The following is a 112934-nucleotide window of genomic DNA, read 5'->3' as shown; positions in this document are numbered from 1 at the left end:
TGTTGCCCAAATCCGACAAGCCAGTGCCGGTGGTGCTGATCATTCCCGGCTCCGGCCCCACCGACCGCAACGGCAACAGCGCCGATGGCGCGCGCAATGACAGCCTCAAGCGCCTGGCCTGGGTGCTGGCCCGGCACAACATCGCCAGTGTGCGCTACGACAAACGCGGCGTGGCCGCCAGCCTTGCCGCCACCCCCGATGAACGCAACCTGACCCTGGACGCCTACGTGTCCGACGCCGTGGCCTGGGGCAAGCTGCTCAAGGCGGACCCGCGCATGGGGCCGTTGATTGTGCTGGGCCACAGTGAAGGTGCGCTGGTGGCTGCCCTCGCCGCCCCACAGCTCAACCCGGCCGGGGTGATTTCCCTGTCCGGCAGCGCCCGCCCGGTGGACCAGGTGATCCGCCAGCAACTGGCCGATCACATGCCGCCTGCGCTGTTGCTGCGCAGCAACCAGATTCTCGACCACCTCAAGGCCGGCCAGGTGGATGCCGATGTGCCCACGCCGCTTGAGGGCATTTTCCGGCCCAGCGTGCAGCCTTACCTGATCAGCCTGTTCCGCGCCGATCCGGCGGCGGCCTTTGCCAAACTGAAGATGCCGGCCCTGATCATCCAGGGCACCAATGACCTGCAGGTCGGCGTGGCCGATGCGCAACAACTGCAGAAGGCCAAGCCGGACGCCGAGTTGACGGTGATCGAGGGCATGAACCACGTGATGCGGATCGTGCCCAATGACGTGAAGCAGCAATTGGAATCCTATAACGACCCACAGTTGCCGCTGGCTGCCGAACTGGGCACCCGCCTGGTTCGCTTTATCGACGGACTTCGCGCCAGTTAAGCGAGTATTCCCCTCCAGTCCTGAGTAAAACGGCCGATAAGCCATGGGTCGACAGCAAAAAGCCTGTCGGCCCGCAGAGCTTGGACAGGATCGCGCCGAATGACGAACACCGAAGCAACACCCGAATCTACCGCCGAGAGCACGGCTGAAACCGAGGCCGCCGCATCGGCCGCGTTACCGTGGGCGGAGGTACAGGCCGAACATTTCAAGATGCTGCGCCTGGCCCCTTTGGCCACCGACCGCGCCACCGGCGTGCGGCCCCTGCGCTTCGTGCAATTTGGCTGGGCCGAACGCAATAACAAGGACCACAGCCTGCTGCGCATGGTCATTCAGTTGCCTGGCCAGCGGGTACGCCGGGAACAGAATCACCTGGATATCTGGGTCGATCACGCCACCCACCGGGTGCATTTTGGTCCGGGCAACAGCCTGGAGATCGAACCGGCGAACCGCGGCATCGGCCGTTTCCTGGTGGCCCAGGGCGCTGCCTGGGCGAAAAAGAAGTGGTCGCACTATCGCGTCGACGGCGTTGACCTGGCCAACAAGGATGCGCTCAACGAAGCGACACGCCTGCGGCGTGATCACTTCCTGCGCATCCAGGGTTTTGATGTGGCCTATGCCGATGTCCAGCATTTGAAGGGCAACGTGCAGCCGGGCAAGGTCAGCGATGTGCTGGACAGCTGGAACACCGAAAAGCTGCAGTTCGTGGAAATTCTGGAAGCAGCGCAGATGCTGCAACAGGCCGAGCAGAACCTGGCCGAGCAGGAAGTGAAACTGCGCAAGGAAGAGGAAAAGGTCACCAAGTTCAAGCGCGAAGACAGCGGGCTGCGCTTCACGATTACGTGCCTGGTGGCGTTTACCGTGTTTCAGGCGGGGTTGTTGATCTGGATTGCAACACATCGGTAATCCTTCTGCATAAACCGGATACAAATGTGGGAGCTGGCTTGCCTGCGATAGCGGTGTATCAGCCAGCATCCCCGGCAATGACACTCCGCTATCGCAGGCAAGCCAGCTCCCACACTGACCGTATTCCTGCCGTTAGATCAGACCCTGGCGGCAAACACCGCCTGATGCGCCCGGCACTGCTCAGCCGTCAACATGAACACGCCATGCCCACCACGCTGGAACTCCAGCCAGGCAAAGTCCACTTCCGGGTACAGCGCCTCGACGTGAACCTGGCTGTTGCCCACCTCGACAATCAACAAGCCCTTCTCGGTCAAGTGATCCGCCGCCTCGGCCAGCATCCGCCGAACCAGGTTCAAACCATCATCGCCACACGCCAGGCCCAGTTCCGGCTCGTGCTGGTATTCATCCGGCATGTCGGCAAAGTCTTCGGCGTCGACATACGGCGGGTTGGACACGATCAGGTCAAACCGCTGCCCCGGCAAACCGTCAAAGCCATCGCCCTGAACGGTATACACACGCTCATCGACGCCATGGCGCTCGATGTTCTGGTTGGCCACTTCCAGCGCTTCAAAGGACAGGTCGCCCAATACCACTTCGGCGTCCTGGAATTCGTAGGCGCACGCAATACCAATGCAGCCGGACCCGGTGCACAGGTCCAGAATGCGTGCCGGCGGCGTGCCCAGCCACGGTTCGAAGCGGTTTTCGATCAGCTCGCCAATCGGTGAACGTGGAATCAATACGCGCTCATCGACGATAAAGGACATGCCGCAGAACCAGGCTTCCTTCAACAGGTAGGCGGTAGGCACGCGCTCATGGATACGGCGGTACAGCAACCGCTGCACATGGGAGATTTCCTCTTCTTCCAGGTTGCAATCCAGGTAGCTGTCGGCAATTTCCCACGGCAGGTGCAAGGCGCCGAGCACCAGTTGCCGGGCTTCATCCCAGGCGTTGTCGGTGCCATGGCCGAAAAACAGGTCTTCCCCATGGAAACGGCTGACGGCCCATCGGATGTGGTCGCGCAAGGTGCGCAGGCGGGAAGTGATCACGGGGGCAAGCTCCTGGAAAAAACGACCGGCGATTCTAACAGTCTTAAGCTGTACCGACGATGTACGAAAAACCCTTTGCCGCACGTCGGATTTCATCTTAATCGTGCTTTTTGCTTAAACGTAGTGCCCTATTGACATCGCTACACGCCAACAACGGCGTACCTTACGATGGTAGCGATTCACAGAAGCGCTCAGCCAGAGGACAATGTCACAAAAGCCCCACTCACAGGAGCCCCAGAATGTCCGTTCCAAAGACGATGTTTCAACTCAGCGGTCGTGGTTACGCAGCGGCGAACCTGAACCATGCGACCCTCGTGATCATCGACGCCCAGAAGGAATACCTCAGTGGCCCCCTCGCCCTTTCGGGCATGGATTCTGCTGTCGATAACATCAAGCAACTGGCGGCTGCCGCGCGCAACGCCGGGCGCCCGATCGTGCATGTGCGCCACCTGGGCACGGTCGGCGGGCTGTTTGATCCCCAGGGCGAGCGCGGTGAATTCATTCCCGGCCTCGAACCCCAGGCCGACGAAACCATCATCGGCAAGCTGCTGCCCAGTGCCTTTCACGGCACCGGCCTTGAGAAGCACCTGCAGGACCTCGGCTCCCTGGACCTGATTGTCTGCGGCTTCATGAGCCATTCCAGCGTCAGCACCACCGTGCGCGCGGCGAAGAACCTGGGCTTTCGTTGCACCCTGGTGGAAGACGCCTGCGCCACCCGCGACTTGCCTTACAAAGGCGGCATCCTCAGCGCCGACCACGTGCAGCAGACCGAAATGGCCATCATGGCTGACAACTTCGCCACCCTCGCCTTGACCAAAGATCTGATCTGATCGACCTTCGATGAGCGGGTAACCGCCCGCTCATCCGCAAAAGCCTGTCATTTGCAGCAATTGCCTCTGTACCCGGAACAACCTGTGTATCTTCCGGTCGAAGGGCCGATACCCTGGAGGAAAGGTCGGAATGAAGATATCCGATGGTTTTGACGCTCGTCGCTTGCGCCCCAAGGGCCCGAGCAACTGGCGTCTGCGCATCGGCGCCGGCTTTGCCGCGCTGTTTGCGATCGTGGGCGCGCTGCTGGCAATCGCCGGCGCCGCTGGTTTGTTGGGACACTCACCGGCACTGGGCGAGCTGAATGCCAGCCCTGGCGGTTCTGCAATACTGTTGGTGATCGGCCTGCTGGTACTGTGGTTCGGCGTATGGCTGTGGCGCCGTTTGCGTCGGCGCATGCGCCAGCCCCTGTCATTGAACATCGCGTCGCACCTGATGAAAAAGCACGACTGATGGCATCCAGATAGCGTTTGTTGCGCATCAAGCCGCCGCGATTAGGTAAACTGCCCGCCCTTCGCGGAGGCTGACATGCAAGACGACGACTTTTCCCTATTCAAGAACGAGCTGCGCGGCGTCAAGCCGATCAAGCACGATCGCGCCGAGACCGGCAAACCCAAGACCGACCGCGCCCAGATCGCCAAGCTACGCCAGGCGGCGACCGTGCGTACCGACGCCACCACGGTGGACGGCCTGTCGGATCAATTCGTTATCGATGTAGGCCCCGAAGACGAATTGATGTGGGCCCGCGACGGCGTGCAGGAAAGCCAGATGCGCAAGCTCAAGGTCGGCCAGATCCCGTTCGAGGGCAGCCTGGACCTGCACGGCATGACCGTCGAAAAAGCCCGCGAAACCCTCTGGGCGTTCCTCGCCGAAGCCACCAAATTCGAAATCCGCTGCGTGCGCGTCACCCACGGCAAGGCTGTGCGCCTGGACGGCAAGCGGCCGATGATCAAAAGCCACGTCAACACCTGGCTGCGCCAGCATTCCCAGGTGCTCGGCTTCACCTCGTGCCAACCGCGCCACGGCGGTGCCGGCGCGGTGTATGTGATGCTCAAGCGCACCATGATGGAAGGCCGCGACGAGTAACAAGTGCCATCGTCAGGCTTGCAGCGATGTGTCGGCCGCCGTACCCTTGCCCTTTGCGAAAATCCCACTAGGTAGTTTCATGTCCCTGGAACAGAATTACACCGCGATCCTCGGCCAGCTCGGCGAGGACGTCTCCCGCGAGGGCCTGCTCGACACGCCAAAACGTGCCGCCAAGGCCATGCAGTACCTTTGCCGCGGCTATGAACAGACCCTCGAAGAAGTCACCAACGGTGCCTTGTTCAGCTCGGACAACAGCGAAATGGTGCTGGTCAAGGACATCGAGTTGTACTCGCTGTGCGAACACCACCTGCTGCCGTTTATCGGCAAGGCTCACGTCGCGTATATCCCGAGCGGCAAAGTGCTGGGCCTGTCGAAGGTCGCGCGTATCGTCGATATGTATGCCCGTCGCCTGCAGATCCAGGAAAACCTCAGCCGCCAGATCGCTGATGCGGTCCAGCAGGTGACCGGCGCCCTGGGCGTTGCGGTGGTGATCGAGGCCAAGCACATGTGCATGATGATGCGCGGTGTGGAGAAGCAGAATTCGTCGATGATCACCTCGGTGATGCTGGGTGAGTTCCGCGAAAACGCGGCCACCCGCAGCGAGTTTCTCAGCCTGATCAAGTAACACGCAGCACCTGGAAAAACCGGCGTTCATCGCCGGTTTTTTTTCGCCTGTGAAAAATCAGGTAAGCTGCGGCCCCTTAAGTCTAGGGCAAGAGGTTTATAACCGTGTTCGTTAAAGCGCTTCGAGTCGGCCTCGGCCAGATCATCATCTTCGGCGACTTCATCACCCGCCCGCGCAAGCAACAACGCCCGGCGAGCGCTCAAGCCCTGGTCGACCAGTCGGCCAAGGACCTGACGCTGTATCAGTTCCACGCCTGCCCGTTCTGCGTGAAGACCCGCCGCACCCTGCGCCGCCTGAACGTGCCGGTGGCGTTGAAGGACGCGAAGAACAACGAGCAGGACCGCCAGACCCTGCTGGAGCAAGGCGGCAAGATCAAGGTGCCGTGCCTGCGCATTGAAGAGAACGGCCAGACCACCTGGATGTACGACTCCAAGGTGATCATCGATTACCTCGACAAGCGGTTTGCGGCGGTCTGAAACCCGCCCTGCCCTTTGTAGGAGCTGGCTTGCCAGCGATGAGGCCGGCGGGTTCTCCGCCCATCTTCAAGCCGCTATCGCCGGCAAGCCGGCTCCTACAGGTTGATGTGCAGGTCCAGCAATGCGGAGCCCAGGCACTTGCCATGGGCGTCCAGCGCCAGCGACCGCGTCACCCCGCCCCGCAGGATCCCCGGCAACACGAAGTTCAGTGCCTGCACGTTGGGCAACTCGTACCGCCGCACCGGTGCCGCCCCCGCCTCCAGCAACGGCGCAAAAAACGCCGCCACCGCCTCCGCCGTCAGGTGTTCGCAGAGCAGCGGATAGTCCTCGGCCCGATACGCAATGATCGAGATGTTCGAGGTGTCGCCCTTGTCTCCCGTACGGGAGTGGGCCAGGGTGTGCAGCTTCATGATTCGATCCTCGGATTGACCGCGTGCCGGGGCAACAGCAATGACGCCACTGCCACCACCTGGCGCAGGCCCTTGCTGGCACCACCGCCACCGGACGGGCCGTTGGTGTAGAGGGTTTCCACTTCATTGCCGACGCGCACCGCCTCGCTGCGTTCTTCGCAACGGGCGGCGATGCGCAAGCGCACTTCCCACGGTTCAACAGTGCTGCGCGGGCCGTGCAGGGAGTCGATGCCGATCAATTCGGCGCGCACGTCCTGCATGCGTACGCCGGTCAATTCCAGGCGCTTGAGGACCACATCACGCGCCAGTTGCGCACGGGCAACCGCCCCCGGGCCGCCGTAGGAAATCTGCCCTTCGCCGATCCAGCCGTCCAGATACCCGACGCTGACTTTCAACTGTTCAGGCCGTGGCCGCCCGTTTGCGCCGTGGGCCCGCACCCGGTCCACGGCCTCCTCGGTAAACGACACGCTGGAGAAGTCCGCGCACACGTCCGGCGTCAGGTACGCCGCCGGGTCGTGCACTTCGTAGATCAGTTGTTCGGTGCAGGTGGCACGGCTGACCCGCCCGCCGGACCCGGCGACCTTGGTGATCAAGGCCTCGCCATCTGCGTCAATCTCGGCCAACGGAAAGCCCAGCCGCGCCAGGTCGTCCACATCCTTGAAGCCCGGGTCGGCAAAGTAGCCGCCACTGACCTGCCCCGCACATTCCAGCAAATGCCCCACCAGCGTGCCGCGCCCCAGGCGCTGCCAATCATCGGCGGCCCAACCGAATTCAACCATCTGTGGCGCCAGGAACAACGACGGGTCTGCTACCCGGCCGGTGATCACCACGTCGGCATCGGCGCGCAAGGCCTCGATAATGCCCTCGGCACCCAGGTAGGCATTCGCGGAAATCAGCCGGTCGCCCAATGAGCCCAGGGTCTGGCCGTTGTCGAGCAACTGCTCCGGCTCGCGGCGCAACACCTCAAGCACGTCATCCCCCACCACCGCCAGCACCTTGAGGTTAAGCCCCAATTCGCTGGCAATCCGCCGCACTTCAACCGCCGCCGCCACCGGATTGGCCGCGCCCATATTGGTGATCACCCGCAGGCGCCGGCGGCCGTCGGGCTGGCCGACAAAGGGCAGCACGCGGCGCATGCGCTCACTCAATAACGGGTCGTAACCGCCTTGTGGGTCGCTGATGCGTGCCTGTTGCGCCAGGGCGATGGTGCGTTCAGCCAGGCATTCGAAGACCAGGTAATCCAGGTCGCCCCGCTCGGCCAATTCCACCGCAGGTTCGACACGGTCACCGGAGTAGCCGGCGCCGGAACCGATGCGCAAGGTTTTCATTTCAAATCACTCCCAGGAGCAAAGCCGTCAGGGTCATCAACACTGACGCGGCAAACAGAAAGGGGATGGTGAAGCGCTGGTGATCGGCCAATTCGATCTTGCACAGGCCCACCAGCAGGAAGGTCGCGGGCGTCAGCGGGCTGACCGGGAAGCCGGTGGTGTGCACGCCCAGCAGCGAGGCCTGGGCCACTTGCAACGGGTCGACGCCCAGCGCCTTGCCGACTTCGGCAATCACCGGCATCACGCCGAAGTAGTAGGAATCGGGATCAAACAGCATGCTCAACGGCATCGACAGGAAGCCCACCACCGCCGGGATCAGCTTGCCGTGGCCCGCCGGAATCTGCGCCACCGCCACTTCGGCGATGGCCTTGAGCATGCCGGTGCCTTGCATGATGCCGGTGAACACCCCGGCGGCGAGCAGGATGCTGGCCATGGTCAGGGCCGTTTTGGCGTGGGCGTCGATCCGCGCACGCTGGGCGTCGACATTCGGGTAGTTGAGGCACAGCGCAACCACGGTGCCGAGCATGAACATCACCACCGGGTCGACCCAACCGGCGATCATCACCACCATCACCAGCACCGTCAGGATCAGGTTGACCCAGAACAACCGCGGGCGACGCAGGGCGATGTCATCGTCGCTGAGCACCCGTTGCGGCACCGCGTCCACACTGGAGCCGGCGCCCAGGCCCAGGCGTTTTTCTTCACGGCGGCCCAGCCACCAGGCGCAGGCGAACACAAAGACCAGGCCGACGATCTGCACCGGGATCAGCGGCTGGAACAGGTCCGCCACCGGCACATGCAACGCCGCCGAGGAGCGCAGCACCGGGCCGGTCCACGGCAGGAAGTTGACCCCGGCCGCCATCGCCGCCACACAGGCCAGGATGCGCTTATCAATGCCCAGCCGCGTATACAGCGGCAGCATCGCCGGTATCGTCACCAAAAAGGTCACCGCGCCGGAGCCGTCCAGGTGCACCAGCAGCGCCAGCGTCGCCGTACCGACGACAATTCGTGTAGGACGCGTCCCTACCGTGCGCAGGATTCGATCAATGATGGGGTCAAGCATGCCAGCATCGGTCATGATCCCGAAAAACAGGATCGCGAACACAAACATGCCCACCACGGGGGCGACGTTCTTGATGCCGGTGATGATGAAGGCGCTGGTTTGCAGGCCGAACCCGCCGAGCAGCGCGGCGATGATCGGCAAGGCGATCAGCGCCACCAGTGGCGAGAGGCGCTTGCTCATGACGGCAGTGAGCAGGCACAGGATGGTGATGACACCCAGAGTAGCGAGCATGGGGTAGCTCCAGAACGGCGTTTTCGGCCGGTTATTGTTTTCCCTGGAGTATTGGAATCGCGTTAGGCTTTGTAAATTGGAATATTCGTCACTCAATATTCGTAAAAACAAAACGCTCGAGCAAAATAAAAATGAAAAATTCGATCCAGCATATCCAGGCGTTTCTCGCCGTTGCCCGCACGGGCAGCTTTACCAAGGCCGCCAACGAACTGCATCTGTCGCCCTCAGCGCTGACTGTGCAGGTGCAGCAACTGGAAGAATGGCTGGGCGTTGCCCTGCTCGACCGCAGCCCGCGCCACGTCAGCATCACCGCTGCCGGCCTGGATGCCCGTGGGCCGATGGAGAAGTTGTTGCTGGACCTGGACAACATCGTCACCGGCTCCCGCGACCTGGCGGCGCTACGTCGCGGTGTGGTCACCATCGCCGCCCTGCCCTCCGTGTGCGCCGGTGCCTTGCCACCGGCCCTGCGGCTGTTCCGCGAGCGTTTCGCCGGGATCGAGGTGCGGCTGCATGACCTGGTGGCCCATCGGATTCATGCGCAAGTGCGTTCGGGTGAGGTGGATTTCGGCATTGGTGTACGAGCGCGGCTGAGTCACGGATTGGCGTTTGTACCGGTGCTGAATGACCGGCTGTGTGCGTTTGTGCCGCTGGATCACGCCCTGGCGCGCCACGGCCGGTTGACCCTGACCCAACTGGCCGATCAGCCGATCATCCTCACCGGGCGCGACAGCAGCGTGCGCGAACAGGTAGACGCGTTGTTCGATGAACGACAGGTGACGATGCAAGCGGGGATGGAGGCCAATTACATGTCGACGGTATTGGCGCTGGTACGGCAGGGATTGGGGATCAGCATCCTGCCGGAGTCGGCAGCGGACAGCCTGGAGGGGTTGAAGCGGATTACGATTGATCATCCCGGCGTGAACCGGGAGATCGGGTTGATCAGCCGCAGTGGGCAGCCGTTGAGCCCGGCGGCGCAGCGCTGCTTTGAGTTGCTCAATGGAGAATTGCGCGCTTTGTAGGAGCCCGGCTTGTCGGCGATGGCCTCGTTGAGGGCGCTATCGCCGGCAAGCCGGGCTCCTACAGGGTTTCGGTGATCAGTCCAGCATTGCCACATGCTTCGGATGGCTGGCAACGCGTTTCAGCCACGCCTGCACGCCCGGATAAGCGCCCAGGTCAAAACCACCTTCATCCGCCACATGGGTGTAGGCATACAACGCCACATCGGCAATCGAGAACTGGTCGCCCACCAGGTACGGCGTCAGCTGCAACTGGCGCTCCATCACCTTCAGGGCCTTGTAACCGCCCTTGTGCAGCTTCTTGTACTCCTCCAGCCGATCTTCCGGCAGCCCCAGGTAAAACTGGATAAACCGCGCCACCGCGATGTACGGCTCATGGCTGTACTGCTCGAAAAACTGCCACTGCAGCACTTGGGTACGCAGGCGCGGTTCGGTCGGCAGGAACTCGCTGCCGTCGGCCAGGAAGTTGAGGATCGCGTTGGATTCCCACAGGCAGGTACCGTCTTCAAGCTCCAGCACCGGGATCTTGCCGTTGGGGTTCTTGGCCAGGAACTCGGCGGTCTGGGTGTCGCCTTTCAGAATGTCGACATTGATCCACTCATAGTCGATGCCCAGCAGGCTGAGCATGAGTTTGACCTTGTAGCAGTTGCCCGATTTGTAATCGCCGTAGACCTTGTACATGGAGGCTCCCCTTATGCCGCTTGCGCGTGCTGTGCTTGACGGACCACCGCAGCGAGACGCTTGAGACCTTCGTCCAAACGCGCCGGGTCGATATGGCTGAAATTGAGCCGCAAGTGACCGTGATGGTTATCCGGCTCGGAAAAGAACGGTTCACCGGGCATGAACGCGATGTCCTGGTCGAGCGCAGGTGCCAACAAGGTGCGGGTGTCGAGCGGTTGTTTCAAGGTCAGCCAGAAGAATAATCCGCCCTGGGGTATTTGCCAGTCCGCCAGGTCGCTGAAATGTCGCTCCAGTGCAGCCTGGAACGCATCGCGGCGGCCTCGGTAGAAGCTGCGCAGTTCCACCAGGTGGTGCTGGTATTTCTCGGTGCCGATCCATTGCATTGCCTGCCACTGGCCAACCCGGTTGGTGTGCAGGTCGGCCGACTGCTTGAGCTTGAGCAGGTGCGGGAACAGGTCGGGGCTGGCGATCAGGTAACCGACCCGCAGGCCCGGCAACAGTGTCTTGGACACGGTACCGGTGTAGATCCAGCTGGCCTTTTTCAGGCGGCTGACGATGGGTTGCGCGCTGCCGCCATCGAAGGTCAGTTCGCGGTAGGGTTCGTCTTCGATCAGGGTCACGCCGAACTCGTCCAGCAGCGCGGCGACGGCCTCGCGCTTGGCCTCGCTGTAGCGCACGGCTGACGGGTTCTGGAACGTCGGGATCAGGTAGACGAAGGATGGACGATGCTGCTCAAGGCTGTTGCGCAGCGCCTTCAGGTCCGGACCGTCCGCTTCAAGCTGCACCGTCAGGCAATCGGCGCCGAACAGCTGGAATATCTGCAACGCCGCGAGATAGGTCGGGCCTTCCAGCAGGATCCTGGTGCCCCTGTCGATATACAGCTTGGCCGCCAGATCCAGGGTTTGCTGGGAACCGCTGACCACCATGACCTGGCTGGCCTGGCACGCAATGCCCAGCACCCGCGCCTCGGCGGCCAGCAGTTCACGCAGCTGCGGCTCGCCTTCGCTCATGCCGTACTGGCCAATATTCAGCGGCATGCCTTCCCATTCCAGCTTGGGCAGCATCACTTCGGCGGGCAGGCCACCGGCGAAGGACATCACCTGTGGCTTTTGCGCCGCCGCGAGGATTTCACGGATCAGGGAGCTTTTAAGACGCGAAACACGTTCTGAGAAGGCCATAGGGTCACCGGTAGCAAAACCTGAGGAAAATACGTCAAACTGCTTGACCGAAATTACGACGACTTGGGCAGATACGTCAATATGCTTGACCTTAAAAACCAGACCAGCCAGCAAACCGCCATGGAAGCGTTTTTCTTCGGCTATCAGGCGTTCACCGCCAAGGCCGACGAAATGCTTGAGCGCCGCGGCTTGAGCCGGGTGCATCAACGCATCGTGTTTTTTATCGCGCGCTACCCGGCCTTGAGCGTCAAGGAACTGCTGGAGCTGCTCGGTGTGAGCAAGCAGGCGTTGAACATGCCATTGCGCCAACTGCAGGAAATGCACCTGGTGGACAGCGTGGCGTCCGAGACCGACAAGCGTAAGCGTTTGCTGGAGTTGACCGAGGAAGGGCTACGTTTCGAACAGTCCTTGCGACGGGAGCAGGTCAAGCTGCTGCAACGGGCGTTTGCCGAGGCCGGCGAGACCGCCGTGGAGGGCTGGCTGGCGGTGAACAAGGCGCTGAGTGGCCAATCCTGAATTGCCTTTCATCCTTTTCGCACACAAAATAGAAAACATTATTTGCTTTATTTGTATACAAAAGCATAATTCGCTTCGTGCGAGTTCCTGACCTATCGGTCAACAAAACCCGCTGGTACCTCAAAGCGCTGCTGCCCACTCATGTGTCCGGCGCTGGAAATAACAATAAAACTCTTGAGGAGTACTTGCTGTGGAAAGCCGCAAATCCGAAGCCCCTACGCTCGACCTTTCGCCACCCCACAACGGTTGGCTGGAACGCCTGTTCAAACTCCGCTTGCATGGCACCACAGTGAAGACCGAGCTGATCGCCGGCCTCACGACCTTTATCACCATGGCGTACATCATCTTCGTCAACCCCAACATCATGGCCGACGCCGGCATCGATCATGGCGCGGCATTTGTCGCCACCTGCATCGCTGCGGCGCTGGGCTGCCTGCTGATGGGCCTGTACGCCAACTGGCCAGTAGGACTGGCGCCGGGCATGGGCCTGAACGCGTTTTTTACCTACACCGTGGTCGGCACCATGGGCTACAACTGGGAGACCGCACTGGGTGCGGTGTTTATCTCCGGTGTGTTGTTCATGATCCTGACGCTCTCACGCATCCGCGAGTGGCTGCTCAACAGCATTCCGGTGAGCCTGCGCCACGCCATGGGCGCGGGTGTGGGGCTGTTTCTCGGGGTGATCGGCCTGAAAACCGCCGGCATCATCGTGCAAAGCCCGGCCACCCTGATCAAGCTCGGTTCCCTGCATGAGCCTGCCCCGCTGCTGGCGGCCGTCTGCTTTCTGTTGATCGCGATCCTCAGCTACCACCGGGTATTCGGCGCAATCCTGATCAGCATCATCGCCGTGACCCTCGCCGGTTGGGGCCTGGGCCTGGTGGAATACCACGGCATCCTGGCCACCCCGCCAAGCCTGGCACCGACCTGGATGGCGATGGACGTGATGGGCGTGTTTAACGTCAGCATGATCAGCGTGGTGTTCGCCTTCCTGTTTGTGCACATGTTCGACACCGCCGGCACCTTGATGGGCGTGGCCCAGCGTGCAGGCCTGGTGAATGCCGACGGCAAGATCGAAAACCTCTCCCGCGCCCTGAAAGCCGACAGTGCTTCCAGCGTGTTCGGCGCCATGGTTGGCGTGCCGCCGGTCACCAGCTACGTGGAAAGCGCCGCCGGTGTGGCCGCCGGTGGCCGTACCGGGCTGACCGCCGTCACCGTGGGCGTGCTGTTTATCGCCGCGATGTTTTTCGCACCGCTGGCTGGCATGATTCCCGCTTATGCCACCGCCGGTGCGTTGATCTATGTAGCGATGCTGATGATGAGTGGCATGGCCCATATCAACTGGGATGACGCCACCGACAGCATTCCGGCGATCGTCACCGCGATCATGATGCCCCTGACCTTCTCGGTCGCCGACGGTATCGCCCTGGGTTTTATCACCTACGTGGCGCTGAAGGCCGGCACCGGTAAACACAAGGAAATTTCCATCAGCCTGTGGGTGCTTTGCGCGATCTTTATTGCCAAGTTCGCATTCCTGTAGGCCAACCCGCTTCACCCCGCCTCACCCCGTCGGGTGGGGCTTTTGTACGAATGGAGGAATGCAATGAGTCTGGAAACCTGGCTGCTGTTCAGCGGCGCTGCGCTGGTGGTGATCCTGATCCCCGGCCCCCTGTCCTTGCTGATGATCAGCAACAGCCTGAACTACGGCCTGCGCCGTTCGTACCCGGCGTTTCTCGGCGGGGTGATTGCCTCGATCTGCCTGTTGAGCGCCTCGGCGCTGGGCCTGGGTGCGTTGTTGCTGGCCTCGGAACAGCTGTTCAGCGCCCTGAAGATCGTCGGTGCGGTGTACCTGTTTTACCTCGCCTGGCAGAGCTGGCAGCAATCCCGGCAACCGTCCCACGGCGCCGACGTGCCGCCAGTGGCCGCCACCCCGCGTTTTCGCGCGCTGTTTGGCCGGGCCTTTGTGCTGGGCGCGAGCAACCCGAAAGACATTCTGTTTTTCGCCGCCTTCCTGCCGCAGTTTCTCAGCGCCCAGCAGGCCTTTCTTCCACAGCTGCTGATCATGATCGCCACCTGGACCGTGCTCGACCTGCTGTGCAAGCTGGCCTACGGCCTCGGCGCCCATGGTGCCGCGCGCTACCTGCGCAGCGGCAAGGGCCAGAGCTGGTTCAACCGGATCAGCGCCGGGCTGTTTTCCGGGGCCGGAGCGGCGTCATTGTTGAGCCGCTAAAGGTCCATCACTTTGACGAAGTACACCGTGACGCTGTTGGAGCGGGCGTCGTGATGTATGCCCGCGACGACTCTGACCAGACGCCCCTCCTTCAGCGACCGGAGGACCGACTGGTGCGCTTGCGCCCGCCCCAGGACCGTCGACCGGGCGTTGCTGCGCAACCAGGCGTCAGACAGTTGCACCAGGCCTCCCGACCCCAGGGCAACGCTCGGAGTTTCGGTCCAGCGCGTCAGCACGTAATACAGGTTGGTCGACTTCGGATGGGTGCAGACAAAGTTGACCAGGCTGGCCGGGCTGCCCTTGCGCAGCGTCTGCAGCACAAACCCCTGCCGCTCCAGCACTGACCGGACAGCGGCTTGCGCCGCCAGGGGCCGGGCGCGGTCCAGTGCCCTCGCCGTGTGGGCCAGCAACCTCGGATCAAGGGCGGTCGGCAACTGGAAATCCACACGCTCCAGGCCCGGCGCTTGCCCTGCTTGCCCAATATTGATACTGACCTGGCGCCTTCTTGAAACAGGCCTGAGCATGCGTAACAAATCGTCCGTTTGCCCGGTCAATGCGGGCGCTGGTGGCAGCCAATCGTCCAGCGTCGCGCGGATATTGAGGATCCGGGTTGCGGTCATCGAACGACCGGAATCCGCCAGCTCCATCAGGCGTTCCGCCACAAAGCGCTGGCTGGCCGGGGTCAGACCGGGGAATGCCGTGCCCACCGACATTGACAAGGGATGGCTGAACAACGGTTCACGAGGGACCCACGCCTGACCCGCGCTCCACGTGGCCGGTATGGGTTGCTCGCTTACCACACCGGGTATCAGCCAACGGGCCAGCTCATCCCGGGCGGGTGCGTAGGGTAACTCGGGGGCTCTTAAAAAAATGACGCCGTCCGGTACGGTCGAACCATTGGGCAGCAGTTCGTAGTAATGGCTACCCAGTTTTACCGCGTCAACGCCTGGCACACCCTGAACCCGATACAAGCGGCGTGACGCCGAAATCTCCACCACCGCCTGCTCGTTGAGCGGGCGGCCCCAGGGATGCCAATGGGTGGAGACCAACAAGGGTTGCCGCTCCACCCGTTCGAAATGCGAAGCCGGGGGTGCCAACCACTCTGTGCCGCCCCTTGGTGCTTCCCATGGACGCCGTATGCCGGAGCTTGGACCTGCCCGAGGTGTGGGTGGCGCATCGGCGCCCAGCAACCACTCGCCAGGCTCCTCAATGGACAGCAACAGTTCGTTCTGGCCGCTGTCACTGGCGCTTTTCAAGCGCAACGCCGGCTCGTTCCGGCGTCGATACACCGGATAGGCATGGCTGTCCTCGACGACAAACTGTTGGCCGCCCTTCACATGGCTGCCTTGGTTGATCGGCCCGTGCAAAGCCACAGAGCCCTCCAGCGTCAGGTCCTTGCGGTAGCCCTCAAACCCCTTGAAGCCTCGAGCTACCGGCGGTAATCCGGAACTGACACCATGGCGCCGTGGCTGGCGGCGGATCACGTTCAGGGCCGACAACATCGACACTCGCCTGACCGGCAAACCGGGTTTGGGAGCGCCTTTGGCCAGCGGGAATGCCGTCAGCGCGACGTCAGCGATCAAGATCAACGTGGCAAAGCCGGTAGCAACCCCGTCCCGGGCGTCACCGCTGTGGTGAAAACGCCGGGCGGCCAGCAGCACCTCGTAGAGATTCATCCCGACACTCACCCCGGGGATGAACGACAACAGCCCGCGCACCCGCGCCGCCGATTGCTCGCCCAGGCGCAGTTGCCGATAACTGACAAGGTCCCTGGCGGAGTTGGCGACCGCCTGTACGTCGCGCTGCATCGCCAATACCCGGGCGTGCGTGAGCATGCGCAGCAGGTCGCAGCCGGTGGTCGGGGTAATGCCCAGCCACTGCTTCGGGGCTTGTTCGATCTGTTCGTGGATCTCTTTTTCAATCTCCGCCACTGCCGCCGCAGGCTGGGCACGCCGCACCCCAAACCAACCCCGGACGGCTTGCACCACACCCCACAGGGAGGCAAAGGAAAAGGGCCAGATGGCGCCCCACCTCGACAGGGCATGATAGGTGCGATCAGGCGTGCCACGGGTTGGCCGAACCGCCACCGGGTAGCTTTCCAGGGCTTGCGCCTCCCAGCCGGGAGCGATGGATTGAGCCAGCACGTCAAGGTTTCCAGGGCTCAGCGCCGCAGTGATTAATGCTTGCCGCGCCGCCGCCACACTGTCGTGCTCGGTCAACGGCGGATAGCCCTTCACCGCCGGCCAGTAGAGCAGCGTCTTGCCCAGCGCCCGGTCATCGATCACCAACACCCCGGCGACATGCCGTGGCTGTTCAAGGGTGAGTGCCGCCAGATGCACACAGCACACTTGCAGGTGATGACCATTTTTCTTCAAATCCCCGGGCGTCCTGGCGGCCAGGGCTGTGGCGAACCCACTCAACGCCCCCTCGCTCAGCCCTTGCTGCCGGGCGCTGAAATGATCCCGCCGCGCACGCTGCAACCACGGCCGCTCCAGCAGCGCGGTCGACAACCTGGCCGGCGCCCCGCTGGCATCCGGATAGAACGCATGCGCAATCAAAAGCTCATACTGGCCCGCCAGGTCGAGGCCGGCGATCAGACGGGTCAAGCCCTCGGCTGGCAGATGCTGCGCCCACAGAGGTTCGAGGTAGCGGCTGTGGCGCAGTCGCTCGCGCGTCCAGGGCGCGTCGGTGTCTAGGTTGTGCAAGGCCAATTGCAACAGGCTGTAGGTATGCCGCTCCTGGCTGACCACCGTCCGGCCCCCGGAATCCCCGGCCGGACGCTGGGGATGAGATTCCCAATGAGTGCTGACATCGTCGGGCATGTCCAGGAACGGCGTGTCGATATCCAGCGGTGCAGTTATCCCCTCGCGCTTTAATGCCTCGACCAAGGTCTTGCGGGCGAATGCCTCAAGGCTCGGCAGCACTTGCCCCAGTTCCTGCTCAAGAGCACCGGCGCTGGCCAGGTAATGCGTGTGCAACCGCTGATAGCGCTTGCGCAACGGGCGCGAAGCACTTGTCAGCCAGGCCGGCAATGTTTTGGCCTGGGCCACCGCCAGGCGCAACACGCTGATATTGGCCAACGCCCGGGTACGCGCGGTGCCGAGGGGCAGATGCAGGCTGTCAGCCAGCTCGCGGGCGAGCAACGTGCGTGTCAGCGCCACGTCAGTAACTTCGCTGAACGGCCGCCCGCCCTGGCCTACCCAACGGTCGGTCTGCGCGGAGTGCTCGATCTGCTCCTTGAACGGATCGGAGAGCACGTTGCCTTCCATCACCTCGTAATAGACGAGTGTCGGCTCGTCAGCGGCCATCGCGTGGATCACCTCGCGGGCTTCCCGGCGTTGATCCTGCGGAATGCAGTGCCAGAGCACCGAACCGTCCGGGCTCTTGAGGCTCGCATCGAGGCTGGCGGATAACTCATCCAGCGAGCCGAACGCCTGAAAGCCGCCGTACTTTCCCGGCACCTGGAGCACCACAGGCTGCAAGCGATCAGCGTGGCTGACGGCTTCCCGGGTGGTGACGACCAGCACCCCGACCAATCGAAAGAGCGTCTGCCGCCCGCGCCCGACGGACAGTTGCAGAACGCGGGTGGTGCTGGCCGCCCGGTCGCTGGCCCGTGGCACGGTGTACACCTCGGTCAACAACGTGCGCTCGACCTCATCCAGCAAGCCCAGGCGATAATAAAGGTGCGCGTCTTTAATCAACGCTGAACGCTGAGCATTCAGCCGTTTTACGCCGCGACTGGCGGTCGAACCGGGCACTTTTTCCAGCCAGAACGCCCTGTCGCCCAGGCGATGTTCGTGGCCGTCCAGCATCCCGTGCAGCTTCTCTACGTGTTCAAGCCATTGCGTCTGCAAGGTCTCAACGTCGCTGTAAGGCCGGTAGTCCTGGCTCAGGTCCGCCGGGTTCAGCAGCGCCAACAGCCCTTGCTCGTGACGCCGCACCAACGCCTCGGCGGTTCCCCTGGCCAGGCCCGGTGCCAGTGCTGCACAGCTGACTTCCGGCGCCCGGCGCTGGCGGTCCCACTCCAGCAGTTGCTCCACGGCCACGCGCAACCCTTCGTCGGCAGGCGACCGGCGCCGGGCCTGTTCAACCCGACGCAATCGCTGGGAGGCGCTCCACGCAGCGCTTTCCCTGTCCACACTCACCCTGGACGCATGTCGCGCCAGCAGGCAGTCCCGTTCGTTGTCCCGCTGGAGGTACACCTGCGCCAACGCGCTATGCCTGAGTGCATCCCCCGCCAGCGTCGGCCCACGGTATACGCCGAAATCCTTCGCCAACCCGTGCCGGCGCCGCAGGGGCAACTGTTGCCAGAACACGTCCCGGTGTACGCCGTTGATCAGGGCGGGCAACTTGACCTGCATCTGTGCCAGGCTGGCGAACTCATGAAACCCCTGGCCAAGCCCTGGCAGGTAAACCACCTGCCGTTTGTCCAGGGCGTCTCCCGAGCGGTAGATATGCAGCGCGCCGGCCAAGGGCACCCCGCTTCCTGCATCCGACGGCCACAGCACCGGGCTGACCTGCAAGCGCTCCCACGCACCGCCAGCCTGGGTACGGACCTGTGGGGTGGGTGCATCGAGAATGCCCAGCGCCATGGCAAACCCATGATCCGACAAGTCGTACAGCGTGTGGGCGAGGTACGCGCTTTCAGCGAAGGCCTCGAGGTGCACTTGCACCCAGCGCTCTTCCCGGGATAGCGCGCTGCCAAATGCCAACCCTTGCCAATAACCGGACACCGCCGCCCGGACTTGCCCGGGCAAATCCAGGGCATTGACCTTGTGCAACGCTTCACTGGCGCTGAACGGCAAAGTAGCCACGGCGTCACCTTGCATATTCAGTGTGGTGTAACGATTGATGTTGATCGGGAACTGCGGGTTATCCAGCAGGCCCAGAGCCCGGTCGGTGAGGCTATCCACTGCCAGCGGCCCGCCCGGCGTCACCGGCTCGCTGAACAACAGGCGGTCGGGGTCGAGGTCGAACGCTTCACGCAGCACCTTGCGCACCAGGCGATGGATACTCGGCGCCTGCTCCAGCAACCGCCGCAACAGTCTCTCGGCCTCGCGGCAGCGCGCCTGGGCACCCTGCAATTGGTTGATGAACCGGCTGGGCCTGGGGCTTGATTCGACTCGCCGGGTCAGACGCAGACGAAGGCGCGTCAGCTCGTCCAGGGAGTCATCGGGGTCAGGTTGGGGAGAATCGGGCTCGGTAGTCATGTCGCCATCGGTTCCAGATGAAAAACCGAGGGTAAGCAGCGCCTTGCTCCAAGGGGCCTTACATAGTTAGGCCGACCGCCAGGCAAAAAAAAGCCCGCAGTGTGAGCGGGCGAAAAACCAACGAAGAGCTTTGGGGGTGTGAAGCGCGGTAACGACTCAGCTACCGCGATAGGTGGAGTAGCTGTAAGGCGAAATCAGCAACGGCACGTGGTAATGATCCTGCTCGGCACTGATACCGAAGCGCAGCACCACCACGTCGAGAAACGCAGGCTCGGGCAGTTGCACACCGCGAGCGCGGTAGTAATCACCGGCGCTGAATTGCAACTGATAGACACCGCTGCGGTAGTCATCGCCTTGCAGCAGAGGTGCATCGCAACGGCCGTCGTTGTTGGTCAAGGTGCTGGCCACCAGTTCAAGCTGTGTGCCCTCGACACGGTACAACTCAACCTTGATCGCGCTGCCGGGGCAGCCATGCGCGGCGTCCAATACGTGTGTGGTCAAACGTCCCATAGCGACTGCGCGCCTCCCGAAGTCAGTAAAGTGAAAGACCGCACCTTTTCAGGGCACTGAAAAAGCCGGCGATGACTGATTAAGACACTTTTCAAAAAAATTGTACACAATAAAAATCACAAACTTATGCACCACCCCGTCATCGCGGGTGCATGAGCCGATTGATGAGCAGTCCTTGCTTTTAAACGACCTTTTATCCATTAGCTGACCAGTCAGGCAGGTTTCTTGCAATGCTACTCTGCGAAGACCCTGCGGAAAAAATGCAGAAATACAGGCTTACAAAGTGCGCACCAAGTTGTATACAATCAGTCATCGTCGTGACGCCACCCAGTCTTTCCGCTGCCCGGCCGCCACACACACCGCTACCACGAACAAGAAGGAAGACTGCAGTGAGCGCTGACTACCCACGCGACCTGATCGGTTACGGCAGTAACCCTCCTCACCCACACTGGCCCGGCAAGGCCCGTATCGCCCTGTCGTTCGTACTCAACTACGAAGAAGGCGGCGAGCGCAACATCCTGCATGGCGACAAAGAGTCCGAAGCCTTCCTCTCGGAAATGGTGTCGGCGCAGCCCCTGCAAGGCGAGCGCAACATGAGCATGGAGTCGCTGTACGAATACGGCAGCCGTGCCGGCGTGTGGCGCATCCTCAAGCTGTTCAAGGAATTCGACATCCCGCTGACCATCTTCGCCGTAGCCATGGCCGCCCAGCGCCATCCGGACGTGATCCGCGCGATGGTCGCCGCCGGCCACGAGATCTGCAGCCACGGCTACCGCTGGATCGACTACCAATACATGGACGAGGCCCAGGAACGCGAGCACATGCTCGAAGCGATCCGCATCCTCACCGAACTCACCGGCGAACGCCCGCTGGGCTGGTACACCGGGCGCACCGGCCCCAACACCCGCCGGCTGGTGATGGAGGAAGGTGGCTTCCTCTACGACTGCGACACCTACGACGACGACCTGCCCTACTGGGAACCCAACAACCCGACCGGCAAGCCGCACCTGGTGATCCCCTATACCCTGGACACCAACGACATGCGCTTCACCCAGGTCCAGGGTTTCAACAAGGGCGACGACTTTTTCGAATACCTCAAAGACGCGTTCGACGTGCTGTACGCCGAAGGCGCGGACGCACCGAAAATGCTCTCCATCGGTTTGCACTGCCGCCTGATCGGCCGGCCGGCGCGCCTGGCCGCCCTCAAGCGCTTTATCGAATACGCCAAGGGGCATGATCAGGTGTGGTTCACCCGCCGCGTCGACATCGCCCGTCACTGGCATGACGTACACCCTTTCCAGGGAGCCGCCAAATGACTGCGTTCCAGACCTTGAAACCGTCGACCCTGAGCCGCGACGCATTCGTCACAGCTTTCGCCGACATCTACGAACATTCGCCATGGGTGGCCGAAAAGGCCTTCGACCTGGGCCAGGATTCTTCAATCGACGAGATCGAAACCCTGCACCAGCGCATGAGCGACATCCTGTTGAGCGCCGATCACACCAGTCAACTGGCCCTGATCAACGCTCACCCGGACCTGGCGGGCAAAGCTGCCGTCCAGGGCCAGCTTACCGCAGCCAGCACTGAAGAACAGTCTGGCGCGGGTATTCACCAATGCTCGAGCGACGAGTTTTCGCGCTTCACCGAGCTGAACGATGCCTACAAGGCGAAGTTCAAGTTTCCCTTCATCATGGCGGTAAAAGGCAGCAACCGGCATCAGATCCTGGCCGCGTTTGAAACGCGCATTCACAACTCGGTGGAAGCCGAGTTCAAATGCGCACTGGCCGAGATCAACAAGATCGCGTTGTTCCGATTACTGACTCTTTAAGCAGACCTGGCCCGAGCGGTTCATGAACGCCCAGGGCCTGGCGAGCATCCCAAGCCACTTACTTTAAGGCAGACAAGAAGAATGAAAGCTTACGCCGTACCTTTCGAGAAGTTCGTCAACCTGGCCGACGCCCGCCTGGGCACCAAGATCATCTCTGTGACCGATGACTGGTTCGCCGACGCCAACCGCCTGTTCCAGCCGACCCCGGCCGTGTGGAAGGAGGGCGTTTTCGATGACAACGGCAAGTGGATGGACGGCTGGGAGTCGCGCCGCAAGCGCTTCGAAGGCTACGACAGCGCGGTAATCCGCCTGGGCGTACCGGGCTCGATCAAGGGCGTGGACATCGACACTTCATTCTTCACCGGCAACTTCCCGCCATCGGCGTCCCTGGAAGCCTGCTTCCTGGCGTCCGGCGAGCCGGATGACAACACCCAGTGGGTTGAAGTGCTGTCGGCCGTGGAGCTGCAAGGCAACAGCCATCACTTCCACGAGATCAACAACGACCAGGCCTTCAGCCACCTGCGCTTCAACATCTACCCGGACGGTGGCGTGGCCCGCCTGCGCGTGTACGGCATTCCGTTCCGCGACTGGTCGGCCGTGGGCGACAACGAACAGGTTGACCTGGCTGCGGCCCTGAACGGTGGCCGTGCACTGGCCTGCTCCGATGAACACTTCGGGCGCATGAGCAACATCCTCAACCCGGGCCGTGGCATCAACATGGGCGATGGCTGGGAAACTGCACGTCGTCGTACGCCGGGCAATGACTGGGTGATCGTCGCACTGGGCCACCCGGGCGAGATCGAGAAGATCGTGGTCGACACCCTGCACTTCAAGGGCAACTACCCGGACACCTGCTCGATCCAGGGCGCCTTCGTGAAGGGCGGCACCGACAGCCAGATCGAAACCCAATCGCTGTTCTGGCGCGAACTGCTGCCGGCGCAGAAACTGGAAATGCACGCTGAACACACGTTTGCCGAGCAGATCAAGGCGCTGGGTCCGATCACCCACATTCGTCTGAACGTGTTCCCGGATGGTGGTGTGAGCCGCCTGCGTGTACTGGGCAAGGTTTCGAAGTAAACGGTGAACTTCTGTGGTGAGCGGGCTTGCCCCGCGCTGGGCTGCGAAGCGGCCCAAAAGGTCCGAACGCGGTGCCTGTTTTCAGGGCCGCTTCGCGCCCCAGCGCGGGGCAAGCCCGCTCACCACACAAGCCCCCTCACCACAAACAGTAATGCCAACAACACAGAATCCGGATAAGAAGACAGCCATGCGCACACTGATGATCGAACCCCTGACCAAAGAAGCCTTCGCCCCTTTCGGAGACGTTATCGAAACCGATGGCAGCGATCACTTCATGATCAACAACGGGTCGACCATGCGCTTTCATAAACTGGCGACGGTGCAAACCGCCACGCCAGAAGACAACGCGATCATCAGCATCTTCCGCGCCGACGCGCAGGACATGCCGCTGACCGTGTGCATGCTGGAACGACACCCGCTGGGCAGCCAGGCTTTCATTCCGCTGCTCGGCAACCCCTTTCTGATCGTGGTCGCGCCCGTTGGCGATGAACCTGTATCGGGCTTGGTCCGCGCCTTCGTTACCAACGGCAGGCAGGGCATTAATTACCATCGCGGCGTCTGGCACCACCCGGTGCTGACGATCGAAAAGCGGGATGACTTCCTGGTGGTTGATCGCAGTGGCACAGGCAATAACTGCGATGAGCATTTTTCAAAGAGGATGAGCGGTTGATCCTCGCCCCCCACCAATAAGAGAAGGTCTGATCACTCGACGACAGAGTGACAGGCGAGAGGTAAAGACTGTGGAAGCACATTTGATGGAATGGCTGAACCTGAGCGTGCGCTGGGTTCACATGATCACTGGCGTCGCCTGGATCGGCGCTTCGTTCTACTTCGTCTGGCTGGAAAACAACCTCAATCGCGTCAACCCCAAGGACGGCCTCGCCGGCGACTTGTGGGCGATCCACGGTGGCGGTATCTACCACCTGGAAAAATACAAACTGGCCCCGCCGACCATGCCGGACAACCTGCACTGGTTCAAATGGGAAGCCTACTTCACCTGGATGTCCGGCATCGCGCTCCTGTGCGTGGTGTTCTACGCCAACCCGACCTTGTACCTGCTGGCCCCGGGCAGCAGCCTCAGCGGTCCGGAAGGTGTGTTGCTGGGCCTCGGCTCGCTGCTGGCCGGCTGGTTCATCTACTCCTTTCTCTGCGACTCGGCACTGGGCAAGCGCCCTGCCCTGCTCGGCCTGATCCTGTTCGTGCTGTTGATTGCCGCCGCTTACGGCTTCAGCAAAGTGTTCAGTGGCCGTGGTGCGTACCTGCATGTGGGCGCCGTGATCGGCACCATCATGGTGGGTAACGTGTTCCGCATCATCATGCCCGCCCAGCGTGCACTGGTGGCGGCCATCGCGGAAAACCGCACGCCCGACCCGGCACTGCCGGCCAAGGGCCTGCTGCGTTCGCGCCACAACAACTATTTCACCTTGCCGGTGCTGTTCATCATGATCAGCAACCACTTCCCGAGCACCTACGGCAGCCAATACAACTGGCTGATCCTGGCGGGTATCGCAGTGGCGGCCGTGTTGGTACGGCACTACTTCAACACCCGTCATAACAGCCAGAAATATGCCTGGACCCTGCCGGTGGGCGCGCTGGCAATGATTTGCCTGGCCTACGTGACCGGCCCAAAACCGGTGGCGACTGCACCGGAAGTGGCCAAGGCTCCCGCGGCGATCGAGTACCAGCCACTGCCAGAAACGGCATTGGGTGGCGGGCTTAAACCGGCTGCGCCAGCAGCACCTGCACCGGCTCCCGCCGAAGCGGCACCAGCCCAGGCGTCGATTGATTTTGACAAGGTCCACGGGGTGATTCAGGAGCGCTGTGCGGTGTGCCATTCGGCCAAGCCCACCAGCCCGCTGTTCAGCACCGCGCCCGCCGGGGTGATGTTTGATACACCCCAGCAGATCCAGCAAATGGCCCCGCGCATCCAGGCGCAGGCCGTGGCCAGCCAGATCATGCCGCTGGGCAATATCACCCAGATGACCCAGCAGGAACGGGACTTGATTGGCACCTGGATCACTCAGGGGGCGCGTACCAACTAACAGCCTGATGCAGATCCAAATGTGGGAGCGGGCTTGCTCGCGAAGGCGGTGGTTCAGTCACCTGAAGTGTTGAATGACACACCGCCTTCGCGAGCAAGCCCGCTCCCACACTAGAGCTGCGACGTGTTTTGAAGAATGAGTTCCACCCGGCAATTGAATGCCGAACAACACAACAATAAAAAGATTCGAGGTGTTGCATGTCCCAGTTGGAAACGCAGATTCCTGCCGCGCCCCCATGGTGCGGCTTCCCCTCTTGCAACTGATTCTGGTAGGCCTGCAACACGTCTTGCTGATGTACGGTGGCGCCGTCGCCGTGCCTTTGATCATCGGCCAGGCCGCGGGCCTGAGCCGTGAAGAAATCGCCTTCCTGATCAACGCCGACCTGCTGGTGGCAGGCATCGCAACCATGGTCCAGTCGTTCGGCATCGGCCCCGTCGGCATCCGCATGCCGGTGATGATGGGCGCCAGTTTCGCCGCAGTCGGCAGCATGGTCGCCATGGCGGGCATGCCCGGCATCGGCCTGCAGGGGATCTTCGGCGCGACCATCGCCGCCGGTTTTTTCGGCATGCTGATCGCGCCGTTCATGTCCAAGGTGGTGCGCTTCTTTCCGCCCCTGGTGACCGGCACCGTGATCACCGCCATCGGTCTTTCGCTGTTTCCCGTCGCGGTCAATTGGGCCGGCGGCGGTGCTGCGGCCTCCACGTTTGGCTCACCGATTTACCTGGCGATCGCCGCACTGGTGCTGGCCACCATTCTGCTGATCAACCGTTTCATGCGCGGTTTCTGGGTGAACATCTCGGTGCTGATCGGCATGGCCCTCGGCTACGGGTTGTGCGGGATGATCGGCATGGTCGACCTCAGCGGCCTCGCGCAGGCGCCGTGGGTGCAAGTGGTGACGCCGCTGCATTTCGGCATGCCCAAGTTCGAGTTGGCGCCGATTCTGTCGATGTGCCTGGTGGTGGTGATTATCTTCGTCGAGTCCACCGGGATGTTCCTTGCCCTGGGCAAGATCACCGGCCAGGACGTCACGCCAAAGATGCTGCGTCGCGGTTTGTTGTGTGACGCCGGCGCGTCGTTTTTTGCCGGGTTCTTCAACACCTTTACCCACTCCTCGTTCGCGCAGAACATCGGCCTGGTGCAGATGACCGGCGTGCGCTGCCGCTCGGTGACGATCATGGCCGGGGCGTTTCTGATTGTGCTGAGCCTGCTGCCCAAGGCCGCGTTTCTCGTGGCCTCGATTCCTCCCGCTGTACTGGGCGGCGCAGCGATTGCCATGTTCGGCATGGTGGCGGCCACCGGGATCAAGATCCTCCAGGAAGCCGACATCGCCGACCGCCGTAACCAGTTGCTGGTGGCGGTGAGTATTGGCATGGGTTTGATCCCGGTGGTGCGTCCCGAATTCTTCGCGCAACTGCCGCTGTGGATGAGCCCGATCACTCACAGCGGTATCGCCATGGCCACGATCAGTGCGCTGTCGCTGAACCTGTTATTCAACATTCTGGGTGGCGCCGAGCGCGCTGTTACCAGCGAACACGCACACCAACATTGATTCCTGCGTCCCAACAAAAACAATAACGATCAGGGAATACACCATGCACGCCATTCACCCGGGGCCGGCCAAACGCCGTGCCCCATTCTCGCCCCGCGCGCTCTGTAACAGCGCACTTGAGCACAGGCCTGGGAGTCAGTATTCTCGGCGCCCGCTCAAATCGACTCAAAAAAAAACAGCGAATGTAAAAGCTGACTGCAAGGCCAACTTATCCCGGCCCCAGGTCCGCAGCCAATGTGTGCAAAAACTCTCCGAATTCGACTGCGTCAATCGCAGCCGACGGGGATTTTTTGGCTTTTTAAACACCTTGGCGCAGCTCTTGCTAAAAGCATTAAAGCTGACCGAACAGACGATTTTTGCGGTAAGCCAAAAGACGCCACACCAGAGCGTCCGCTTAGAAAAAAAACCAGAAACCTTTACCTCGGGAGCAACCGAATGAAACGTACTGTGAACAGCCTGATGCTGGCAGGATCCCTGCTGGCCGGGGGCCAGGCCATGGCCGGTGATCTGCTGCAGTGGCAGAACAACAGCCTGACTTATCTGTGGGGCAAGAACTTCACTGTTAACCCGCAGATCCAGCAAACCGTGACCTTCGAACACGCCGACGCGTGGAAGTACGGTGACAACTTCTTCTTTCTCGACCGCATCTTTTACAACGGCAAGGAAGACGGCAACGTAGGCCCAAGTACTTACTACGGTGAGTTCAGCCCGCGCTTGTCGTTCGGCAAGATTTTCGACAAGGACTTGTCGTTCGGTCCGATCAAGGACGTGTTGCTGGCGTTCACTTACGAGTTCGGTGAAGGCGATAACGAATCGTACTTGCTGGGCCCGGGCTTCGACTTGGCAATCCCTGGTTTCGATTACTTCCAGTTGAACTTCTACCAACGCCAGACCGAAGGCAATCGCCCGGGTGATGGCGTGTGGCAGATCACACCGGTGTGGTCGTACACAATCCCGGTGGGCAACTCCAATGTGCTGATCGACGGCTTTATGGACTGGGTGGTGGACAACGACAAGAACGCCCGCGGCACTTACCACGCCAACCTGCACTTCAACCCGCAGATCAAATATGACCTGGGCAAGGCGCTGCATTGGGGCGAGAAGCAGTTGTATGTCGGTATCGAGTACGATTACTGGAAGAACAAATACGGGATCCAGGACAGCGGCGCGTTCGAGACCAATCAGGACACGGCGAGCCTGTTGGTGAAGTACCACTTCTGATGTTCCCCTGTAGGAGCCCGGCTTGCTGGCGATGGCGTTCTCAAGGGCGCTATCGCCGGCAAGCCGGGCTCCTACAGGTAATCAGCCAAGGCCCAGAAACCGCTTCAGCTCTTCGCGCTTGGCCAGCGCATCCCGCCGTCCCAATTCGATCAACTCGCTGCAATACCCCGCCTCGAACAGCAAGTAGCTGAGCACGCCCGCGCCACTGGTTTTGGTCGCCCCCGGCCCGCGCAGAAACAGGCGCAATGCCGCCGGCAATTCCTGGCGGTGACGTGCCGCAATTTCATCGATTGGCTGGCTTGGCGCGATCACCAACACTTCCACCGGCGCCAACCCTTGTATCGCCGCATTGGCAGGCAACACATGACTGAACTGGTTCAGGCGCTCGAGCAATTCGATGTCGCTTTCCAGGCTGTCGATGAACGTGCTGTTGAGCATGTGCCCGCCGATCTGCGCCAGGGTCGGCTCCTGACCCGTGAACGTGCGTGCCGGGTTCGACGGGGCGTTGCCGCGCGGGTTGCCACTGACGCCCACCACCAGCACACGGCTCGCCCCCAGGTGCAGCGCCGGGCTGATCGGCGCCGATTGCCGCACGGCACCGTCGCCAAAATATTCCTGATCGAGTTTCACCGGCGCAAACAGCAGCGGAATCGCCGAGCTGGCCAGCAGGTGTTCAACGGTCAATTGGGTGGGAATGCCGATGCGCCGATGCCGCAGCCACGCATCGATGGTGCCGCCGCCCTGATAGAAGGTGACCGCTTGCCCGGACTCGTAGCCAAACGCAGTGACGGCCACCGCATGCAGGTGCTTCTGGCGGATCGACTCGTTGATGCCTTCCAGGTGCAGTTTGTCCCGCAACAAGTCCCGCAGCGGCGAACTGTTGAGCAGTGCCACCGGCACCTGCGCTCCCAGCCCCAGCAGACTGTGGATAAGAAACCGGCTCGCCTGGCTGATCACCCCGGGCCAGTCGCTGCGCAGCACCAGGTGGCTGCGAAAGCCCTGCCAGAAGGCAGTCAGGCGCTGGATGGCGGCGGTAAAATCCATCGCGCCGCTGGCCAGGCTGACCGCATTGATCGCCCCGGCCGAGGTGCCGACAATCACCGGAAACGGATTGGCGGCCCCCGGCGGCAACAGTTCGGCAATCGCCGCCAATACCCCCACCTGATAGGCGGCCCGCGCCCCGCCTCCGGAAAGAATCAAACCTGTGACCGGTTCAGCTGGGCGCATTGCATCACTCCATGTTGCTTGGGGACTTCAGATCAACGACGGCGTTTCTCATACAGCTTAGGCTCACCCGGTGGCCGGCTCTTGAAGCGGCGGTGGGTCCACAGGTATTGCTCGGGACATTCGCGCACGGAGGCCTCAACCCACTGGTTGATGCGCAGGCAATCGATCTCGTCGGTTTCACCGGGGAAGTCGGTGAGCGGCGGATGGATCACCAGGCGATAACCACTGCCGTCGGCCAGGCGTTCCTGGGTGAACGGCACCACCAGCGCCTTGCCCAGGCGTGCAAACTTGCTGGTGGCGGTGACGGTGGCGGCCTGAATGCCGAACAACGGCACGAAGATACTTTGCTTGGCGCCGTAGTCCTGGTCCGGTGCGTACCAGATGGCGCGGCCAGCGCGCAGCAGCTTGAGCATGCCGCGCACGTCTTCGCGCTCTACGGCCAGGGAGTCGAGGTTGTGCCGCTCGCGGCCACGGCGCTGGACGAAATCGAACAGCGGGTTGCCGTGCTCGCGGTACATGCCGTCGATGGTGTGTTTCTGCCCGAGCAACGCGGCGCCGATTTCCAGGGTGGTGAAATGCAGGGCCATGAGGATCACGCCCTTGCCTTCCAACTGCGCCTGCTTGAGGTGCTCCAGCCCTTCGACATGGGCCAGGCGCGCCAGGCGCGGCTTGGACCACCACCAGCTCATGGCCATCTCGAAGAAGGCAATGCCGGTGGAGGCAAAGTTTTCCTTGAGCAAATGTTTACGCTCTTTGGCGGACTTTTCCGGGAAGCACAGTTCCAGGTTTCGCGCAGCGATGCGTCGACGTTCACCGGCTACCCGGTACATTCCCGCACCCAGGGCACGGCCAATCCCCAGTAAAACCCGGTATGGCAACTGCACAATCAGCCACAGCAAACCGAGTCCCAGCCATAACAGCCAAAAACGCGGGTGAAAAAATTCAGCTCGAAAACGCGGGCGATCCATTAATGATTCCGGCAAAGACAACGGCCGCGCATTCTACAACGGTTCGACCCGGCTTGCGGCTAGCGGATGTTCTCGTTATAAGTCTCGACACTTTTCGTGACAAGCCGCTTTGCCGACCATGAGCCAAACCGAACCGCTAGACCAAGATCCCGTGTTCCAGCTGAAAGGCAGCATGCTCGCCATTACCGTGCTGGAACTGGCCCGCAACGACCTTGATGCCCTGGACCGCCAGCTCGCCGCCAAGGTCGCCCTCGCGCCGAACTTCTTCAACAATGCGCCGCTGGTGCTGGCCCTGGACAAACTCCCGGCCGGCCAGGGCGCTGTCGACCTGCCCGGTCTGATGCGTGTGTGCCGTCAACATGGCCTGCGCACCCTGGCGATTCGTGCCAGCCGTATCGAAGACATTGCCGCGGCAATCGCCATTGAACTGCCAGTACTGCCGCCGTCCGGTGCACGGGAGCGTCCGCTCGACCCGTTGGTCGGCGAAGAGAAGAAAAAACCGGAAAAACCGCCGGAGCCGACGATCAAGCCTACAAAGATCATCACCTCTCCCGTACGGGGCGGGCAGCAGATTTACGCCCAGGGTGGCGACCTTGTCGTCATCGCCCCGGTCAGTCCGGGGGCGGAACTTCTCGCCGACGGAAACATCCATGTATACGGCCCCATGCGTGGTCGTGCACTGGCCGGCATAAAAGGTGACACAAAGGCCCGTATTTTTTGCCAGCAGTTGACCGCTGAGCTAGTGTCCATCGCAGGCCAGTACAAGGTTTCGGAAGATTTGCGCCGCGATCCGCTGTGGGGGCCGGGGTACAAGTCAGCCTGTCGGGCGATGTGTTGAACATCGTTCGTCTTTAACGGATACTGCCGCATTTTCCAAGCATCTCTAGACTCTGATAGCACAGCGAAAACGGCAAAACTTGTGTAGGAATAATTTAAAGGCGGGGTTTGCCCAGGCAAACCGTGCTTTCTCCTACAAGAGCTGCCCGCCTGCAGCGAGTTTCAAGAGATGTTTTTCAGGGGCTAAAAAGTCCTTTTTCCTTAGGGGTGAAACACCTTGGCCAAGATTCTCGTGGTTACATCCGGCAAGGGTGGTGTGGGTAAGACCACCACCAGCGCCGCTATCGGTACCGGCCTCGCTCTGCGCGGCCACAAGACAGTCATCGTCGACTTCGACGTCGGTTTGCGTAACCTCGACCTGATCATGGGCTGCGAACGCCGCGTGGTGTACGACTTCGTCAATGTCGTGAACGGCGAAGCCAACCTGCAACAGGCCCTCATCAAGGACAAGCGCCTTGAGAACCTGTACGTACTGGCCGCCAGCCAGACCCGCGACAAAGAAGCGCTGACCAAGGAAGGCGTGGGCAAGGTCCTCGCCGAACTGAAAGAAACCTTCGAATACGTGGTGTGCGATTCCCCGGCGGGTATCGAGACCGGTGCTCACCTGGCGATGTACTTCGCCGACGAAGCCATCGTCGTGACCAACCCTGAAGTGTCGTCGGTACGTGACTCGGACCGCATGCTCGGCCTGCTGGCCAGCAAGTCCCAGCGCGCCGAGAAAGGCGAAGAGCCGATCAAGGAACACCTGCTGCTGACCCGTTACAACCCTGAGCGCGTCAGCAAGGGCGAGATGCTCGGCGTTGAAGACGTCAAGGACATCCTGGCCGTGACCCTGCTGGGCGTGATCCCGGAATCCCAGGCTGTGCTGAAGGCTTCCAACCAGGGCGTGCCGGTGATTCTCGACGACCAGAGCGACGCCGGCCAGGCGTACAGCGATGCGGTTGATCGCTTGCTGGGCAAAACCGTGGAACATCGCTTCCTCGATGTAGCGAAGAAGGGATTCTTCGAGCGTATCTTTGGAGGCAACTAAACAATGAAATTTCTCGACTTCTTTCGCGCCAACAAAAAGCCAAGTACCGCGTCGGTAGCGAAAGAGCGTCTACAGATCATCGTGGCGCACGAACGCGGCCAACGCAGCACCCCGGATTACCTGCCAGCCTTGCAGAAGGAACTGGTTGAGGTGATCCGCAAGTACGTCAATATCGGCAACGATGACGTGCATGTCGCCCTGGAAAATGACGGCAGCTGCTCGATTCTGGAACTCAATATCACCCTGCCTGATCGTTGATCGAAAAGGCGGTCGCCACGGCGGCTCGGTTACCTGGCTCCCCACAAGGGGCCGGGTGAGCGAGCCGCCGTTGGCGTTTGTTACGAGGCTGTTTTAATGCCGTTGTCCAATGTCCATATCCTTCATCAGGACGCTGCTGTCCTGGTGGTGAACAAGCCAACCCTGCTGCTCTCGGTGCCCGGTCGCGCCGACGACAACAAGGACTGCCTGATCACCCGCCTGCAGGAAAACGGCTACCCCGAAGCCCGCATCGTCCACCGGCTGGACTGGGAAACGTCGGGCATCATCCTGCTGGCTCGCGACGCAGACACCCACCGTGAACTGTCCCGTCAGTTCCACGACCGGGAAACCGAAAAGGCCTACACCGCGCTGTGCTGGGGCCAACCGGAACTGGACAGCGGCAGCATCGACCTGCCATTGCGCTACGACCCGCCGACCAAGCCACGGCACGTGGTGGACCATGAGTTCGGCAAGAACGCGCTGACCTTCTGGAAAGTCCTGGAGCGCTGCGGCGACTGGTGCCGGGTTGAACTGACGCCGATCACCGGCCGTTCGCATCAACTGCGGGTGCACATGCTGTCCATCGGGCATCCGTTGCTGGGTGACGGTTTGTACGCCCATGAACAGGCACTGGCCGCCTGGCCACGCCTGTGCCTGCACGCCAGCATGTTGAGCTTCACCCATCCCCAGAGCGGCGAGCGTCTGCGCTTCGAGTGCCCGGCGCCGTTTTAAGCTGCAACCCCGATCAAAGGTGGGAGCTGGCTTGCCTGCGATAACGGTGTGTCAGCCCCATATTGGTGACTGGCAGACCGCTATCGCAGGCAAGCCAGCTCCCACATGGGTTTTGTGCCCGTATCAAGAAAACAGCTTCCCTCCAAATTCTGAGCCAATACGGTAAACTCGCGCCATTGCTGTCTGGAGCTACTTATGCGCGAAGAGTTGAACCAAGGCCTGATCGACTTCCTCAAGGCCTCCCCTACCCCGTTTCATGCCACCGCCGCCCTTGCACAGCGCCTGGAGGCGGCCGGTTTCCAGCGTCTTGACGAGCGCGAGACCTGGACCACCGAGGCCAACGGGCGTTATTACGTGACCCGCAACGACTCCTCGATCATCGCCTTCAAGCTCGGCCGCCACTCGCCCCTGCAAGGCGGCATCCGCCTGGTCGGCGCCCACACCGACAGCCCGTGCCTGCGGGTCAAGCCACAACCTGAACTGCAACGCCAGGGTTTCTGGCAACTGGGTGTGGAAGTGTACGGCGGTGCGCTGCTGGCACCGTGGTTCGACCGCGACCTGTCCCTGGCTGGCCGCGTGACTTTCCGCCGTGACGGCAAGGTCGAAAGCCAGTTGATCGACTTCAAGCTGCCCATCGCGATCATCCCCAACCTGGCCATTCACCTGAACCGTGAAGCCAACCAGGGTTGGGCGATCAATGCCCAGACCGAACTGCCGCCGATCCTCGCGCAGTTTGCCGGTGACGAGCGTGTGGACTTCCGCGCAGTGCTCACCGAGCAGTTGGCCCGTGAACACGGCCTGAACGCCGATGTGGTGCTCGACTATGAACTGAGCTTCTACGACACCCAGAGCGCGGCCGTGATCGGCCTCAATGGCGACTTTATCGCCGGTGCCCGCCTCGACAACCTGCTGTCGTGCTACGCCGGCCTGCAAGCCTTGCTCACCGCCGAAACCGACGAAACCTGCGTGCTGGTGTGCAACGACCACGAAGAAGTCGGCTCGTGCTCCGCCTGCGGTGCCGACGGCCCGATGCTGGAGCAGACCCTGCGTCGCCTGCTGCCGGAAGGTGATGAATTCGTACGCACCATCCAGAAGTCGCTGCTGGTTTCTGCGGACAACGCCCACGGCGTGCACCCCAACTACGCCGAGAAGCACGACGCCAACCACGGCCCGAAACTCAATGCCGGCCCGGTGATCAAGGTCAACAGCAACCAGCGCTACGCCACCAACAGCGAAACGGCCGGGTTCTTCCGCCACCTGTGCATGGCTGAAGAAGTGCCGGTGCAGAGCTTTGTGGTACGCAGCGACATGGGGTGCGGCTCGACCATCGGCCCGATCACCGCCAGTCACCTGGGCGTGCGCACCGTGGATATCGGTTTGCCGACGTTTGCCATGCACTCGATTCGCGAGCTGTGCGGCAGCCATGACCTGGCGCACCTGGTGAAGGTGTTGAGTGCGTTTTACGCGAGTCGTGATTTGCCGTAAACCTGAGGAAATCGAGCTTTTGTGGCGAGGGAGCTTGCTCCCTCGCCACAAGGGTAATGCGGTGACTAACTCAAGACTTCACTCAACGGAATGAAGTTGACCCGATCACCGATCTCCAGCGTCGTCCCTTCCCGCACTTCCACCAACCCCTCGGCCCAGGCCGCACTGCGCAGCACACCCGAGCTCTGGTTGCGGTAGATGATCGCCTTGCCCTGCTCCAGCCGACCGCGCAAGTACTCGCGACGGTTCCCCGGCTTGGCCCACACAAACCCCACCGGCACTTCAATGCGCAACGGCTGCACGTCCTGCACGCCCTGGCGGCGCAACAGGTAAGGCCGCGCCAGCAAGGCGAAGGTCACCAGCGTCGACGCCGGGTTGCCCGGCAAACCGATCACCGGCACGCCACGAAAATGCCCGAACGTCAGGGGCTTGCCAGGCTTGATTGCCAGCTTCCACAGCGCCAGTTCACCTTCTTCGCGCAGCGCAATCCCGAGGAAATCCGCCTCGCCCACCGACACACCGCCGGTGGACAGGATCAGGTCAACCGAGCCCAACGCCCCCAGGCGCTCGCGGGTTTGTTCCAGGTCATCCGGCAGGATCCCGGCGTCCACCACTTCGCAGCCCAGGCGCTCCAGCCAGCTGCACAACACCCGGCGATTGCTGTTGTAGATCTGCCCGGGGCCCAACGGCAGGCCCGGCTCGATCAACTCGTCGCCGGTGGACAGCACGGCCACACGGGCGCGACGGATCACCTCCAGGCGATCACGGCCCAGGGATGCGGCCAGCCCCAGTTCGATCGGCCCCAGGCGTGTGCCGGCGGGCAACACCAATTCGCCCACGGTGGTTTCCTGGCCTTGGGGACGGATGTTTTGATCCACCTGCAGCGACTCGGTAAAGCTCACGCGCTGATCGGGGTGGACCACGGCGTTTTCCTGCATCTCAACGCAGTCCGCCCCTTCCGGCACCGGGGCGCCGGTGAAGATCCGCGCACAGGTGCCGGCGGCCAGGGGCTGCGGTGCCGTGCCGGCGAAAATGCGCTGGCTGACCACCAGTGGCTCGCCGGTCCAGTCCGCCAGGCGCAGGGCGTACCCGTCCATGGCGCTGTTGGGCCACGGCGGCAAGTCCAGGGTAGAAACCAGCGCCTGCGCCAGCACCCGACCGTCACATTCGGCCAGCGGCAAGGTTTCCTGCTCGCGAATCGGCGCTGCCTCGGCCATCGCCAGCAGCTGTTCGAGGGCGTCTTCCACCGGCATCAACGCGCCGGTCTTGCCCGGCTTACCCACGGGATTCACAGGGCTCGGCCTGTTTCAGGTGCGGGACGAAGTTGCACGGGCGGTGACGGTTATCCAGCTGCTCGGCGAGTATCCCGTCCCAACCGGTGCGCACCGCGTTGGTGGAGCCCGGCAGGCAGCACACCAGGGTGCCATTGGCCAGGCCGGCCAGGGCACGGGACTGCACGGTGGAGGTGCCGATATCGGCCACGGAAATTTGCCGGAACAGCTCACCGAAACCATCTACCTGCTTGTCCAGCAAGCAGCTCACCGCTTCCGGGGTGCTGTCGCGGCCGGTGAAGCCGGTACCGCCGGTGATCAACACCACCTGCACCACGTCTTCGGCAATCCAGTGCGCCACTTGCGCACGGATTTTGTACAGATCATCTTTAAGCAGCACCCGCTCGGCCAGCAGGTGGCCGGCGGCGGTCAGGCGGTCGACGAAGACCTGGCCCGAGGTGTCGGTTTCCAGGGTGCGGGTGTCACTGACCGTCAATACAGCGATATTCAGGGGTACAAAGGGCGCATCAGCCTTGGCTTTCATGGCTCGGTCCGGTTGTCGAAGGAACAGCCCGATGTTATATCACAGCCCCCCATTTCACTGCCCGCAGGAGCCGTCATGCCAAGCCATTCTTTCCCACTGCCCTGCTCCGTGCTGTTGCTGGCCGGCGGCCGAGGCCAGCGCATGGGCGGCCTCGACAAGGGCTTGCTCGACTGGCACGGGCAGCCGCTGATTGCGCACCTGCATCGCCTGGTGCGGCCGTTGACCGACGACCTGATCATCTCCTGCAATCGCAACCAAGCGCAGTACGCGGCGTACGCCGATCAATTGGTCGGCGATGACAGCCCGGACTTCCCCGGCCCCCTTGCCGGTATCCGCGCAGGGCTGGCGGCGGCACGGCATGGGCATCTGCTGGTGTTGCCGTGCGACGTGCCGCAAATCGATGAGCAACTGCTCGCCGACCTGCTCGGCACGGCCCGGCAAAACCCGTTGCTGCCGGTGATGGTGCGCCATGGCGACTTCTGGGAGCCGTTGCTGTGTGTGATACCCACTCTGCTACATGAAACTTTCGAGCGTGCCTGGGCAGCCGGCGAGCGCAGCCCACGCCAGATCATGCAGGCGCTGGGGGCCAAGGCCCTGGATTGCCCTGCGGATGACCCTCGCCTGGCCAACTTCAACACACCTGAGTTGTTGCACCGCCCGCCCAGCGTGTCAGAATGAACGTCGAACAAGGAACTTTGCCGGCGTTGCACACGTCACAAGGTCAGTACTCAACAAAGCATTCTCTCGGAGACAAACTCATGACTCAACGGACCATCGCCGCTCTCATGCTTGCACTGGGCCTCGCTACCCTTGCTGGTTGCGCCTCGCCAACAGTGATCACCCTGAATGACGGTCGCGAAATCCAGGCCGTCGACACTCCTAAATTCGACAAGTCCACCGGCTTCTACGAATTCGAACAGCTGGATGGCAAGCGCACCCAGATCAACAAGGATCAGGTTCGCACCGTTAAAGACCTGTAAGTCTTAACGCCGGATACGAAAAAGCCCGCTTGATGCGGGCTTTTTCGTACCTGGGGTTTACCAGTCCAGGCTGATCCCGCTGCGAAAACTGCGCTCCTGGCCGGTCACCGGGTCGATAAAACGCACGCCCTGGGCCAGCAGCTTGAGCGGATTGGCGTAGTCGTCCTCGGCATCCTTGATGACGTCAGGGTAGAACGGATCATTGCAGATACTCGCGCCCAACGCCGTCATGTGCACCCGCAACTGGTGTTTCTTGCCGGTCACCGGAAACAGGCCATAACGCCACAAGTCACCCTGCTTTTCCCGCACCTCGACTGCGGTCTCGGTGTTGCTCGCACCCTCGCCTTCCTGCATGCGAAAGAACGGCTCGCCATCCACCAGCCGGCTTTTATGCACCAGCGGAAACGTCAGCCCGGGCAAGGCCGGGGCAATGGCTTCATAGAACTTGTCGATCTTGCGCGTGGGAAACAGCTGTTGATACGCCGAACGCGTCCGGGGATTGGCCGAAAACAACACCAGCCCCGCCGTATGCCGGTCGATGCGATGCAGCGGCACCAGGGCCGGGTTGTCCAAGCGGCGAATCAAGCGCCGCAACAGGGTTTGTTCGACGTACTCACCGGCGGGCGTTACCGGCAGAAAATGCGGCTTGTCGGCCACCACCAAGTGTTCATCGGCGTACAGGATGGTCTCCTGAACCGGGATCACTTTCTCGTTCGGCACTTCACGGAAATAGTAGATGCACAGGCCTTCGCGGTAGGCGAGGTCCTGATGGATGGGTGCCCCGTTGATGTCCAGCACCCGGCCCCGGGCGACGCGGTCCAGCCATTGTTCACGGCTGATGGCCGGGAAGTGCTCACACAGGCAATCCAGCACGGTCGCCCAGGCGCCTGGCGGCAGGTACAACGTGCTGGCTTGATGCTGGGCAGCGGAAAAAACGGACATGGGCAGGCTCAACGCGTCGAAATACAGGCGGGCATTATCCCGCATGCCGCTGGATCAGGCCCAGCACAGATTCAGGCCTTGACCAATTCCGCGCGCAACACCGGCGATGCACTGGCCGCCTCGGTGAATTCCTTGAGCCAGCGCAGCACATCCACCGCTTCCCAGCGGCCCGGATCGTAAAGCGCGTACAGCAAGCCCTGATAGCCCACCACATCCAGCTGCTTGTGATAACCGGCACGCTGGAACAGCGCCTCGATCTCGGCAAAGCAGGTATTGAAATGCACTTTGTTAAACGGCGTCTTGCCTTCCGTGACCAGGCCATCGAGGCGCAGCTCGTTCACCGCGTCGCGCACGACGTCGGCGGACATGCGATTGACGCTGCTTTTCAGTTGTTCAACATTCACCACGGGCGTTCCCTCTCATTCAATCGCTGTACAAACATACAGTAACCGAATAATCGGGAACTCGCCATCGCCGAGTGCTAGCCAAGAAAGTTCACCACCTGCGCTTCGTCGAACGGCCACTCCAGCTCGGCGCCCGTGTCCACCCGGCGCAGCACCGGAATCCGCAGGCCGTAGGCCTCGAACAAGGCTTCGGAATCGGCGATATCCACCAACTCCACCAACAGGCCGTGTTCGACCAACGGCATGATTTCGGCTTCGGCAAACTCACACAGGTGGCAGCCCAGGGTGCCGAACAACTGACATTCAGGAAGCATGGCAAAGGGTCCGGGAAGAATCAGGTGCCTATTCTAACAGTGTCCGGGTACCGCAAAACATGGCCCCCTCCTGACGCCCCTACAGCCAGATTTCCAGCTCTCGCTCGGCAAAGACCAGTGGCTGACCGTTCTCCAGCAACTGTCGTATGCCTGGCCCCAGCAGGTCTTGCGGCCCATCCAGAGGCGTCGCCGGGATGCGGTGAAAGCGCCGCTGATTAGCGCTGACACGCTCGAGGATCTGACGGTCCTGGCGCAGGATCACCCCGAACAACCGGCGCAACACCCAACGCTTGAGCAGCGCCGGCAATACTCCGCGTGTCGTGGCCACCCGGGCAAACAAGCGCAATTGGCCATCGCCACTCGGCGTCATCCACGCACTGACCAGCAAGTTAACGCCGCCGCGTGCATCGCGGTATTCGATCTCGGCCAGCCCCGGCAAACGAAAGCGTCCCATGCTGACGCCACGCTCGCCCTCGAACCAGTGTGAGATCAACCCTGACTGCTTGCCCTCTTCGCTATAGACCGCCTCCACGCCGTCTGCGAGGGCGCGCACCCGAACCCTGAGTTTTTGCCGCTGCCTGTCGTGTCGTATCCATCCGGCATGCACGAAATGCGTGTGAAACCCGTCGAGGAAATTTTCCGCAGCGTCCTGGAGTGAGCACTGCACCTGGTCGGTTATCCAGAATGTGTCGAGGTTCTGCTGCTGCGGGGCAGGCGCCACCGGCGGTGCTTGCGGACGCTCGGGCCCTGGACTGACCCAGACCAGCCCGTGGGCCTCGCAACTCTGCACACTATCCAGCAACGGCTTGTTGCACGTTGCCTGCTCGGTGCCCGGCACCCGCGTACAGCGCCCGTCGGCGGCAAATCGCCAACCGTGATAGGGGCATTCGATCTGCCCATCACGCACCTTGCCTGCGCTCAATGGCGCAAAGCGATGAGGGCAGCGATCAGGCAGGACGGCGGCGCGCCCGCCCTCATCCCGAAACAGCACCAGCGGCAGACCCAAAAGCTGGCATGCCAACGGCGCATTGCGCAGTTCGTGGCTCAGGGCTACCGGCCACCAGGCGTTTACCTGACTCATAGTTTGAACCTGCGCATCAGGGGCACACCGATGCCATGCAACAGTTGGCTCAGGACACGCCAAACCCACCTGCGGCCCCAGGATAAATGGGCGACATGGATCAGGCTGTATTCGATCTGCGGCTGGCCCCCGCGCAAGCGTTTGAACCCGGCAGCACCCGAACTGAAATTCAGCACCACACCGCGCTCAACCGCCTCTTGCAGGCACAACCGCGTGAGCTGGCGGTACAACCCGGCCCGCTGTGGCAAGCCCGTGTCGTACCCCACGATCGGCGTGCTGATCAGTGCCGCATTGGCAAACCAGCCCAGGGCACCGTCAATGCGCCCCTCACTGTTGCGTAACGCGCGCATCTCCAGCCAGCCTTCGCGCTGACCACGCTGCATCCACTGGGCGCTGTAGTGCGGGTTCAGCGTGCTGTACTTGTCCAGGTAAAGCAGGTTGTAAAGATGCTCGATGCGTTGGAAGTCGGCGTCGTCCAGCGCTGCGCCCGGCACCACTTCATAGGGGCTGCGGCGCAGCAACGTGGCGTCAAGCCGGGTGTTGTGGTGGTTGAGAAACTCGGCCTGTGCCCCCGCCCGGCCATCGAACAGATAGACCTGCCGAGTGGGAATACTCAGGTAGCCGAGGTTTTCCAGACGCTGGCGCAATGGCCGATTGCTGAAGTCATTCAGCGAGCGAAAACCAAACCCGTGATCGGGAAACGTTCGCTGCAGCAAGGCGGTGATCGCCGGCAACTCGTTGATGTCCCAATCGCCGGGGTAAAGGTTGGTGGACAGAAGCCAGTTGTTGACCTGCACCAGCTTGTCGATCCTGGCCCAGCGCAACATGTGCTGCACGCCCTGGGTCAGGACCTTCAGCGGCCAGGTCAGCCGGGGCCGCCCAAGGCGTTTGATCTCTTCGAGGGCGTAACCGCTGAAGGCGGTTTGAGGCGACACCACGTAGCAATTGCCATCCGGCTCAAGGCCCTCGGTGATACTGACGGGGAACTGCTGCGTCCCGGTGTCGAGCAGCGCCATGCGGGTGCTGACGTTGCCGATCAGCGCGCCGCCGGCGCAGGTGCGCACATAGCGCCGGGCAAGGCTATCGTCGGCGGGTGGGGGCTCATTGAGCAGTTGCTCTTCGAACAGTAACCTCATGGCAGGTACTCGCTCAACGGCTGGCCGTTCCACTCGATGTCTGCGGTGGACGCGGCCAGCAGCCCGCAGCGCCGGGAAGCCGCGCGGGCGATGATTTCCGCCAGGCTCAGGAGTTGGGCAGGCAGCGGCCAGAAGTCACCCTGGCGGGTAATCACATCCCGGGCATCGCTATAGTCACGCCAGAAGCCCGCGCTCAATACCCGCTGCGGCGCTGCCAGCAGAAGCATCGCCAGCGCAATCATCCGGGGCTCGCAGGTGGGTTCAAGCACGCCGCTGCCAGTCAGGCTGGCCACCAGTTGCTTGCGCTGATTGTCAAACAGGTGCACCCCACTGGTGGCTCGCGGGTTGCATTCCAGGACATGAAAATGTCCGCCCGACTCTTCGATAAAGTCGAAGCCGACCTGCCCGGTGTAGCCCGTTTCGCGACCGAATTGTTCGAGAAACTGGCGCACCGGCACTGGCATACAAGGCTCGAAATAAATCCCCGACCCACGCCCCACCCGATAGCGCGGGTGGTAGCAGCTGTGGGCGCGCAACTCACCGTCGATCAACACGCTGAAGCTGCAGTATTCCCGGCCCTCGATAAACCGCTGCGCCACCCACGGCGCCGCTTCACTGGGCTGTACCTTGACCAGTTGTCCGGCAGACGGACGAATCAACGTCTGGGAGGCAAAACGCGAGTAAGCCGGCTTGAACACCCACTGGCCTGCTTCATCCATCAATGCCTGCACCGCCGGGCGATCGGTCAACAGCCGGGTTTCAGGCGCCGCCAACGCCCACCCCTCAGTCATGGCGGCAAAGCGCCCCTTGTGATGCAAGCGATGCAGCAAGGCAAAATCGCTGGTCAATATCCGGCACAGCGGCGCCAGGCGTGCGAGACCGTGAGCCAGGTAAAACACTTCCTCGCAGGTGGGCAGTAGCAAATCGATGTGCTGCGCCTGGATCACTTGCGCCAGCGCCTCGATCCAGGCGGCGGGAGCCTGTCGAGGTTCCGGCAAGCGCACAAAGTGTTGCACCGAACAGCTGAAACGGCTCAGCGGCTGGCTCACGGAATCACCCACGCTGACCGTCCAGCCCGCCTCGTCAAAGGCCCGCGCCCACTCCAGGCACGCTGGGGCGCGCGCGCCAAGAATCAGTACATGCATGGCAAACCCTCGGGCATTTGCAGCAGTTTCAGACGACGGCGCTTGGCAAACGCTGGCGGCGGCTGCCACTGGCCAAAACTCAACGCCGGAGGTTGCAGCCCCTGCTGCTGGCAGAATGCGTGAATGCTTTGGATCAAGGCCTGGCACAGGTCGGCGTGGTCACCGCCAGCTTGCACGTTGATCTGCCAGTGCAGGCCTTGCTGGTGAATTTCATATTCCCGCAAGCACTCACCGTGCATCAGCAAGGCGCGCCGCAGCACATCCGGATAGAGCGCGCGCAATTGAACACCGCTCACGTCGGGCAGCCAAAGAATGTCATCCATACGGCCCTCGACCGCGGCAATCGCGCGTTCGACACGCCCGCACGCGCAAGGCGCCTGGGTCACCCGCAACACATCGTTGAGACGGTAACGCACGATCAACTGGGTGCGTCGGGAGAAGTCGGTGATAATCGGCTGAAAACGTGTGCGCGCGGCGTCCAGCCAATCCGCCTCGATGTGCAGGTGGCTTTCGTTCAGGTGCAAAGTACCCTGTTCGCAGGTGTAGCCAAGGAAGCCTTCGCTGGCCTGGTAAATCTGCCGGGGAGCCACGCCGAACGCCGCCTGCGCCGCTTCTGCATCCGCCGTTTCGAGGACTTCCGCCACCGACAGGATATGGCTCGGGCGGATGGACAGGCGCCCGGCCAGCGCGGCTTCGGCCAACCCGCGCAATACCGTGGCCGGCGCCACCAGTACGTCGGGTTGCTGAGTGTTGAGACGCGCCAGGCCGGCGTCGAGCCCAAGGGTCAGGTCGTGGAAGGCAAAGTCGATGCGTCGACTGGCCAGCGTTGTGTAGAGCCGGCTATTGGCCCGTAGAAAGAATGCGATGCGCAACGGCGCGCGCCATGGAAAAAGCAGGCGTGGCAGCAGATGACGCGGCAGCGTGCGCGCCAGCAGGATGCCGGCCCAACGTTGACGCTCAAGGCTGCTGACGAGGAATACACCTTGATTACCCGAGGTCCCGCTCGACAAGCCGACGGTGAGGTCACCCAGCGTCGGGCTGAAATCCCGGGACTCTTCAGCCCGGCGTGCCACTGGCAGCACCTGCGCCAGGCTCAAGCCACGGGTGTTGAACCCGGCGAAATCGCCCATCAGCGTGGTTTTGTCCATCAGCGGCAAAGCACTCAGGTCCGTCACCACCTGCCCCTTGAAACGGTGCGACTGAGGCAATACCTGTTGCAGGAAATATTTCAACTGCCGTGCCTGCCAGGCTTCCAGTTGTTCCCGGCGGGCAAACTGCAGCCGGTAGCGGCTGTGCAGGAAACTGGCTGCGCTGCGCAATGTGCCGATCAAGCGCTCATCGCTCATCGCCGAACGCCTCCCAGGCATGGGTGCAATGGGAAGGCAGCACCGCCACGGCCGGCTCGCGGCGAATCAACTCGCCCAAGCCGCTGTAGGTCTGGCGATACTGTTTGGCATCGTGGCTGGCAAACCATAAGGCCGGTGGCGCCGGCAACCGCCCGGCACGGCAGGCGGGGACCGACCAGCACGCGTCGGCCACCAGAAACACCGGTCGCCCCTGGGCATCGGGCATGAACAAACCCAACTGCCCTTCGCTATGCCCCGGCAGCGGAACGCCCAGCAGGCTGCCATCGCCGAGCAGATCCAGACCTTGGTGAAACGGTGTCATCCAGTCCGGCAGCGCGGCTTTTTTGCAGGTGTCGGCGAGGGTCATGCGCGCGGCGAAATCGTCGGGCAACAACGCCGGCAGATGACCGCCCAGGGTCGCTCGCCAGCGATGGCCCCGCAGGCTGTCGATGTGTTTGCGGTCGGCCTCCAATGCGATGAACTTGGCCTGGGGGAAGTCCCTGAGCCCGGCGATGTGGTCGCTGTGGAAGTGCGAAATGATCACCGTGCGTATGTCATCGGGACCGATACCGAATGCGCGCAATTGCGTGAGCAGCTGTTCTTTCACCGGCAGCTCGACCGGCACCGCGCTGCGATACAGGCGCTCGGGCAGTGCCTGGGTGGCGTTAAAAAAGTGCTCGGCGTAACCGGTGTCGTAGAGTATCCAGCCCGCGTCGGGATGGCGGATCAAACCGCACAAGGCCGGAAAACGCGTCGGCGCCCAGCGCCCGCCCCGATCGGCCAGGCATTCCAGGTGCTGGCACCAGCCGGCGCGCAACACACTCAGGCTGACAGTACGGCTCATGCTCCCACTCCTTGTTGGGCAAGCCACCACTGTGCGTGCTGGCGGATGCCTTCGTCCTGCGTCACGACCGGGCGGTAGCCCAGCTCGTTTCGAATGGCACTCAGGTCCAGGGTTTGGCTGAACGCCAGCACACCGGCGCCATAGCGTGTCAGCAACGGCTCGCCGCTGCCTCTCAGGTGTGCGCCGACTTCCAGCACCCGAGCCAGCGCGTCCATGAGTCGCCATGGCAAGCGCCGGGTGCGCAGATTCAGTTGAAACTGCTCGGCGACGCGTTGCAGTAAGTCAGCGACCGTCAACGGCGTGCCATTGCTGACGTTATAGGTGCACACCGCCCGTGGCAGCGGTTGGGTCAGGCTCAACTGCACCGCGTGTACCAGGTTGTCGACGCAGGTAAGGTCCAGTTGCGCCTGCCCCCCTCGCATCAGCGGAATCGGCCCGCGCTGCATCACCCGCAACAGACGTGGCATCAAGGTGGCGTCCCACGGGCCAAACACCGCGCGCGGGCGCAGGATCACTGCTTCGGCAAGCCCCGCCTCATTCACCCGTACTTCCGCCAATGCCTTGCTGCGCGCGTATTCGTTGACCGGGGGTGGCAGTGGTTCGTCTTCACGAATATCGAGACGATCACGGAACGCAAAATACAGACTGGGTGTGGACAAGTGCACCAGCCGCTTCACCTGGTTGACGCGGCAGGCATTCAGCACCTCGGCAGTGGAATCGAGATTGGCTCGGGCAAATGCTGGCACCGTGCCCCATGGCGAGGACAGCGCCGCGCAATGAACCACCGCCGCACACGCATGCGAGGCATCGAGCAACGTGCGGCAAGCCCCTGAGGTGCCGTGCTCCAGCGGCACCCAGGATGCCACGCCGGGGCTCTGGCGAATGACCTCGGCCGCAGCACGGGCATTGCGGCCGGTAAACTGCACCTCACACCCCTGGCCGGCGAGGCGCCAGACAATGTGCCGACCAATGAATCCGGTGCCACCGGTGACGAGAACTTTCATCAGTACTCCAGGACCATGCCGCCAAGGGATAAGCCCGCGCCGGTACCTATCAACATCAGGCGCTGGCCGCGTTGGATACGCTGGTCACGGATGGCGATATCCAGCGCGGTGGGCAGTGACGCCGCCACCTGATTGCCGTGCGAAGCGAAGATGTCGATGACCTGTTCCGGGGCAAATCCCAACCGCCGGGCCGCATGCTGCATCGCCTGCTGGCTGGCCTGGTGCGGGATGACCCAATCAATCTGCGACTTGGTCAAACCGGCCTGATCCAGCAGTTCTTCCACCAGCATGGGCAGGTGTTTGGCCGCCAGCCGAAACACACTTTTGCCCTGCATCGAAAAACTGGTCAGTGGTTCGAACGGGCCGTCGATGCGCCGCGGGTGATGACGCGAACCGCCGGCGGGGATCTGGCACAAATCTGCGCCTTCGGAATACGTCTTGAGGTTTGAGGCCAGGATTTTCGACCCGCCGTCGCTGACTGCCAGCACCACCGCCGCAGCACCGTCGCCGAAGATTGCGCAGACTTCCACCTGCTGCCAGTCCAGCCCGCAGGAAGCGATGTCCGAACACACCAGCAAGATGCGCTGGTAGCGCCCGGCCAGCAGCGGCCAGGACAGCGTATCCAGCGCGGCGATAAACCCCAGGCAACTTGCATTGATGTCCATGGCGGGAATGCCGGAAGACCCCAACCCCAATTCGCGGTGCAACAACGCGGCGTTACACGGCATGCCCTGGTCCATGGTGCCACTGGCACAGACCACCAGGTCGATCTGCTCCAGCGCCAGCCCCGCGGCCAGCAATGCCCGGTGTGCGGCAATGGCACCGAGGCTCGCGGCGTTCTCGCGACGGCTGGCCACGTGCCGATGGGTGACGCCGCTGACGCGAGCGACGCTGCCGGCTACCAGGCCGAGTTGAACATCCAGTTGCGCACTGGTGAGGATGTGCTCAGGCAGTGCATGCCCGGTCCCCAGGATTATTATTGGCCTGTGGGCAAGGGGCAAACGTTGAGAGGTTGGCATTCAAGTTCCGTTTGAAAGGGTGTCGCCTGGTTGTTGTTTGCCCATATTAGCAGCGGCAAGGCGCAACCCCCTAAACGCAAACCGCCCCTCAGTCCTGACTGACGGCGCCAATCTTGTGGATCGACAAATCGGCGCCGTAATATTCCTCTTCCTGACTCAGGCGCAGGCCGTAAGCGCGCTTGATCACGCCGTACACCAGGAAGCCGCCGACCAGCGCCACCACCACGCCCAGCGCGGTGCCGATCAACTGGCTGAACAGACTCACGCCGCCCAGACCACCGAGGGCGGTCTGGCCGAAGATCCCGCAGGCGATTCCGCCCCACACGCCGCACAGGCCATGCAGCGGCCACACGCCCAGCACATCATCGATCTTCCAGCGATCCTGGGCCGCGATGAAGCACCAGACAAACAAGCCCCCCGCCACCACGCCAGTCACCAGCGCGCCTACCGGGTGCATCAGGTCGGAACCGGCACAGATCGCCACCAAGCCGGCCAACGGGCCGTTATGCAAGAAGCCAGGGTCGTTGCGCCCGATCACCAACGCCGCGACCGTGCCGCCGACCATCGCCATCAACGAATTGACCGCCACCAGCCCGCTGACGCCGGACAGGGTTTGCGCGCTCATGACGTTAAAGCCAAACCAGCCGACGATAAGAATCCACGAGCCCAACGCGAGGAACGGGATGCTCGACGGCGCGAACGCCACCAGCCGCCCCTCCCGATAACGCCCTTGCCGTGGCCCCAGCAGCAACACCGCCGCCAGCGCCAGCCAGCCGCCCATGGCGTGCACCACGACGCTGCCGGCAAAGTCATGGAAGCTGGCGCCGAAGGTGGCCAGCAACCAGGCTTGCAGGCCGTAGTTGCCGTTCCACACCATGCCTTCGAAAAACGGGTAGATGAAGGCCACGATCAACGCGGTGGCACACAGTTGCGGAACAAAACGTGCACGCTCGGCAATACCCCCGGAAATGATCGCCGGGATCGCCGCAGCGAAGGTCAGCAGGAAGAAGAATTTCACCAGGCCATAGCCGTGGTCGGCGCTGATCACCGCCGCCGGTTGCATGAACGTCACGCCATAGGAGATCCAATAGCCTATAAAGAAATAGGCCAATGTGGAGATGGCGAAGTCACTGAGGATTTTCGACAGGGCATTGACCTGGTTCTTCTGGCGCACGGTGCCGACTTCCAGGAACGCAAAGCCGGCGTGCATGGCCAGGACCATGACCGCACCAATCAGAATAAACAGCGTGTTGGAACTGTGGACGAGGGTGTCCACCGCGCTTTGCAAATTTTCCATGGAGAATGGCAGGCCTGCACATGCAGGAAAAAGCACCAAAGCAGTTCATGACCTTCATGACGCGCACTACATTGGCACCGGCGGCCCGGCCCTCTATTGAGGCCGTGAACCGCTTTAGCGCAGCGTTCAGTGAGAAAGGCAGAATCCGACAGGGTTTTTCCGCGAGTTTTAGTTATTTAGGGTAAGGTTTTTCAGGGTTTGAGCCCCAACCGCCCGGATTCAGCGCAAGGCCCCTGGCCCGCGCACCAAGGCAAAGCAAAAGCTGTACCAGACAATTGCAGTGAACCTTCACCGACGCCGGTGACTCGAAACCAAAAGTAAACAGACCAGCCACTCACGGAGATAACCATGGCCAGAAATACGGCAAAGACTGCTCAAGAAATATTGATGGCGGATTTTCAAACCCTGGTCAGCGATACCGAGAAGCTGCTGGACGACACCGCGATCCTCGCGGGCGACCAGGCGGATGAGCTGCGCAGCAAGATTCACGAAAGCCTGCTCAAGGCCCGGGAAACCCTGCAACTGACCGAAGACTCCCTGCGCGAACGCGGCCAGGCGGCTGTTACGGCCACGGAAGACTATGTCCAGGCCAACCCTTGGCAGTCCGTCGGCATCGCGGCCGGTGTGGGCTTTTTGATCGGCCTGCTGGCTACAAGGCGCTAATTTATGTCTATCGGCGAATCCGGCTCGTCCACGGGCCCAAGTTCTACTTCACGGCGCCTGGGCGCGGCTGTCCTGGGTTTGCTGCACAGCCACGTCGAGCTGTTTGGCATCGAGCTGCAGGAGCAGAAAGCCCGCACCGTCAGCCTGCTGCTGTTTGCCGGCCTGGCGCTGGTGTTTGCCTTGCTGTTGCTGGTGGGCCTGTCGGCGCTGGTAATGATTCTGGTGTGGGACACCTACCGCCTGACCGGGATCATCAGCCTGTGTGTGTTCTACATATTGGCCGCAGCGTTCTGCGGGTTGCGCTTGAAGGCGGCGGTGTTCGATGAGTCCACGCCGTTCCACGCCACCCTCGAAGAGCTGGCCAACGACCGGGAGCGCCTGCTGCCATGAGCCTGACTGAATTGCCGCAAAACACTTCCCGGCGGGAGATGCGCAAAGCGTTGATCCGCCTGCGCATGGAAATGCACCGCCAGGAAATTCGTCACGAGTCCCAGCAACTGATGCTGCCGCTGCAAAAGGTCCGCAACATGGGCCAGAGCTGGCAGGACGGCTTTGGCATCAAGCACGCGCCGCTGTGGGGCGTGGGCGTGGTGACACTGCTGGGTTTTCTCACCGGCAAAGGCGCCAAGGGCGGCGGAATCGGCACCATGACCCGCCTGGTGCGGCTGGGTGCCGGTCTGATCCCGCTGATCAAACTGGCCATGCAAGGTGCTTCGCGCAAAAGTTGAGCCGCGCTGGCTGCATTCTTGCAAACAGATAAGGCCCGGCCCTCTCCATCGAGGGCCGGGCCTTTTTTCATTTCCGGTCTTTTAAGGAGGCCCCGTGATCGACGGGCAACCGCTCGCCTGCTTCCAGCCATTCATCGACACCGCCACCGGCCGCATCGCCGGCGTAGAAGCCCTGGGCCGCCTGCGCCAGGCGAACGGCCAACTGCGCTCGGTGGGTCCGCTGTTTGCCGACCCGCGCACGCCTTCAGTGGCCTTGCGCCGACTGGACCGGCAGATTCGTGACAACGCCCTGAGCCGCCTGCATGAAGCGCCGGAAGACTGGTTCCTCAGCCTGAATATTTCGCCACGCTGGATCACCCGCCTGCGCCCGGGGCAGGCCCTGCCGAGCCTCAAACAACTGCAGGTACACAACGTCGACCCGCGCCGCATCGTGTTCGAGATCACGGAACTGGGCGGCGATATCCTGCGCCTGGCCGAAGTGGTGGAGCGTTACCGCGAGGCCGGGGCGCGGATTGCCATTGATGACTTCGGCGCCGGCTATTCCCAACTGGACCGGGTGCTGGCCTTGCAGCCAGACATCCTCAAGCTCGACATGCGCCTGTTCCAGGCCGCTGCCCGGGGCGGCCCAAGTAGTGAGGTGGTACGCGCACTGGCGCAAATGGCGGAAAAAACCGGCTGCTGGATCATTGCCGAAGGCGTGGAAACCGAGGCACAGCTGAATTTCGCCCTGGAATGTGGTTCACGTTATGTCCAGGGTTACCTGTTTGCCCAGGCCCAGCTGGACTGGTTCGCCACCGACGCGTTCGTGCCGCGTTTCGCCCAACTGCGCACCGGGTATGTCCAACAGAAGCTGGCCGAGCGCGGCCGGATCATGCACCTGCGCCACCAACTGGCAGAACTGATGCAGATCCTGCAAACCTGGGCGCAGGCACAGGCGCCCCTGAGCCAGCTGCCGCAATTGCCGGCGTTTCCCTGGCTGCTGCGTTTTTACCAGTGTGATCGGCATGGCACGCAACTGACGCCCAATTTCGAATGGCACCAGGGCGCCTGGCAAGCCGACAGCCGCTACCTGGGCCACAACTGGTCATGGCGCCCGTACTTCTATCATCTGCTCGCCGAGGGCTGGGAGGAGCGGCGCTTGAGCCTGTCATCGACCTATCGCGATGCCACCACCAACCAGTACTGCCTGACGGCCGGACAATTCTTTGATAATGGTCAGCGCCTGCTGTTAATCGATATCGACGCCGTCGGCCTGTAGTTTTTCGCTTGCGCAGGCCTGGCTGAACCGGGAAGCTGGGCGACGTCATTCACCGCACGGAGAGTACCCGCCTTGGATTGGCCCACCCTGCTTACCCGCGAACGTCTTGGAAAACCCCTGCACAGCCCAGAAGAACTGGGCCGCAGCCCCTTTCACAAAGACCACGACCGCATCATCTTTTCCGGCGCGTTTCGCCGCCTGGGCCGCAAGACCCAAGTGCACCCGGTGACCAGCAACGATCACATCCACACCCGGCTGACCCACTCCCTGGAAGTCAGTTGCGTGGGCCGGTCCCTGGGCATGCGTGTGGGTGAGACGATCCGCAGCGCCCTGCCCGACTGGTGCGACCCGAGCGACCTGGGCATGGTGGTGCAATCGGCCTGCCTGGCCCATGACATCGGCAACCCACCCTTCGGCCACTCCGGTGAAGACGCGATCCGGCATTGGTTCCAACAGGCCTCAGGCCGTGGCTGGCTGGATGACATGAGCAGCGCCGAGCGCAATGACTTCCTCAATTTCGAAGGCAATGCCCAGGGTTTCCGGGTACTCACCCAACTGGAATACCACCAGTTCGATGGCGGCACCCGGCTCACCTACGCCACCTTGGGCACCTACCTGAAATACCCCTGGACTGCCCGGCACGCCGACTCCCTGGGCTACAAGAAGCACAAGTTCGGCTGCTACCAGAGCGAGTTGCCGATTCTCGAACAGATCGCCCAGAAACTCGGCTTGCCGCAATTGGAAGAGCAACGCTGGGCCCGCCACCCGCTGGTGTACCTGATGGAGGCCGCCGACGATATCTGCTACGCGCTGATCGACCTTGAAGACGGCCTGGAAATGGAGCTGCTGGAATACGCCGAGGTCGAGTCATTGCTACTGGACCTGGTGGGCGACGACTTGCCGCAAACCTATCGGCAACTCGGCCCGCAGGACTCCCGGCGGCGCAAGCTGGCGATTCTGCGAGGCAAGGCCATCGAGCACCTGACCAATGCCGCAGCCCGGGCATTCGTCGAACAACAGGACGCCTTGCTGGCCGGTACCCTGCCGGGAGACCTGGTGGAACACATGCACGGCCCGGCCAAGCGCTGCGTGCTGGATGCCAAGGACATGGCCCGCAAGAAAATCTTCCAGGACAAGCGCAAGACCCTGCATGAAATCGGCGCCTACACCACCCTGGAAATCCTCTTGAACGCCTTCTGCGGTGCGGCCCTGGAACAACATGGCGGGCGTACTCCGTCGTTCAAGAACCGGCGCATCCTCGACCTGCTGGGCAACAGTGCCCCCGACCCGTCGTGGTCATTACACGCCTCGTTCCTGCGCATGATCGACTTCATCGCCGGCATGACCGACAGCTACGCCAGTGAGATGGCCCGCGAAATGACCGGACGCTCCAGCCCGCAATGAAGCACAGCCCTGGCTTATGGCCAGGGCCACCTTTCAAAGAATCGCCCTACGCACGGAACAGAGCGGCCTGATCGAAGTTCTTCCCCGCCGCAATGAATAATCGCGCGCCCTGATCGCAGTCTTTCGAACTGTTCCTACGCCCGATAGCTGACGGGCCCATTAACTTCTTACTACACGCCCTGGCGGAGCGTCTTCAGGGCACTTGCCCCTTTCATGGAAAAAGCCATGCTCGAACAACTTCGTATCCTGTTGGTGGAGGATCACCCTTTTCAATTGCTGGCGACCCAATGTTTGTTACGAAACTATGGTTACCACGACCTTGCCCTCGCTGAAAATGCCGAACAGGCCATTCGACAGATGACACAAACCGAACTGCCATTCGATATTCTGCTGTGTGATCAATGCTTGCCAGACCTGCCCGGGCTGGAGTTGATTGAAATCGCCCACCGCAGAGGCTTTATAAGGTCCGCGATCTTGCTCAGCGGCCTCCCCGTGAATGAACTGGAAAACCTGAAGTCCCAGGCGTTCCAGCGTAACTTTCCGTTACTTGGCTACTTGCCGAAGCCGCTGAACCCTATTGGATTGAGCGAACTCATACGCCAGTTGCTCCTTCCCCGCTCAACAAAAAAGTAGGAAGTTAAACGCCCGGCCGACAGGGAAATCCCGCTTTATAAAACCGCCTACCCACTGCCACTTACTTTTAAACTTCAGCTACGCAAAACTCTTACGCCCAAACAACAAACACCCCGCGAAGCGTAATCCTTTGCTTTTTTTAATGTAGGAACATTCTTGTTTTACGTTTGTTCCACATCAAGTTCATCCTCCTTCATTGCCATGTGAGCTAATGTGCCGACTTTATTTGCGCTTGTATGGGATTTGATTATGAACTCAGTTTTTATTATCGACGACCACCCTGTTATCCGGCTTGCCATTCGAATGTTGTTAGAGCACGAGGGCTATAAAGTAGTTGGAGAAGCCGATAACGGATGTGATGCGATACAAATGGTCAAGGAGTGCCAGCCGGACCTCATCATCCTTGATATCGGGATTCCGAAACTCGACGGGCTGGAAGTACTGTGCCGGTTCAACGCAATGAGTACCTCGACCAAGACGCTGATCCTGACGGCCCAGACCCCCAAGCTCTTCGCCACTCGGTGCATGCGCTCCGGCGCCGATGGTTATGTCTGCAAGGAAGGCGACCTGAGTGAACTGCTCAGTGCCATCAGGGCAGTCTTGTCAGGTTACAACTACTTCCCGAGCCAGGCCCTTAATGGCAACAACAATGAAACAGATTGCAACGAAGAGCTTGAACTTTTCAAAGTGGTCAATGATCGCGAACTCATGGTATTACAACTTTTTGCCCAGGGCCGGACAAACAAGGAAATAGCCAAAGGCATGTTCCTTAGTAACAAAACCGTCAGCACGTACAAGAAAAGGCTCATGCAAAAACTAAAAGCCAAATCCTTGGTAGAACTTATCGAGATGGCAAAACGTAACGCGCTAGTGTGAGAAATCGGATGCCCAGGCGTATAAAGGACTATCTAATCATTTTGAGTATCGGGGTATGCCTCAGCACTTCCGTGCCTGCCGAACAACCGGTTCCCGAGCAATATGCACTGCTGGGGCGTGCGGGTGCCGTTCAACTCGACACCCCCTTGAACAAGACACAACGCCAGTGGCTGCAAAACAAGCGGGAATTGATACTGGGCACCTCCGGGCCCGACTACCCGCCCTTCGACATCACCTCCAGCGGGCGTGACTATGAAGGGCTGACTGCCGATTACGCCGGCCTGGTGGCCAAAACGCTGGCAATACCGCTGACGGTGTTGCGCTACTCCACCCGGGAAGCGGCGATCCAGGCGCTGGAAAACGGCGAGATCGACTTTCTCGGATCGTCCAACGGTTTTGAAGCGGCAAACCCGGACATCGTCCTGTCATTGCCCTACGCGGTGGACCAGCCGGTACTGGTCACCCGCGAAGGCGAAAACCGCAACCTGAGCGACGGCCTGGCAGGCCTGCGCCTGAGTCTTGTCTACCACTACCTGCCCATGGACGAAGTGCAGGCGCTGTATCCAAAAGCAACCATCCACGCCTACCCGTCCTATCAAAATGCCTTGAATGCAGTGGCATTTGACCAGGCTGACGTCTTCCTGGGCGACACCATTTCCACTCACTACATGATCAACAAGGGGTACCTGAGAAACATCCGCATGGCCAACTTCGGCAAGCACGAGGCACATGGCTTCAGCTTCGCCTTGCGCAAGGACCAGCCTATTCTCCTGAGCATCATCGATTCGGTGCTCGATGGCGTATCGACCTATGAACGCGACAGCATCGCCAAACGCTGGAGCGCAGGCAGCGACATCCTGCTGACCGACCGCAAGCTGCAACTGACCCTGCGCGAAGAACGCTGGCTCAAGGAAAACCCGGTGGTGAAGGTCGTCGTCAACGAAACCTTCGCCCCCCTTACATTCTTTGATACCGATGGCAACTTCCGGGGCGTCACCGCCGACCTGCTTGAGCTGATCCGGCTGCGAACCGGCCTGCGCTTCGAGATTCAACACGTGCGCGACGTCTCCAGCATGATCAATCTGGTCCACTCCGGCGCCGCCGACATCATCGGCGCCATCACACCGAGTACCGGGCGCGAGTCCCTGCTGACCTTCAGCCGACCCTATCTGGAAAACTCCTACGTTCTGCTGACACGCAAAGAGACGGGGGCGCCCTCCAGCCTTCAACAAATGGCTGGCAAGCGCCTGGCGATCACCCTGGGCAATCCGCTGGAAAAGTTCCTGCGCCAGGAATTTGCCCAGATCAACCTGGTGGAAGCCGGTGATACCTTCAAGGCATCCGAATTGTTGGTGCAGGGACAGGTAGAGGGTGCCGTGACCCCGTTGGTGATCGCCAACTACTTCCTCTCGTCACCGGTGTTCCAGGATAAATTGCAGATCAGTTCCAGCATCGGCACGTTGCCAGCCACGTTTGCCCTGGCAACGTCCCGTCACGCCATCGAGCTGAGTTCGATCCTCGACAAGGCGCTGCTCAGTATTGCGCCGGATGAGCTAACGACCATCAATAGCCGCTGGCGCGGCTACAACGCGGCATCCGATGGTTACTGGCGCAACTATCATCGCCTGATCGCCCAGATCATCATCGGCACCGGATTGCTGTTGTTGATTTCCCTGACGTGGAACGGCTATCTGCAGCGCCAGATCAAGCATCGGAAGCTGGCCGAGCGCGCCCTGAATGACCAGTTCGAATTCATGCGGGCACTGGTCAATGAAACGCCGCATCCGATCTACGTACGTGACCACAACGGTTTCCTGCAGACCTGCAACGACAGCTACCTGCAAACGTTCGACGTCAAGCGTGCAGACGTCATCGGCAAGAGCATCACCCAGATGGGCATGGCCCTTGAGACGGAAGCGGCTCAATACCATGCCGACTATCAACAGGTCGTGGCCGAAGGCAAACCGCTGATCCTTGATCGCACCCTGCATGTTCACGGAAAAAAACTCACGATCTATCACTGGATCCTTCCGTACCGCGACTCCATGGGCGAGGTGCAGGGCATCATCGGCGGCTGGATCGATATCAGTGAACGGCGCCAACTGTTCGATGAACTTCGCGCTGCCAAGGAACGCGCCGACGAGGCCAACCGCGCCAAGAGCACGTTCCTGGCGACCATGAGCCACGAAATCCGCACCCCCATGAATGCGGTGATTGGCATGCTGGAGTTGACACTCAAGCGTGCCGACCAGGGGCATCTGGATCGCCCCGCCATCGAGGTGGCCTACAACTCGGCCAAGGACCTGCTGGAGCTGATCGGCGACATTCTGGACATCGCACGCATCGAATCCGGTCGGCTGAGCCTGGCCCCGGAAAGGGTCAACCTGCGGGAGGTGATCGAGTCGGTGGTCCGCGTGTTCGATGGCCTGGCGCGCCAGAAAACCCTGAGCCTGGTGCTGGAGGTCTCCCCCGATGTCGACGGCACCGAGGTACTGATCGACCCCTTGCGGTTCAAGCAGGTGCTGTCGAACCTGGTGAGCAACGCGATCAAGTTCACTGAGCGCGGGCAGGTAAAGATCAAGGTGCACCTGAAGGAGACCGGGAAACCCCAACAGATCGAGATGAAACTGGTGGTGGAGGACACCGGCATCGGGATCAACCGCGAAGACCAACTACGCCTGTTCGAACCTTTTGCCCAAGCCGACAACTCCGGGCACCTGGCCAGGAGCGGCGCCGGCCTGGGCCTGGTGATCTGTCGCAGCCTGTGCGCGATGATGGGCGGCCAATTGAGCCTGAGCAGCGTGCCCATGGTGGGCACCCAGGTACACGTCAGCCTGACGATGACCAGCCTGCAGCCGGTCAAGGCCGTCGACAAACTGGAGCCTGCCGCGACCACGCCGGCACCGGTTCTCAATGTACTGGTGGTGGACGACCACCCGGCCAACCGCTTGCTCATGTGCCAGCAACTGGGCTTCCTCGGCCATCAGTTCACCGCCGCGCATCATGGGGCTGCCGGGTTCCAGGCGTGGCGCCAGGAACATTTCGACCTGGTCATTGCCGACTGCAATATGCCGATCATGAATGGCTACGAGTTGAGTCGGTCCATTCGCGAGTATGAGCAGCGCGAGCAAAAAGCACCGTGTGTGATACTCGGTTTTACTGCCAATGCCCAACCAGAGGAGAAACAACGCTGCTTCGACGCAGGCATGAATGATTGCCTGTTCAAACCCATCAGCCTCACTGCGCTGGAGCAGCATCTGGCGCAAGTCGAACCGCTCCCCACTCGCAACGTATTTACCCTTCAAAGCCTGGACGCGATGACAGGCGGTGACTCAGAGTTGAGCCGCCGGTTGCTTGAAGAATTGCTCAACAGCAGCCGGCATGATCGGGTCGACCTGATGGCCCTGCTGGCCCGGCAAGCCTCTGCCAACGACCTGATCGACCAGGCCCACAAAATCAAGGGTGCCGCCCGGATCATCCAGGCCAATACCCTGTCCGGGCAATGCGAAGCGTTGGAACTGGCCTGTGGCGAACGCGACAATCCACACGTGATCGAAGCAGGCATCAAGGCAATAGAGAAATCCATGCTTGAGCTGGAGCGGATGTTACAGATGCAACTGGACGTGCTGGACCGTCTGTAGGAACGAGCTTGCTCGCTCCTACAGGAGGGTCAGCCCATCAGCAATCGGTCAACCGCAGGAAAATCGCCGCCAACTGCTCGATGCCGGCCTGATCCTGCGGGGTAAACCGCGACAGCGATGGACTGTCCAGATCCAGTACGCCAATCAGGCGCCCTTCCTTGACCAGCGGAACCACCAGTTCGCTGTTCGAGGCGCTGTCACAAGCAATATGCCCAGGGAACGCGTGCACGTCTTCCACCCGCTGGGTTTGCCGCGACGCCGCAGCCGCGCCGCACACACCGCGGCCAAACGGAATGCGCACACAGGCAATCTGCCCCTGGAACGGCCCAAGCACCAACTCTTCATTGCGGTTGAGGTAGAAGCCCGCCCAGTTCAAATCGTCCAGCTGATTGAACAGGAACGCGGAAAACTGTGCCGCATTGGCAATGAAATCCCGCTCATCCGCCAGCAAGGATTCCAACTGCGCGTGGAGCATGGCGTAACCATCAAGGCCAGTGCCGGCCTGCTGCAAATCGATCATGGTTGACGCTCCAGTAATTTGAGGCCCACCCAATAGCGGGCGAACTGATAGGCACAACGCCCGTTGCGATTGCCACGCCCGGTTGCCCAGCGCACCGCGAGGATGTCCAGCGCTTCATCACGCTGCCACTGCAAACCGGCCTTGCTCGCCAACTCACCGATCCAGTGCTCGACCACATCCAGGAAGTGCTTCTGGTTGAACGGGTAAAACGACAGCCACAGGCCGAAACGGTCAGACAGGGCGATCTTGTCCTCCACCGCTTCGTTGGGATGCAGTTCACCGTCTATGTTCTTCCAGTTTTCATTATCACTCTGGTTTTCGGGCACCAGGTGACGACGGTTGGAGGTGGCGTACAACAGGACGTTTTCCGGTGCCTGTTCCAGGGAGCCGTCGAGTACGCTCTTGAGCACGCGGTAATCGCTCTCGCCGGCCTCGAAGGACAGGTCGTCGCAGAACAGCACAAAGCGTTGCGGCAATTTGATCAGTTGCTCAACCACCCGCGGCAAATCCGCCAGATGATCGCGTTCGATCTCGATCAAGCGCAATCCGGCCTTGGCATGCTGGGCCAGCAAGGCCCGCACCATGGACGATTTACCGGTGCCGCGCGAGCCCCAGAGCAACGCATGGTTGGCCGGCAAACCCTCGAGAAACTGCTGGGTGTTGCGGGCCAATTGTTCGCGCTGTTTGTCCACACCGATCAAGTCGGACAGGCGCATGTCCAGGCTGACCTCCAGCGGCAACAAAAAGCCGCTGCGGCCTTCGCGCTGCCAACGGGCAGCCAGGCAATGGTTCCAGTCAACGGCTTCGCGCGGGGCAGGCAAAAGGGGTTCCAGGCGAGCAAGCACCGCATCGGCACGCTCAAGAAAGGCATTCAATCGAGAATCCACGACTATTCCTCTGGCAAGTTCTTGTAAAAGATGGCGTATTGGCAACCCTGAGGCAGACCGTGCAGGGCTGCACCGAATAAAATCGATTCATGCCGGGCAAGTTTGAGCCTGTGGATGTTCAGCTATGCTTGCCGGGCGAAAGGAAACGTAAAGTGGTACAGCACCCGATGGATATCAAGTTCGCCCACCGCTTGTCTTATAAACAAGCCAGACTGACAGTGCTGGTCGGATTCGTCTTGGGAACCTTGCTCAGCCTGATACAGATTGGGATTGATTATGCCAGCGAAGACGCTTCCATCAACCGTGAAATACGTGCGCTGATTGAAATCAGCCATAACCCGGCTTCGCGCATCGCCTATAACATCGACGCCGAACTCGCTCAGGAACTGACCCTGGGCCTGCTGCACTCCCCTGCCATCACCCGTGCACAACTGATCGACAACAACGGGTTGGTTCTGGCCGATGTGCATCGCCCGCGCAAGGAAAGCACCTACCGCCCCATCAGCGACTTCCTGTTTGGCGCCAACCGCCAATTCGAAGACCGGCTGTACCTCACCCACATGCCCAATGACGCCCTCGGCGTGCTGCGGCTCGACGTCGACACCTACGCGTTCGGCAGCCGCTTCCTGCGCCGTGCCGAGATCACCCTGCTCAACGGGTTTGCCCGCAGCCTGATCCTCACCGGGATTTTGTTGGGGCTGTTCTACGTCATGCTGACCAAGCCGCTGGTGCGCATTATTCGCGAGCTGAGCTCCCGCAAGCATGAGCGCCTGGACTGCCCGCCGGGGCACGAACACGATGAAATCGGGGTGTTGGTCAACGTCGCCAACCAGCAGTTTGAAAACATGGAGACCGAAATCCAGCAACGTCGGCATGCCGAGAACCGCCTGACGGAATACCTCGGGCAACTGGAAGACATCGTTTCCGCGCGCACCACCGAACTCAAGGCCATCAATCACCGATTGACGTTGTCGAACGACGAGCTGGAAGCCGCGAAGATGACAGCCCTTGGCATGGCTCAGGCACGGGCGGCGTTCCTCGCCAACATGAGCCATGAAATCCGTACGCCACTCAACGGCCTGCTGGGGATGATCGCTCTCTCCCTCGACAGCCCGCTGAATGCCGAGCAACGCCAGCAACTGTCGATCGCCCATGACTCGGGCAAAGTGCTGGTGGAATTGCTCAACGATATCCTCGACCTGTCCAAGTTCGACGCCGGCCAACTGGAGCTGGAAAGCATCCCCTTCGACCTCGGCTCACTGGTGGAAGACACGGCCAACCTGCTCTCGCAAAACGCCGCGCCCAGTGTGGAGTTGACGTGCCTGATCGACCCGCAGTTTCCCGCCCAGGTGCTGGGCGACCCGACGCGGGTAAGGCAGATTGTCAGCAACCTGCTGTCCAACGCCCTGAAATTCACACGTTTTGGCCGAGTGGACGTGCGCCTCAGCGCCCAGGCCGGCCGGGTCAGGATCGAGGTCTGCGACACCGGTATCGGGATCGCCCAGGACGCCCAGGTCAAGATCTTCCAGCCGTTTACCCAAGCCGGTGCGGGCATCACGCGTCAATTCGGCGGCACCGGCCTGGGCCTGGCGCTGACCCACAATTTGTGCGAGGCCATGAACGGCCGCCTGAGCATCAGTTCCGAGGCAGGCTTTGGCAGCCAGTTCTGCGCCGACCTGCCATTGCCGACGCATTTACCGGCTGCGCGCCTGGCACCTTTGGCAGGGGAAGTGATCGCGATCACCAGCACCAGCAGCGGCCTGGCTGAACTGCTCGACAGCCTGCTGCCGAGTTGGGGGCTGGCGCCGCGATTCTATTCCATCGACGATGACTTGAGCGGGCAGAATCCCGACCTGCTGATCACCGACTGCCCCGAATGCCTGTTTCGCCTGCGCCCGGCGATCACCGCGCCGATCCTGTTGGTGACCGCCTACGGCAACTTCATGCCGAGTGAAGAAGTCGCAGCCCTGGCGCCTTTGCAGCAACAGGCCCGACCTCTCAGCCGCACGGCGCTGTACCAGATACTGCAACGCAACTTGCGCATCGATCCGGACCTGGTCCTTGACCTGATCCAGCTGGAAACCGGCCCCCTCGCTCACCGGGCGCGCATCCTGCTGGTGGAAGACAACCCGGTGAATCAACTGGTGGCCAAGGGCATGCTCGGCAAGCTCGGCTGCGAGGTGATCGTCGCCGCCCACGGTGGTGAAGCCCTCAAGCTGCTGGAAGAACACAGCTTCGACATGGTGCTGATGGACTGCAACATGCCGGTGATGGATGGCTATGAAGCCAGCCGGCAGATTCGCCGCAGCGGGCGCTGGCCGGACCTGCCGATTGTCGCCCTGACCGCCAACGCCATGTCCGAGGAACGCGAGCGCTGCCGGGCGGCAGGCATGAATGACTACCTGGCCAAGCCGTTTCGCCGGGAAGAACTCAAGGCCTTGCTCGACCTGTGGGTGCCGACTACGACAAGTCTCTGATCTGGCGCAGTAACTCATCCAGGCCGTCACGCAGGGCATCAGCCTGGTTCAGGTCAACTCCGCTGTCGCACAACAGCTGTGCCTTCAGCGGTTGCACCTGATCACGCAGGTGCCGGCCTTCATCCGTCAGGCTCAGGTGCACTTCGCGCTCATCCAGCGTACTGCGCTGACGCCGCACCAGGGCAAGCTGCTCCAGGCGCTTGAGCAGCGGCGTCAGCGTGCCGGAGTCCAGCAACAAGCGCTCGCCCAACGCCTTGACCGTCGGTTGTGGCAGGGCTGCCGCCTGCCATTCCCACAACACCAGCATCACCAGGTATTGCGGGTAGGTCAGGCCCAACCGGTCGAGCATCGGCTTGTAGGCCCGGGTGACTGCGCGGGAGGCGGCGTACAGCTTGAAGCACAGTTGGTCATCGAGGGCCAGGGACAGGTCGGTCATTTGAGCAGGGCTTCAATCTCTTGGGTCAGGTCCTGGGGCTTGGTGGTAGGCGCAAAGCGCTTGACCACCTGGCCGTCGCGGCCGATCAGAAACTTGGTGAAGTTCCACTTGATGCCCTTGGAGCCCAGCAAACCCGGGGCCTGCTTTTTAAGCTGGACGAACAACGGGTGCGCTTCGCTGCCGTTGACGTCGATCTTCTTGAACAGCGGGAAGCTGACACCAAAGTTCAGCTCGCAAAATTCCGAAATGGCGCCTTCGTTGCCCGGTTCCTGCTTGCCGAACTGGTTGCAGGGAAAGCCCAACACCACCAGGCCCTGGTCCTTGTAGTGCTGCCAGAGTTCCTCAAGGCCCTTGTATTGCGGGGTGAAGCCGCATTTGCTGGCGGTGTTGACCACCAGAATCGCCTTGCCGGCGAAATCGGCCAAGGTCTTTTGCTCACCCTTGATGGTGGTGCAAGGAATGCTCAGCAGGTTGTCGCTCATGGCAGTGCCTCGAAAGAAACAGGAAGAACCAAAAGATAGTAGGCAATTCAATTGTGTGCAATTGAATTATTCGGACTTATACCTGGATATAACGGCCGCTGCGGACGCAAAGGTCCGCAGCCGCCGCAGGGTCTAGCGTGGCACGAGGTCCAGGCACACCGAGTTGATGCAATACCGCAAGCCGGTCGGCGGCGGGCCATCCGGGAACACGTGGCCCAGGTGCGCATCGCACTTGGCACAGGTGACCTCGGTACGGATCATGCCGTGGCTGATGTCCCGAATCTCGACCATCGCCTGCTCGGCAATCGGCTCGTAGAAGCTGGGCCAGCCGCAGCCGGAATCAAACTTGGCCTTGGAATCGAACAGCGGCTCATTGCAGCAGATGCAGTGGTAAACGCCGTCGGTCTTGGTGCCGTTGTACTTGCCGCTGAACGGTCGCTCGGTACCTTTGAGACGGCACACGTTGTACTGCTCCGGGTCGAGCATGGCTTTCCATTCATCAACGGTTTTCTGCAACTTTTCCATCGGTACACCTCGGCAACTGAAAAAGCCTGATCTGTGTCTTTTCCATGGATCAGGCGGCACGTATGATTGCGCCTCTTCAAAGCGCCAGTCTGGCACCCGCGTTACCGGCATTCAAACGTATTTATGGGTCAGGCCAACGCAGGATTCTCAGCACGGTAGTCTTCACACCGTCTGGATCGTTCATTTTCAGGATCACATCGCCATGCAGGTCAGCAAATCGAACAAGCTCGCCAACGTCTGCTACGACATTCGCGGCCCAGTGCTCAAGCACGCCAAACGCCTGGAAGAGGAAGGCCATCGCATCCTCAAGCTGAACATTGGCAACCCGGCACCCTTTGGTTTCGAAGCGCCGGACGAAATCCTCCAGGACGTGATCCGCAACCTGCCGACCGCCCAGGGCTACAGCGACTCCAAAGGCCTGTTCAGCGCGCGCAAGGCGGTCATGCAGTACTACCAGCAAAAGCAGGTTGAAGGTGTCGGCATTGAAGACATCTACCTGGGCAACGGCGTGTCCGAACTGATCGTCATGTCCATGCAGGCCCTGCTCAACAATGGCGACGAAGTGCTGGTGCCGGCGCCCGACTACCCGCTGTGGACCGCCGCTGTAACCCTGGCCGGCGGCCATCCGGTGCATTACCTGTGTGACGAGGGCGCCGACTGGTTCCCGGACCTGGCCGACATCAAGGCCAAGATCACCCCGAACACCAAGGCCCTGGTGATCATCAACCCGAACAACCCCACCGGCGCGGTGTATTCCAAGGAAGTATTGCTGGGCATGCTCGAACTGGCCCGCCAGCACAACCTGGTGGTGTTCTCCGACGAGATCTACGACAAGATCCTGTACGACGACGCCGTGCACATCTGCACCGCCTCCCTGGCCCCGGACCTGTTGTGCCTGACCTTCAACGGCCTGTCGAAATCCTACCGGGTGGCGGGCTTCCGTTCCGGCTGGATCGCGATCTCCGGTCCCAAGCACAATGCCCAAAGCTACATCGAAGGCATCGACATGCTGGCCAACATGCGCCTGTGTGCCAACGTGCCGAGCCAGCACGCCATCCAGACCGCACTGGGCGGCTACCAGAGCATCAACGACCTGGTGCTGCCACAAGGCCGCCTGCTGGAGCAACGCAACCGTACCTGGGAACTGCTGAACGCGATTCCGGGTGTCAGCTGCGTCAAACCCATGGGCGCGCTGTACGCCTTCCCACGGATCGACCCGAAAGTGTGCCCGATCCTCAACGACGAGAAGTTCGTGCTCGACCTGTTGCTGTCGGAAAAGCTGCTGGTGGTCCAGGGCACGGCGTTCAACTGGCCGTGGCCGGATCACTTCCGGGTGGTCACCTTGCCGCGGGTGGATGACCTGGAGATGGCCATCGGTCGTATCGGCCATTTCCTGAAGTCCTATCGCCAGTAACGAACATTGCGCCGTACGGCCCACTCGCGGTCGTACGGCGATTATCTGGCAACACTTCTCTGCCCTGTGCGGGCCCCTTCACCTTTTACACTTACCGGTTCGCCCCTTGTTCCGGCATCACCCTATAATTACAGGGCCGCAAGGCAATGGAGCGGAACGCCCGGGCCACCCATGGCTTCGGAAATTCCCTTCAAGGCTCTACATTCAGGCTGTAGGACACAGTTTGAAATAGTCCCTCGGTTGAATAGCCCCATGCCGCACCTTATATACCCCGCAGTACGCGACATATTAAGCATGAGGAGAATTCTACAACCATGATGCGCATTCTGCTGTTCTTGGCCACTAACCTGGCGGTCGTGCTGATTGCCAGCATCACGCTGAGCCTTTTCGGCTTCAATGGGATCATGGCGGCCAACGGGGTTGATCTGAACCTCAATCAGCTGCTGATCTTCTGTGCGGTCTTTGGTTTCGCCGGTTCGATTTTCTCGCTGTTCATCTCCAAGTGGATGGCGAAGATGAGCACCAGCACCCAGATCATCACCCAGCCACGTACCCGGCATGAGCAATGGCTGCTGCAAACCGTCGAGCAACTGTCCCGCGAAGCCGGGATCAAGATGCCCGAAGTCGGGATCTTCCCGGCCTATGAAGCCAACGCCTTTGCCACCGGCTGGAACAAGAACGACGCGTTGGTAGCCGTCAGCCAGGGCTTGCTGGAGCGGTTCTCGCCTGACGAGATCAAGGCGGTGCTGGCCCACGAGATCGGCCACGTCGCCAACGGTGACATGGTCACCCTGGCACTGGTGCAGGGCGTGGTGAACACCTTCGTGATGTTCTTCGCGCGGATCATCGGCAACTTTGTCGACAAGGTGATCTTCAAGAACGAACAGGGCCAAGGCATGGCCTACTACGTGGCGACCATCTTCGCCGAACTGGTGCTGGGCTTCCTCGCCAGCTCGATAGTGATGTGGTTCTCGCGCAAACGGGAGTTCCGCGCAGACGAAGCCGGTGCACGCCTGGCCGGTACCGGCGCCATGATCAGCGCCCTGCAACACCTGCGCTCCGAACAGGGCTTGCCGGTGCACATGCCGAACACCCTGACGGCCTTTGGCATCAACGGTGGCATCAAACAGGGCATGGCTCGCCTGTTCATGAGCCACCCACCGCTGGAAGAGCGGATTGACGCACTGCGTCGTCGCGGCTGACAACGACAAGAAGAAGGGGCGATTCAATCGCCCCTTTTTTGTGGGCGCGATTCAGCCCTTGGCCAACCGATAAACCCGCTCGTCCAGGCGTGTGACACCCTCCTGAACAAACTTCCAGCTGTCGTCCAGAATGTCCTGCTGCTCCATTACCTCCAGGCTCCACTGCGCGCCGAGCAGCAACTTCACTTCCTCGTGGCTCACCGCAAATGGCGGGCCGGCCTTTTGCGTCTGTTCATAGTCGAGGGTGATCAACAGGCCGCGACTGCCTCCCGCCATGATCCCGTTCAAATGCGCGGCATACTGCTCCCGCATCAGCGGTGGCAAGGCAATCAACGCCGCACGATCGTAAAGCGCTGTGCAATCAACCACGGCCCCGGCATCCAGCGCGAAGAAATCCCCGCACCACAGTTCGATAGAGCCCGCCTGGAAGACCTTGAAAGCGCCCCGCTGGCTAACCTGCGGCGTCAGCTCCTGCTCGCGGAAGAACTCTTCAACGGCCTTTTCCGACAGCTCAACCCCCACCACCCGATGCCCGATACTCGCCAGCCACACCAGGTCCAGGCTCTTGCCGCACAACGGCACCAGCACCTGCGCCCCGCTCGCCAAGCCCAGATCGGGCCAGTGGCGCAGCAGGTAAGGATTCACCTCGGGCAGATGGAAACCCGTCTGATTGCGCGCCCAACGCTCATGCCAAAATCCAGGTTCCATGATTCACCCTAAAACTTGATCAAATAGCGCTAAAACTTATATTAGATTTAGATCAATGATCTGATTGAAGATGGTCCCATCTTAACCCTCAGGACCCTACTCATGCTCCCCAGCCTGTTTATCTCCCACGGTTCGCCCATGCTTGCCCTGCAACCCGGTGCCAGCGGCCCGGCCCTCAAGCGCCTGGCCGCCGAGCTGCCACGACCCAAGGCCATTGTGGTGGTCTCGGCACACTGGGAAAGCCAGGGTTTGCTCGTGACAGGCAGCGCGGCCCCCGAGACCTGGCACGACTTCGGCGGCTTCCCCCGGGAATTGTTTGCCGTCCAGTACCCGGCCCCCGGTGACCCGCAGTTGGCCACCCAAATCGTGCAATTGCTCAAGGCTGATGGCCTGGAGGCGCGCCTTGATGACCAGCGCCCCTTCGACCACGGCACCTGGGTACCCCTGTCGCTGATGTACCCGGCTGCCGATATCCCGGTGGTGCAGGTGTCGCTGCCAAGCCGCATGGGCCCTGCCCTGCAAACCCGCGTCGGGCACGCACTGGCGAGCCTGCGGGAACAAGGCGTGCTGCTGATCGGCTCCGGCAGCATCACCCATAACCTTGGCGAACTGGACTGGCACGCCGGACCGGAAAGCATCGAGCCCTGGGCGCGGGATTTTCGCGACTGGATGGTCAGCAAGCTGGCCGCCAACGATGAAGCCGCGTTGCACGACTATCGCCGCCAGGCCCCCCATGCCGTGCGTAGTCATCCCAGCGACGAGCATCTGCTGCCGCTGTATTTCGCCCGAGGCGCCGGCGGAGAATTCAGCACCGCCCACCAAGGCTTCACCCTGGGCGCGCTGGGCATGGATATCTATCGTTTCGCTTGATTGCAGGCAAAAAAAATCCCCGAACCAGTCGGGGATTTTTTATGTTCGATCAATCAGCCCAAGGGCGGATCAATCTTCGCGGTAGCGACGCAGCTTCAACTGCTTGCCGGCAACGCGAGTGTCCTTCAGCTTGGTCAGGAGTTTCTCCAGACCATCTTCCGGCAGCTCCACCAGGGAGAAGCTGTCACGCACCTGGATGCGACCGATCGCTTCACGTGCCAGGCCACCCTCATTGAGGATAGCGCCCAGCAGGTTCTTGGCGGCGATGCCATCACGCGCGCCCAGCGCGGTACGGCAGCGAGCACGGCCTTCAGCCAATGGAACCGGAGCACGACGCTCACGATCACCACGGTCCGGACGGTCACCGGTACGCTCTGGACGATCACCGCGCGGGGCGTTGTTCGGTACCAGTGGGCGTTCTTTCTCGATGGCAGCCAGGGTCAGGGCCTGACCGTTGGTAGCCTTGCGCAGCAGGGCTGCAGCCAGGGCACGCGGGGTGCAACCGATATCGGCAGTCAGGCGGTCCAGCAGGTCGCCGTGGGTCGATTCAGCGTCAGCCACCAGCGGCGACAGGCTGTTGGTCAGTTTCTTGATGCGGGCATCGAGAACGGCCTGGGCATCCGGCAGGCGGACTTCGGCAACTTTCTGACCGGTTACACGCTCGATCACTTGCAGCATGCGGCGCTCACGTGGAGTCACCAACAGCAGTGCACGACCTTCGCGACCCGCACGGCCGGTACGGCCGATACGGTGAACGTAGGACTCCGGATCATAAGGCATGTCAACGTTGAACACGTGGGTGATACGTGGAACGTCGAGGCCACGGGCAGCAACGTCGGTCGCCACAACGATGTCCAGACGGCCATCCTTGAGGGAGTCGATTACACGCTCACGCTGGTTCTGGGCAATGTCACCGTTCAGCGCAGCGGCTTTGTAGCCTTTGGCTTCCAGGGCGCTGGCCAGGTCCAGGGTCGCTTGCTTGGTGCGCACGAACATGATCAGGGCGTCGAAGTCTTCGACTTCCAGCAGGCTCAATACAGCCGAGGTCTTCTGGTCAGCGTGAACCAACAGGTGAGCCTGTTCGATCGCGGTAACGGTCTGAGTCTTGGTCTGGATCTTCACGTGTTGCGGATCGCGCAGGTGGCGTTCGGCAATGGCACGGATCGACTGTGGCAGGGTAGCCGAGAACAGTACGGTCTGACGGGTCGCTGGCAGCGCCTTGAAGATGACTTCCAGGTCGTCCATGAAGCCCAGCTTGAGCATTTCGTCAGCTTCGTCCAGAACCAGGTGGTTCACGGTCGACAGCACTTTTTCGTCGCGACGCAGGTGGTCGCACAGACGGCCCGGAGTGGCGACAACGATCTGTGCGCCGTTACGGATTGCTTTCAGTTGTGGGCCCATAGGCGCGCCGCCGTAAACGGCCACAACGGTAACGCCCGGCATTTGCTTGGCGTAGGTTTCGAAAGCGGTTGCTACTTGCAGCGCCAACTCACGGGTTGGCGCCAGGATCAGGGCTTGCGGCTCGCGCTTGGCAGGATCGATGCAGTGCAGGATTGGCAGGGCGAACGCGGCGGTTTTACCGGTACCGGTTTGCGCTTGGCCAATCATGTCTTGGCCGGCCATGATGATCGGGATCGATTGCTGCTGAATAGCCGAAGGTTCTTCGTAGCCAGTCGCGATGACGGCAGCAAGAATATTCGGGTTAAGATTAAAAGCGGCGAAGCCGCCGGTTTCCTGGGTCATGGGTCTGCCTCTAAGTGCATCCGCAAAGACCCATGCTCCAAAGCTGCGCATGCCGTGTTGAGACTCAAGAGTCGCCCTGGCTGCTTTGTCGGCGGGGATTTGCGAAAACGAATGAATGAAAAAGATTCGTCAAGGAAGAGTCCGCTGTGCGGACGTGCAGCCGAAGCTGACTTCGGGGAATTGCGCTACCTAAACGCGGCCCGGTTAAAGGCCGGCGCGCACTATACCGGAAATCGCTGAAAAAGGGAGCTTTTTTTATCGGAAAACCCAGGTGAACGGCTCTGCATCAAAGGCTTTGCGCATCCGGGCGCCAGGGTCTATTTTTCAAAGGCCCGGCCCTGTTGGTCATGACGCTTAAACGGTTCACCCTGAACAGCGGGCCCTTTGGTCCGAAACCTCCCTTTGCGCCCGAGGGCACACGCCATGAACCCAGCCACCAGCAGCCGCGTCAGCCGTGAACAGCAGGGCCATATCCTGTTACTGGGCCTGGATCGCGTGGCCAAGCGCAATGCGTTCGACCTGGAATTGCTCAATGAGTTGAGCCTGGCGTATGGCGAATTTGATCGCAATGAGGAAGCGCGGGTGGCCATTGTCTTTGGGCATGGCGATCACTTTACCGCCGGGTTGGACCTGGCCAATGTGGGCCCGACCATGGCACAAGGCTGGCAGCCGCCGTTGGGTGGCTGTGATCCGTGGGGTGTTTTCGCGGGGCCCCGGGTGAGCAAGCCGGTGATTGTCGCGGCTCAGGGTTATTGCCTGACCATCGGGATCGAGCTGATGCTGGCGGCGGATATCAACCTGTGCGCCAGCAACACTCGCTTTGCGCAGATGGAGGTGCAGCGTGGGATCTTTCCTTTTGGGGGCGCGACGTTGCGGTTTCATCAGATTGCCGGGTGGGGGAACGCCATGCGCTGGTTGCTCACGGGGGATGAATTTGATGCCCATGAGGCGCTGCGGTTGGGGTTGGTGCAGGAGGTGATGGCCAGCGAGGATTTGCTGCCCCGGGCGGTGGCGCTGGCAAACCGCATTGCACAGCAGGCGCCGCTGGGGGTGCAGGCGACGCTGATGTCGGCGCGACAGGCCAGGATTGAGGGGAGACCGCGGCGGCGGCCGGGTTGCCGGTGTTGGTGGAGAAACTGTTGAACAGTGAGGATGCCAAGGAGGGCGTACGGGCGATGGTCGAGAAGCGGCCCGGGGTGTTTAAAGGCTGTTGATCGGGGCTTGGGGCGGGGTACATATCCGTTTTTTTGGTTATGGCTTCTATTGGTTCCGCTCTTACAGCGGGTCACTTTTGGAAAAGAGCCCCAAAAGTAACCAAAAGGGCTCTTGCCCCACCACTCGGCACCTCGCTAATGCTCGGTGTGCCCTCACTCCGGTACTACTGCGCGGGCCGCCGCGACGGGGCGTCCCTGCCCCGTCGCGGCTAAACCGGCGTCCTGCCGGTTTACCCGCTCCGTACTACCTGCGTTCGGCCAGCGTGGTTTAACGGGGCGCCTAAGATCAAGATCAAAAGCAGATCAAGAGCACAGCGGCCTACAGGCCGGCTTGAGTGGTGTGAAGCAAAGGCAAAATCAAAATCTAAAGCGGGCACGATCCCCTGTAGGAGCTGGCTTGCCGGCGATGGTCGTTAACGATGACGTTGGCGTCCTGAATAAACGCGGCGTTCTCAGGTTTTTCGCCGGCAAGCCGGCTCCTACAGAAAAGCAGCTCTGTTTTCGCTTTGGCTTTTGCTGTGGCTTCTACCACTCAAGCCGGCCTGTAGGCCGCTGTGCTGTAGATTTTGATCTTGATCTGGCTCTGACTGCCCCAATAAGCCCGAGGCCGAACGCAGGGATTGAGGAGCGGGTAAACCGGCAGGACGCCGGTTTAGCCGCGACGGGGCAGGGACGCCCCGTCGCGGCGGCCCGCGGAGCAATGCCGGAGTGAGGGAACACCGAGCCTTAGCGAGGTGCCGACAGGCGGGGCAGAGCGTTTTGGTTACTTTGCCGCTTTTGCAAAGTGACCCGCTGTAAGAGCGGAACCATAAGCCGCCGTTACCCAAATAACGGATATGTACACCCCCAAAAACCTACGTAGCCGGCCGAATCGCCTTAATCAGCGATTGCAGCGAATACCCCAACCGCGGCGCCAAGACCTCCGCCCGAGCCGACAACGCAGCCACATCAAGCCCCTGATCCAGATCCGCCGGCACCAGCAGAATCACATTCCCCTCCTTCACCGGCAGCTCCCAATAATGCCGGTGATACAACCCACGCAACAACGCCGCCCCCAACGGCTTGCCATCATCGGTAGCCCACTGATTAATCACCAGCCACCCACCAGGATTGAGCTTCTTCTGGCAGTTCTCCAGAAACGTCCAGGCCAGATGCCCCACCCCAGGACCAACATCCGTATACAGATCGACAAAAATCAGGTCCGCCGACTCCGCAGTGGGCAGTAACTCCAGGGCATCCCCGACGCGGATGTACAACCGCGGATCATCATCCAACCCCAAGAACTCGATGGCCAGGCGCGGCACATCCGGCCGCAACTCGATGGCTTCAACATCGTCCAGAGGCAGAAACTTCAGGCACGCCTGGGTCAACGTCCCCGCCCCCAACCCAAGGAACAACGCACTCTCCGGCCGCTCATGGCACAACGCCCCAATCAACATCGCGCGGGTGTAGTCGTATTCCAGCCAACTCGGGTCGGCAGTAAACACGCAGCTCTGCTCGATGGCATCGCCAAACTCGAGAAAGCGGTAATCGGCCACTTCCAGCACGCGGATCATGCCGAAGTCATCATGGACCTCGGCCAGCAGGCGCTCGACGCGCTCCTCAGACATTGCAACTCCTAACGGCGTGCCAACGGGAAAGCCGGGATTGTGGGCGAACCGGCGGCAGCAGGTCACGTACTAATTGCTGATAACATGGCAGCCCCGATCGCAAATCACTCGAGTTCATGATGAGCCAACCCTGGAGCCCCGACAGCTGGCGCGCCCTGCCGATCCAGCAACAACCCCAGTACCCTGACGCTGCACACTTGTCGCAGGTCGAGCAAAACCTGGCGAGCTATCCGCCGCTGGTGTTTGCCGGCGAGGCCCGTGAGTTGCGCCGTCAGTTTGCCGAGGTGACCCAGGGTCGCGCGTTCCTGTTGCAAGGCGGCGATTGCGCCGAGAGTTTTGCCGAGTTCTCGGCGGCAAAAATTCGCGACACCTTCAAGGTGCTGCTGCAGATGGCGATTGTGATGACCTTCGCCGCCGGCTGCCCGGTGGTCAAGGTCGGGCGCATGGCCGGCCAGTTCGCCAAGCCGCGCTCTTCCAACGATGAAACCATCGACGGCGTCACCCTGCCCGCTTACCGCGGCGATATCGTCAACGGTATCGGCTTCGACGAAAAAAGCCGCGTGCCGGATCCGGACCGCCTGCTGCAGTCCTATCACCAGTCCACCGCCACCCTGAACCTGCTGCGGGCGTTTGCCCAGGGCGGTTTTGCCGACCTGCATCAGGTGCACAAGTGGAGCCTGGACTTCATAGCCAACTCGGCCCTGGCCGAGAAGTACAGCCAACTGGCCGACCGTATCGACGAAACCCTGGCCTTCATGCGCGCCTGCGGCATGGACAGCTCGCCGCAACTGCGCGAGACCAGTTTCTTCACCGCCCACGAGGCGCTGCTGCTCAACTACGAACAAGCCTTCGTGCGCCGCGACAGCCTGACCAACGACTACTACGACTGCTCGGCACACATGCTGTGGATCGGTGATCGCACCCGTCAACTGGACGGTGCCCACGTCGAATTCCTGCGCGGGGTGAACAACCCGATCGGGGTCAAGGTCGGCCCGAGCATGAACCCCGACGACCTGATCCGCCTGATCGACATCCTCAACCCGGACAACGATCCGGGCCGCCTGAACCTGATTGCGCGCATGGGCGCGAACAAGGTCGGCGACCACCTGCCGAACCTGATCCGCGCGGTACAGCGCGAAGGCAAGCAGGTGCTGTGGAGCTCCGACCCGATGCACGGCAACACCATCAAGGCCAGCAGCGGCTACAAGACCCGGGACTTCGCGCAGATCCTCAGCGAGGTGAAGGAATTCTTCCAGGTGCATGAAGCCGAAGGCACTTACGCCGGCGGGATTCATATCGAAATGACCGGGCAGAATGTCACCGAATGCATCGGCGGCGCGCGGCCGATCACCGAGGACGGGCTGTCGGACCGCTACCACACCCACTGCGACCCACGGATGAACGCCGATCAGTCGCTGGAACTGGCATTCCTGATTGCCGAGACGCTAAAACAGGTCAAGCGCTAAGAGCGCCACGCGCAACCGCGCCGCACTGGCCCGCTGGCAATTGAGCTGTATCTGCTCAAGCCCGAGCCAGCCGGCCATCTGCCGCAGATTCAGGGCCAGCGCCTGCATGCCCTCCTCGTCCAGCCCCAGCTCTTCCTCGTGAACGGCATGCACCGCCAGGCGCCCTGCCGCCCGCTCCGCGCGTAAATCCACCCGCGCCGCGATCCGCTCATTGTGCAGGAACGGCAACACGTAATAGCCGTACACCCGTTTGTCCTGGGGCGTGTAGATCTCCAGCCGATAGCGGAAATCGAACAAACGCTCGGTACGGCTACGCTCCCAGATCAGCGAATCAAAAGGCGATAACAGCGCACTGGCAGGCACCTTGCGCGGGACTTTTGGCTCGGGCAGGCAATAGGCCGGCTGTTTCCAGCCCTGGACCTGGCACGTGACCAATTGCCCGTCCTCGACCAACTCCGCCAGGCGTCCACGGCTGTCGCCCGGGTCCAGGCGGAAGTAGTCGCGCAGGTCTTTTTCAGTACCCACCCCCAACGCCGTGGCGCTGTGCAGCAGCAAGCCGCGCTGGGCCTCGGCCTCGCTCAAGGGGGCTTGCTGGAGGATGTCGGCCGGGATCACACGCTCCGGCAAGTCATACAACCGCTCAAACCCCCGGCGTCCGGCGACGGTCACCAAGCCTGCTGCGAACAACCATTCCAGGGCATGTTTTTCATCGCTCCAGTCCCACCAGGGACCGGCGCGCTCCTCGCGGGTCGACAAACTGCCCGCCCCCAAGGCGCCCTGCTGTTCGACGATGCCCAGCACCCGGGTGATGGTGGCCTGTTGCTCGCGACCAAAGCGTGCCATCTGCTGATAGATGCCCTGCCCCTGAGCCGCCCGTTCCATGCGCCAGCGCATCAACGGGTACAGCGCCATCGGCAGCAACGAGGCCTCGTGGCCCCAATACTCGAACAGCGAACGGCGCCGACCCGAGCTCCACGCGGCCTGTTCAAGAATCAAGGGAGAGTAGTTACCCAAACGGGAAAACAGCGGCAGGTAGTGCGAGCGCACCACCGCGTTTACCGAATCAATCTGCAACACGCCCAAACGCTCAACCAGGCGATTGACCTGCGCGGCCTTGATCAGCGCCGGCGGCTGGCGCCCGGAAAAGCCTTGGGCGGCCAGCGCCAGGCGTCGCGCCTGCTTGAGGGAAAAGGACAGTTCTGCGGGCATGTGCATCTCCTTGTGTGCTCGCGAACCACCCTACTGCATCCCGAGTCATTTTCGCAGCGGGTCTTCCCAAAAATGCCGGCGGCTTTCCTGCTCGACATCGCCACGGTTGAGCCCGATATCCTTGAGCGCCTCATCGCTCATGCCCATCAACAACTGGCGCTCACGGTGCACCGCCAACCACCGGGAACCCAGCTGGAACAGCCCGGAAAGCGGCCGTTTCGCCATCAGCACAAAACCTCTTTGACCTTTCATCATCTCGCCCTCCAGTGGGGATGACTGAAGTCTGTGCCTGGCGCTATGATCAATCCAACGAATGTTTCTTATGCAATACATCTCGGAGATTGATCGATTGTCCAGCTACCCGAGTATCGACACCGAAGTGCTGCGCACCTTCGTCGCCATCGCCGATCAGGGTGGTTTCACCCGCGCCGGCGAGCAGGTCAACCGCACCCAGTCGGCGGTGAGCATGCAGATGAAGCGCCTGGAAGAAGATGTGTTGCAGCGCAAGCTGTTCGAGCGCGATGGCCGACAGGTGCGGTTGACGCCCGAGGGCCAGGTGCTATTGGGCTATGCCCGCAGGATTTTGAAGCTGCACAGCGAGGTGTTCAACACCTTGCGCGAGCCGCACATGGTCGGGCTGGTGCGCATCGGCACGCCAGACGACTACGTGATGCGCTACCTGCCGGGGATTCTCAAGCGCTTTTCCAAGGCTTACCCATTGATCCAGATTGAAATGCACTGTGAATCGTCACTGGTCCTGATGCAGCGCCGGGATCTCGACCTGACCGTTATCAGCCGCGAACCGGGAAATGAAATCGGCGAACTGCTGCGCCATGAACGCATGGTCTGGGTGGCGGCGCCCTGCTTTTGCATGGACGAGCACAGCGCCGTCCCCTTGGCCATTTCCGGCCTCGACAGCTTTTGCACACAGTGGGCACGCGCCGCGCTGGACGCCCAAGGGCAGGAGTACCGGCTGGCGTATCACAGCTCCAACGGGGCCGCGATCCTCGCCGTGGTAGGCGCCGGCCTGGCAGTCACGATCAACATGGAGAGTCTGGTGACCGAGGACCTGCGCATATTGGGCGCAGCGGATGGTTTCCCGGCGCTGCCGTCGGTCAATCTGCGGCTGTTGCGCAACCCACGCACCACCTCGCCGATTACCGAATGCCTCGCCGAGTACATCATTGAAGGCTTCAAACTTTAAAGGTCAGCATCACCGCACACACCGCCAGGAAACCGCAGAACAGCCCGCGCAACAGGCGCTCCGGCATGGCGTGGGCGACCTTCACCCCCCAACTGATGCTGAGCAGGCCGCCGACGGCCAGGGGCACGCCGATCAGCCAGTCCACTTCATGGTGCCAGGCGTAGGTCACCAGGGTCACGCTGGTACTCGGCAAAGCCAGCGCCAGCGACAGCCCTTGGGCCACCACCTGGCTGGTCCCGAAAATGCTGGTCAGCACCGGCGTGGCCACCACCGCGCCGCCGACCCCGAACAAACCGCCCATGGACCCGGACGCCGCACCCAGCACTCCCAGCCATGGCCAGGAATAACGCATCTGCGCTGAAGGCGGCGCGTTATGGGTAAACATTCTGAGCAGGTTGTAGGACGCCAACACCAACAGGAACGCGATAAACCCCACCCGCATCACTCCCGCGTCAATGCCCACCGCCCAGATCGAACCCAGCCAGGCAAAGGAGAAGCCCATCACGCCCAGCGGCAAGGCATGGCGCAGTTCAATCCGGTTGCGCTGGTGATAGCGCCACAAGGCAAGCATCACATTCGGCACCACCATCACCAGGGCCGTACCTTGGGCGATCTGTTGGTCCAGGCCGCAAAACACGCCCAACACGGGAATCGCAATCAACCCACCGCCAATCCCGAATAAGCCGCCGACGGTGCCCAACGCCACACCCATGACCAAATACAACGCTAAATCTGCCACCACTTCGCTCCCGCCGATCCCAGGCCTTGCATGCTACGCAGTCCGCTCTGGCGCGGAAACGCACAGCAACGCACAATGGCTGTGCCAACTTCGCACAAGCAGCCGCTGATGAACCCCAATACCCTGACCGATCAACTGAGCCTGTTTCTCGATGTGCTGGAAGCCGGCAGCTTTTCTGCCGCCGCCCGCCGTCATCCGCTCACGCCTTCGGCCGTGGCGCGGCGCATCGACAGCCTTGAAGCCTCGGTGGGCAGCCGGCTGTTTCAGCGCAGCACTCATGCTGTGGTGCCGACGCCCGCCGGCCTGGCGTTCGCCGAGCGCGCCCGGCGGATTGTCAGCGAGCTGCAACTGGCGCGGGCCGAAGCAGTGTCGCTGAGCCATGCACCTGAAGGGCTGATCCGCGTGGACGCACCGGCCGCCTTCGGCAGGCGGCACCTGGCGCCGGCCATCGCCGACTTTCTTAACGTGTACCCGGGCCTCGACGTGCACCTGCACCTGATCGACAGCTTTGTCGACATGCAGGGCGAGCATTTGGGCAAGGTCGACCTGGTGCTGCGGGCCGGGCATATCGTCGACACCCGGCTGATCGCCACGCCCCTGGCCAGCATCGTGCGCATCGCCTGCGCCAGCCCCGGCTACCTGAAGAGCCGTGGCACACCGACCCATCCCAGCCAGTTGAACGAACACGATGGCCTGGACTGGGAAGGCCTGGCCCCCATGTTCGCCTGGCGCTTTGAACTGGATGGGCGCAAGGCCACCTACCGCCCGCAGCGCATCCGCATGAGCGCCAACAACGCCGAAGCCCTGCTGTCGGGCGCCTTGGCCGGGCTGGGTGTCGCGCACCTGCCCACCTGGCTCGCCAGTGAATACCTGGTGCGCGGCGAACTGGTACCGCTGTTCTGCGAGAACGGCTTGCCGTCACCTGAAACCGCCGGCATCTATGCCCTGCGCCTGGAGCAACAGGCCAACGCCCGCAGCCGCTTATTGCTGGAATACCTTAAGGCACGCTTCAGCCCGGTGCCGCCGTGGGATCTGGCGCTGCAAAGCGGCTTGGGCTGACCGGCCGGACAGAATTGTCTGGCGCGTTAAAGGTTTGCCCGCTAGATTCAAAACCAGACACGTTTTAAGGCCCTGCCATGACCAAGCCCCTCGATACCTGCGAATCCTTGCTGCTCGACAACCAACTGTGTTTTGCCCTGCATTCCACCTCGTTGCTGATGACCAAGGTCTACAAACCGCTGCTGCAAGCCCTCGGCCTGACCTACCCGCAATACCTGGCCATGATGGTGCTGTGGGAAGAAGATGGCCTGACCGTCGGGGAAATCAGCAACCGCCTGCTGACGGACCCCGGCTCCCTGACGCCGCTGCTCAAGCGCCTGGAAGCCGAAGGCCTGCTCAGCCGCACCCGCAGCCGCGAAGACGAGCGCGTGGTGGTGGTTGAATTGACCGAGACCGGGCGCGCCCTGCGGGACAAGGCCATGGATATCCCACAGTGCATTCTGGGTGCCAGCGGGCTGGACATCGAACAACTGCGCAAGCTGCAGGGGGACTTACTGGCGCTGCGCGGGAATTTGCAGCGTAGCGTTTAACCCAGGAACCGCGTGCTAGAGCCACCCAGCCCTCACACGCGGATTTTTTTGTAAATTTATCTTGCGCACTAATTATTAGCGCGATACATTCATCTCGCCACTTACTTAGCGCGCAAACAATTAGCGCAAATACTGACGAGGAAATCACCATGCAAACTCTCTACACCGCAGTAGCCACCGCCACCGGCGGCCGTGATGGCCGTGCTGTTTCCAGCGACAACATCCTTGACGTAAAACTCTCCACGCCAAAAGAGCTGGGCGGCGCAGGCGGCCAGGCCACCAACCCGGAACAACTGTTCGCTGCCGGCTACTCCGCCTGCTTTATCGGTGCCCTGAAATTCGTCGCCAGCCAGACCAAACGCAAAATCCCGGATGACGCTTCGATCACTGCCCACGTCGGCATCGGTCAGATCCCCGGCGGTTTCGGCCTGGACATCGACCTGCACATCAGCCTGCCCGGCCTGGCCCAGGACGATGCGCAAAGCCTGGTCGACGCTGCCCACCAGGTCTGCCCTTACTCCAACGCCACTCGTGGCAACGTCGATGTACGCCTGCATGTAACCGTCTAACCCACGCGTTTTTTGGAGAAGAACATGAACACATTTGGCAAAGTACTCACCGGCACCCTGCTCGCCTTCTCGATCACCAACGCCTTTGCGGCCAGCGGTGACGTGGAGCACAACACCCAGGCGTTTCTGGATGCATTGAACGCCGGCACCGGCAAACCGATGGAGCAACTGACGCCCAAGGAAGCGCGGGCGGTGCTGACCGGCGCGCAATCGGGAGTGAAGCTCACGCTGCCCAAGGCCGACGTCAGCCAGAAGACCATTCAGGTCGATGGCCAGCCGCTGAGCCTGACCATCGTGCGTCCGGCCGGGGTCAAGGGCACATTGCCCGTGTTCATGTTCTTCCACGGCGGCGGCTGGGTCCTCGGGGATTTCCCGACCCACGAGCGGCTGGTGCGTGACCTGGTGGTGGGTTCGGGAGCGGCGGCGGTGTTCGTCAATTACACGCCATCACCTGAAGCGCATTACCCGGTGGCGATCAACCAGGCGTACGGGGCAACCAAGTGGGTAGCCGAACATGGCAGCGAGATCAACGTTGATGGCAAACGCCTGGCCGTCGCCGGCAACAGCGTCGGCGGCAACATGGCAGCCGTGGTCAGCCTGATGGCCAAGGACAAGGGCACTCCGGCGATCAAGTTCCAACTGCTGTTGTGGCCGGTGACCGACGCCAACTTCGACACCGGGTCCTACAACCAGTTTGCCGAAGGCCACTTCCTGACCCGAAACATGATGAAGTGGTTCTGGGACAACTACACCACCGATGCCAACCAGCGCGCCGAGATCTATGCGTCGCCCCTGCGGGCAACTGCCGCACAGCTCAAGGGTTTGCCTCCGGCACTGATTCAGACCGCAGGCTCCGACGTACTGCGTGACGAAGGCGAAGCCTATGCCCGCAAGCTGGATGAAGCCGGTGTACCGGTGACCGCCGTGCGCTACAACGGCATGATCCATGACTACGGTTTGCTGAACGTCGTCAGCCAGGTACCGGAAGTCCGTTCGGCGCTGCTGCAAGCGTCCGAGGAACTGAAGCAACACTTGAAGTAAAAAACGGCACCCACAAAAAAGCCCGACTCATGGTCGGGCTTTTTCTGTCGTACCGGTGGCGCAAGAATTACTTCTTGGCGCGACCTTTGTACGAACCACCTTCACGGGTGTCGATCTCGATCAGGTCGTCGATTTCGATGAAATCGGCCACTTGCAGTTCGGTACCGTTAGCCAGCTTGGCAGGCTTCATCACTTTGCCCGAAGTGTCGCCACGAGCGGAACCTTCGGTGTAGGCAACCTTACGCACGATGGTGGTCGGCAGCTCTACGGAAACCAGACGGTCTTCGAAGAAGATAGCTTCGCAGACGTCTTCCATGCCTTCTTCCACGAACGGCAGAACGGCTTCGATGTCTTCAGCGTTCAGCTCGTACATGGTGTAGTCGGTGGTGTCCATGAACGTGTAGGTGTCGCCGCTGATGAAGGACAGGGTCGCTTCTTTGCGGTCGAGGATCACGTCGTCCAGTTTGTCATCGGCGCTGTAGACGATCTCGGTCTTGTAACCGGTCAGCAGGTTCTTCAGCTTGGTCTTCATGATTGCGCTGTTACGACCAGACTTGGTGAACTCAGCTTTCTGAACCAGCCAAGGGTCGTTTTCGAGACGGATCACTGTACCGGGTTTCAGTTCTTTACCAGTTTTCATTGCGAATATCCGAAATTTGGATGGGATTTACAAAAATCAAGGTCGCGTATCATATCCAATTTACATAAAACTGTACCAGCGCCGTCGCAAGATCGGTCCGCGAGCCTTGATCCAGAGCCCATCTTTCGGCGTTCGCGGTCACTTCCGGCCAGTGTTCGAGGAGCATTTTCCAGCTTTGTGCCATATCGCCATCAGCGTTCCAGGCCTGCCAAAGAGTGATCAACACGACTTTCGCGGCCGGCGACAGGCCCTCGGTGTACAGCTCAAGGAAGGCCTCCAGCTTGTCCAGGTGAATGTCTTCGTCCTGGCGGTAGATGTGCCACAGCAGGGGTCGACCGGCCCATTGCGCCCGCACAAAGGAGTCTTCGCCGCGCACGGCGTTGAAGTCGCAGCACCAGAGCAATCGGTCGTATTGCTCCTGGCGTACGAACGGCAGCACCTGCAGCGTCAAGGCATCGCGCCGGTGCACGTCGCCCACGCTCAGCGACTCGACGCCCAGCCAGCGCTGCACATCACCCAGGATCCGCCCTTCCGGCACCAACAGATGAGTGGCGCGCCCATCGGCGGCCAGCACGTCGAGCCAACTGGCCAGCCCGGCGTTTTCGTAGGCAAACAACGACATGATCCGCGCGCCCGTGGTCGGGAAAACCCCAAGCGCCTGCAGAAACTGCTGCCGGGCGGCGGCGTCTTGCTGGAAGGCATCGCGCTGTTCCAGCAGCCCGGCTTCGCGCAGCAAACCGCCGGTACCGGGACGGAATCCGGGAAAGAAGAAGTACTTTTGCACGCCCTTGAATTTCACCGAGGGCAGCCCGTGGCAGCCAACTACCCAGTCTTCGGCGCTCAGGTAATCCAGGTTCATCCACAACGGCGTACGTTCGCGTGCGGCCATCGCTTCCATGTAGTCAGGCGGCAATTGGCAGGCGAATGCGGCGATCACCACGTCTGCCGCGTCGGTTGCCGGCCAGTCGCAAGGCCAGTGGCGCACGTCGACGCCCTCCTGCCATTGCTGGTGCACCTGCACATCAATCTCGGGGCACATGCGTTCGAACGCCCGCAGGTCATCGACCCACAGGCACACCGCACAACCGTGTTCCGCCACCAGTTGCCGGGCCAGGCGCCAGGTCACGCCAATGTCGCCGTAGTTGTCGACGACGCTGCAAAAAATATCCCAGCGGGCTTTCATTCCGGGCTCCAACATTCAAAGGCTCGATTGTCCGCATAAAAGCCTCGATTGCGAAGGGTTGATCACGATTATTCTGCACGCGGCTGTGGGACAATCGGCGCCATGCCGCACGTGCCCGCCAGGAGGCCACCATGTCTGATCGTTCGTTCTCGCTGTTCAAGCTCAGTATCGCCGTGGCCTTCGGCCTGTGGCTGGGTTTTATCGCCATCGTGCTGAGCGTGTGGCTGGGGTCCCGCTATTTGCCTGAGCAAACCGTGGCACCGGTGGCCCGGGTGGTGCAGCAGTTGGGCAAACCGGAGGTGGTCGCACCGGAGCCGCCGAACCGTATGTTCGAGCAGTACCAGGAGAACCTGCGCAAGCAGGAGCAACAGCAGACCCTGGACCAGGCCCGCAATAACCCACGCAACCTGTCCAACCCCAAATGCCAGTTCTGGCTGCAACAGGACCAGAACGCCCCCAACGACAAGAGCCGGGCCAACGTCCTGCAATTTTGCGATTGATCACGAAAGCCGCCCATGAATAAGCACGCCGTTCACCAATTGGTCCTGGACAAGCTCGCGGTCGATCTCGATATCGCCCTGCGCGCTGCGCAAACCGCCTACGAAACCGCAACCCACGAAGAAAACATCGCCGAGAACAAGTACGACACCCTGGGGCTGGAGGCGTCCTACCTGGCCGCCGGCCAGGCCCGGCGCGTCGAAGAGATCAAGCAGGCGCTGACGCTCTGCCAGAACATGCAGTTGCGCGCCTACGATGACCAACGCGGGATCGAGGTGGGCGCATTGCTGGGGCTGGTGGATGAAAACGATCGCCAGCAGTGGCTATTCCTGGCACCGGACGGCGCAGGGTTGAAAGTCGATGTGGTGGGGCAACCGGTGACCGTCATCACCCCACGCTCGCCCCTGGGCAAAAGCCTGTTGGGCAAGTTCGAAGGGGATGAGGTGGAGATTCTGGTGGGAGGCGCTCGGCAACAGTTTGCTGTTACCGAGGTGAAATAAGCCGATCAGTGAACCGGCAGTTCGACGCCGTCGAACAGCTCTTCCAGTTCCTGCTTGTTGTGGCACTGGATGGCCTTGGCCATGACCTCGCGCGTCAGGTGCGGGGCGAACTTCTCGATGAAGTCGCACATGAAGCCGCGCAGGAAGGTGCCACGACGGAAGCCGATCTTGGTCACGCTGGATTCGAACAGTTCGCTGGCATCGAGCACCACCAGGTCGCTGTCGAGCTTGGTGTCGACCGCCATCTTGGCGACGATGCCGACGCCCAGGCCCAGGCGCACGTAAGTCTTGATCACGTCGGCGTCGGCGGCGGTGAACACCACTTTCGGCGTCAGGCCGCGGTGGCTGAAGGCTTCGTCGAGTTTCGAACGGCCGGTGAAACCGAATACGTACGTCACGATCGGGTATTCAGCCAGGGCTTCCAGGGTCAGCTTCGGCAGCTTGGCCAGCGGGTGACCTTGAGGGACCACAACGCAGCGGTTCCAGCGGTAGCACGGCATCATCACCAGGTCGCCGAACAACTCCAGGGCTTCGGTGGCGATGGCGAAATCGACGGTGCCGTCTGCGGCCATCTCGGCGATCTGCATCGGCGAACCCTGGTGCATGTGCAAGGCCACGTCCGGGTACTGCTTGATGAAGCTGCTGATCACCGGTGGCAGCGCGTAACGTGCCTGGGTGTGGGTGGTGGCGATCGACAGGGTGCCCTTCTTCTCGTTGGAGAATTCCTGGGCGATCTGCTTGATGCTTTCGACCTTGCGCAGGATCTCGCCAGCGGTGGTGATGATGCGCTCACCGGCCGGGGTGACACGGGTCAGGTGCTTGCCGCTGCGCGCGAACACTTCAACGCCCAGCTCGTCTTCGAGCAGGCGGATCTGCTTGCTGATACCGGGTTGCGAGGTGTAAAGGCTTTGAGCAGTAGCGGAAACGTTGAGGTCGTGGTGCGCCACTTCCCAGATGTAGCGCAGTTGTTGAAGCTTCATATGTGTCCCTCAAAGCGGATAGACGCCACGGGTATCAGCGACGGTATATAACTATATTAAAGGTTAGACGGATAAATCTAGAACTTTTTATCGTTTTCTACCAATCACACGTCATCACTGCGTCGACGCTGCAACAGCGGCACCAGGTACACCGGCACCTGAGACAGCTGCAACACCCGTGCGGCGGTTCTCCCCAGGGGCGTCGCCACCCCGACCGCCTGGCTGTGACTACCTACGATCAACAAATCCACGGAGAGTTTCTGCGACTGGTCGAGAATCACTTCGCAGGGATCGCCCTGGATCACTCGCACCGAACGGATCAACTTGAGGTCCTGCTCCCCTTCCCCCAGCTCCTCGCGAAAACTGTCGAGCACCCGTTGTTCGATGGTTGCCATCACGGTGGTCAGCCCCTGGCTTTGCCATTCACTCAAGGCCCGCTCATCAAGGTAGCTCTGCAACACCGATTCGGCGAACAGCCCGATGGGCTCGACCACATGAATCACATACAGATCAGCCTTGAACGTTCGTGCCAGCGCCAGGGCATGTTGCATCACATAAGGCGCGTACAGACCAAGGTCCGTGGCGTACAACATCGAACGAATCATAGAACCTCCTGGACAGCCAGGATGGCGGAGATTGATTCAGCTTAGCAGCGCCTTTGGCAGTGCTCAGCCCTCGGTCTGAATTTTCAACTCGTTACTGATCCCATGGGGGACGTGCCCGGTGGCCACGAACTCCCTGGCCTTCTCGCAATGCCCTTCCTGGTCATCGAAAAACACATCGGCGGCAAAGGCTTCGAGGAACGCCGACTTTTCCAGGCCACCGAGAAACAGCGACTCGTCGAGACGGATATCCCATTCGCGCAGCGTGCGAATCACCCGCTCATGGGAAGGCGCCGAACGGGCGGTCACCAGCGCGGTACGGATCGGGCAGGACTCGTCGGGGAACTCACGCTGCAACAAATTGAGCGCCGCCAGGAAACCCTTGAACGGACCGCCGCGCAACGGCTCGCGTGCCGACTCCCGCTCGCTGGCCTGGAAGGCTTCCAGGCCTCCCGATTGGTAGATGCGCTCGGACTCGTCGGAAAACAGCACCGCGTCGCCGTCGAAAGCGATCCGCAATTCGGCGCTGGAAGCCCGCCCTGCGCCGCCCGACAAAATGGTCGCGGCGGCAAACCCGGCATCCAGGGCGCTGCGCACATCTTCGGCATGGGTGGACAGAAACAGGTGGCAGCCAAACGCGGCCAGATAAGGATAAGGACTGCGCCCTCCGACGAACGCCGCGCGGGAGATGTCCAGGCCGTAATGCTGGATCGAATTGAACACGCGCAAGCCGGTGTCGGCACTGTTGCGCGACACCAGCACCACCTCGACCCGGGCACGGCCGAGGCTGGCGTTGAGGCTCAGGAGTTTCTTCACCAGTGGGAAGGCGTCACCGGGCTCGAGGGTTTCTTCCTCGTGGTCGATCTGGTACTTGCGATAGGCCTCGACGCCTTGTGCCAGGTAAACCCTGTGGCTTTCGCTCAGGTCGAACAGGGCCCGCGAGGAAATCGCCAGCACCAGTTTGTCGCCCAATCCCTTTGCCATGTGTGTTCCCCCGAATCAGCGGTTATGCCGATCAATAAAACTCAAGGCCTGGTACAGCGCCTGCATGCGTGGCAACTCACAACCCGCCGCCTTTGCGGCAGCCAAGGGGCGTGCGTAGATCGCCGCCAGCTCCAGCGGGCGCTTGTGCACGTAATCGTGATACATGCTGGGCAGGTAGTCATCCATGCTCTCGGTCATGGTGAACATCTGCCCGGCATAACTGGCGGGGATTTCATGCCCGCACGCGTGGGCCCCCTGCACCACTTCGGCCATCAGCGCCTGGATCAGTTCGCGGCTGGATTCATCCGCCATCATCGCCGTGGTGCCGGTGCCAAACAATACCGAGAGACCGTTGTACGGCACGTTCCACACCAGTTTGTGCCAGCGTGCCTGATGCACGTTGGCCATGGCCTGGGAATCGATGCCGGCCTGGTGAAACAGTGCAGCGCCTGCTTCGACAATCGCCTGCCGGTCGGCTTCATCGTTTGCAGCTGGGCCACTGTGGTAACCCAGGTTGACCCGGCCCAGTGCCTGGTGCTCGACAATTCCCGGCCCGGAGCGATGCACGCCGATGTAGCACAGGCCACCCAGCAAGTGCAGCGACGGCGGCAGGTGTTCGCGCAGGCTGTCCTCTACGTCGAGGCCATTTTGCAGGAGGATGACTTTGGCGTCCGGGGCGGCGATCTGCGCGATGGTCGGGGCCAGTTCGACATTGCCCGTCGATTTGGTGCCCACCAGCAGCCAGTCGCATGGCGGCATATCTGCGGCGCGGGCATAGGCCTGCACCGGGTGAAGGTGCACCGTTCCGTGGATCGTGCTGTTAAGTTGCAGGCCGCGCTCGCTGACCGCCGCGTACTCGCTGCGCAACAGGAAATGCACATCGAAGCCGGCACGCGCGAGCATCAGGCCGTAGAAGCCACCAATGGCCCCGGTGCCGATAATCCCGATCCGTGGCGACTGCTTTGTTACGTCAATCATGGCAACTCCTCTGGAATTCGTTTGAGCGCCTGCTGCACACCCTGAGTCAGGTCGCCGGCGGTCAGACGCGTCAGTGACGCTAATATTCCATGGAATTTGCCGTCACACACCACAAACAACGCCGGCAGATGAAAGATCTCGTAGCGCTCCACCGCGCCACCATTGTGACCTGCATCCACCCAGCAGACCCGGTCCACCGGCAAGTCCCAACCTGGCAGTTGCTGGTGCAGGAAGCGGCAGCGCGAGCATCCGTCACCGGTAAACACCAGCAGCGAGGTGCCCGGAAGCCCCAACAATTGCTGGTCGATATCCAGATCGGTAAGGTGCAGTTCTTTCACTATACTGCTGCCACCGCCGTCAACTGGACGGTGCTCGGAGTCCGTGTGCATGGGTCGTTTCTTTCCTCACCCTGATGATGTCGCTGTCGAATTAACCCAACGTCCCATTTCCGGCATTTCCCGCCAACGGCTGCACACTATCGGCCTGGGCGGCGTCGCTTGCAATTACCCCCGCGCCTGGCGCCAGGGCACGGCCATCGAGATGCACATCCCTTCACTGGGCCTGACGGCCCGCTATCCGGGCTACGTAGCCTGGTGCCGCAAGGCTGAAAACGGCTACCGCGTCGGCATTGCCTTTACCGATGAGCAGGCCTTGTTCGGTGCACGGATGGGCGAGCAAGTGTGCCAGATTGAACGTTACTGCCGGCTCAACGAAGGCGCCATGCCGACACCCCGGCAGAGCGAAGCCCTGGCCCGCGAATGGGTCACACGCCATGCCAGCGAGTTCTCCCATGAAGCTTTTGTGCAGCCAGCACTGGATTAAAGCGGCCTTTGCCCATTGTCTCCCAGGCTTGTAACGCGCTAAGGTTCCGCTCCCCGCTGCACTTAAATCATGCTGTGCTCCGCCGCACGGGGATCGCTGGCGGCCGGCACCCGTGACCCTGACGAGTAACACGATGGCTGATTTACCGATCAACGACCTTAACGTCGAATCCAACGAGACCCTGATCACGCCCGATCAGCTCAAGCGCGAAATCCCCCTGAGCGACGCTGCCCTGCAGACCGTCACCAAGGGCCGCGAAGTCATCCGTGAGATTCTCGACGGCACCGACCACCGCCTGTTCGTGGTCATCGGGCCGTGCTCGATCCATGACCTCAAGGCTGCCCACGAATACGCCGAGCGCCTGAAAGTGCTGGCGGCGGAAGTGTCCGACACCTTGTATCTGGTGATGCGCGTCTATTTCGAGAAACCGCGTACCACTGTCGGCTGGAAAGGTTTGATCAACGACCCGTACCTGGACGACTCGTTCAAGATCCAGGATGGCCTGCACATCGGTCGTCAATTGCTGCTGGACCTGGCGGAAATGGGCCTGCCGACGGCAACCGAAGCCCTGGACCCGATTTCCCCGCAGTACCTGCAAGACCTGATCAGCTGGTCGGCGATTGGTGCGCGCACCACTGAATCCCAGACCCACCGGGAAATGGCTTCCGGCCTGTCCTCGGCGGTCGGGTTCAAGAACGGCACCGATGGCGGCCTGACCGTGGCGATCAATGCCCTGCAGTCGGTCTCCAGCCCGCACCGTTTCCTGGGCATCAACCAGGAAGGTGGCGTGTCCATCGTGACCACCAAGGGCAATGCCTACGGTCACGTGGTGCTGCGTGGCGGCAACGGCAAGCCCAACTATGACTCGGTCAGCGTGGCCCTGTGCGAGCAGGCGCTGAACAAGGCGAAGATCAAGCCGAACATCATGGTCGATTGCAGCCACGCCAACTCCAACAAAGACCCGGCCCTGCAGCCGCTGGTGATGGAGAACGTGGCCAACCAGATTCTGGAAGGCAACCAGTCGATCATCGGCCTGATGGTCGAGAGCCACCTGAACTGGGGCTGCCAGGCGATTCCAAAGGACCTGGCCGACCTGCAATACGGTGTCTCGATCACCGATGCCTGCATCGACTGGTCTGCTACCGAGACCACCTTGCGCAGCATGCATGCCAAGCTCAAGGACGTCTTGCCCAAGCGCCAACGCGGCTGAGCAAAGACTGCGGACACAAAAACGCCGGGCTTAGCCCGGCGTTTTTTTTGATCGTTCCCTCGCTCTGCGCGGGAATGCCGCCTGGGACGCTCCGCGCCCCGCCTTACGCTACTCAGAGCTTCGCGGCATGGCGCTGGTGGCGCTCCATGTAGCGCTCCACGTAGGAGCAGGACGGGATTACCGTATAACCTGCCTCTTCGGCAAACTTCAACGCTTCCTCGGTGAGCGCGGCAGCAATGCCACGTCCTCGCAGCGCGTTGGGCACGAAGGTGCGATAGATATCCAGGGTCTGTTTCCCAAGGTCCATATAGGTCAGATAGGCACGATGACCGTCCACATTGGTCTCGAACTGATGACCAGCCTGGTCATGGTGGATGGACAACGCCTCGCTCATCACTACTCCTCGCGGGTCTTGGTTTCTGACCCCTACCTTACCGATGTTTTTCCGGCGAAGGAACATCTACGCCACCCGGTGCCGGTTTCGACAACGAGAAAAGCCGCCAGTGCCTTGCACTAGCGCTCACAACCAGCCCACGGAAATAGTAGGCACCAATCGCGTAATTGCTCAAGGCGCACTCGTCATCCTTCTGCGCTGGCGGACATAGAAAGGGCGATCGAGCATCCTTAGGTCGATGGCCTGAACATTGCCGGCAGTTGAAGCTTGAGACGAACACCCGCTCTTAAAGTCACCTCTACATGCACAAAAGATACCGAGGGGCGAAAAGACAATCTGAACAATAGTGTCGGGGACGATATATAAAATGACTTATGTTTACATGGCTTAACACATGCCAGCCGGCCCTTTCAGGCTGGATCCAATCCCCAGCAGAGTGCAAAAATCTGGATAATTTTTATACAGACTCTCAAAAGATTAGCCAAAATAGATTGGCCGCGAGAATTTTTTTTGCTTCTTGCGCTACGTCAGTTTACTTACTACAAGTAATGGGTAGTATGTACGCCGGCTATTAGCTCACTCTGAGAAAGTAGCCATTTAATAGAAAGTCCTTGAAGGGGAACACGATGAACAACGTTCTGAAATTCTCTGCTCTGGCTCTGGCCGCAGTTCTGGCTACCGGTTGCAGCAGCGTCTCCAAAGAAACCGAAGCTCGTCTGACTGCAACTGAAGACGCAGCAGCTCGCTCCCAGGCTCGTGCAGACGAAGCCTACCGTAAAGCTGATGAAGCTCTGGCTGCTGCTCAAAAAGCACAACAGACTGCTGACGAAGCTAACGAGCGCGCTCTGCGCATGCTTGAAAAAGCAAGCCGCAAGTAATAATCCTTCGGGGTTGTTATCAAGCCGATCCATTCTTGGATCGGCTTTTTTTTGCCTGGAATTTGGCTGACGTCCGGGCAATAAAAAACCCGCTACCGCGCAAGGCGATAACGGGTTATGGCGCCTGCAGACTTATTGCTGCAGATCGACCGGCGTGCTCGACACCATCGGTGCCCCGCCCGGCACACCGATTTCAGTCGGCAAACCGTCTTCGGCGGCAACAACATCACGCACCTGTATCCCAGTTGACCCGCAGGTTGCTGGACAGGTCTTCACGCTTGAGCAAGGCGTTGATCACCGCAGTGTGCTTGTCGACCACCGATGGAGTGCCGTCGTCGTTCAGCGGTGTATGGGCTTCCAGATACACCTTGCCACCGGCTGCGCCGAACTTGTACGCATCGTTGATGATCCGCACCGACGTGCCCACCGGCACCATGCTGGCCATTTCCAGCACGTTGTTGTTGAACATGCGGAAGCAGCCGTGGCTGGTGCGGGTGCCAATGCCGAACTTCATGTTGGAGCCGTGGATCAGGTAGCCCGGTGTGCCCAGGGTGAACTTGAACGGCCCCAGCGGGTTGTCCGGGCCGGCCGGCACCACGTTGGGCAACGGGTCGCCATTGGCGGCGTGCTCGGCCTTGATCGAGGCGGGCGGGGTCCAGGTCGGGTTCGGGATCTTGCCCGTGATGGTGGTGTGGGCCACCGGCGAGCCCCAGCCCTCACGGCCAATCCCCAACGGGAACGTGTACACCACGTTCTGGCCCTTGGGGTAGTAGTAGAGCCGGTATTCCGCCAGGTTGATCACGATGCCCTCACGCGGGCCCGGCGGCAGGATGAAGCGCGTCGGCAGCACAATCTCGGTACCCGCCCCCGGCAACCAGGCATCGACGCCCGGGTTGGCCGCGACCATCTCCGAATAACCCAGGTCGTAGGTCGTGCCCAGGTCGGCGAAGGTATCTTCGTACTTGGCCTTGATCACCTGGACCTGGCCAACGATATCTTCACCCGGTGGCGGCAAAGGCAACTGCAAGGCTGCAGCGGAACCGGCCGCGCAGAGCGCAGCAAGAGACAGGCAGCAGGTGACGACGGAGAGGCGCGACAACATCCGGGAATTCCTTCGCAGATCGACGGGTAGTAAAAAATGGATTGTACACGGCTGCCCGGCGGGCACCCATATTCAAAGTTCGAAGCGCAGCTCTGGCCAGATCGGCGGTGTGCCGCGCTTTTGCGACTCCAGGATCGCCCGGCACAAGGGGCACAAACGCTGATCCTGGAAGATCGAGCGATCCACCGACGACCAGCGTGGCTGAGCGGGCAATAACGTACCGCAGAGGGTACGGTCGATGGACCCGCCCAACTCCAATTGCCGCGTCACCAGATGCACCCGGACTTCCTGGCAGGCGAACAGATCCAGCTGCTCGTCAGGCTCGATCAGTTGGTAGGCAAACAGGGACCAGGCAGGACGCGACATCGGGGGCTCCAAATCGGGGGGGCGCCACCTTAGCCGAAAGACCGCTGCTAGAAAAGCGTCATAGCAGTGGTTTTAGCGTTGGCCAGACATTTTCCAGCAACTTGCCCTGCGCGCCAACTGCCGGGTGCAGTTGGTCAGCCTGCATCAGCTCTGGATGGCCGCCGATACCTTCCAGGAAAAACGGCACCAGCGGGACGTTTTTTTCCTTGGCCAGGGCCCCGTAAACCTCGGCAAACGCGGTGGTGTATTTAGGGCCGTAGTTGGGCGGCAACTGCATGCCCAACAACAGCACCTTGGCACCACTGGCCCTGGACTCGTCGATCATCGACGCAAGATTTTGTTTCAATTGCGCAGGTGGCTGCCCACGCAAGCCATCATTGCCCCCCAGCTCAATGATCACCAGGTCCGGCTTATGCTCTGCAAGCGCCGCCGGCAGCCGCGCCAGACCTCCGGCACTGGTGTCGCCGCTGATGGAGGCGTTGACCACTTTATCGTCGAAACCTTCGCTCTTGAGCCGTTGTCCCAACAACGCTACCCACCCTTTGCTGGTATCCAGCCCGAAACCGGCACTGATACTATCGCCAACGATCAGGACTGTACCCGCCGCTGCGTTCTGGGCCATGCACATCAAGGCCAGGCCAGCACTCAAAAACCACATTCGCATTGGATTCTCCATGGGCGCAAGCATTCTCACCGCGCGAAACCTTAGCAAAGTGGTTCCCAGCGCGGAAGGTGAACTGACTATCCTGCACGAACTGAGCCTGGAACTGAACAAGGGCGATAGCCTGGCTATCGTCGGCGCCTCCGGCTCCGGCAAATCCACCCTCCTCGGCCTGTTGGCCGGCCTCGACCTGCCCAGCAGCGGCGAAGTCACCCTCGCCGGGCAAGCCCTGAGTACCCTCGACGAAGATCAACGTGCGCGCATCCGTGCCGAGCACGTAGGGTTTGTGTTCCAGTCCTTCCAGTTGCTCGACAGCCTCAATGCGTTGGAAAACGTGATGCTGCCGCTGGAGCTGGACGGCCGCAAGGACGCCCGCGAACGCGCCAGACACCTGCTCGAGCGCGTCGGCCTGGGCCAGCGCCTGACCCATTCGCCGCGCCAGCTCTCGGGCGGCGAGCAGCAACGGGTGGCGATTGCCCGGGCGTTTGCCGCCGAACCGGACGTGCTGTTTGCCGATGAACCCACCGGCAACCTCGACAGCCACACCGGCGAGCGCATCAGCGACCTGCTGTTCGAACTCAACAAAGAGAGCGGCACGACCCTGGTGCTGGTGACCCATGACGAGCGCCTGGCCCACCGCTGCCGCCGCCTGATCCGTCTTGAAGCCGGCCTGATGGTCGCGCCCCTGGAGCCTTGATGGCACGTTTGCCGCTGTTACGCCTGTTCAGCCTTGCCCTTCGCCAGCTGCTGCGCGATGCCCGCGCCGGCGAACTGCGCGTGCTGTTCTTCGCCCTGCTGGTGGCTGTCGCCGCCAGCACCGCCATCGGTTACTTCGGGGCTCGCCTGAACGGCGCCATGATGTTGCGCGCCACGGAGTTCCTGGCGGCCGACCTGGTGCTGGAAGGCAGTTCACCCGCCCGTACCGAGCAAATCCAGAGCGGCACCGAACTGGGCCTGCAGCACGCCCGGGTCGTGGAGTTCTCCAGCGTGATTGCCACCGATAACGGCATCCAGCTGTCCAGCATCAAGGCGGTCAACGAGGAGTATCCGTTGCGCGGCGAGCTGAAGAGCGCCGCCGAGCCCTTCGGAGAGGAAACTCCCGGGGGTGGCCCCAAGCCCGGTGAAGCCTGGGTGGAAGCACGGCTGCTGACGGCACTGAACCTGAAAATCGGCGACAGCATCGACGTCGGCATGAAGACCCTGCGCCTGGCCCGCGTGCTGACCTACGAGCCGGACCGAGCCGGCAACTTCTATAGCCTGACGCCCAGGGTGATGATCAACCTGGCCGACCTCGATGCCACCGGCGTGGTGCAGCCCGGCAGCCGCGTCAGTTATCGCGACCTCTGGCGCGCGCCCCAGGGCGGCACTGTGCTGCAAACCTATCGCGACCTGGTCAAGCCCGGCCTGGCGGCCAACCAGCGACTGCAGGATGCGCGCGACGGTAACCAGCAGATCGGTGGCGCCCTGGGCAAAGCCGAGCGTTACTTGAACATGGCCAGCCTGGTGGCGGTGCTGCTCTCCGGCGTGGCGGTAGCGCTCTCGGCGAACCGCTTCGCCAGCCGGCGCTTTGATGCCAGTGCCTTGCTGCGCTGCCTCGGTTTATCGCGGCGCGAGACCATGCTGCTGTTCAGCCTGCAACTGACCGTACTGGGGCTGCTGGCCAGCCTGACCGGCGCCCTGCTCGGCTGGCTGGCGCAGTTGGGCCTGTTTGCGCTGTTGCATGACCTGTTGCCAGCGGACGTTCCGCCCGGTGGGTTGCTGCCAGCCATCGCCGGGATCGGCACCGGGCTGGTGGCCCTCGCCGGTTTCGCCCTGCCGCCACTCGCCGCGCTGGGACGCGTGCCACCGTTGCGGGTACTGCGGCGCGACCTGCTGCCCATCCCTTCCAGCACGTGGATGGTTTACGGCGCCGCGTTGTTCGCCCTGGGCCTGATCATGTGGCGCCTGAGTCTCGACCTGGTGCTGACGTTCGCCCTGCTGGGTGGCGGAGTGATTGCCGCGCTGGTTCTCGGCGGCCTGCTCCTGCTGCTGTTGCAGAGCCTGCGACGCCTGCTGGCCCGGGCCTCCCTGCCCTGGCGCCTGGGGCTCGGCCAGTTGCTGCGTCATCCACTGGCCGCGGCGGGCCAGTCCCTGGCGTTCGGGCTGATCCTGTTGTCCATGGGCTTGATTGCATTGTTGCGTGGCGAATTGCTCGACACCTGGCAAAACCAGTTGCCCAAGGACGCGCCCAACTATTTCGCCCTGAACATCCTGCCCGCCGACAAAGACACCTTCGGCGCACGCCTGCTGGAACTGCAGGCGCAGTCTGCCCCGTTGTATCCGGTGGTGCCGGGGCGACTGATCAGCATCAATGGCGCGCCGGTGCAGGAGATCGTCAGCAAGGACTCGAGCGGCGACCGTGCGGTACAGCGGGACTTGAGCCTGACCTGGGCCGCCGACCTGCCACCTGGCAACACGCTGACGGCGGGCTCCTGGTGGACAGCGCAGCCGACCGACGAAATCCCCGGCGTCTCGGTGGAGGCGAAGGTCGCTGATAGCCTGAAACTCAAGCTCAACGATCATCTGGTGTTCACCGTCGGCGGGGAAAACCGTGAAGCCCGGGTCACCAGCCTGCGGGAAATCAACTGGGACAACTTCCAGCCCAACTTCTTCATGATCTTCCAGCCCGGCACCTTGAAGGACCTGCCGGCCACCTACCTCACCAGCTTCTACCTGGCGCCCGGCCACGACCAGCAGATCGTCGACCTGTCCCGGGCCTTCCCGGCAGTGACCATCCTGCAAGTGGAGGCACTGCTCGAACAACTGCGCAGCATTCTGGCCCAGGTCACCCTGGCGGTAGAGTACGTGCTGTTGTTCGTGCTGGCAGCGGGGATGGCGGTCTTGTTCTCCGGGCTCCAGGCAACCCTCGATGAGCGGATTCGCCAAGGTGCCCTGCTACGGGCGCTGGGGGCGGAACGCAAGTTGCTGGTCAAGGCCCGGCGTATCGAGTTTGGCCTGCTGGGTGCGGTCAGCGGCCTGCTGGCGGCGCTGGGCACGGAACTGGTGACGCTGGTGCTGTATCGCTATGCGTTCGACCTGGCCTGGCACCCGCACCCATTGCTGTTGCTGCTGCCGGTGATCGGCGCGGTGCTGATCGGCGGGGCCGGCGTATTCGGCACCCGCCGCGCGCTGAATGCCAGCCCGTTGACGGTGCTGCGCGAGGGCTGAAAACGCAGATGGCCCGCGCTCTTCAACGCGCGCGGGCCATCCGGTGTTACTTCACATATTCGATAGCGGTGATCCACCAGCACACTCCGCCGGTTGGGGTCTGCACCAGCGCCTCGTCATCCACTTCCTTGCGCAGCAGTGCGCGAGCCATGGGTGAGTCGATGGAGATGTAGTCCATACGCTCATAAATCTCATCGTAACCCACGATGCGAAAACGCTTGGTCTCGCCCTGTTCGTTTTCAATCTCCACCCAGGCGCCGAAAAACACCTTGCCTTCCTGCTCGGGCATGTACTCAACCACGCGCATGTCTTCCAGGCGCTTGCGCAAATAGCGCACCCTGCGGTCAATTTCCCGCAGCAGCTTCTTGTTGTACTGGTAGTCGGCGTTTTCGCTCCGGTCCCCCAGGGAAGCGGCCCACGTCACTTTACGGGTGGTGTCAGGACGCTTTTCTCGCCACAGGTAATCAAGCTCCTTTTTCAGGGCTTCATGACCTTCTTTGGTAATCAGCTTGGTGCTCAAAAGCTCTACATCCCCTGGAAGTTTCCATTTTTCAGACCCGCTGCCGCATCAGGTGCAACGCATTCAACGCCCAATGCCGGCTGTGGGGGTTGATGATAAATGAACACAGGAAAGTAGCCAGACCCGCCGACGCATTCCGGTGCCGGGACCGGCACAGTGTCAGTCTGCATCCGACTGAAGCAGGCGGCTTTCAGGCTGGCTGCGTCCAGTCTCATTCAGCCACGCAAGAGACTCATCCAGGGTTTGCAGTGCAACCCTCAGGTTGTCCCGCAGGACAGGCAACTGAAACAGTGCGGCCGCCAGCTGCTGCTCCTTGTGACAAACGTCCAGGTCACGGTTGTGCAACTGGGTTTCCTGGCTCTCCAGATAGCGCATACGCTCGTCGATTCGACGCTGCTCCGCCCGGTTTAACGCCGAGCCGTCAGCCAGTTCTTCCTCACGAGTGGCCAGCGTGCGCGCCAACAACTCCAGGGACGCTTCTTTTTCGGCAACCCTCTCGGCACTCCGTTGGCTCCCCTGCTCGATGTCTGCCTTTTCCTGACGCAGTTCCAGGCGTAACTGCTCAAGCGCTTCCTCCTGCCTGAGCACGGTGAGCTTTTGCTGCGTCAACTCCTGCGCCACTCGGGCAAGATTGGCCAGCGTATCGTCCACTTCAAACAACGAAGCCGACTCTGGCCGGGCAGGTTCAGGTTGGCGGGCTGCCAGCGCCTGCGGTGGAGCGGCGACCACAGGTACCTCGGCAAGTGCTGGCGGTGGCAACTCAACGAGTGGCTCGGCTATTTCAAACACCTCCATGGTTGCCTGGGGCGCCGGTTCGGACACGGGTGGCGCAGGCTCCGAGTGTTCCGCCGCCCTTGGAGGAGAAACCATCCTTGAGGAGAAACGAATCGACGGCACGATCAATGAACTGCTTTCGATGGCGGGCAAACCGGGCGCCGAAGTGCCCAGGGTGATCACCTTCATCACCAGGGATTTCTTGATCGTCAGCGAGTGATGATCTTCGGGCCTGGCGGGGGCAGCTTGCAACCTTTCAGATCGACGAAATGATAGGGAATCGGCGTCTCGCCGGTGCTCGCGGACTTTGCCCCGGGTGCAGCGGCAAGCGTCAGAATTTGCTTGAAGACTTGGGTCGCTGTTTGCAGATCCTCCTTGGAATCTATCGCCCCCAGAAAGTACCGTTCGGACTTTTTACGCAAAGCCGCAATATACACCCGTGAACTACCGGGCTCCGTCTCTTCATCCAGACTATAGGCAAGGAAGTTCGAAGCAATCTGAGCCACTGCAAAACCACACAGCAGGGCACCGTTGACCGGCGCATCATGCCCGGACTGTTCAAGAACAAGGGTACGTAGTAGCAGCATGATGATCAGGCTCCATTAAACACTGGCGGACTTCGAATACGCGCCAAATAAAAGACGACAGTAATTGAAGCATTAAAAACATAACAATTGTTTCAGCGAGCTATCGCTTGGCACGTAGGACTTATCTTATTCAGGCGTTTCAGCGTTTCCAACACAGCCCATTGAACGTACCATTTTTTAACAGTACGACACTGGACCGCGCCAATCATAAAGTTTTCAAGTTTTGACTTTTCGAACATCCACAACCTGCTGCTCAAGCAGGTTAATCGGGGCATCGATCTAATCGCGCCTTGCCATATCCTTTCAGTAGAAAAGCATAATGATCGAGATAACGAGCCTGACAAAAAAGATGGGCGCAAAAAGCATCATTCATAATATTTCGTTCAACGCCCAACCCCAGGAATGCCTGGGACTATTTGGAAGTGATGGCGCGGGAAAAACAACCATCATCAAAATGATTTCAGGCTCGATCGCCCCCTCTTCAGGCCATATAAAAATATTTGGTAATGATATAGCCCACAACCCACTCCAGGCGAAGAAGATGACGGGCTACCAGCCAGAATCATTACTGAGCCACAACGCAATGAGCGTGAAAGGTTTTCTTGAGTTTATCGCTGGAGTACGCGGATTCCATGGCGCGCAAAAGCGCAAAATGATTGACCGGGCGGTCGCACGGCTGGAGCTTTGGCGGATACTCAAATGCCCGATCGAAACCCTCCCGCCAGGCTTGAAACGCAAGGTCGCCATCGCCCAGGCAATCTTGCATGACCCCAGCCTGCTGTTACTCGATGAGCCAACGGAAGGCCTGAGCGCCGACCAAAAACACAAAGTCAGACTGCTCATCAAGTCGTTGAACGACGAAATGACGATCATTGTCGCGTCCCGGACTCCTGAAGAGCTGACCCGCATCTGTAACAGGGCATTGGTAATCGCCGACGGTCGCCTGGTGGCAGACACCTCCTTGCCCGAACTGCAGCGCAGTTCCCGTCATCACCAGGCGGTCACCCTTGCCGCAGACATGCCGCTGGACCTGCTCGCCCTGGCGGTATTACCCGGGGTCGCCGGCATCGAGCAAGACCGCGAGACCCCCGGCACAGTGACCGTGCTCGCCATACCGGGGCAAACCATTTACCCCCACATCAACGCACTGATCACCCACCGCCGCTGGAAAATCAACGCCCTGAACCTGGAGCCCGGGCGTTTGGACGACGTGGTCCACCATATGAGCCAGGAGGCATCGAATTGAAACGTCTACCGGTCATATTCAAGCGCCAACTTGCCAGTTACTTCTCAGCCCCCGTCACTTATCTGAGCACGGCAGCGTTCGTGACAGCCGCCACTGCATTTGGCTTCCATACAAGCCAGCTATTGGAGCAAAGCAGTGTCGACCTGCACGGTTTTTTCCAACTGCACCCCTGGCTTTATTTACTGTTGACTCCTGTGCTTGCCACCCAACTTTGGGCGGACGAGCACAATACGGGGCCCATGGACTTTCTAAAGAGTCTGCCGGTCACTGGCTTCGAAATGGTTGCCGGTAAATTTCTGGCAGCCTGGGTTGTTTCCGGTGTTGCCTTGATGCTGACTTTCCCCTTGGTTATCACCGTCAACTACTTGGGAAATCCGGACAATACCGTTATCGCCTCCCACTACCTGGCAAGTTGGCTATTAGCCGGAAGTTATCTGTCGGTGGGCTGTTTTATTTGCACACTGACCCATCACCGGGCAGTTATATTTACAGTAACCCTGTGCTTGCTGCTGGCCGCCAGCGGGTTGTCATCGATTCTTGATGCCATTGAACACCAAGCCCCCATCTGGCTTGTTGACCGGATTATCTCCCTGAGCCCATCGACGCGTTTTGATGCCATTGACCAGGGTGTTCTGGCTCTTCAGGACAGTTTGTACTTTATCAGCATGATCGTAACCTTTCTCGCTGCAACGATCATCGCCCTGAATGTCAGAAACGGTTGAGAAGGACAAATGACGATGAGAACGCCAGTAAGCGCCAGCCTCACAATTCTCACCCTATTTTTACTCTTTCTTGCATTTAACCTGGTGTGGGCACATAAGCTTCCGAATATACGGCTGGATTTTTCAGAACAAAAAATTCATACACTCTCCTCACCAGTACAGGCACTACTCACCTCACTGGAACAGCCAGTTGACCTGTACTTTTTCAACTCCAGCAAACATCCGCAAAGAATCAACCCGCTGGAAAGTTACAGCAAACGTGTGGAGTTACTGCTCAGGGAGTATGAAAAAATCGCAAAGGGCAACATCAACCTTCACCTTATCGACCCCACCCCTTTTTCAGAGGATGAGTACAAGGCCAGGTTACTGGGACTTGACGACCAACAAGGGTTCTTCGGCCTCGTCGCAAGCAGCGCCGGTAATGGGCCACACAGCATCGAGTCATTCAGCCCGGACCGGGAATCACTGCTGGAATATGAAATCAGCCATCTGATTCATAAGGCGATTCACCCCGAGCACCCCGTCATAGGCCTGATATCCCGGCTGCCAATGGAGGGTGAGCGGGACGAGCGCAACGGCGTGAATACGCCTGCCTGGCAGCTGCTTCAAGAGATGCGCCGCCAATTCAGGCTCGTCACGCTGGAGCCAGGTATCGAGAAGATTCCCGAACACGTCAAAACCTTGATGGTGGTTCACCCCGGCAAACTGCCTGATCAAACCTTGTACGCAATCGATCAGTTTGTGCTGGGCGCAGGCAAATTGATGATGTTTATCGACCCGCTTACCGGCCTGGACGCCAGCCTCACAAGCCCGGAAAACCCCAGGCTGGAAGCGTTGCTGAGCGCTTGGGGCATCCAGATGTCGACGAACAAGGTACTCGCCGATCGCAACTATGCCACCTCAGTGATCATGACCACCGGGCAGTCAGCGGTGCGCCACCCCGCTGCGCTGACCCTGCCCCGCCAGGCGATGGCACAGGACGACATCAGCACCTGGAAACTGCGCAGCGTGAATGTCTTGAGCAGTGGCGCGCTGGCTCCCGCCAAAAAAAGCCGCATGACCTTTACTCCACTGCTCCAAAGCTCCGGGCAAGCGGCGCTGTTTGATGCCGAGCGCTTCGCCCTGCCTGCACCATTTGACTCGCTGACCAGGGAGGCAACCGCGCGCGGCCAGCAACAGGTGATTGCCGCCCGCGTCGAGGGGCCTGCCTATTCCGCCTTTCCTGAGGGGATCAACGGGCGTGACGCCAGCGTGCAGAAGTCTGCGTACATCCACGTCGTGGTGGTCGCCGACACCGACCTGCTCAGCGACCGAGTGGCAGGAATGGGCCCAGGCAACCGCACGATGAGCGGAGCGTCGTCCGATAACGCGATGTTTGTCTTGAACACCCTGGATAACCTGGCGGCGCCCGATGCCCTGATGAACGTTCGCCCCCGCGCAGGCGGCGGTCGATCATTACAAGTGCTGCAGGCAATGCGCGAAGACGCTGCACAGGCCTACCGGGAAAAATCCGCCGAACTGGTGCAACGCCTGGAACGAACGGAAAAGGAATGGCAATTACTGAACCCCCGCACCCTTTCGCCAGGAGTCCAGGCGATCACCTCCAACGTACTGCTGCAGGCACTCAACAAGGAACGCTTGCGAGTGCCCATGGAAATTCACGCGCTGAAGGTTCAGGCATACACACAGGTTCATGCCCTGGAGCGCAAGATTAAGTTGCTCAATATCCTGCCCGTACCGCTGATACTGTGCCTGATTGCGTGGGGTATGTTCCTGGTTCGTCGCCGTCGCCAGCACCTGCCTTCAGCGGCGTTTTACTGAGGGTTCAACGCCGGGCGATCAGCCCTTGCCGGGCAATACGGGTCAGCTGGCGTATCACTTCGCCCGCATCACTCGCACTCGGCGCTTGAATCACGGCCAGGTCAAAGCTGTTGGATGCAAAGCGCGCGAGGGAGTCGCCGTCTTCGACAAACTGGATCAGAAACGCCGAAGGCCGCCCCGTGCGGCGAGGCCAGCCGTCCAGATAGCGCAGCAGCGTCGGCTGGTGCTTGCCGCCAAGAAGGATTTTCGGATTGCGTTGGGTAAGGTCCGCGGTGATCGGGGCCAGGCGTATGAGGGGGCGTAGTGCATTCATCGTGTCGTGTCTCTGCCTCAAAAGTCTGCGGGCAGGTGAGAGGCAACACCGAACCAGCGCTTTAGCGGAATTTCGAAACCGGCCCATGGGCTCTGGCTTCTGTCGGGACTGTGATCAGTCACCGGTGGCGCCCCGCAATTAGCTGTTTAAATCGGCGCATGGGCAACATCCTAGAGAAGCCGCTAGGGCGGTGTCAAGAATCCCTGGCAACGAAAAGGCCCGCACGGGGCGGGCCTTTAAAGGGAATTTCGCGGGATCAGTGAGTGATGGCGCGGTCGGCAGACAGTTTGCCTGCACCTTCCAGCAACACCGCCAGCGTACCACCCAGCAGCGCCAGGGCGAACTCATAACCGTTGTTGGCCATGAACAAACCGTTATGGATATGCACCGAGAAAATCGCCACCAGGGAAATGATCGTCAGGCCCAACGCCGCAGGCCGTGCCAGCAAACCGATGATCAGCGCCAGCCCGGCGAAAAACTCGGTACCGCCGGACAACACGGCCATCAAGGTACCCGGCGCCAGGCCGATACTTTCCATCCATTGGGCCGTGCCCGCCAGGCCGCCACCGCCAAACCAGCCAAAGAGTTTCTGCGAACCGTGAGCGGCGAAGATGATTCCGACAAAAATTCGCAGAACGGTCAGGCCGTAGCCGGCACGGGTGGAGAGGATGCGGGTGATCAATGGGCTCATGCTGATAATCCTTTTCAATGCAGGGGTTGGTTGGCCGCTATATTAATCAGTTTAAACAATGATAAAAGCCGATAAATTGCCTAATTAACATCGAAAAAATAGATCACTTACGCGAGGCAATTTTCGCTGCCGGTGGCTCAAGGGACTCGCGCTCCCGATCAAACGCCAGGTAATACTTGTTCACGCTATTAACATAGCTGACGCCGCCCATTCCCACTTGCTCCATGGCAATGCGCTCGACCTGAAAAAACCATTGATTCGGGTTGAGACCCCGGCGCCGGGCTTCGGCGCGCATTCCCTGAACCCGCTCGGGGCCCATGTTGTAGGCCGCCAGGACGAAGGCCATGCGCTCGCGCTCATTGAGTTTGGGGCTTGAGAAAAACTTGCGCCGGATCATCGCCAGGTACCGCGCGCCCGCTTGCACGTTGCTGTCCAGGTTCTCGATGTTATTGACCCCGACCCGTTGCGCCGCCGACGGGGTGATCTGCATCAGGCCGGTGGGGCCGCCACTGCTGCGAGCGCCGGGGTCGAGGGCCGACTCCTTGAAGGCCAACGCGGCCAGGTTCAGCCAGTCCATGCCTTGCTCCCGGGCATGCTTTTGCAGCACCGGGCGCAGTTTTTCCAGGCGCTGGCGGTCGGCCCGGGCCAGTGGATAACGTACTTGATAGAGACGGCGGTAGATGCGCTGGAAGGCCACATCCTGGTCGGACGGGGTGCGGTAGGTCTTGAGGAAACGGTCGATACTGGCCCGCAGCATCGAGGCATCCTGGCGTACGAACCAATACTCTTCGCCCGGCTCGCTGATGGTTACTTGCCGGTCAAAACGCAGCTTGGGCAGGATCTTCGCCCAGCGCTCGGCAATCGGTCGCTCGACGATGGTCAGGTGGAAAATCCCGGCCTGGACCATCTCCAGCACGTCCTCCACCGCCAGGCTGGGGTCTACCCACTCCACCTTCACCGGCGGCAACTTGTGCAGCGCCAGTTTCTGGTTGACCTGATTGATCGCATCCGACGCGGCGCTGCCGGTGGTCAGCGCCAGCGTGCGCCCGGACAGTTGCTCCAGTTTGGTAAACCGTCGCTCGCCCTTGAGCCCCACCAGCCACAACGGCACGTCGCTCGCAATCGGGTCGCTGGTGGCAATCTTGTGCGCCGCCTTCACATCGAGCAATTCGCCGGGCGCTACCAGGTCGCCCTCGCCGCGGGCCAACGCGCCGATCAACTGATCCTTGGCCTTGGGAATAATCTTGAGGTTGATTTCCTCTCCGTCACGGGCGTGACCGTTGAGGTACTGCTCGAAAGCGCGCAGGCGATGGTATTCAACACCGATGGCCTGGCCCTGGACTTCGCCGGAACTGTTGCGACTCTGGTTGACCAACACCCGCAGGGTGCGGCTGCTGCGGATTTCCGCGAGGTCGCGGACCTTGCCGGGTTTGGTCACTTCCAGCGGCCCGTCCAGACGCGCAACCGCCGCCATGGGCAGCAGTAACGTCAGGCACAACACAAGCAACGCCGAGGGTCGGATCATCCGCTCTCCGGAAGAAAGAATACTGCCCATTGCTTCGCGAAAAACGAGGCGTTGGGGGACAGAAACAGAGCGCCATGAGCGCAGGCTTTGGGCACAAGGGTTGCACGGCAGATGGCGACAAACCAAACACGGTGTTACTTGCGACTTTCAAAGACAGCTTTAACTCGTTGTAGTTCTTGGCTTTTCTTATAAATCTACAGCTCTGATATGCTTTCCGACCGCAGGCGGAGGTAGCACCATGCAACTCATTGATATCGGCGTCAACCTGACCAACCCAAGTTTCGACGAAAAGCACCAGGCCGTTCTCGAACGTGCCTACGCCGCCGGGGTGAGCCAATTGGTGCTCACCGGTACCAGTGTCGACGGCAGCGAACAGGCCCTGGAGCTGTGCCAGCAGTTGGACGAAAGCGGGCAACGCCTGTTCGCCACTGCCGGTATCCACCCCCACTCCGCCAGTGACTGGAATGCCGAAAGCGCCAGGCGCCTGCGCGGTTTGCTCAAGGAAAGCCGTGTTCGTGCGGTGGGTGAATGCGGGCTGGACTTCAACCGGGACTTCTCGCCGCGCCCCCAGCAGGAAAAAGTCCTCGAAGAGCATCTGGCCCTGGCCGTGGAGCTGAAACTCCCGGTATTCCTCCACGAGCGCGACGCCAACCAGCGCCTGCTGGAAATCCTGCGGGACTATCGCGATCACCTGTCCGCCGCCGTGGTGCACTGCTTCACCGGCGAGCAGCGCGCATTGTTCAGCTACCTCGACCTGGACCTGCATATCGGCATCACCGGCTGGATCTGCGACGAGCGTCGCGGGACGCACCTGCATCCGCTGGTCAGGGAAATTCCCCGGGGCCGTCTGATGCTGGAAAGCGACGCGCCCTACCTGCTGCCACGAACCCTGCGGCCCAAACCGAAAAACGGTCGCAACGAGCCGGCCTATTTGCCGGAGGTCCTGCGGGAAGTGGCCTTGCACCGCGAAGAGACCGTGGAAGACCTCGCGCAACACACTACCGCTTGCGCCCGCGCGTTTTTTGGATTGCCTGTGCCGGATTGACGCGGCGCATTGACCCATATCAAAACCTGTTGACTCGATAGCGGCACAATAATGGCACCTTGCCAATGCTGTTTCCGCTATCAGAGAAAACCTTCCATGGGTGCCTGGCTTAGCAACATCTCACTGAAGTACAAATTCTGGGCCGTCAACGCGGTCGCGTTCATCACCACCCTGTTGCTGGTGTTGTACGCCGTGCAGCTCGAACAGCAGGCCCGCAGCCACGCCTCCCAGGCGTCGGCGCAAGCCCAGGCGCACTTGCTCGGTGCCTGGCCTGCCGGCCAGCCACTGCCCAAGGGCGAGCACTGGCTGACATTTGCCAAGGGCAAACTCCCACAGCTGGGCGACCAGGATCTGTCAGCCCTCGACTCGGCCAACGGCTGGGTGGATATCAACCCCATGCCACTGTTCGGCGAAAACCCGCTGATGGGCGCCGAGGTGATCGCCCGCGCCGACGGCCAACACGTCGCCGTGCTGGCCTACGCCCCCAGCCTGAGCCAGGTGTTCGAAGAACGTTTCGCCAACTACGCGGTGGCGGTCATGATCCTGATGCTGGCGATGCTTGGCGCCTCACAGTTGCTGATCCGTTTTCTGCTGAGCCAGCTCAACACCTTGAAAGACGTGATGCTGCACGTCGAGAAAACCGGCGACCTCTCGGCCCGCGTGCCCCTGGCCTGCAAGGACGAGGTCGGGCAGATGGCCAGTGCCTTTAACGCGATGCAGGCGGGTTATCAACGGGTGGTCAACACCGTCGCGCGCACCGCCAAGCAACTGGACGACGGCGCCGCACGCCTGGCCAGCAGCATGAACGAGGTGCAGCACGGCATGCTCGGCCAGCAAAGCGAAACCGACCAGGCCGCCACCGCAATCAACGAGATGACCGCCACCGTCTACCACATCGCCCAGCACGCCGGCGCTACCCGCGACCTGTCCCAGACGGCCGACACCCTCGCCGGCAGCGGCCAGGAAGTGGTCAGCCGGGTACAGCGCTCGATTGCCGGGCTGTCCACCGGCGTGCAGCAGACCGCTGAAATGATCCAGAAACTGGCCGAGGACAGCCAGAAAATCAACGGGGTGGTCGGGGTGATTCACAGCATCGCCGAGCAGACCAACCTGCTGGCCCTGAACGCCGCCATCGAAGCCGCCCGCGCCGGCGAAATGGGCCGGGGCTTTGCCGTGGTCGCTGATGAGGTGCGCAACCTGGCCAAGCGCGTGCAAAGCTCCACCGATGAAATCACGCGCATGGTTTCGGCCCTGCAAGCCGGCACCCGGGACGCGGTGGACTTCATGCAGGAAAGCTCGTTCAAGGCCGACGACTGTGTGCAACAGGCTCAGGAAGCCGGGATTGCCCTCGCCGAAATCACCGGCGCCGTGGCGCAAATGCGCGAGAGCAACACGCAGATTGCCGTCGCCGCCGAACAACAAAGCCATGTGGCCGAGGAAATGAATCGGGCAGTGGTGAGCATTCGAGACGTCACCGAGAACACCGTGCAACAGACTGTGGACTCGGCGACCACCAGCAATGAGCTGGCAACCCTGGCCGGGGAGCTGAGCAAGGCCATCGGCCAGTTGAAGCTGTAAACCTTAAAGGGACGGCTATGGCCCCCATAGCCATCCTTGATTCGCCGCCCCACCCTGCCCGGCCTACACTCTGTTCAAGATGTTTCAACGGACAGAGGAATCACGATCATGGGCAAACGTCATCCAAATCTCCCCGCCTGGCAATGGCGCACCCACCCGCAAAATCATCAGCATGGGACCAATCAAGTGTTGCAACTGCTGGCGCTGCCCCTGCTGGTGATCGGCTTCCTGTTGATGGTGTCCGGGGTGTTCAGCGAGAACCCGGCAAGTGTGGCTATTGGCGTTGTCGGCATTGTGGCGGCACTGGCATTGCAGCACCACGGTCGTCGCCTGGAGGCCCGCGCCAGCGACGCCTCCCATGACCAACACCTGCTGGTCTGAAGCCTCAGGCGAACACCACCACCGACTGACGGCTGATAGCAATCAACTGGCCGTCGGGGCTCCACAGCTGCGCAGCGGCATGCCCGTAGCCGTCGCGGGCATGTTCGATATGGACCAGGTACTGGCACCAGTCCAGGGTGCTGAGGGTCTGCAGCGGCTGCACGAATTCGATGGTCCAGGTCAGGGTGCTGCCCGCAGCCGGTTGGGTCAGGTGCGGTAACACCGACGGGGGCCACGCATCCACCAGCGCCAGGATATGCGCTTCGGTCAGCGGCTCCTCCTTCACATCGCCACGCAAGCGCACCCAGCCGCCCATCTCACGGGATTTATTGCCGGTGAACGGCAGGCCGCCCACACTCCAGCGCATCGCCAGGTGCCGCATGAACTCCGGTGTCACCCCTTTGATGTAAGGCAACTCCTGGCACTCATCCCAGTGTTTGAAGGTGGGCGCCGGGTCGGCTTCAACATCGATCTGCGATGGCCGCGAGGCGCCAAAACTGGCCTGCACCAGGGTCATCACTTCACCGTTCTGCACCACACGCCCCAGCAGTTGGCTGACAGCCTTGCCTTCGCGCAGCACTTCGACTTCGTAGCTTGCCGAAACATCCGGCGCCACCGGGCCGACAAAGGTAATCGCCAGCGAACGCAACGGGCGATCTGCCGGAACCTGTGCACGCAGGGCTTCGTATTGCAACGCCACCACCAGGCCGCCAAAGGTGGCACGACCCTGGGCCCATTCGGCAGGGATCGAAACGTTCAGGGGATGGTTGCGGGCAGCGTCGAGCAAATCACTAAAGCGCATGGCGATCTCAACTTGAAAAAAGGATTGAGGGATCTTAACCACCCGGCCTGCGCCGTACAGCACCTATTCCAGCCAAAAAGCCGGACAGATAGGCCGCGGACTCAAGCGAAGCAGTCAGCGCTCAGCTTATCCAGCACACGATCCGCCTGCCCTTCGGCCTTGGCCATGGTGCGGTGCCAGCCGGGCACGCACGGCTGCAAATCGGGCTCGTGCCCGGCTTGCGCCAGCCATTGCCAGCAATCGTGCCAATCGCCGAGGGCGCCTTGAGCGGCCTTGAGACGGGACACGGCTTTGGGGGCAGCTTGTCCAGCTCGGGATAAGCCTCGGCCGCATAACGCACGCGCTTGATCAACAGGCGCAGGCGATGACGGTCATGGTTCGGGTCGTGGAGTGCCTCGCCGAGCCGTTTCCATTGCTTGGCCAGGCGTTTTTCAATGCGCGCGCGCAGGCCCTTGAGCAGCTTCTGCCGTTGGGAGGCGCGGATAAAGCGGGGGAATGCCTCGAGGATCAACAGCAGTTGCGCCAGCTCCGGCCCTTGTGCGACCGAGCGGTAGGTGGCCGCCTGCTGCCGGGTGCGCCGGTCAGCCGCTTCGTGATAGCCGTGCTGATGGAGGTATGCGGCCAGCACTTCACGGTCGCGAAAGGGTGTAGTCCGTTGGCCGACGGCGCTGGCGGCCTGTTCGAGTTGCTCGACACCGGGCAACCCGCGCAATGGCCGCAACAGGCTGCGCAAGCGCCGCACGGTGGTGCGCAGGTCATGCAGGGCCTCGTCGTCCGTGACGGCGGCGAGGCGCGCCTGGCAGTTCAGCAACCCTACTTCCAGGCCAATGACCTGAGCGACCAACTGATCTACCAACCCTGCCATGCGCTTCCCCTGTTAACTGACTAGCGTGGCGCCTGGCAATACAAACGCCACGTACAACCCTAACGATTACCGCTCCCTGACACCCTGACCGGGATCAACGCCCTGCACGAGACTCACGAATATAGAAGCGGGCTTTTTCGGCCTTGTTCGAGCAGCCTTCGAAGGCTTCGAACTGCTGCTGGGTCTTGGCGCCAGTCAGCAATGAAAGGGCCTTGGAATAACTCACGGTGCCGGCAAAGCCTTCGGCCTTGGCCAGGTCCAGTTCGTGCCACGCAGCGTCCAGTTGCGTGCCGCAGCTGTCGCGATAAGCAGTTTTCCCGGCACAACCGGCCAGGGCCAACACGATCACAGGCACACACATCCAGGCTTTCATCAAATGACACCTCAAGAAAAGAAAAAACAGTCACAGGTGTAGACGTTGCCTACACCGAAAAGTGCCTTATCCGACTGCCTGAATCCGCAGTGCCGATTGCCAGAGCATACCCGAGCAGAGTAGCCCGATCGCGAAAATAATCGGTTGCAGCACTGATGATTGAAGCGCGCCCCTTGATGGGTGCATTGTGGTCACCTGTTTTGCAAAGGATCAGGTCATGAAGAAACGTGTTGCATTGGTGCTGGGCTCCGGCGGCGCCCGGGGCTACGCCCATATCGGCGTGATCGAGGAAATTGAAAAGCGCGGCTACGACATCGCCTGCATCGCGGGCTGCTCCATGGGGGCAGTGGTCGGCGGAATCTATGCCGCGGGCAAGCTGGACGAGTATCGAAACTGGATCGAAAGCCTCGATTACCTGGACGTGCTGCGCCTGGTCGACGTGAGTTTTCGCCTGGGGGCGATCCGTGGCGAAAAGGTCTTTGGGCAGATCCGCAAGATCGTCGGCGAGATCAATATCGAAGACCTGCGCATTCCCTACACCGCCGTGGCGACCGACCTGACCAACCAGCAGGAAATCTGGTTCCAGGAAGGCTGCCTGCACCAGGCCATGCGCGCCTCGGCAGCGATTCCCAGCCTGTTTACCCCGGTGATGCAGGGCAACCGCATGCTGGTGGACGGCGGCCTCTTGAACCCTTTGCCGATCGTGCCGGTGGTGTCGAGCCACTGCGACCTGATCATTGCGGTCAACCTCAACTCCACCAACCAGAAGCACTACACGCTGCCGGTGATCCAGCGCCCGCCGGCGTTCAGGAGCCGCTTCGACAACCTGGTGCGCTCACTGGGTTCGCACTTGCCGTTTCGCCGCAAGCAGGCCGAGCAGTTGTTAATGCTGGAGCAAGAAGCGCTGTTGGCCCAGGCTGCCGATATCAACCCGTGGCTGGAGTCTGCCGAACCCGAGGCGCAGCAGCCGGCGGCCGCACCGGAAAAGGCCGGCGCGCCGAAGTCGGCGACCGGTTCGTTCATCATCGATAACGTGGGGCCGGCGTCGCTGCTGGATTTGATCAACCAGAGTTTTGAGGTGATGCAGACGTCGCTGGCACAGTACAAGATTGCCGGGTACCCGCCGGATATCCTGATCAACGTGCCGAAGCGGGTTTGTCGGTTTTTCGAGTTTTACAAGGCACCGGAGTTGATCGCACTGGGGCGGGAGATTGCCAGCGATACACTGGACCGGTATGAGAGTGAGCAACACTGACGCTTTATGAGCAGTGCTTTTGTGGCGAGGGAGCTTGCTCCCTCGCCACAGGTTGAGCTAACGCTTCAGGCTTCGGTGTTCAATAGCCGATACCCAACGCCGGCCTCAGTCACGATAAACCGTGGCTGAGTCGGATCATCTGCCAGCTTCTGGCGCAGGTGCCCCACCACAATCCGCAGGTAATGGCTGTCCTCGGTATGGGTCGGGCCCCAGATATCCTTGAGCAGTTGCTGCTGGGTAATCACCCGCCCGGGATGCCGCGCCAGCTGCGCGAGCACCGCGTATTCCTTGCGGGTCAGCGCCACTTCGACACCGTCCAGCAGCACCCGGCGATAAGCCAGGTCTACCGTCAACGGGCCAAAGCGCAACGCCGCTTCCTGGGCCTCCCCCGCCGGCGCCTGGCGCAGCAACGCGCGCACCCGCGCGAGAAACTCCTGGATGCCAAACGGCTTGGTCACATAGTCATTGGCGCCGTTGTCCAGCGCCTCGACTTTTTGCACTTCACTGGCACGCACCGACAACACCAGCACCGGTACCGCGGACCACTCACGAAACTCACGCAGCACCTGCTGGCCGTCCATGTCCGGCAGGCCGAGGTCGAGCACCAGCAGGTCCGGTTTACTCAAGGCGGCCTGGGCCAGGCCTTCGTTGCCGGTGCCGGCCTCGATCACTTTGTAGCCCTGGGAGGCCAGGCTGATACGCAAGAATTTGCGGATCTGCGGTTCGTCGTCAATGACCAAAATCGTCGCAGTCTGGCTCATGGTGTCCAATCAAAATCCGTGAAGAAAAGAGGGTAGCTCAAGGTTCGCTTTCCAGGCCAGGCTGGGCCTGCAATGGCAAGAATAAAGTGATGCAGGTGCCGCGGCCTTCAATGCCGTCGGCCACGCTGATATGCCCGCCGTGGGCACCGACCATGCCCTGGCAGATCGCCAGACCGAGCCCGGTGCCCTGCCCGCCACGATCACCTCTGGCGGCGGTGTAGAACATGTCGAAAATCTTCGCACGCTCCTCCTCGGGAATGCCCGGGCCTTCATCGGCGACGGCAAAAAACAATTGGTTTTCCAGCACGCCCGCACTGAGTTTCAGACGGCCTTGGGGCGGCGAGAAGCGTGCGGCGTTTTCCAATACGTTGACCAGCGCCTGCTCGATCAAGGCCGCATGCACGTAGAGCAGTGGCAGCTCGGGCGGTACGTCGGTGGTCACTTGCAGCGGCGCCAATACCGCGCGCAAGCGGCCCAGGGAACTGCCGACGATATCGCCGGGGGAAACCCAATCCCGCGCCAGCTTCAGGGCGCCGTGGCCCAGGCGGGTCATGTCCAGCAGGTTCTGGATGTAGCGGTCGAGGCGCTCGGCTTCATCGCGGGTGCCTTCCAGCAACTCCCGGCGATCCTCCAGGGGAATCGCCTCACCGAGGGCCAGCAGGCTGTCGATGCTGCCGCGCATAGAGGTCAGCGGCGTGCGTAAATCATGGGACACCGAGGCCAGCAAGGCACTGCGCAATTGCTCGGTTTCGCCATGCAGGCGCGCCGCTTCCAGTTCCTGGCCGAGTTGCGCACGGGCCAGGGCCTGGGCCAATGGCTGGCTCAAGGCGGTGAGCAGGCGACGGCGTTGGCCGCTCAATTCGAGACCGGCTTTCGGGCTGACACCCAGCAGACCCAACGGCCCCTCCTCGCTGGACAACGGCCACCACCACCAGCGACCAAACGGCAAGGTGCCGGTGCCCATGCCTGCCGGCTGATCATGTTGCCAGGCCCAATCGGCGGCAGCGCGCTCGGCTTCGGTGAAGGTGATCGGGCCGCCGGTCTCGACCTTCCAGTCGCCCTGGCCGTCGCGGTTAAGCAGGCACAATTGCAGGTCGCTCCAGCCTTCCAGATGGTGCGCGGCGGCACTGATCACCGCCTGGCGATCGGTGGCGGCGGTGAGCTTGCGGGACAGGTCGAGCAGCTCGGTGGTTTCTTCCTGGGTATCGCGCAACGCCTGCAACTGCCGACGCTGGCGCGCGGCGAGGTTGCCGGTGAGCGCCGCCATCAGCAGGAAGAACAACAGCGTCAGCACGTCCTCTTCACGCTGGATCGCGAAAGAGAAATTCGGCGGGATAAACAGGAAGTCGTAGCTCAGGAAGGACAACGCCGCACACGCCAGCGCCGGGCCCAGGCTGCTGCGCACCGCCACCAGGAGCACGGCGGCCAGGAACACCAGCGAGATGTTCGGCAACGGCAGCACACTGGCGACACCCCAGGCGACGGCCGCCGCGATCACGGTCGCTACCACCGCCAGCGCATAGTCAAACCACACCAGCCCACGCACATCCGGCAGGCGTGGCGTGGCCGGGATTTCGTCGCTGTCGAGGACGTTGATTTCCAGGCCCCGGGCATTACGCAGCAGGCGCGCGGCCAAGCCGCCGCCAAACAGATTACGCCGCCAGCGCGGCCGCGATTGCCCCACCAGAATCAAGCTGGCCCGCCGTTCGGCCGCATGCTGGATCAGCGTCTTCGCCACCTCCCCCGCCCGCAGCAACACCACTTCACCGCCAAGGCGCTCGGCCAGTTGCTGGGCGTTTTGCAGGCGCAGGCGCGACTGCTCGTCACGCACCCGGCCGTTATCCACGTGCACCAGGCTCCACGGCAAATGCCGACGCTGGGCCACGCGGCTGGCGTGGCGCACCAGGCGTTCGGCCTGGGCATCGCCGTCCACGCCCACCAGCAGCCGGCCGCGCACGGCGGGCGCGGCCTGGCCCAGTTGGCGGTAACCCTGGGCCAGGTCGTCGTCGACGTGGGCCGCAGCGGTTTGCATCGCCAGCTCGCGCAGGGCCATGAGGTTGGTCTGGGTGAAGAAGGCGTCGATGGCGGCGCGGGCCTGTTCCGGCACGTAGACCTTGCCGTCGCGCAAACGCTCCAGCAGTTCGCGGGATGGCAGGTCGATCAACAGCAGCTCGTCGGCTTCCTGCAGGACCCAGTCGGGCAAGGTCTCGCGCACTTGCACGCCGGTGATACCGCGTACCTGGTCGTTGAGGCTTTCCAGGTGCTGGACGTTGACCGTGGTGAATACGTTGATGCCGGCAGAGAGCAATTCCTGGATGTCTTGCCAGCGTTTTTCGTGACGGCTGCCCGGGGCGTTGCTGTGGGCCAGCTCGTCCACCAGCACCAGTTTGGGCTTGGCGGCGAGCAGGCCATCGAGGTCCATTTCCTCCAGCATCACGCCGCGGTATTCGGAGCGCAGCAGCGGCTGTTGCGGCAGGCCGCTGAGCAAGGCTTCGGTCTCGGCGCGGCCGTGGGTTTCCACTACGCCGGCGATCAGTCGCACGCCCTGGCGCATCTGAGTGTGGGCCGCCTGGAGCATGGCGTAGGTCTTGCCCACGCCGGGAGCGGCGCCGAGGAAGACTTTGAGCCGGCCGCGGCCGTCCCGTGGCAGTTCGGCTAACAGGGCATCGGCGCGGCCGGAGTCGCTCATGCGGGCAGTCTTCCTTCAGGTGTTGATGTGGATTTCTTAAGTCAGCCTTCGCGAGCAAGCCCGCTCCCACTTTCGACCGCATTCCAAAGATGAAACTCAGTCAACTGTGGGAGCGGGCTTGCCCGCGATTGGCGGCGCCACTGCTTACAACTTTTCCAAGGCCATGTTCAGCGCCAAAACGTTCACCACCGGTGGCCCCACCAGCGGGCTTTCGATGTGCTCGTCCATCAGGCGCTCCAGGGTCGCCACCGGCAGATTACGCGCGGCGGCTACCCGGGCCAGTTGATAGGCAATCGCCTGTGGTGGCAAGTGTGGATCAAGACCGCTGCCGGAGGTAGTCAGCATTGCCATGGGCACCGGCCCCTGGCCTGGCACCAGCAGCTTGTTGGCGTCGTCGAATACCCGGGTAGCCAGCGCCGGGTTGCTTGGGCCGAGGTTGCTGGCACTGCTGGAAACGGTAGCAAACGCCCCCGCAGATGGCCGTGGGTGGAACCAGCCGTCACCGGTGAAATCCTGGGCAATCAGGCTCGAACCACGCACCTTGCCGCTGGCATCGTGTACCAGGCTGCCGTTGGCCTGGTCGGGGAACGCGACTTGCGCCACACCGGTGACAACCAGGGGATAGGCCACGCCGGTGATCAGCGACATCAACACCAGCAGGCTCAGGGCCGGGCGGATCATGTTGGACATTTCAAACTCCTCAATTCGGTCATTGCAACCTGCAGGCGCCGGTGTGCCGGCACCTGCAGGCATCGGGTCAAACCAGGTGCAGCGCGGTCAGCAGCATGTCGATCGCCTTGATGCCCACGAACGGCACCACAATCCCGCCCAGGCCGTAGATCAGCAGGTTGCGACGCAGCAACGCCGCCGCACTCGCCGCCTGCACACGCACACCGCGCAGTGCCAGCGGGATCAGCACCACGATGATCAGGGCGTTGAACACGATGGCCGAGAGGATCGCGCTCTGCGGGCTTTGCAGGTGCATCACGTTGAGCACACCCAGTTGCGGGTAGATCGAGGCGAACAGCGCCGGCAGGATCGCGAAGTACTTGGCCACGTCGTTGGCGATGGAAAAGGTGGTCAGCGCGCCTCGGGTCACCAGCAATTCCTTGCCGATCTGCA

General features: G+C 61.4%; 109 protein-coding genes and 7 pseudogenes (2 of these 116 cut by a window edge). 59 read left to right on the top strand and 57 right to left on the bottom strand.

Features of this window, described 5'->3' with window-relative positions:
- Both JFV30_RS06320 and JFV30_RS06315 read left to right on the top strand, forming a co-directional pair.
- A protein-coding gene (locus tag JFV30_RS06320) for an alpha/beta hydrolase (protein ID WP_010176059.1) crosses the window boundary here: on the top strand, positions 1–836 show its 3' portion. 127 nt of this gene lie to the left of the window's left edge; the window shows 836 of its 963 coding nt (coding positions 128–963); the start codon falls outside the window, past its left edge; the stop codon is at positions 834–836.
- Between the two features lie 99 nt (positions 837–935).
- Entirely contained in the window at positions 936–1739 is an 804-nt protein-coding gene (locus JFV30_RS06315) for a hypothetical protein (RefSeq protein ID WP_201122523.1), read from the top strand.
- Between the two features lie 137 nt (positions 1740–1876).
- On the opposite strand, the gene prmB is transcribed toward JFV30_RS06315, so the two are convergent.
- A complete protein-coding gene (prmB, locus tag JFV30_RS06310; RefSeq protein WP_201122521.1) occupies positions 1877–2785 on the bottom strand; it encodes a 50S ribosomal protein L3 N(5)-glutamine methyltransferase in 909 nt (302 codons plus the stop codon).
- Positions 2786–3024: 239 nt separating this feature from the next.
- Here prmB and JFV30_RS06305 point away from each other — a divergent pair, with 239 nt between their 5' ends.
- The 5 genes from JFV30_RS06305 to JFV30_RS06285 all read left to right on the top strand — a co-directional run bounded on the left by JFV30_RS06305 (position 3025) and on the right by JFV30_RS06285 (position 5800).
- On the top strand, positions 3025–3615 hold the full coding sequence (locus JFV30_RS06305) for a cysteine hydrolase family protein (RefSeq protein WP_010176063.1): 591 nt from the start codon (positions 3025–3027) through the stop codon (positions 3613–3615).
- A gap of 130 nt (positions 3616–3745) precedes the next feature.
- The gene (locus JFV30_RS06300) at positions 3746–4066 is read left to right on the top strand and encodes a hypothetical protein (RefSeq protein WP_201122520.1); all 321 of its coding nucleotides are present in this window, start codon (positions 3746–3748) and stop codon (positions 4064–4066) included.
- A gap of 75 nt (positions 4067–4141) precedes the next feature.
- Complete coding sequence (locus tag JFV30_RS06295; RefSeq protein WP_010176067.1) at positions 4142–4699, top strand: Smr/MutS family protein; 558 nt, start codon at positions 4142–4144, stop codon at positions 4697–4699.
- Positions 4700–4778: 79 nt separating this feature from the next.
- Entirely contained in the window at positions 4779–5324 is a 546-nt protein-coding gene (folE, locus tag JFV30_RS06290) for a GTP cyclohydrolase I FolE (protein WP_003204506.1), read from the top strand.
- Positions 5325–5428: 104 nt separating this feature from the next.
- On the top strand, positions 5429–5800 hold the full coding sequence (locus tag JFV30_RS06285; protein ID WP_010176073.1) for a glutathione S-transferase N-terminal domain-containing protein: 372 nt from the start codon (positions 5429–5431) through the stop codon (positions 5798–5800).
- 95 nt (positions 5801–5895) lie between these two features.
- On the opposite strand, the gene JFV30_RS06280 is transcribed toward JFV30_RS06285, so the two are convergent.
- From JFV30_RS06280 to JFV30_RS06270, 3 genes are read right to left on the bottom strand one after another with little or no spacing between them, the layout of a single operon-like run.
- Positions 5896–6210, bottom strand: a complete 315-nt coding sequence (locus JFV30_RS06280) for an AtuA-related protein (RefSeq protein WP_010176076.1) — start codon at positions 6208–6210, stop codon at positions 5896–5898.
- Positions 6207–7538, bottom strand: a complete 1332-nt coding sequence (locus JFV30_RS06275) for an acyclic terpene utilization AtuA family protein (protein WP_201122518.1) — start codon at positions 7536–7538, stop codon at positions 6207–6209. The genes JFV30_RS06280 and JFV30_RS06275 overlap by 4 nt, the downstream gene beginning before the upstream one ends.
- A gap of 1 nt (position 7539) precedes the next feature.
- Positions 7540–8832, bottom strand: coding sequence for a CitMHS family transporter (locus JFV30_RS06270; RefSeq protein WP_201122516.1), 1293 nt, complete (start codon positions 8830–8832; stop codon positions 7540–7542).
- A gap of 131 nt (positions 8833–8963) precedes the next feature.
- Between JFV30_RS06270 and JFV30_RS06265 the strand changes: the two genes are divergently transcribed.
- Positions 8964–9851 carry a LysR family transcriptional regulator gene (locus JFV30_RS06265; RefSeq protein ID WP_201122515.1) on the top strand — a complete coding sequence of 296 codons (888 nt, stop codon included), beginning with the start codon at positions 8964–8966 and terminating at the stop codon, positions 9849–9851.
- Between the two features lie 75 nt (positions 9852–9926).
- Here the strand turns inward: JFV30_RS06265 and JFV30_RS06260 are convergent, their stop codons facing one another.
- Both JFV30_RS06260 and JFV30_RS06255 read right to left on the bottom strand, forming a co-directional pair.
- Positions 9927–10529 carry a glutathione S-transferase family protein gene (locus JFV30_RS06260; RefSeq protein WP_201122513.1) on the bottom strand — a complete coding sequence of 201 codons (603 nt, stop codon included), beginning with the start codon at positions 10527–10529 and terminating at the stop codon, positions 9927–9929.
- 11 nt (positions 10530–10540) lie between these two features.
- The gene (locus JFV30_RS06255) at positions 10541–11707 is read right to left on the bottom strand and encodes an aminotransferase-like domain-containing protein (protein ID WP_201122511.1); all 1167 of its coding nucleotides are present in this window, start codon (positions 11705–11707) and stop codon (positions 10541–10543) included.
- A gap of 81 nt (positions 11708–11788) precedes the next feature.
- On the opposite strand from JFV30_RS06255, the gene JFV30_RS06250 reads away from it, so the two are divergent.
- From JFV30_RS06250 to JFV30_RS06240, 3 genes are all read left to right on the top strand, one after another.
- Complete coding sequence (locus JFV30_RS06250; protein WP_177075541.1) at positions 11789–12223, top strand: MarR family winged helix-turn-helix transcriptional regulator; 435 nt, start codon at positions 11789–11791, stop codon at positions 12221–12223.
- A gap of 190 nt (positions 12224–12413) precedes the next feature.
- Positions 12414–13760 (top strand): NCS2 family permease, encoded by a 1347-nt coding sequence (locus JFV30_RS06245; protein WP_010176087.1) that lies wholly within the window; start codon positions 12414–12416, stop codon positions 13758–13760.
- A 63-nt stretch (positions 13761–13823) separates the two neighbouring features.
- Positions 13824–14450, top strand: a complete 627-nt coding sequence (locus JFV30_RS06240; protein ID WP_010176088.1) for a LysE family translocator — start codon at positions 13824–13826, stop codon at positions 14448–14450.
- Here JFV30_RS06240 and JFV30_RS06235 read toward each other — a convergent pair.
- Positions 14447–19660: a dermonecrotic toxin domain-containing protein gene (locus tag JFV30_RS06235; protein WP_201122509.1), complete on the bottom strand. Its 5214-nt coding sequence runs from the start codon at positions 19658–19660 to the stop codon at positions 14447–14449. The two genes, JFV30_RS06240 and JFV30_RS06235, sit on opposite strands and share 4 nt — an antisense overlap.
- 156 nt (positions 19661–19816) lie before the next feature.
- The gene (uraH, locus tag JFV30_RS06230) at positions 19817–20170 is read right to left on the bottom strand and encodes a hydroxyisourate hydrolase (RefSeq protein ID WP_010176091.1); all 354 of its coding nucleotides are present in this window, start codon (positions 20168–20170) and stop codon (positions 19817–19819) included.
- 389 nt (positions 20171–20559) lie between these two features.
- Here uraH and puuE point away from each other — a divergent pair, with 389 nt between their 5' ends.
- From puuE to JFV30_RS06190, 8 genes and pseudogenes are all read left to right on the top strand, one after another.
- The gene (puuE, locus tag JFV30_RS06225; protein WP_008432189.1) at positions 20560–21486 is read left to right on the top strand and encodes an allantoinase PuuE; all 927 of its coding nucleotides are present in this window, start codon (positions 20560–20562) and stop codon (positions 21484–21486) included.
- The gene (gene uraD / locus JFV30_RS06220) at positions 21483–21998 is read left to right on the top strand and encodes a 2-oxo-4-hydroxy-4-carboxy-5-ureidoimidazoline decarboxylase (RefSeq protein ID WP_169387526.1); all 516 of its coding nucleotides are present in this window, start codon (positions 21483–21485) and stop codon (positions 21996–21998) included. Before puuE ends, uraD begins: the two co-directional genes overlap by 4 nt.
- 81 nt (positions 21999–22079) lie before the next feature.
- A complete protein-coding gene (gene alc, locus JFV30_RS06215) occupies positions 22080–23075 on the top strand; it encodes an allantoicase (RefSeq protein ID WP_063032007.1) in 996 nt (331 codons plus the stop codon).
- Positions 23076–23262: 187 nt separating this feature from the next.
- Positions 23263–23765: pseudogene (locus JFV30_RS06210) on the top strand (ureidoglycolate lyase).
- Positions 23766–23815: 50 nt separating this feature from the next.
- A complete protein-coding gene (locus tag JFV30_RS06205; protein WP_008432185.1) occupies positions 23816–25117 on the top strand; it encodes a urate hydroxylase PuuD in 1302 nt (433 codons plus the stop codon).
- A gap of 235 nt (positions 25118–25352) precedes the next feature.
- Positions 25353–26666: a nucleobase:cation symporter-2 family protein gene (locus JFV30_RS06200; protein WP_201122505.1), complete on the top strand. Its 1314-nt coding sequence runs from the start codon at positions 25353–25355 to the stop codon at positions 26664–26666.
- Positions 26667–26709: 43 nt separating this feature from the next.
- Positions 26710–27105 carry a hypothetical protein gene (locus tag JFV30_RS06195; protein ID WP_141629556.1) on the top strand — a complete coding sequence of 132 codons (396 nt, stop codon included), beginning with the start codon at positions 26710–26712 and terminating at the stop codon, positions 27103–27105.
- Positions 27102–27887 (top strand): outer membrane protein OmpK, encoded by a 786-nt coding sequence (locus JFV30_RS06190; protein WP_003209104.1) that lies wholly within the window; start codon positions 27102–27104, stop codon positions 27885–27887. The genes JFV30_RS06195 and JFV30_RS06190 overlap by 4 nt, the downstream gene beginning before the upstream one ends.
- Positions 27888–27968: 81 nt before the next feature.
- Here the strand turns inward: JFV30_RS06190 and JFV30_RS06185 are convergent, their stop codons facing one another.
- Positions 27969–29114 (bottom strand): patatin-like phospholipase family protein, encoded by a 1146-nt coding sequence (locus JFV30_RS06185; protein WP_201122503.1) that lies wholly within the window; start codon positions 29112–29114, stop codon positions 27969–27971.
- Between the two features lie 32 nt (positions 29115–29146).
- On the bottom strand, positions 29147–30082 hold the full coding sequence (locus JFV30_RS06180) for a lipid A biosynthesis lauroyl acyltransferase (RefSeq protein ID WP_010176103.1): 936 nt from the start codon (positions 30080–30082) through the stop codon (positions 29147–29149).
- Positions 30083–30200: 118 nt separating this feature from the next.
- On the opposite strand from JFV30_RS06180, the pseudogene minC reads away from it, so the two are divergent.
- From minC to JFV30_RS06155, 5 genes and pseudogenes are all read left to right on the top strand, one after another.
- Positions 30201–30937, top strand: a pseudogene (gene minC / locus JFV30_RS06175) (septum site-determining protein MinC).
- 199 nt (positions 30938–31136) lie between these two features.
- Complete coding sequence (minD, locus tag JFV30_RS06170) at positions 31137–31949, top strand: septum site-determining protein MinD (protein ID WP_010176105.1); 813 nt, start codon at positions 31137–31139, stop codon at positions 31947–31949.
- A gap of 3 nt (positions 31950–31952) precedes the next feature.
- Positions 31953–32207 (top strand): cell division topological specificity factor MinE, encoded by a 255-nt coding sequence (gene minE / locus JFV30_RS06165; RefSeq protein ID WP_003175252.1) that lies wholly within the window; start codon positions 31953–31955, stop codon positions 32205–32207.
- A gap of 96 nt (positions 32208–32303) precedes the next feature.
- Positions 32304–32939 (top strand): RluA family pseudouridine synthase, encoded by a 636-nt coding sequence (locus JFV30_RS06160; RefSeq protein WP_008432172.1) that lies wholly within the window; start codon positions 32304–32306, stop codon positions 32937–32939.
- Between the two features lie 195 nt (positions 32940–33134).
- Positions 33135–34424, top strand: a complete 1290-nt coding sequence (locus JFV30_RS06155; RefSeq protein WP_003209095.1) for a M18 family aminopeptidase — start codon at positions 33135–33137, stop codon at positions 34422–34424.
- A gap of 65 nt (positions 34425–34489) precedes the next feature.
- Here the strand turns inward: JFV30_RS06155 and JFV30_RS06150 are convergent, their stop codons facing one another.
- Both JFV30_RS06150 and moaB read right to left on the bottom strand, forming a co-directional pair.
- Positions 34490–35716 carry a molybdopterin molybdotransferase MoeA gene (locus JFV30_RS06150; RefSeq protein WP_201122501.1) on the bottom strand — a complete coding sequence of 409 codons (1227 nt, stop codon included), beginning with the start codon at positions 35714–35716 and terminating at the stop codon, positions 34490–34492.
- Positions 35700–36239, bottom strand: a complete 540-nt coding sequence (gene moaB / locus JFV30_RS06145; RefSeq protein ID WP_003209092.1) for a molybdenum cofactor biosynthesis protein B — start codon at positions 36237–36239, stop codon at positions 35700–35702. Before moaB ends, JFV30_RS06150 begins: the two co-directional genes overlap by 17 nt.
- A gap of 75 nt (positions 36240–36314) precedes the next feature.
- Between moaB and mobA the strand changes: the two genes are divergently transcribed.
- Positions 36315–36917: a molybdenum cofactor guanylyltransferase MobA gene (mobA, locus tag JFV30_RS06140; protein ID WP_201122499.1), complete on the top strand. Its 603-nt coding sequence runs from the start codon at positions 36315–36317 to the stop codon at positions 36915–36917.
- An 80-nt stretch (positions 36918–36997) separates the two neighbouring features.
- Complete coding sequence (locus JFV30_RS06135) at positions 36998–37219, top strand: YgdI/YgdR family lipoprotein (protein ID WP_003209090.1); 222 nt, start codon at positions 36998–37000, stop codon at positions 37217–37219.
- Positions 37220–37276: 57 nt separating this feature from the next.
- On the opposite strand, the gene JFV30_RS06130 is transcribed toward JFV30_RS06135, so the two are convergent.
- The 11 genes from JFV30_RS06130 to JFV30_RS06080 all read right to left on the bottom strand — a co-directional run bounded on the left by JFV30_RS06130 (position 37277) and on the right by JFV30_RS06080 (position 47751).
- A complete protein-coding gene (locus JFV30_RS06130; protein WP_201126129.1) occupies positions 37277–38167 on the bottom strand; it encodes a pseudouridine synthase in 891 nt (296 codons plus the stop codon).
- 65 nt (positions 38168–38232) lie between these two features.
- Complete coding sequence (locus tag JFV30_RS06125) at positions 38233–38568, bottom strand: hypothetical protein (RefSeq protein ID WP_029616120.1); 336 nt, start codon at positions 38566–38568, stop codon at positions 38233–38235.
- Positions 38569–38642: 74 nt separating this feature from the next.
- Positions 38643–38879, bottom strand: coding sequence for a glutaredoxin family protein (locus JFV30_RS06120; RefSeq protein ID WP_010176117.1), 237 nt, complete (start codon positions 38877–38879; stop codon positions 38643–38645).
- 79 nt (positions 38880–38958) lie between these two features.
- Positions 38959–39960, bottom strand: a complete 1002-nt coding sequence (locus JFV30_RS06115) for an aromatic ring-hydroxylating oxygenase subunit alpha (RefSeq protein ID WP_201122498.1) — start codon at positions 39958–39960, stop codon at positions 38959–38961.
- The gene (locus JFV30_RS06110; protein ID WP_201122495.1) at positions 39957–41096 is read right to left on the bottom strand and encodes a hypothetical protein; all 1140 of its coding nucleotides are present in this window, start codon (positions 41094–41096) and stop codon (positions 39957–39959) included. The genes JFV30_RS06115 and JFV30_RS06110 overlap by 4 nt, the downstream gene beginning before the upstream one ends.
- Positions 41093–42241, bottom strand: a complete 1149-nt coding sequence (locus JFV30_RS06105) for an ATP-grasp domain-containing protein (RefSeq protein ID WP_201122493.1) — start codon at positions 42239–42241, stop codon at positions 41093–41095. The genes JFV30_RS06110 and JFV30_RS06105 overlap by 4 nt, the downstream gene beginning before the upstream one ends.
- On the bottom strand, positions 42229–43587 hold the full coding sequence (locus tag JFV30_RS06100) for a F390 synthetase-related protein (protein ID WP_201122491.1): 1359 nt from the start codon (positions 43585–43587) through the stop codon (positions 42229–42231). The genes JFV30_RS06105 and JFV30_RS06100 overlap by 13 nt, the downstream gene beginning before the upstream one ends.
- Entirely contained in the window at positions 43577–44431 is an 855-nt protein-coding gene (locus JFV30_RS06095; protein WP_201122489.1) for an MBL fold metallo-hydrolase, read from the bottom strand. Before JFV30_RS06095 ends, JFV30_RS06100 begins: the two co-directional genes overlap by 11 nt.
- Positions 44428–45435 (bottom strand): NAD-dependent epimerase/dehydratase family protein, encoded by a 1008-nt coding sequence (locus JFV30_RS06090; RefSeq protein WP_201122487.1) that lies wholly within the window; start codon positions 45433–45435, stop codon positions 44428–44430. The genes JFV30_RS06095 and JFV30_RS06090 overlap by 4 nt, the downstream gene beginning before the upstream one ends.
- Positions 45435–46454: a beta-ketoacyl-ACP synthase 3 gene (locus JFV30_RS06085; protein WP_010176128.1), complete on the bottom strand. Its 1020-nt coding sequence runs from the start codon at positions 46452–46454 to the stop codon at positions 45435–45437. The genes JFV30_RS06090 and JFV30_RS06085 overlap by 1 nt, the downstream gene beginning before the upstream one ends.
- 88 nt (positions 46455–46542) lie before the next feature.
- Positions 46543–47751, bottom strand: a complete 1209-nt coding sequence (locus JFV30_RS06080; RefSeq protein ID WP_201122485.1) for an ammonium transporter — start codon at positions 47749–47751, stop codon at positions 46543–46545.
- Between the two features lie 348 nt (positions 47752–48099).
- Here JFV30_RS06080 and JFV30_RS06075 point away from each other — a divergent pair, with 348 nt between their 5' ends.
- The 8 genes from JFV30_RS06075 (at position 48100) to JFV30_RS06040 (ending at position 56954) form a co-directional block, all read left to right on the top strand.
- The gene (locus JFV30_RS06075) at positions 48100–48414 is read left to right on the top strand and encodes a DUF883 family protein (protein WP_010176132.1); all 315 of its coding nucleotides are present in this window, start codon (positions 48100–48102) and stop codon (positions 48412–48414) included.
- A gap of 3 nt (positions 48415–48417) precedes the next feature.
- Positions 48418–48804, top strand: coding sequence for a phage holin family protein (locus JFV30_RS06070; protein WP_003209078.1), 387 nt, complete (start codon positions 48418–48420; stop codon positions 48802–48804).
- Positions 48801–49142 carry a hypothetical protein gene (locus tag JFV30_RS06065; protein ID WP_010176133.1) on the top strand — a complete coding sequence of 114 codons (342 nt, stop codon included), beginning with the start codon at positions 48801–48803 and terminating at the stop codon, positions 49140–49142. The genes JFV30_RS06070 and JFV30_RS06065 overlap by 4 nt, the downstream gene beginning before the upstream one ends.
- A 94-nt stretch (positions 49143–49236) precedes the next feature.
- The gene (locus JFV30_RS06060) at positions 49237–50400 is read left to right on the top strand and encodes an EAL domain-containing protein (protein ID WP_201122484.1); all 1164 of its coding nucleotides are present in this window, start codon (positions 49237–49239) and stop codon (positions 50398–50400) included.
- A 72-nt stretch (positions 50401–50472) separates the two neighbouring features.
- Complete coding sequence (locus JFV30_RS06055) at positions 50473–51804, top strand: deoxyguanosinetriphosphate triphosphohydrolase (RefSeq protein WP_201122481.1); 1332 nt, start codon at positions 50473–50475, stop codon at positions 51802–51804.
- A 225-nt stretch (positions 51805–52029) separates the two neighbouring features.
- Positions 52030–52437 (top strand): response regulator, encoded by a 408-nt coding sequence (locus JFV30_RS06050; protein WP_201122479.1) that lies wholly within the window; start codon positions 52030–52032, stop codon positions 52435–52437.
- Positions 52438–52686: 249 nt separating this feature from the next.
- Complete coding sequence (locus JFV30_RS06045) at positions 52687–53313, top strand: response regulator transcription factor (protein ID WP_010176136.1); 627 nt, start codon at positions 52687–52689, stop codon at positions 53311–53313.
- Positions 53314–53321: 8 nt separating this feature from the next.
- Complete coding sequence (locus JFV30_RS06040) at positions 53322–56954, top strand: transporter substrate-binding domain-containing protein (RefSeq protein WP_201122477.1); 3633 nt, start codon at positions 53322–53324, stop codon at positions 56952–56954.
- Between the two features lie 37 nt (positions 56955–56991).
- On the opposite strand, the gene JFV30_RS06035 is transcribed toward JFV30_RS06040, so the two are convergent.
- Positions 56992–57474, bottom strand: a complete 483-nt coding sequence (locus tag JFV30_RS06035; protein WP_010176138.1) for a GAF domain-containing protein — start codon at positions 57472–57474, stop codon at positions 56992–56994.
- Positions 57471–58361, bottom strand: a complete 891-nt coding sequence (locus tag JFV30_RS06030) for a DUF815 domain-containing protein (RefSeq protein WP_201122475.1) — start codon at positions 58359–58361, stop codon at positions 57471–57473. Before JFV30_RS06030 ends, JFV30_RS06035 begins: the two co-directional genes overlap by 4 nt.
- Before the next feature lie 167 nt (positions 58362–58528).
- Here JFV30_RS06030 and JFV30_RS06025 point away from each other — a divergent pair, with 167 nt between their 5' ends.
- Positions 58529–60838, top strand: coding sequence for a hybrid sensor histidine kinase/response regulator (locus JFV30_RS06025; RefSeq protein ID WP_201122473.1), 2310 nt, complete (start codon positions 58529–58531; stop codon positions 60836–60838).
- Here the strand turns inward: JFV30_RS06025 and JFV30_RS06020 are convergent.
- From JFV30_RS06020 to msrB, 3 genes are all read right to left on the bottom strand, one after another.
- Complete coding sequence (locus JFV30_RS06020; RefSeq protein WP_201122471.1) at positions 60822–61274, bottom strand: MarR family winged helix-turn-helix transcriptional regulator; 453 nt, start codon at positions 61272–61274, stop codon at positions 60822–60824. The genes JFV30_RS06025 and JFV30_RS06020 overlap by 17 nt on opposite strands.
- A complete protein-coding gene (locus JFV30_RS06015) occupies positions 61271–61756 on the bottom strand; it encodes a glutathione peroxidase (protein WP_010176144.1) in 486 nt (161 codons plus the stop codon). Before JFV30_RS06015 ends, JFV30_RS06020 begins: the two co-directional genes overlap by 4 nt.
- 132 nt (positions 61757–61888) lie before the next feature.
- Positions 61889–62281 (bottom strand): peptide-methionine (R)-S-oxide reductase MsrB, encoded by a 393-nt coding sequence (gene msrB / locus JFV30_RS06010; protein ID WP_017479955.1) that lies wholly within the window; start codon positions 62279–62281, stop codon positions 61889–61891.
- A 202-nt stretch (positions 62282–62483) separates the two neighbouring features.
- Between msrB and JFV30_RS06005 the strand changes: the two genes are divergently transcribed.
- Together JFV30_RS06005 and htpX are read left to right on the top strand one after the other, a co-directional pair.
- Positions 62484–63695 (top strand): pyridoxal phosphate-dependent aminotransferase, encoded by a 1212-nt coding sequence (locus tag JFV30_RS06005; protein WP_010176146.1) that lies wholly within the window; start codon positions 62484–62486, stop codon positions 63693–63695.
- A gap of 314 nt (positions 63696–64009) precedes the next feature.
- Entirely contained in the window at positions 64010–64897 is an 888-nt protein-coding gene (htpX, locus tag JFV30_RS06000) for a protease HtpX (RefSeq protein ID WP_003209055.1), read from the top strand.
- Positions 64898–64948: 51 nt separating this feature from the next.
- Here the strand turns inward: htpX and JFV30_RS05995 are convergent, their stop codons facing one another.
- A complete protein-coding gene (locus tag JFV30_RS05995) occupies positions 64949–65605 on the bottom strand; it encodes a thiopurine S-methyltransferase (RefSeq protein WP_201122469.1) in 657 nt (218 codons plus the stop codon).
- Between the two features lie 102 nt (positions 65606–65707).
- Here JFV30_RS05995 and JFV30_RS05990 point away from each other — a divergent pair, with 102 nt between their 5' ends.
- Positions 65708–66475 carry a DODA-type extradiol aromatic ring-opening family dioxygenase gene (locus tag JFV30_RS05990; RefSeq protein ID WP_010176148.1) on the top strand — a complete coding sequence of 256 codons (768 nt, stop codon included), beginning with the start codon at positions 65708–65710 and terminating at the stop codon, positions 66473–66475.
- A gap of 69 nt (positions 66476–66544) precedes the next feature.
- Here JFV30_RS05990 and JFV30_RS05985 read toward each other — a convergent pair whose 3' ends face one another.
- Complete coding sequence (locus JFV30_RS05985; protein ID WP_003209050.1) at positions 66545–68218, bottom strand: DEAD/DEAH box helicase; 1674 nt, start codon at positions 68216–68218, stop codon at positions 66545–66547.
- A gap of 423 nt (positions 68219–68641) precedes the next feature.
- On the opposite strand from JFV30_RS05985, the pseudogene JFV30_RS05980 reads away from it, so the two are divergent.
- Positions 68642–69432 (top strand): annotated as a pseudogene (locus tag JFV30_RS05980) (crotonase/enoyl-CoA hydratase family protein).
- Between the two features lie 854 nt (positions 69433–70286).
- Here the strand turns inward: JFV30_RS05980 and JFV30_RS05975 are convergent.
- A complete protein-coding gene (locus JFV30_RS05975) occupies positions 70287–71042 on the bottom strand; it encodes a spermidine synthase (protein ID WP_010176150.1) in 756 nt (251 codons plus the stop codon).
- Positions 71043–71161: 119 nt separating this feature from the next.
- On the opposite strand from JFV30_RS05975, the gene JFV30_RS05970 reads away from it, so the two are divergent.
- Positions 71162–72508, top strand: coding sequence for a class II 3-deoxy-7-phosphoheptulonate synthase (locus JFV30_RS05970; RefSeq protein WP_201122467.1), 1347 nt, complete (start codon positions 71162–71164; stop codon positions 72506–72508).
- Here the strand turns inward: JFV30_RS05970 and JFV30_RS05965 are convergent.
- On the bottom strand, positions 72488–73717 hold the full coding sequence (locus tag JFV30_RS05965) for a winged helix-turn-helix domain-containing protein (RefSeq protein WP_201122466.1): 1230 nt from the start codon (positions 73715–73717) through the stop codon (positions 72488–72490). The genes JFV30_RS05970 and JFV30_RS05965 overlap by 21 nt on opposite strands.
- 45 nt (positions 73718–73762) lie before the next feature.
- Positions 73763–73969 (bottom strand): DUF1127 domain-containing protein, encoded by a 207-nt coding sequence (locus JFV30_RS05960; RefSeq protein WP_201122464.1) that lies wholly within the window; start codon positions 73967–73969, stop codon positions 73763–73765.
- 70 nt (positions 73970–74039) lie between these two features.
- Between JFV30_RS05960 and JFV30_RS05955 the strand changes: the two genes are divergently transcribed.
- Positions 74040–74921 carry a LysR family transcriptional regulator gene (locus tag JFV30_RS05955; protein WP_201122462.1) on the top strand — a complete coding sequence of 294 codons (882 nt, stop codon included), beginning with the start codon at positions 74040–74042 and terminating at the stop codon, positions 74919–74921.
- On the opposite strand, the gene JFV30_RS05950 is transcribed toward JFV30_RS05955, so the two are convergent.
- Positions 74911–75660 carry a sulfite exporter TauE/SafE family protein gene (locus tag JFV30_RS05950; RefSeq protein ID WP_029616122.1) on the bottom strand — a complete coding sequence of 250 codons (750 nt, stop codon included), beginning with the start codon at positions 75658–75660 and terminating at the stop codon, positions 74911–74913. The genes JFV30_RS05955 and JFV30_RS05950 overlap by 11 nt on opposite strands.
- A 108-nt stretch (positions 75661–75768) precedes the next feature.
- Here JFV30_RS05950 and JFV30_RS05945 point away from each other — a divergent pair, with 108 nt between their 5' ends.
- The 4 genes from JFV30_RS05945 (at position 75769) to JFV30_RS05930 (ending at position 78859) form a co-directional block, all read left to right on the top strand.
- Positions 75769–76719 carry a LysR family transcriptional regulator gene (locus JFV30_RS05945; RefSeq protein ID WP_201122460.1) on the top strand — a complete coding sequence of 317 codons (951 nt, stop codon included), beginning with the start codon at positions 75769–75771 and terminating at the stop codon, positions 76717–76719.
- A 77-nt stretch (positions 76720–76796) separates the two neighbouring features.
- A complete protein-coding gene (locus JFV30_RS05940; protein ID WP_169387506.1) occupies positions 76797–77249 on the top strand; it encodes a MarR family winged helix-turn-helix transcriptional regulator in 453 nt (150 codons plus the stop codon).
- A gap of 149 nt (positions 77250–77398) precedes the next feature.
- Entirely contained in the window at positions 77399–77818 is a 420-nt protein-coding gene (locus JFV30_RS05935; RefSeq protein WP_010176159.1) for an organic hydroperoxide resistance protein, read from the top strand.
- A gap of 24 nt (positions 77819–77842) precedes the next feature.
- Positions 77843–78859 carry an alpha/beta hydrolase gene (locus JFV30_RS05930; RefSeq protein ID WP_010176161.1) on the top strand — a complete coding sequence of 339 codons (1017 nt, stop codon included), beginning with the start codon at positions 77843–77845 and terminating at the stop codon, positions 78857–78859.
- 67 nt (positions 78860–78926) lie between these two features.
- Here JFV30_RS05930 and JFV30_RS05925 read toward each other — a convergent pair whose 3' ends face one another.
- Together JFV30_RS05925 and earP are read right to left on the bottom strand one after the other, a co-directional pair.
- Complete coding sequence (locus JFV30_RS05925) at positions 78927–79499, bottom strand: elongation factor P (RefSeq protein WP_003218698.1); 573 nt, start codon at positions 79497–79499, stop codon at positions 78927–78929.
- A 49-nt stretch (positions 79500–79548) separates the two neighbouring features.
- Positions 79549–80682, bottom strand: coding sequence for an elongation factor P maturation arginine rhamnosyltransferase EarP (gene earP / locus JFV30_RS05920; protein WP_201122458.1), 1134 nt, complete (start codon positions 80680–80682; stop codon positions 79549–79551).
- Between the two features lie 131 nt (positions 80683–80813).
- On the opposite strand from earP, the gene JFV30_RS05915 reads away from it, so the two are divergent.
- Positions 80814–81182: a hypothetical protein gene (locus tag JFV30_RS05915; RefSeq protein ID WP_201122456.1), complete on the top strand. Its 369-nt coding sequence runs from the start codon at positions 80814–80816 to the stop codon at positions 81180–81182.
- Positions 81183–81197: 15 nt separating this feature from the next.
- Positions 81198–81680 carry a GreA/GreB family elongation factor gene (locus JFV30_RS05910; protein ID WP_201122454.1) on the top strand — a complete coding sequence of 161 codons (483 nt, stop codon included), beginning with the start codon at positions 81198–81200 and terminating at the stop codon, positions 81678–81680.
- Positions 81681–81685: 5 nt separating this feature from the next.
- Here the strand turns inward: JFV30_RS05910 and cysB are convergent, their stop codons facing one another.
- The 5 genes from cysB to JFV30_RS05885 form a co-directional block, all read right to left on the bottom strand.
- A complete protein-coding gene (gene cysB / locus JFV30_RS05905) occupies positions 81686–82660 on the bottom strand; it encodes an HTH-type transcriptional regulator CysB (protein WP_010176165.1) in 975 nt (324 codons plus the stop codon).
- Between the two features lie 104 nt (positions 82661–82764).
- A complete protein-coding gene (locus JFV30_RS05900) occupies positions 82765–83265 on the bottom strand; it encodes a universal stress protein (RefSeq protein ID WP_010176167.1) in 501 nt (166 codons plus the stop codon).
- Positions 83266–83328: 63 nt separating this feature from the next.
- Entirely contained in the window at positions 83329–84246 is a 918-nt protein-coding gene (locus JFV30_RS05895; RefSeq protein WP_010176168.1) for a 5'-nucleotidase, read from the bottom strand.
- A 15-nt stretch (positions 84247–84261) separates the two neighbouring features.
- Positions 84262–85224, bottom strand: coding sequence for a putative 2-dehydropantoate 2-reductase (locus JFV30_RS05890; protein ID WP_201122452.1), 963 nt, complete (start codon positions 85222–85224; stop codon positions 84262–84264).
- The gene (locus JFV30_RS05885) at positions 85221–85613 is read right to left on the bottom strand and encodes a hypothetical protein (RefSeq protein WP_010176170.1); all 393 of its coding nucleotides are present in this window, start codon (positions 85611–85613) and stop codon (positions 85221–85223) included. Before JFV30_RS05885 ends, JFV30_RS05890 begins: the two co-directional genes overlap by 4 nt.
- Between JFV30_RS05885 and JFV30_RS05880 the strand changes: the two genes are divergently transcribed.
- On the top strand, positions 85612–86046 hold the full coding sequence (locus JFV30_RS05880; protein ID WP_201122450.1) for a PilZ domain-containing protein: 435 nt from the start codon (positions 85612–85614) through the stop codon (positions 86044–86046). The genes JFV30_RS05885 and JFV30_RS05880 overlap by 2 nt on opposite strands.
- 133 nt (positions 86047–86179) lie before the next feature.
- Positions 86180–87256, top strand: coding sequence for a 3-deoxy-7-phosphoheptulonate synthase (locus tag JFV30_RS05875; RefSeq protein ID WP_003218719.1), 1077 nt, complete (start codon positions 86180–86182; stop codon positions 87254–87256).
- A 112-nt stretch (positions 87257–87368) separates the two neighbouring features.
- On the opposite strand, the gene JFV30_RS05870 is transcribed toward JFV30_RS05875, so the two are convergent.
- Complete coding sequence (locus tag JFV30_RS05870; protein ID WP_003189869.1) at positions 87369–87650, bottom strand: GNAT family N-acetyltransferase; 282 nt, start codon at positions 87648–87650, stop codon at positions 87369–87371.
- A 626-nt stretch (positions 87651–88276) separates the two neighbouring features.
- Between JFV30_RS05870 and oprI the strand changes: the two genes are divergently transcribed.
- On the top strand, positions 88277–88528 hold the full coding sequence (gene oprI / locus JFV30_RS05865; RefSeq protein WP_003172710.1) for an outer membrane lipoprotei OprI: 252 nt from the start codon (positions 88277–88279) through the stop codon (positions 88526–88528).
- Between the two features lie 132 nt (positions 88529–88660).
- On the opposite strand, the pseudogene JFV30_RS05860 reads toward oprI, so the two are convergent.
- The 3 genes and pseudogenes from JFV30_RS05860 to JFV30_RS05850 all read right to left on the bottom strand — a co-directional run bounded on the left by JFV30_RS05860 (position 88661) and on the right by JFV30_RS05850 (position 90660).
- Positions 88661–89630 (bottom strand): annotated as a pseudogene (locus JFV30_RS05860) (L,D-transpeptidase family protein).
- Positions 89631–89702: 72 nt separating this feature from the next.
- Positions 89703–89996 (bottom strand): hypothetical protein, encoded by a 294-nt coding sequence (locus tag JFV30_RS05855; protein ID WP_003218723.1) that lies wholly within the window; start codon positions 89994–89996, stop codon positions 89703–89705.
- Positions 89997–90054: 58 nt separating this feature from the next.
- On the bottom strand, positions 90055–90660 hold the full coding sequence (locus tag JFV30_RS05850) for an arylesterase (protein ID WP_201122449.1): 606 nt from the start codon (positions 90658–90660) through the stop codon (positions 90055–90057).
- Positions 90661–90670: 10 nt separating this feature from the next.
- Between JFV30_RS05850 and JFV30_RS05845 the strand changes: the two genes are divergently transcribed.
- On the top strand, positions 90671–91354 hold the full coding sequence (locus tag JFV30_RS05845; protein ID WP_010176179.1) for an ABC transporter ATP-binding protein: 684 nt from the start codon (positions 90671–90673) through the stop codon (positions 91352–91354).
- Entirely contained in the window at positions 91354–93864 is a 2511-nt protein-coding gene (locus JFV30_RS05840; protein WP_201122447.1) for an ABC transporter permease, read from the top strand. The genes JFV30_RS05845 and JFV30_RS05840 overlap by 1 nt, the downstream gene beginning before the upstream one ends.
- A gap of 46 nt (positions 93865–93910) precedes the next feature.
- On the opposite strand, the gene greB is transcribed toward JFV30_RS05840, so the two are convergent.
- Complete coding sequence (greB, locus tag JFV30_RS05835) at positions 93911–94384, bottom strand: transcription elongation factor GreB (RefSeq protein ID WP_201122445.1); 474 nt, start codon at positions 94382–94384, stop codon at positions 93911–93913.
- A gap of 444 nt (positions 94385–94828) precedes the next feature.
- Positions 94829–95745, bottom strand: a pseudogene (locus JFV30_RS05830) (hypothetical protein); the annotation flags it as partial.
- A 319-nt stretch (positions 95746–96064) separates the two neighbouring features.
- On the opposite strand from JFV30_RS05830, the gene JFV30_RS05825 reads away from it, so the two are divergent.
- The 3 genes from JFV30_RS05825 to JFV30_RS05815 are packed head-to-tail and all read left to right on the top strand — an operon-like array spanning position 96065 to position 99534.
- On the top strand, positions 96065–96991 hold the full coding sequence (locus JFV30_RS05825; protein WP_201122442.1) for an ABC transporter ATP-binding protein: 927 nt from the start codon (positions 96065–96067) through the stop codon (positions 96989–96991).
- Positions 96988–97713 carry an ABC transporter permease gene (locus JFV30_RS05820; protein WP_201122441.1) on the top strand — a complete coding sequence of 242 codons (726 nt, stop codon included), beginning with the start codon at positions 96988–96990 and terminating at the stop codon, positions 97711–97713. The genes JFV30_RS05825 and JFV30_RS05820 overlap by 4 nt, the downstream gene beginning before the upstream one ends.
- 15 nt (positions 97714–97728) lie before the next feature.
- Positions 97729–99534, top strand: coding sequence for a Gldg family protein (locus tag JFV30_RS05815; protein ID WP_201122439.1), 1806 nt, complete (start codon positions 97729–97731; stop codon positions 99532–99534).
- A gap of 4 nt (positions 99535–99538) precedes the next feature.
- Here JFV30_RS05815 and JFV30_RS05810 read toward each other — a convergent pair whose 3' ends face one another.
- The 3 genes from JFV30_RS05810 to JFV30_RS05800 form a co-directional block, all read right to left on the bottom strand.
- Positions 99539–99847: a hypothetical protein gene (locus JFV30_RS05810; RefSeq protein WP_003218736.1), complete on the bottom strand. Its 309-nt coding sequence runs from the start codon at positions 99845–99847 to the stop codon at positions 99539–99541.
- Positions 99848–100103: 256 nt separating this feature from the next.
- Complete coding sequence (locus tag JFV30_RS05805; protein WP_010176187.1) at positions 100104–100538, bottom strand: DoxX family protein; 435 nt, start codon at positions 100536–100538, stop codon at positions 100104–100106.
- Between the two features lie 103 nt (positions 100539–100641).
- The gene (locus JFV30_RS05800) at positions 100642–102063 is read right to left on the bottom strand and encodes a transglycosylase SLT domain-containing protein (RefSeq protein ID WP_201122437.1); all 1422 of its coding nucleotides are present in this window, start codon (positions 102061–102063) and stop codon (positions 100642–100644) included.
- Between the two features lie 238 nt (positions 102064–102301).
- On the opposite strand from JFV30_RS05800, the gene JFV30_RS05795 reads away from it, so the two are divergent.
- The 3 genes and pseudogenes from JFV30_RS05795 to JFV30_RS05785 all read left to right on the top strand — a co-directional run.
- Positions 102302–103108 (top strand): TatD family hydrolase, encoded by an 807-nt coding sequence (locus JFV30_RS05795; protein WP_201122435.1) that lies wholly within the window; start codon positions 102302–102304, stop codon positions 103106–103108.
- Between the two features lie 96 nt (positions 103109–103204).
- Entirely contained in the window at positions 103205–104686 is a 1482-nt protein-coding gene (locus JFV30_RS05790; RefSeq protein ID WP_201122434.1) for a methyl-accepting chemotaxis protein, read from the top strand.
- A gap of 108 nt (positions 104687–104794) precedes the next feature.
- A pseudogene (locus JFV30_RS05785) lies at positions 104795–105052 on the top strand (terminase); the annotation flags it as partial.
- A gap of 19 nt (positions 105053–105071) precedes the next feature.
- Here the strand turns inward: JFV30_RS05785 and JFV30_RS05780 are convergent.
- The 3 genes and pseudogenes from JFV30_RS05780 to JFV30_RS05770 all read right to left on the bottom strand — a co-directional run bounded on the left by JFV30_RS05780 (position 105072) and on the right by JFV30_RS05770 (position 107107).
- On the bottom strand, positions 105072–105869 hold the full coding sequence (locus JFV30_RS05780) for an acyl-CoA thioesterase (RefSeq protein WP_201122432.1): 798 nt from the start codon (positions 105867–105869) through the stop codon (positions 105072–105074).
- 101 nt (positions 105870–105970) lie between these two features.
- A pseudogene (locus tag JFV30_RS05775) lies at positions 105971–106734 on the bottom strand (CHAD domain-containing protein).
- Between the two features lie 94 nt (positions 106735–106828).
- The gene (locus JFV30_RS05770; RefSeq protein ID WP_010176194.1) at positions 106829–107107 is read right to left on the bottom strand and encodes a hypothetical protein; all 279 of its coding nucleotides are present in this window, start codon (positions 107105–107107) and stop codon (positions 106829–106831) included.
- Between the two features lie 217 nt (positions 107108–107324).
- Here JFV30_RS05770 and JFV30_RS05765 point away from each other — a divergent pair, with 217 nt between their 5' ends.
- Positions 107325–108362, top strand: coding sequence for a patatin-like phospholipase family protein (locus JFV30_RS05765; protein WP_010176195.1), 1038 nt, complete (start codon positions 107325–107327; stop codon positions 108360–108362).
- A gap of 65 nt (positions 108363–108427) precedes the next feature.
- On the opposite strand, the gene JFV30_RS05760 is transcribed toward JFV30_RS05765, so the two are convergent.
- The 4 genes from JFV30_RS05760 to kdpB form a co-directional block, all read right to left on the bottom strand.
- Positions 108428–109123 (bottom strand): response regulator, encoded by a 696-nt coding sequence (locus JFV30_RS05760; protein WP_201122430.1) that lies wholly within the window; start codon positions 109121–109123, stop codon positions 108428–108430.
- A gap of 37 nt (positions 109124–109160) precedes the next feature.
- Positions 109161–111812 carry a sensor histidine kinase gene (locus tag JFV30_RS05755; protein WP_201122428.1) on the bottom strand — a complete coding sequence of 884 codons (2652 nt, stop codon included), beginning with the start codon at positions 111810–111812 and terminating at the stop codon, positions 109161–109163.
- Between the two features lie 144 nt (positions 111813–111956).
- Positions 111957–112502: a potassium-transporting ATPase subunit KdpC gene (kdpC, locus tag JFV30_RS05750; protein WP_010176199.1), complete on the bottom strand. Its 546-nt coding sequence runs from the start codon at positions 112500–112502 to the stop codon at positions 111957–111959.
- A 67-nt stretch (positions 112503–112569) separates the two neighbouring features.
- Positions 112570–112934, bottom strand: the end of a protein-coding gene (kdpB, locus tag JFV30_RS05745; protein WP_201122426.1) for a potassium-transporting ATPase subunit KdpB. 1693 nt of this gene lie beyond the right edge of the window; 365 of the gene's 2058 nt are visible here — the last part of the coding sequence; its start codon lies beyond the right edge, outside the window; the stop codon is at positions 112570–112572.

Source organism: Pseudomonas sp. TH32, from assembly GCF_016650855.1.
Lineage (GTDB): Bacteria > Pseudomonadota > Gammaproteobacteria > Pseudomonadales > Pseudomonadaceae > Aquipseudomonas.
Note: the sequence above shows the minus strand (reverse complement) of the source record. Positions and strands in the feature narration are given on the sequence as shown.

Bases quoted from the DNA above. Each gene is read 5' to 3' on its own strand.
- oprI (WP_003172710.1), top strand. From the start codon at position 88,277: ATGAACAACGTTCTGAAATTCTCTGCTCTGGCTCTGGCCGCAGTTCTG.
- earP (WP_201122458.1), bottom strand. From the start codon at position 80,682: ATGAAAGCCCGCTGGGATATTTTTTGCAGCGTCGTCGACAACTACGGC.
- JFV30_RS05985 (WP_003209050.1), bottom strand. From the start codon at position 68,218: ATGACCCAGGAAACCGGCGGCTTCGCCGCTTTTAATCTTAACCCGAAT.
- JFV30_RS05780 (WP_201122432.1), bottom strand. From the start codon at position 105,869: ATGCGCTTTAGTGATTTGCTCGACGCTGCCCGCAACCATCCCCTGAAC.
- cysB (WP_010176165.1), bottom strand. From the start codon at position 82,660: ATGAAGCTTCAACAACTGCGCTACATCTGGGAAGTGGCGCACCACGAC.
- JFV30_RS06100 (WP_201122491.1), bottom strand. From the start codon at position 43,587: ATGAGCGATGAGCGCTTGATCGGCACATTGCGCAGCGCAGCCAGTTTC.
- JFV30_RS05770 (WP_010176194.1), bottom strand. From the start codon at position 107,107: ATGAAAGCCTGGATGTGTGTGCCTGTGATCGTGTTGGCCCTGGCCGGT.
- JFV30_RS05970 (WP_201122467.1), top strand. From the start codon at position 71,162: ATGAGCCAACCCTGGAGCCCCGACAGCTGGCGCGCCCTGCCGATCCAG.
- JFV30_RS06075 (WP_010176132.1), top strand. From the start codon at position 48,100: ATGGCCAGAAATACGGCAAAGACTGCTCAAGAAATATTGATGGCGGAT.
- JFV30_RS05885 (WP_010176170.1), bottom strand. From the start codon at position 85,613: ATGCACACGGACTCCGAGCACCGTCCAGTTGACGGCGGTGGCAGCAGT.
- uraD (WP_169387526.1), top strand. From the start codon at position 21,483: ATGACTGCGTTCCAGACCTTGAAACCGTCGACCCTGAGCCGCGACGCA.
- minE (WP_003175252.1), top strand. From the start codon at position 31,953: ATGAAATTTCTCGACTTCTTTCGCGCCAACAAAAAGCCAAGTACCGCG.
- JFV30_RS06070 (WP_003209078.1), top strand. From the start codon at position 48,418: ATGTCTATCGGCGAATCCGGCTCGTCCACGGGCCCAAGTTCTACTTCA.
- JFV30_RS06090 (WP_201122487.1), bottom strand. From the start codon at position 45,435: ATGAAAGTTCTCGTCACCGGTGGCACCGGATTCATTGGTCGGCACATT.
- JFV30_RS06190 (WP_003209104.1), top strand. From the start codon at position 27,102: ATGAAACGTACTGTGAACAGCCTGATGCTGGCAGGATCCCTGCTGGCC.
- kdpC (WP_010176199.1), bottom strand. From the start codon at position 112,502: ATGTCCAACATGATCCGCCCGGCCCTGAGCCTGCTGGTGTTGATGTCG.
- htpX (WP_003209055.1), top strand. From the start codon at position 64,010: ATGATGCGCATTCTGCTGTTCTTGGCCACTAACCTGGCGGTCGTGCTG.
- JFV30_RS05800 (WP_201122437.1), bottom strand. From the start codon at position 102,063: ATGATCCGACCCTCGGCGTTGCTTGTGTTGTGCCTGACGTTACTGCTG.
- JFV30_RS05955 (WP_201122462.1), top strand. From the start codon at position 74,040: ATGCAATACATCTCGGAGATTGATCGATTGTCCAGCTACCCGAGTATC.
- JFV30_RS05935 (WP_010176159.1), top strand. From the start codon at position 77,399: ATGCAAACTCTCTACACCGCAGTAGCCACCGCCACCGGCGGCCGTGAT.
- JFV30_RS06235 (WP_201122509.1), bottom strand. From the start codon at position 19,660: ATGACTACCGAGCCCGATTCTCCCCAACCTGACCCCGATGACTCCCTG.
- JFV30_RS06095 (WP_201122489.1), bottom strand. From the start codon at position 44,431: ATGAGCCGTACTGTCAGCCTGAGTGTGTTGCGCGCCGGCTGGTGCCAG.
- mobA (WP_201122499.1), top strand. From the start codon at position 36,315: ATGCCAAGCCATTCTTTCCCACTGCCCTGCTCCGTGCTGTTGCTGGCC.
- JFV30_RS06265 (WP_201122515.1), top strand. From the start codon at position 8,964: ATGAAAAATTCGATCCAGCATATCCAGGCGTTTCTCGCCGTTGCCCGC.
- JFV30_RS05965 (WP_201122466.1), bottom strand. From the start codon at position 73,717: ATGCCCGCAGAACTGTCCTTTTCCCTCAAGCAGGCGCGACGCCTGGCG.
- msrB (WP_017479955.1), bottom strand. From the start codon at position 62,281: ATGGAAAAGTTGCAGAAAACCGTTGATGAATGGAAAGCCATGCTCGAC.
- JFV30_RS06080 (WP_201122485.1), bottom strand. From the start codon at position 47,751: ATGGAAAATTTGCAAAGCGCGGTGGACACCCTCGTCCACAGTTCCAAC.
- JFV30_RS06255 (WP_201122511.1), bottom strand. From the start codon at position 11,707: ATGGCCTTCTCAGAACGTGTTTCGCGTCTTAAAAGCTCCCTGATCCGT.
- JFV30_RS06065 (WP_010176133.1), top strand. From the start codon at position 48,801: ATGAGCCTGACTGAATTGCCGCAAAACACTTCCCGGCGGGAGATGCGC.
- JFV30_RS06195 (WP_141629556.1), top strand. From the start codon at position 26,710: ATGCACGCCATTCACCCGGGGCCGGCCAAACGCCGTGCCCCATTCTCG.
- JFV30_RS06115 (WP_201122498.1), bottom strand. From the start codon at position 39,960: ATGAGTCAGGTAAACGCCTGGTGGCCGGTAGCCCTGAGCCACGAACTG.
- JFV30_RS06200 (WP_201122505.1), top strand. From the start codon at position 25,353: ATGGTGCGGCTTCCCCTCTTGCAACTGATTCTGGTAGGCCTGCAACAC.
- JFV30_RS06160 (WP_008432172.1), top strand. From the start codon at position 32,304: ATGCCGTTGTCCAATGTCCATATCCTTCATCAGGACGCTGCTGTCCTG.
- JFV30_RS05940 (WP_169387506.1), top strand. From the start codon at position 76,797: ATGACCAAGCCCCTCGATACCTGCGAATCCTTGCTGCTCGACAACCAA.
- JFV30_RS06110 (WP_201122495.1), bottom strand. From the start codon at position 41,096: ATGAGGTTACTGTTCGAAGAGCAACTGCTCAATGAGCCCCCACCCGCC.
- moaB (WP_003209092.1), bottom strand. From the start codon at position 36,239: ATGAAAGCCAAGGCTGATGCGCCCTTTGTACCCCTGAATATCGCTGTA.
- JFV30_RS05825 (WP_201122442.1), top strand. From the start codon at position 96,065: ATGATCGAGATAACGAGCCTGACAAAAAAGATGGGCGCAAAAAGCATC.
- JFV30_RS05840 (WP_201122447.1), top strand. From the start codon at position 91,354: ATGGCACGTTTGCCGCTGTTACGCCTGTTCAGCCTTGCCCTTCGCCAG.
- JFV30_RS05810 (WP_003218736.1), bottom strand. From the start codon at position 99,847: ATGAATGCACTACGCCCCCTCATACGCCTGGCCCCGATCACCGCGGAC.
- JFV30_RS06260 (WP_201122513.1), bottom strand. From the start codon at position 10,529: ATGTACAAGGTCTACGGCGATTACAAATCGGGCAACTGCTACAAGGTC.
- JFV30_RS05910 (WP_201122454.1), top strand. From the start codon at position 81,198: ATGAATAAGCACGCCGTTCACCAATTGGTCCTGGACAAGCTCGCGGTC.
- JFV30_RS06005 (WP_010176146.1), top strand. From the start codon at position 62,484: ATGCAGGTCAGCAAATCGAACAAGCTCGCCAACGTCTGCTACGACATT.
- JFV30_RS05960 (WP_201122464.1), bottom strand. From the start codon at position 73,969: ATGAAAGGTCAAAGAGGTTTTGTGCTGATGGCGAAACGGCCGCTTTCC.
- JFV30_RS06015 (WP_010176144.1), bottom strand. From the start codon at position 61,756: ATGAGCGACAACCTGCTGAGCATTCCTTGCACCACCATCAAGGGTGAG.
- alc (WP_063032007.1), top strand. From the start codon at position 22,080: ATGAAAGCTTACGCCGTACCTTTCGAGAAGTTCGTCAACCTGGCCGAC.
- JFV30_RS05790 (WP_201122434.1), top strand. From the start codon at position 103,205: ATGGGTGCCTGGCTTAGCAACATCTCACTGAAGTACAAATTCTGGGCC.
- JFV30_RS06250 (WP_177075541.1), top strand. From the start codon at position 11,789: ATGCTTGACCTTAAAAACCAGACCAGCCAGCAAACCGCCATGGAAGCG.
- JFV30_RS06025 (WP_201122473.1), top strand. From the start codon at position 58,529: ATGGATATCAAGTTCGCCCACCGCTTGTCTTATAAACAAGCCAGACTG.
- JFV30_RS05880 (WP_201122450.1), top strand. From the start codon at position 85,612: ATGGGTCGTTTCTTTCCTCACCCTGATGATGTCGCTGTCGAATTAACC.
- uraH (WP_010176091.1), bottom strand. From the start codon at position 20,170: ATGGGACGTTTGACCACACACGTATTGGACGCCGCGCATGGCTGCCCC.
- JFV30_RS06275 (WP_201122518.1), bottom strand. From the start codon at position 7,538: ATGAAAACCTTGCGCATCGGTTCCGGCGCCGGCTACTCCGGTGACCGT.
- JFV30_RS06155 (WP_003209095.1), top strand. From the start codon at position 33,135: ATGCGCGAAGAGTTGAACCAAGGCCTGATCGACTTCCTCAAGGCCTCC.
- folE (WP_003204506.1), top strand. From the start codon at position 4,779: ATGTCCCTGGAACAGAATTACACCGCGATCCTCGGCCAGCTCGGCGAG.
- JFV30_RS06180 (WP_010176103.1), bottom strand. From the start codon at position 30,082: ATGGATCGCCCGCGTTTTCGAGCTGAATTTTTTCACCCGCGTTTTTGG.
- JFV30_RS05795 (WP_201122435.1), top strand. From the start codon at position 102,302: ATGCAACTCATTGATATCGGCGTCAACCTGACCAACCCAAGTTTCGAC.
- JFV30_RS06240 (WP_010176088.1), top strand. From the start codon at position 13,824: ATGAGTCTGGAAACCTGGCTGCTGTTCAGCGGCGCTGCGCTGGTGGTG.
- JFV30_RS05945 (WP_201122460.1), top strand. From the start codon at position 75,769: ATGAACCCCAATACCCTGACCGATCAACTGAGCCTGTTTCTCGATGTG.
- JFV30_RS06050 (WP_201122479.1), top strand. From the start codon at position 52,030: ATGCTCGAACAACTTCGTATCCTGTTGGTGGAGGATCACCCTTTTCAA.
- JFV30_RS06185 (WP_201122503.1), bottom strand. From the start codon at position 29,114: ATGCGCCCAGCTGAACCGGTCACAGGTTTGATTCTTTCCGGAGGCGGG.
- JFV30_RS05875 (WP_003218719.1), top strand. From the start codon at position 86,180: ATGGCTGATTTACCGATCAACGACCTTAACGTCGAATCCAACGAGACC.
- JFV30_RS06315 (WP_201122523.1), top strand. From the start codon at position 936: ATGACGAACACCGAAGCAACACCCGAATCTACCGCCGAGAGCACGGCT.
- JFV30_RS05895 (WP_010176168.1), bottom strand. From the start codon at position 84,246: ATGGCAAAGGGATTGGGCGACAAACTGGTGCTGGCGATTTCCTCGCGG.
- JFV30_RS06035 (WP_010176138.1), bottom strand. From the start codon at position 57,474: ATGATCGATTTGCAGCAGGCCGGCACTGGCCTTGATGGTTACGCCATG.
- JFV30_RS06305 (WP_010176063.1), top strand. From the start codon at position 3,025: ATGTCCGTTCCAAAGACGATGTTTCAACTCAGCGGTCGTGGTTACGCA.
- JFV30_RS05930 (WP_010176161.1), top strand. From the start codon at position 77,843: ATGAACACATTTGGCAAAGTACTCACCGGCACCCTGCTCGCCTTCTCG.
- JFV30_RS05805 (WP_010176187.1), bottom strand. From the start codon at position 100,538: ATGAGCCCATTGATCACCCGCATCCTCTCCACCCGTGCCGGCTACGGC.
- JFV30_RS05975 (WP_010176150.1), bottom strand. From the start codon at position 71,042: ATGTCTGAGGAGCGCGTCGAGCGCCTGCTGGCCGAGGTCCATGATGAC.
- JFV30_RS05990 (WP_010176148.1), top strand. From the start codon at position 65,708: ATGCTCCCCAGCCTGTTTATCTCCCACGGTTCGCCCATGCTTGCCCTG.
- JFV30_RS06270 (WP_201122516.1), bottom strand. From the start codon at position 8,832: ATGCTCGCTACTCTGGGTGTCATCACCATCCTGTGCCTGCTCACTGCC.
- JFV30_RS05915 (WP_201122456.1), top strand. From the start codon at position 80,814: ATGTCTGATCGTTCGTTCTCGCTGTTCAAGCTCAGTATCGCCGTGGCC.
- JFV30_RS05815 (WP_201122439.1), top strand. From the start codon at position 97,729: ATGAGAACGCCAGTAAGCGCCAGCCTCACAATTCTCACCCTATTTTTA.
- JFV30_RS06020 (WP_201122471.1), bottom strand. From the start codon at position 61,274: ATGACCGACCTGTCCCTGGCCCTCGATGACCAACTGTGCTTCAAGCTG.
- JFV30_RS05755 (WP_201122428.1), bottom strand. From the start codon at position 111,812: ATGAGCGACTCCGGCCGCGCCGATGCCCTGTTAGCCGAACTGCCACGG.
- JFV30_RS06120 (WP_010176117.1), bottom strand. From the start codon at position 38,879: ATGCTTCCTGAATGTCAGTTGTTCGGCACCCTGGGCTGCCACCTGTGT.
- JFV30_RS05900 (WP_010176167.1), bottom strand. From the start codon at position 83,265: ATGATTCGTTCGATGTTGTACGCCACGGACCTTGGTCTGTACGCGCCT.
- JFV30_RS05890 (WP_201122452.1), bottom strand. From the start codon at position 85,224: ATGATTGACGTAACAAAGCAGTCGCCACGGATCGGGATTATCGGCACC.
- JFV30_RS06300 (WP_201122520.1), top strand. From the start codon at position 3,746: ATGAAGATATCCGATGGTTTTGACGCTCGTCGCTTGCGCCCCAAGGGC.
- JFV30_RS05845 (WP_010176179.1), top strand. From the start codon at position 90,671: ATGGGCGCAAGCATTCTCACCGCGCGAAACCTTAGCAAAGTGGTTCCC.
- JFV30_RS06045 (WP_010176136.1), top strand. From the start codon at position 52,687: ATGAACTCAGTTTTTATTATCGACGACCACCCTGTTATCCGGCTTGCC.
- JFV30_RS05870 (WP_003189869.1), bottom strand. From the start codon at position 87,650: ATGAGCGAGGCGTTGTCCATCCACCATGACCAGGCTGGTCATCAGTTC.
- JFV30_RS05855 (WP_003218723.1), bottom strand. From the start codon at position 89,996: ATGTCGCGTCCTGCCTGGTCCCTGTTTGCCTACCAACTGATCGAGCCT.
- JFV30_RS05765 (WP_010176195.1), top strand. From the start codon at position 107,325: ATGAAGAAACGTGTTGCATTGGTGCTGGGCTCCGGCGGCGCCCGGGGC.
- JFV30_RS06105 (WP_201122493.1), bottom strand. From the start codon at position 42,241: ATGCATGTACTGATTCTTGGCGCGCGCGCCCCAGCGTGCCTGGAGTGG.
- JFV30_RS05925 (WP_003218698.1), bottom strand. From the start codon at position 79,499: ATGAAAACTGGTAAAGAACTGAAACCCGGTACAGTGATCCGTCTCGAA.
- JFV30_RS06295 (WP_010176067.1), top strand. From the start codon at position 4,142: ATGCAAGACGACGACTTTTCCCTATTCAAGAACGAGCTGCGCGGCGTC.
- JFV30_RS05850 (WP_201122449.1), bottom strand. From the start codon at position 90,660: ATGCGAATGTGGTTTTTGAGTGCTGGCCTGGCCTTGATGTGCATGGCC.
- JFV30_RS06040 (WP_201122477.1), top strand. From the start codon at position 53,322: ATGCCCAGGCGTATAAAGGACTATCTAATCATTTTGAGTATCGGGGTA.
- JFV30_RS06135 (WP_003209090.1), top strand. From the start codon at position 36,998: ATGACTCAACGGACCATCGCCGCTCTCATGCTTGCACTGGGCCTCGCT.
- JFV30_RS05995 (WP_201122469.1), bottom strand. From the start codon at position 65,605: ATGGAACCTGGATTTTGGCATGAGCGTTGGGCGCGCAATCAGACGGGT.
- JFV30_RS06280 (WP_010176076.1), bottom strand. From the start codon at position 6,210: ATGAAGCTGCACACCCTGGCCCACTCCCGTACGGGAGACAAGGGCGAC.
- JFV30_RS06085 (WP_010176128.1), bottom strand. From the start codon at position 46,454: ATGCCAACCTCTCAACGTTTGCCCCTTGCCCACAGGCCAATAATAATC.
- JFV30_RS05760 (WP_201122430.1), bottom strand. From the start codon at position 109,123: ATGAGCCAGACTGCGACGATTTTGGTCATTGACGACGAACCGCAGATC.